This is a genomic window from Streptomyces sp. MUSC 14, from assembly GCF_001866675.1.
GTDB lineage: Bacteria > Actinomycetota > Actinomycetes > Streptomycetales > Streptomycetaceae > Streptomyces.
Window position 1 is genome coordinate 166218 of sequence record NZ_MLYN01000017.1, and the last position, 96937, is coordinate 263154.

Below are 96937 nucleotides of genomic sequence, written 5' to 3' on the forward strand. Positions count from 1 at the left end.
ACGCGCTGCCCGGCGTCGGCTCCTACGCCGGTGCCGCGATCACCGACGGCGATCTCGGCAAGGTCGGCTGGGCGATCCTCACCATGGCGGTGATGGTGATCGGCGTGAACTTCCTGTTCTGGCGGCCACTGACCGCGTGGGCGGAGAAGTTCAAGAACGAACAGTCCGAGGCGAGCGAGGTCCAGCGGTCCGTCGTACTGGACCTGCTGCGCCGCTCGCACTGGCCGCAGCTGCTCGGCCGGGTGCTGCGCCCGGTGGGACGCGCGCTGGGCACGGCGGGCCGCGTCCTCGGCCGCGACGACCGGTCGCTCGTCGTCGACCGCACCCGCCGGCGCACCGGCGACGTCGTCTTCACGCTCGTCGCCGGCGGGCTGATCCTGTGGGGTCTGCTCGACCTCGGCCACTACCTCCACGACCGCACCGGCCTCGGCGTGTTCGGCGAGCCGCTGCTGCTCGGCCTCGCCACCCTCGCCCGCGTCGTGGTCCTGGTCGCACTCGCCACCGTCGTCTGGGTACCGGTCGGCGTGAAGATCGGGTTCTCGCCCCGGCTGACCCGGATCGCCCAGCCGATCGTGCAGATCCTGGCGTCCTTCCCGGCCAACTTCCTCTTCCCGCTCGCCGTCTGGTTCTTCCTGCGGACCGGCCTGTCCATCAACATCGGCGGCACGCTGCTGATGGCGCTCGGCGCCCAGTGGTACATCCTGTTCAACACCATCGCCGGCGCCATGGCCATCCCGAGCGATCTGCGCGAGGCCATGGACGACCTGGGCGTCACCGGCCTGCAGCGCTGGCGGCGACTGATCGTCCCGGGGATCTTCCCGTCCTACGTCACCGGCGGGATCACCGCGTCCGGCGGCGCCTGGAACGCCTCGATCGTCTCCGAGGTCGTCACCTTCGGCGGCACCACTCTCACGGCGACGGGCCTCGGCGCGTACATCGCGAAGGCCACGGAGAGCGGCGACTACCCGCATCTGCTCGCCGGTGTCGCGGTGATGAGCCTGTACGTCGTCGGGCTGAACCGACTGGTGTGGCGGCGCCTGTACCGGCTGGCCGAGACCCGCTACTCCCTCTGAACTTCCCCTCTTCCACAAGCATTTGGAGCACGTCATGGTGCTGAACGTTCTGCGCAACCTCCGTGCCGACCGCCGGGCCCGGGCCGGCCTCGCCCACCTGACCGCCGAACGGCCCCGCCGGCCCGCCGACGGCGAGCTGCTGCTGGAGACCGCCGGCCTGACCAAGTCGTACGCCGGTGCCGACGGCGAACTGCCCGTGCTGTCCGGCATCGACCTCCAGGTCCGCGCGGGCGAGGTCGTCGCCCTGCTCGGCAAGTCGGGCTCGGGCAAGTCCACGCTGCTGCGCTGCCTGGCCGGGCTCGTGCCCGCCAGTTCCGGCACCGTCGCCTACCGGGGCACCCCGCTCACCGGTGCCAACCCGGGTACGGCCATGGTGTTCCAGACCTTCGCGCTGCTGCCCTGGCTGACCGTGCAGCAGAACGTCGAACTGGGCCTGGAGGCCAAGGGAGTTCCGGCCGCCGAGCGTGCCGACGCCGCCCGGCAGGCCATCGATCTGATCGGCCTGGACGGCTTCGAGTCGGCGTACCCCAAGGAGCTGTCCGGCGGTATGCGCCAGCGCGTCGGCTTCGCGCGCGCCCTCGTCGTGGAGCCGGACGTGCTGATGATGGACGAGCCGTTCTCCGCCCTCGACGTGCTGACCGCGGAGAACCTGCGCGGCGAGCTGATGGAGCTGTGGGAGTCCGGCCAGTTCCCCACCCGCGCCATCGTGCTGGTCACCCACAACATCGAGGAGGCCGTGCTGATGGCCGACCGGATCGTCGTCCTGGGCGCCCGCCCCTACGGCACGATCCGCGAGGTCTTCGACGTCGGCCTGGAGCGCCCCCGGGACCGTAACTCGGCCGCTTTCGACGACCTGATCGACCGTGTTTACCGGACCATGACCGGACGCCAGAAGGAGGGCCGTGTCCCCGGCCGGCACGAGGCCGTGGAGCTGGAGAAGCGCACGCCCGCGAACACCCCGTTGCCGCCGGCCAGTGTCGACGGGCTGTCCGGGCTCGCCGAGCTGGTGCTCGACCGCGGCGGCCGCTGCGACCTGGCCGACCTCGCCGACGAACTCGGCCTGGCGGTGGACGACCTGCTGCCCCAGGTCGACGCGCTCGACCTGCTCGGCTTCACCACGCTCAGCGGGGACGACCTGCTGCTGACCGACACCGGTACGGCGTTCGCGGGCGCCGACGTGCAGGAGTCGAAGAAGATCTTCGCCGAGGCCGTGCAGCACGCCCCGCTGGTCACGCTGATCACGCGGAGCCTGCGGAACAACTCGGGCGGCACGCTGCGCGCCGGTTTCTTCCGCGATCTGCTCGCCCACCATTTCACCGCCGAGCAGGTCACCCGCCAGCTGGAGACGGCCACGGACTGGGGCCGCTACGCCGAGCTGTACTCCTACGACGCCGAGCCGCAGGAGTACCACCTCGACGACAGCGACGACACACGTCTGGTCGTGATCGCCACGCGGCGGGACTGACCGCGCGCCGCGACCGGCGGCGCCGGTGTTCCGGGTGGCAGCGCTCCGGGCGTCAGTGTTCCGTGGCCGTGCGCCGGACCCCGGCCACCCGTGCGGGGGCGCCGCGCTCCTGCGCGACGACCGCCTGCACGGCACCGGCCGGCTCGGGCTCCCCCGCCGTCCCGGCCTCGTCCGTGGCCAGCACCGCGCTCTCCAGCAGTGCCCGCACCTGCGGGCCCGCGGCGCGGTAGAAGATGCGCGTGCCCTCGCGCCGCGAGGTCACCAGTCCGGCCGAGCGCAGTTTCGCCAGGTGCTGCGAGGTGGCCGCGACATGCGCCTCGATCAGCTCGGCGAGCCTGCTGACCGGCAGTTCCCGCTCGCTCAGCGCCCACAGCAGCCGGTAGCGCGAGGGGTCGGCCACCGCCTTGAGCACGGCCACCGATCGCTCGGCCCGCTCCTCGTCCCACGACGCTACTTGCGCTTCCATGCAAGTATGGTAGCCGGTCACGCGCACGACGTCCGGTGGCATTCCGGGCCGACGCTAGTTGCATATGTGTGCAAGTATGGAGAGAAGCGTCGAGGAGGACAGGAGGAGGTGAGCGACATGGATCCGAGTAGCAGTCCGGGCCCCGACCGGCCCCCCAGTCCCATGTCCCCCGACTCCTCGGGCATCCGGTAGCCCTCCCCGGCAGCACGGCCGGGCGGACGGCCGCCATGCCCTCGACCTGTCCCGCCGCGGCGGGGCGAGGGGAGGTTCCCATGGCGAACCTGACCACTTTCGACTTCGTTGTCCGGCTCTCCGTCGGCGTCGCCTGCGGTGCCCTGATCGGCGTGGAGCGCCAGTGGCGCGCCCGGATGGCCGGGCTGCGCACGAACGCCCTGGTCGCCGTCGGTGCCACGCTGTTCGTCCTCTACAGCGAGGTCGTCGGCGACCCCGGCAGCCCCACCCGGGTCGCCTCCTACGTCGTCTCCGGCATCGGCTTCCTCGGCGGTGGCGTCATCCTGCGCGAGGGCGGCGGCGTGCGCGGTCTCAACACCGCGGCCACGCTGTGGTGTTCGGCGGCGGTCGGCGTGCTCGCCGCCTCCGGCCGGCTGACGCTGTGCGCGATCGCGACGGCCACCGTCCTCGGTGTGCACGTGTTCCTGCGCCCCGCGGGCCGACTGATCGACCGCGTGCCGCAGCGCGACCCCGACAACGAGGGCGTACGCGCCACCGTCCACCTGGTCTGTGAGCGCGCCGACGAGACACATGTGCGCGCCCTGCTGTCCCAGGCCCTCGCGAGCGACGGCCTCGCCCCCACCGGACTGCGGGTACGACGTGACGACGAGGGCGGTACCAGCCTGCGGGCGGCCGTCGCCCTGAACGGCGACCCCGCCCGGGCGCTGGAACAGCTCATCGCCCGGCTGTCCCTGGAACCAGGCGTACGGGACCTGCACTGGCACCTGGACGACACCTCCGTCGACGCGGAGCGGGAGGCGGTGGCATGAGCGGGCTCGACGCCCGGCACGCCCGCCACGCCGTCCGCCGGGCGGCCCGCCAACTGGCCGAGGACGCACCGCGGTTGACCGCCGGATCTGCGAGCGCCCTGCGGGCCGGCCTCGCCGCCCGCACCGCCCGTCTGCGCCGGGCCGCCCTCGCCGCGTGGCTGACCGGCGTACCCGAGGACGTGATCGCCGCCGACGGACACCTGCCCGTGAAGGTCGTGCACGCATGGGTAGCGGCGGGACACGCGCCGCGACATCCTGACGGCGGACGGGGGTGACCGAGGACGGTGCCGGAGGGGACATGGACGACGTGTCGGCGGCCGGCGGACGACGGGCCCGACGGATCGTGGCCGGCCGACTGCGCGAGGAGGCGTTCGCGAGGCGGCTGGCCGAGCGCTGTTCCGTATGGGAGACAGACGTCGACGTCTCCTCGTTCAGGTCGGGGGGCATCCAGCCGGCCTTCGTCGCCACCGCGGTCGACGGCGACGGCGGCGATGCCGGCGACTGGCATGCACGGGCGCAGGCGGTGCTGTCGCGGCGCGACGACGTGGAGCTGTTCGCCGCATCACCCGGCCGGCCCACCCCTCCGGTCACTCCAACTCCCCCCGCTCTCCGTGGGATTGACGGCCGGGTCGGGTCCGCGCTGGATGCGGCTGCGGATCGTCGTGGACGAGTTCATGGCCCGGACACCCGTCCCGGACGACTGCCGCCGATGACAACGGCCTCGCCTCGGAGAGCGGGTGGCGGGCTCCCGGCCTACTCCGGGGCGAGGGAGCTGACGAGGGCGAGGTCGTGGTCCGGAGTGAGACAGGGTGTGACGGTCACGCGGCCTTCGGGTCCCGTGTACGCGGCCGTCGGGAACGTGGTGACGTCACGGCGGTCGGCGAGGTCGCCGGTCAGCATGCCCAGCCGGACCTCGGGGCCGCCGTACGCGCTCAGGCGCAGGTCCCACCGTGCCTGAGCGCCTGGTTGGTGCTCGGCCACGGCGGCGAGGGGGATGCCGATCTCGAAGTCACCGTAGGGATCGACGTAGCACTGTCCGTCGAAGGCCCATTCGTGCCGCCCGTGGAGCCGGGCCCGGAATCGGTAGTGGTGGGCGCGGGCGGCGCTGCCGTGGAGCGAACCAGTCAGCCGGATCGCCGTGTCGCCGGTGGCGATGGACGACACCTCCGCATGGGCCGGTCGGTGCCAGGTGCGCAGGGCCAGGCCGCCGTCCGGTGCCGGGTACGGGATCCACGCGCTGCATCCCGCGTCGGCCGGGCGGCGTGCGGCGGGGTCCAGGAGCCGCGCCGTCTCGACCGGGCCCGCGAGGACCGGGCGGGACCGGTTGCCGCTGACGTGCTGGACGAAGACGGCCCAGTGCCCTTCGGCGAGGACCCGCGCTCCCTTGTCCAGCCTCGCCTGCAAGGACGTTCCGGCGCCCGGTTCCCGGGGCTCCAGCCGCAGTCTCACCGTCTCGCCCGCCGCCGCCGTGTCCCGCAGCATCAGGACGAGATGCCAGGCGTCGGGCGCGAGTGCCGGAGCGGGGTCGGCGGTGCGGAAGGCGAGCGAGCCGTCGGGCAGGACCCGGCAGCCGACCCGGACCGGCGAGCCGAGTCCGGCCAGGCCGACGCGTTCCAGCGCACGGCGCCACAGCGGGAGGCCGCGGTCGGTGTCACGGCGTGCCGCGCGCGGAAGTCGGCTGTGCCCCGCGCGGGAGGCGAGTTCGGGTTCGAGGTCGAGGAAGAGGGCGTCGTACTGCGCGGCAATGTGCCGGGGGCGGAAGCGTACGGAGGTCCGGCGGGCCGCGGCGGCCATCCGGTGGCGCTCGGCGTCGTTCTCGATCAGGCGGCACAGCGCGTCGGCGAGGGCGTCCTCGACGGCTCCCTCCGCCGGGACGAGCAGGCCGTCCTCGCCGTGCGTGATGATCTCGCGGGGCGCGTGGTCGCAGTCGGTGCTCACCACGGGCACCCCGCAGCTCATCGCCTCCAGGAGGGCCGTGCCGGAGGGTTCCGTGCGGTGCGGCACGACGGCGATGGCGCCCTTGGCCCACTCCGGGTGCATGGGCGTGCGCGCGCCCATCAGTACGACGTTGTCGTGCAGAGCGAGCTCGTCGACACGGCGGCGCAGAGGGCCGCGCTCGCGACCGCGGCCGTAGACGCGCAGCGTCCAGTGCGGGTGTACGGCCACGACCTTGGCGAAGGCGTCGAGGAGCCGGTCGTACCGTGCGGTCGGCGTGAGCCGTACCGCCGCCACCACGGTCCGCGACGTCCCTGCCGAGGGTTCGGCACAGGGCTCGGGGGCACAGACGGGGATGGCGGTGACGCGCGTCGGCGCGGAGTACAGGGCCCGGCGCCAGGCGCGCGCGTCCGCGGCGGACACGGTCACGTAGGCGTCGAGCCGGGGCACGGCCGCGTCGAGGTCGTCCCTGAGAGCGTCCGGGTGGAGGGCGCGGGCGGCGTGTTCCTGGCCGATGCGCAGCTGGTCCGGGCGGCCGTGCTCGGCCAGGAAGCAGGTCAGGTACGGCCGGGTCGAGATCACCACGTCGGCGTCGGCGTCCTTCAGGTGGGCCGCGAGCCTCGCCTCACCGAGTGCGCTGGGCGGCGTCGGGCCGTCGTGCACCGCGTCGTGGGGGCACACGGTGCCGGGGGTCCGCTGCCGCGCGGCGGTGCCCGCGTAGTGCCGGGAGCCGGGCCGCAGGTCCACCAGGGTGCGCATCCGCACGCGGGGTGCCGGTGCCGGGCAGGGGTGGTCGGCGGTGCGGTAGTTGGAGACGACCTCCACGTCGTGCCGGTCGGCGAGGGCGCCGGCGAGTTCGAGCGTGGCGCGGGCCGTGCCGCCGGCGTCGTAGGCGTCGTAGAGCAGGAAAGTGATCTTCATGGGTCTCTTCGCGGCGCGCTCAGCCGAACATTCCGGCGATCGCTGTCGCGGCGCCGTGGGCGAGGGCGCCGTACAGGTCGGGCCGGAGCACCCCCAGGACCGCGGCCGACGCCGCGATGATCAGGAAGGCGGCCTCCCTGCCGCCGCCGAGCTGTCCCCTCACCGGGCGTCCGCCTCCGGCGCCGCTGTCGCCTGTGCCGCCTCTGTGCTGTGCGTCATGTGTCCAGGCTGGTGCCGGACCCGGTCGCCGCGGTATCCGCCGCCCGGCCGGGTCTCCCCCGCCGGGCGGCGGGAGGACACCCCCCGATCGGCTGGTCCGCACACCGGGGCAACCCTCGCGGCGGCCGGGCCCTCTTAAGGTCGTAGGCGTACGAACAGGTCGGACAGGGGCGGGACGCAGTGCATGTGATCCGGGTCGTGGTGGTGGACGACGAGGCCCTCGTCCGCTCCGGCTTCCAGCTCATCCTGAACGCCGCCGAGGACATCGAGGTGGTCGCGACGGTCAGCGGCGCCGACGCCGTGGCGCGGGTCCGTGACGAGCGTCCGGACGTCGTGCTGCTGGACATCCGCATGCCGGACGTCGACGGGCTCACCGTGCTGCGCGAGGTGCGCGGGCTCCCGGACGGGCCCGTGGTGGCGATGCTGACGACGTTCGACACCGACGAGTACGTGCTGGCGGCGCTGCGTCACGGGGCGGCCGGTTTCCTGCTCAAGGACACCGAGCCGGAACAGCTGGCCCAGATGGTGCGCACGCTCGCGTCGGGTGGCATCGTCATGTCCCCCAAGGCGTCCCGCGCCCTGCTGCTCGGCCACCCCGGTGCCGGGGCGGTGAACGCCCAGGAGGCCGAGGAGTCGGCCCGGGTGGAGCGGCTGACGGCACGCGAACGCGATGTGCTGATGCTGGTCGCGGAGGGGCTGTCGAACGCGGACATAGGGGCGCGTCTGCATCTGAGCGCCGGCACGGTGAAGGATCACGTGAGCGCGATCTTCACCAAGCTGCGCGTGACCAGCCGCATCCAGGCCGCGCTCATCGCCCAGCGGGCCCGTCTCCTGGACGAACGGCGCCGGCCGAAGGCCGACCGGTGACCGGCCGGTGAGCGGCCGCCGGACGGGCTGGGCCCGGGTTCCGGCGCCCGTGCGGGACGCCGGGCTGGTCGCCGTGGCGGTCGGGGACGCCTGGCTCGCGGTCTCGGACGGCTCGTGGCCCGAGGTGGGCCTCGCCGGTCTGGCCTGTGCCGCCCTCGCGCTGCGCCGCTACGTCCCGCTCGCCGTCGTCCTGCTCACGGTGCCGGCCGCGGTCGTCTCCGACCTCGTCGTCGCCCCGCTCGCGGCCCTGTTCGCGCTGGCCGAACGGAGGCGCGACCGCCGCCTGTCGGGAGCGTGCGCGGTACTGATGGCGGCGGCGTCCGCCGCGCCCTGGCCCTGGCACGACCCGGACTCGCGCGACCGTACGTGGACGCTGATCCAGTTCGTCTACACCCTCGCGGGCACCGCCGCCCCCGTACTGCTCGGTCAACTGGTGCAGGCGCGGCGGGACCTGTCACAGCGCCTGGCCGAGATCGAGGAGGCCAGGGAGCACGAGCGGGCCCTGCACGCCCAGGCCGTGCTCGCCCGGGAACGCGCCCAGCTGGCCCGGGAGATGCACGACGTCGTCTCGCACCAGGTGAGCCTGATCGCCGTCCAGGCCGGCGCGCTGCAGGTCGGGGCCAAGGACACGGACGCCCGGGAGGCCGCCCGCACCATCCGTTCGCTGAGCGTCGCCACGCTGGACGAGCTGAGGAACATGGTCACCCTGCTGCGCGCCTCCGGTGGCCGCGCCACCGAGCTGACGCCGCAGCCCACGCTGGCCGACATACGCAAGCTGATCGCGACGAGCGGCATCGACGCCGAACTGACCGGTGTGCTGCCCGACACGGTCAGCACACCCGCCCAGCGGGCGATCTACCGCACCGTGCAGGAGGCTCTGACGAACGTGCGCAAGCACGCTCCGGGGGCCGGGGCCACCGTGGAGCTGTGGTGCGAGGGCGACGACGTCGGTGTGACCGTCACCAACAGCCGCCCCACCCGCCCGTCCCTGCCCCTGCCCGGGTCCCGGCAGGGCCTGGTCGGGCTGCGGGAACGCGCCGAGATCCTGCACGGCACGTTCTCCTGCGGCCCTACCCCCGACGGCGGCTACGGGGTCCGTGTCAGGATCCCGGCCCAGCCCACGTGACCTCGTCGCCGGAACGTGCTCGACGGGCTCAGGCCAGGGGCAGGCGCATGAGCGTCAGGTCGAGCCAGCGGCCGAACTTGGTGCCGACCTCCGGGAGCGTGCCGGCGACCTGGAACCCGAAGCGTTCGTGCAGCCGGATCGAGGGTGTGTTCCCGGCTTCGATACCGGCGATCATCACGTGGTGGCCGGCCTCGCGCGCGGCCGTGACGAGGGCGGCCAGCAGCGCCGATCCGATGCCGAGCCCGTGCCGGTCCTCGCGGACGTAGACCGAGTTCTCCACCGTGTGCCGGTAGCCGTCCAGCTCCCGCCAGGGGCCGTAGGCCGCGAACCCGGCGACCTCGCCGTCGACCTCGGCGACGAACGCCGAGCCGCGCGCCAGATGGGCGGCGAGCCAGGTGACCGCCTGGTCCGAGGTCTGCGGGGCGCGGGTCCACAGGGCCGTCGAGTGCTCGATCGCGTGGTTGCGGATCGCGCGGATCGCCGCCACGTCGTCGGGCCGGGCCGGGCGCACCGTCACGGCCGCCGCGCTTCTTGCGTATATTGAAGCCATGTCCAACATAGTAGATCCTCTGGTGGGGCAGATCGCGGCCCGCGTCCGCACCGAGCGGGAACGGCGCCGCTGGACGCTGGCCCAGCTCGCCGACGCCTCCGGCGTGTCCCAGGCGATGATCAGCCGGATCGAGCGCGCCGAGAGCAGCCCCACGGCGGTCGTCCTGGGCAAGCTGTCCGCCGCCTTCCGGCTCAGCGTCGCCTCCCTGCTCGCCCTCGCCGAGGGGGCGCCGGAGGGCACCGCGCACGAGACCGCCGCGGGCGAGACGGGCGTGCGCAGGCCTGCGGACACGGCCGAGTGGCGCGACCCCGCGACCGGATACCGGCGCCGCCAGATCACCGGTCCGCGCTTCCCCGCGGAGATCGCCGAGATCCGGCTGCCCGCCGGCGCACGCGTGCCGTATCCGGCCGCCGCCTTCGCCTTCGTCCGCCAGGTCGTCTGGGTCCTCGACGGCCGGCTGACCTTCCATGACGGCGCCACGGTCCACGAACTGAACGCGGGCGACACCATCGAGCTGGGCGAGCCCGCCGAGCGGGTCTTCGCCAACACCTCGGACTCCGAGTGCCGTTACGCCGTCGTCCTGACCCGCGGCACCACGCCGTGACCCGGCCGCTCCCCCGCGGCGGCACGCTCCTGCTGGCTTCCATAGCCGGCACGGCAATCGCGAACAACTACGCCATCCAGCCCGAACTCACCAGTGTCGCAGCCGACTTGGGCGTGCCGCTCGCGGTGATCGGACTGGTGCCGACCGCCGCGCTCACCGGCTGCATGACCGGGTTCGCCCTCTTGCTGCCCCTGACCGACCGCCTCGCCCCCAACCGCCTGGTCGGCATCCAGCTGACCGCGCTGGCCGCCGCCCTCGCCCTGGCCGCGGCGGCACCCGGCGCGGGCGTCCTCCTCGCCACCTATCTGCTCATCGGCGCGGCCGCGAGCGTCGCGGCCCAGGCCGGCGGCATCGCGGGGCGGCACGCGCCAACAGGGCGCCGAGGAACGGGAGTTGCCACGGTGGCCGCCGGCATGTCGGCCGGCATCCTGCTCAGCCGGCTGGTGGGCGGGGCGCTCGGCGGAGCCATCGGGTGGCGGCGGATGCTCCTCGTCTTCGCCGCACTCGCCCTGCTCGGCGCCATCGCCGCCGCCACGCTCCTGCCCCGGCAGCGACCGCACACCGAGCGCGGCTACCGGACCGCGCTGGCCTCGCTCCCGCCCCTGCTGCGCCGATTCCCGGAACTGCGCCGCGCGGTGGCCGCCGGCGGGCTGTGGTACTTCGCCTTCAACCTGATCTGGGTCACGCTCGCCCTCGCGCTCGCCCGGCCGCCCCACTCCCTCGGCCCGGGCGCCATCGGCCTCTACAGCCTGGCCGGACTGCTCGGCTTCGCGGCGCTCCCGCTGACCGGCCGCCTCACCGACCGGTACGCCCCGGCCACGGTGATCACCGCGAGCATGCTGGCCGCGGCGGCGGGCACCGCGCTGCTCGCCACCGGACTCGGCAGCCCGCCGACCACCGCCCTCGGGCTCGCGGTCTTCGACGCGGGCTGCTTCGCCGCGCAGGCCGCCAACCAGAGCCGGATCATCGCCCTCGCCCCCGACCGGGCGGGCAGCCTGAGCAGCGTGTACCTCGTGCTGTACTTCACCAGCGGCGCCGTCGGCACCGCCGTCGCCGCGCCGCTGCTCGACGCCCTCGGCTGGCGCGGGATCAGCCTCACCGCCATCGTCGCGCTGCTCCTCGCGGCCGCCGTCGGCAGCCGGTCCCTCAGGGTTCCAGCAGACGGTCCGGCCCCAGCGGAACCTCGTGCAGCAGGAGCCGGCTCCTCAACTCCCGCACGCCGAAGTCGGCTTTGAGCCGGTCGATGACCGTCTCGAACTCGCGGGCGTCGGCGCAGGCCACGCGCAGCTGGTAGTCGTAGTCCCCGGTCAGCCGCATCGCTCCGACGACCTGCGGCACGTGGGGCAGCTGCTCCTCGAAGGCCGTGCGGTCCACGCCCTCGCGCAGCCGGACGTCGCTGAGCAGTTCCATCCCGCGCCCGAAGGCCGCCAGGTTCAGCTCGGCGCGGTATCCGCGGACGACACCGGCCGCCTGGAGGCGGCGTACGCGGTCGGCGACGGTGTTGGCCGACAGGCGGACCTGCCGCCCCAACTCCTGGTAGGTGGCACGGCCGTCGGTGAGGAGGATCGTGAGGATCTGCCGATCGATGCGGTCCATGGCGCCATGCTACAAATACTCGGCGAGATCTGGAGATGACCGAGTTAACTTCGGTCGTCTCCGGTGTACCGCCGTGAAGTCCGAGCCAAAGTCGGCGCCTGCGGTGCCAGGCTCACAGGCATGGAGATATTGCTGCTCCGCACCGCCCTCGCCCCCTCCCTCGTCCTCCTCGTCTCCGTCGTCGCCCGGCGTTCGGGCCCGCGCCGCGGCGGGCTCCTGCTCGGCGCGCCGACGACGTCCGGGCCGTTCCTGCTGCTCGTCTGGCTCAGCGGCGGAAGCGCCGCGGCCGCACACGCGGCGCGCGGCAACGTCGCCGCGCAGCTCGTCGTCGCGGCCTTCTGCCTCGCCTACGGCCGGCTCGCCCCCGTCCTGCGTCCGGCGCGCACCCTGACGGCGGCTCTGGCCTGCGCGGCCGGAGCGGGCCTGATCGCCGCGCTGTGCACCGACGTCTGGCTGACAGCGGCATCGGCCCTGGCCCTGGCCTTCGCCGGGCTGCGGGCCTGGCCCGCCCCGGCCCCGACGCATCGGCCCCAACGCGCCGCCCGGATCCGGGAGATACCGGTGCGGATGGCAGTGTCCGCCACGACCGTGCTGCTCGCCGTGCGCGCCGCGGCCGCGCTCGGCCCCTTCGCCGGCGGCATCCTCGCCGCACTCCCCGTGCTGCTCGCCGTGATGGCCCCGTCGACCCACCGCGCGACCGGCGCACAGGCCGCGGCCGCGATGATGCGCGCCGCCCTGAGTGTCACACCGGTCACCCTCGCCTTCCTGCTGACGGCGTATACGGCGTTCGCCGCCTGTGTGACGACGCGGTAGAGGATGTCCGTGTCGCATAGAACGCCACACGGAACGCCGCACAGAACCCTCGCGGAACGTCGTCGGGAACGAGGAGCACACGACACACATGGACATCAGGCAGCTGGCGTACTTCCTGGCGATCGTCGACCGCGGGGGCTTCCGCCGCCCGGCCTCGGCGCTCTGGCCGCGCGGCGCGGCGGCCGGCTGACCTCGGCGACCAAGTCGAACGGCATCGTGCACATCATGCCGTTCTGGGACGAGCTGGTCGCCGAGCGGGCCGCCCGGTTCCCTCGGGTCGCCTGGGACCAGGAGCACATCGACGCCCTGGCGGCCAAGTTCGTCCTCGAACCCTCCCGCTTCGACGTCGTGGTCGCCTCCAACCTCTTCGGCGACATCCTCAGCGATCTCGCGGCCGCGGTCGCCGGATCGATCGGCATCGCCCCGGCGGCCAACCTCAACCCGGAGCGGGAGTTCCCGTCGATGTTCGAGCCCGTGCACGGTTCCGCCCCCGACATCGCGGGCCGGGGCATCGCCGATCCCCTGGGCGCGATCTGGGCGGCGGCCCTGATGCTCGACCATCTCGGCCACCCCGCCGCGGCCGGGCGCATCACGGACGCGATCGCCTCGCTCCTGGCCCGGACCGACGTCCGCACCCGCGACCTGGGGGGTACGGCGACCACCGCCGAGTTCACCGACAGGCTGCTCCGACTCCTGTGAAACCGCCAGGCCCCGGCAGCACGGTCGTACGCCCCGGTTACTGTGGCGGACCGGCATCGGCAGCGAGGGGATCCATGGCGCACGGACAGGACGGGGAGCGACGGGCCGGGGGTCGACCGCGGGAGCTGTCCGCTGCCGCGGCGGCCCTCGCCGCCCGGTGCGAGCCACGGGTGAACGAGCTGGCCCGGCACATGGCCCGCGAGGTGTTCGGGGAGTTGCACGGCTACCCCGAACTGCCCGCCGATGTGCGGGACGTGGAGATCGCCGCGACGGCCCGGCACGGCATGCGGCTGTTCCTGCGCGGGGCCGCGGGCCGGCCGGGACCGGACGCGCTGGAGTACTTCCAGGAGCGCGCGGCCCAGCGCGCCGAGGAGGGAATGCCGCTGCAGCTGCTGCTGCGCACGTACACGCTGGGCGGGCAGGAGCTGTTCCGGGCGCTGCGGGAGAACGCGCGGCCCGCGGAGCGGGACGCCCTGGCCGAACTCGCCGAGGCACTGTTCGCCTCGGTCGACCGGCTCGTGGGCGCCGTCGCCGAGAGCTATCTCGACGAGCGCACCGCTCTCGCCGCCGAACGCCACGAGCAGCGTCACGCACGGGCCCGCGCGCTGCTGGAGGGCCGCCCGCCCGCCGACGGGTCCACGCCGGAGGGGCCCGCGCTGGTGCTGTGCCTGCGCTTCGCCGATGCGGCACCCACCGACGGGAGTCCGGGCTCCCCGGTGACGGTACGGCGGCTGGTGCGGCGGGTTCAGGCGGTGCTGGACCGGGCCTTCGGCACGGACGTACCCGCCCTGCTGGGCGCCGAGGGAGGACACGCGGTCGTACCGGGAGGGGCCGAACCACCGGGCCGGACAGCGGAGTTGTTGCGTGAGGCGGCGGGAACGGGGGTGCGGCTGGCCACGGTCGGCGCCGCCGGGACCGCTGACGTCCCGCGTGCGGCGCGGCTGGCCGCCGAGGTGCTGCGGGTCGCGGCGGCGTGCGGGCGGCCGCCAGGGCTGCACCGGCTCGACGACGTCCTGCTGGAGTACCACCTGTCCCGTCCGAGCGAGGGCAGCGACCGGATCGCCGCCCTGCTCGACCCGCTGGCCGGCCGGCCCGAACTGACCGAGACCCTGCGCACGCATCTGGAGGAGCGCCAGGACCGCCGCGCCACGGCCCGCCGGCTGAACCTGCACCCGAACTCCGTCGACCACCGGCTGGCCCGTGTCCAGGAGCTGACCGGAGTCCGTCTCACCGACCCGCGGGACACCGCGCTGCTCCTCGCGGCCCTGCTGCTGCGCGAGACGGACCCCGGCGTCACGGCGTGACGATCGCGAAGTCCGGGTCCGGCGCGTCCAGCAGCGATCCGAAGGTGATCAGGGCCCCGGCATCTCCGTCGAGGTCCACCGCTCCGCCCGCGATCTCGTCGGCGAACGTCGTCGCCCCGGCCAGCACGGCGTCGAGGGTGGTGCGGGCCAGCCGCAGTACGGCGGTGGGCCGCTCGCCCCGCGGGGCGTCGCCGGGCATCGGGGTGAGCGCGCCGCGGGACAGCAGGAGCGTCCACTTCTCGCCGGTGTCGGTGAACTCCCAGCGCAGCAGCAGCCGTCCGGCCTCGGCCGCGCGCGGGCCGTTGACGCGAACGGACATGGAGCGGAAGACCTGCTCGGCCGTCAGGGCGGCCAGGATGTCCGGGGCGGCGCGGGTCGGTGTGCCGAGGACGCCGCCGCGCAGTTCGGCCGCGCCCATCAGGCAGAAGTTGCGCCAGGGTCCGCACTCCGCGCCCTGGCCGAGCCGCTCGAACGTGTCGGCCTGCAGGGCGCGGGCCTGTGTGTGCCCGGGGTCGGCGAACAGGACATGGCCCAGCACCTCCGCGACCCACCGCAGATCACCGGCTTCGTACGACGCCCGCGCCTTGGCGACCACGCTGTCCGCGCCGCCCATGAACTCCACGTACCGGCTCGCGGCCTCGGTGGGCGGATGCTGCCACAGGTGCGCGGGGTTGCCGTCGAACCAGCCCATGTAACGCTGGTACACCGCTTTGGCGTTGTGGCTCAGGGAGCCGTAGTAGCCGCGGACGTGCCAGGCCCGTTCGAGGGCGGGCGGGAAGCGCAGCTGCTCGGCCATCTCCGCGCCCGTGTGCCCTGCGTTGATCATCCGCACGCACTGGTCGTGCAGATAGGCGTACGCGTCCCGCTGCTCCTCCAGGAACCGCACGACGCGGTCCTGCCCCCAGGTCGGCCAGTGATGGGAGGCGAAGACGACGTCGGTGTCCGCGGCGAACAGCCGTATCGTCTCCGTCAGGTACCCGGCCCAGGCGCTGGGATCGCGGACGAGGGCCCCGCGCAGGGTCAGCACGTTGTGCAGGGTGTGGCAGGCGTTCTCGGCGGCGCACAGCACCCGCAGGTCCGGGAAGTGGAAGTTCATCTCGGCGGGGGCTTCGGTGCCGGGCGTGAGCTGGAAGACGATCCGCACCCCGTCGACGGTCTCGGTCTGCCCGGTGGCGGTGACGTCGACCGTGGGCGCGATCAGGCCGACGCTGCCGGTCGAGGTCGTCAGCCCGAGCCCGCAACCGATCTGCCCCGCCGGTCCCTTGGGCAGCGCGGCCCCGTACATGTAGGCCGCCCGGCGGGCCATCGCCGTCCCCGTGATGACGTTCTCGCCGGCCGCGTGCTCCAGGAACCCGGCGGGTGCGATGACGGGCACCCGGCCGGCAGCCACGTCGGCCGGATCGACGACCCCGCGCACGCCGCCGAAGTGGTCGATGTGGGAGTGGGTGTAGATCACGCCGGTCACGGGGCGCTCGCCGCGGTGCGCGCGGTACAGGGCGAGCGCGGCGGCGGCGACCTCGGCGCTGATCAGCGGGTCGATCACGACGACTCCGCGCTCGCCCTCCACGAAGGTGACGTTCGACAGGTCCAGGCCGCGCACCTGGTAGATGCCGGGCACGACCTCGTACAGCCCCTGGCGGGCCACGAGCCGGCTCTGCCGCCACAGTCCGGGGTGCGCGGTCGGCGGGCAGTCGGCCGTCAGGAAGCCGTAGGCGTCCGCGTCCCACACCACCCCGCCCCGCTCGTCGCGCACCACACAAGGCTCCAGGCGGGCGATCAACCCCCGGTCCGCGTCGGTGAAGTCCTGCTCGTCGTCCCAGCCCGGGGTGGTGTCCCCGGGCCACTGCTCGCTGCCGGTCATGGTGGTCGATCCTGCCGGTCCCCGGCCGCCAACGCCTGATGACGGGTCACAGAGCGGACGGTGACCCGTCACAGGGGCAATCCAGGAGGCACGTGGTTCTGTCCATGGCCGCGGGTCCCGCCGGTGGGTGAGGGTCGCCGCATGACCGATACGGGCCGCACGGCCGGTCGGGGCCGGATGCCGGACGGGCTCGTCGCGCCGGCGCTCGGCGGGTTCGGCATCGGGCTCACCGAGTTCCTGGTCGCCGGGCTGCTGCCGCAGATCGCGCCGGCTTCGCGGTGTCCGAGGCGACGGCGGGCCGGCTGGTCTCCGGGTACGCGCTGAGTGTCGCGGTCGGCGCGATCGCGCTCACCGCGGCGACGGCCCGGCTGCCCCGCAAGAGCGTCCTCGTCGGCCTGCTGGCGTTGTTCGTCATCGGCAACCTGTTGTCCGCCGTCGCACCGGACTACCCGGTGATGCTGCTCGGGCGGATCGTCGCGGCACTGTGCCACGGTTCGTTCTTCGGCATCGGCTCGCTGGTCGCGCGCCGTCTGGTCGCACCGGAGCGGAAGTCCCGCGCGGTGGCGGTCATGTTCGCGGGGCTGACGGTCGCGAACGTCCTGGGCGTGCCGTTCGGCGCGCTGGTCGGCGAACGGGAGGGGCTGGCGGGCCGCGTTCTGGGCGGTCACCGCGATCGGTGTGCTGGCACTGGCGGGGATCGTCGTGCTCGTGCCCGCCCGGTCCAGCCACCCTGGCCCGGAATCGCCCGACGGTCTGCGGGCTCAGCTCCGTGCCTTCCGCTCCCGGCAGGTCTGGCTGACCCTCGCGGACACCACGCTCGGCTACGGCGCGATGTTCGGCGCGTCCACCTATCTCGCCTTCACCTTCACCGAGGTCGGCTGCTTCTCCCCTGCGGACGTCGCCTGGCTGCTCATGGTGTACGGCGTCGGTCTGGTCGCCGGCAACCTGATCGGCGGGCTAGCCGCCGACCACGACCGCGACCGTGCCCTGCTCCTCGCCCTGCTCGCCCTCACCCTCACCCTCACGCTGACCGCGTTCGGACTGCTCACGGGCAGCGCCCCCGCCTCGGTGGTCCTCGTGTTCCTGCTGGGGGTGTCCGGGTTCGCCGGCGTCCCCGGCATGATCACGCGCGTGACCGACGTCGCCCACGGCGCGGCGCCGGCCGCCGGCGCCAACGTCTCCGCGTCCGACATCGGCAACGCCCCCGGCGCCTGGCTCGGCGGTCTGGCCACCACCGCGGGCCTCGGATACGCCGCGCCGCCCTACGTCGGCGCCTGCATCGCCCTGGCCTCCGCGGTCGTCATGGCCGTTGCCGCACACGACGCCCGGTCCGCGCGGTGAGCGGCGGGGCCATCAGGGTGCTTCCAGGTGGTGTCGGGCAGCGGGGGTGGGCCCGCTTGGCCATGCTGGGCCGAAAGTGGCACTCTCCCTCCCCGCGACAAGGAGCACGGTATGGCCTCGGACTCGGTCGAACGCTTCATGGCGGCCCTGGACCCGGAGCACCGGGACACGGTCGGCGCCCGGCCCCGCCAGGAACAGGAGCAGCTGGCGGCGGCCTGGGAACGGGAACTGGAAGCGGACGACGAGCTGGACACCCTCGACGAGCTGTCCCCGCCGGCGGCGGAGGCCGAGGCAGCCCGCCGTGTGCTGGAGCGGGAAGCCGGCTAGCCGGCGGGCGGCGGCGTCGCCCGCAGGACCTGCTCCAGCGTGCCGGCGGGGTGGCCGGTCAGGTCCTGGACGGCGGTGGTCACCCCGGCGAGGGAGCCGTCGGCGATCGCCGTGTAGGTGGAGACCCAGGCGTCGAGTTGCCAGTCGGGGGCGTCGTACCCCGCGCGGGAGGCGTAGGCCTGCTCGACGGTCTCCGGCACGTACGAGACCGGGCGGCCGGTGACGGCTGTGATCGTCGCCGCCACCTCGGCGAGGGTGAGCGCCTCGGGGCCGGTCAGCTCGTAGGCACGACCGGTGTGCGGACCCGGATCGCGCAGGACCGCGACCGCCGCGTCCGCGATGTCGTCCTGCGCGACCACGGCGGCCCGGCCGTCACCGGCGGGGCCGCGCAGCGCGCCGTCCTCGCCCACGAGGCCGGGCATGAAGTCGGCGTAGAGGTTGTCGCGCAGGAAGGTGAAGGGCACGCCGCTGGCGCGGATGTGCTGCTCGGTGTGCCAGTGGTCCCGGGCCAGGGTGAAGGTCGCGTCGGGTGCGGCGCCGCAGAAGGAGACGTAGACCAGGTGGGCGACGCCCGCCTCGGCCGCCGCGTCGACGAAGGTGCAGTGCTGCGCGACGCGGTCCGGGGACTCCGAGGCGGAGACCATCAGGACGCGGTCGGTGCCGCGCAGGGCGCGCACGAGGGCGTCGTGGTCGCCGTAGGCTCCGGGTACGGCGGTGGCGCCGGGCAGTTCAGGGGCGCGGGCCGGGGTACGGCACAGCAGGGTCTGCGGAGTGCCTGCGGCGGCCAGGCGGCGGGCGACGCGTCCGCCCAGCCGGCCGGTGGCGCCGGTGACGGCGTAGGTGGCCTGGACCTCGGCCTGGGCAGGAGCCATCGTCGTTCTCCTCGGTGCGGTTCCGGAGTGCTGCGGTGTGTCGGTCGGCACTGTAGTTCGCCCGGTGTGCCCGCTCAGGTCAGGTCCGCAGTGTCGACGGGCAGCTCGGCCAGGCGCCACTCCAGCATGCCGTCGTTCAGCCGGAGCGCGCGTCGGCCGTGGCCGGTCAGCAGGCGGACCGCGTCGTGGGCGAGGACGCAGTACTCGCCGCGGTAGTAGACCACGATCTCGGCCTCCTCGGGCAACTCGGCGACACGGTCGGCCAGTTCGCCGACCGGGATGGAGAGCGCGCCGGGAATGTGTCCGGCCCGGTGCTCCTCCGCCGGGCGCACATCGAGCACGACGACACCGCCGGCGGCGACGCGCGCGTTCAGCTCTTCGCGGGTGACCTCCGCGGCACCGTCGTCACCGAGATAGGCGTCGCGGGCGGCGGGCACGGCGGCCTGGTGGTTCTCGGCGACCTTGCGCAGCAGTGCGAACAGCAGGGCCACGTCCTCGCCGGTGAGCCGGTAGTGGATGCGCACGCCCTCACGGCGCGTGGCGACGAAACCGGCCTGCTTGAGCGTCTGAAGGTGCGCGGACGCGGTCGTCAGGTTCAGCCCCGCGGCCTTGGCCAGGGCGTCGACGGTCCGCTCCCCCTGCGCGAGCAGATCCAGCAGCTCCAGCCGCTTTCCGCTGGCCAGCGCCTTTCCGCTGGTCGCGAAGGCGTCGTAGAGCCGCGTCTTCGAACCGGTCGCGGGTTCCCGGTGGTCTCCGGCCCTGCATCCTCCATAATTCCATGGAATATCGTGGAGGACGGGCGGCGTTCCGACCACCCTTGCCGACGACCATCTGACGGCGACCAGGGCTCCGGCCGGGCCCGTGCGGCTCTGGCTGCGGGAGAACCCGGGTCCAGTTCACGCTGCTCGTCGTCGTCAACGTCTGTGTGGGCGGTCTGGTCGGCCTGGAACGCACCACCGTCCCGCTCATCGGCAGCCACACCTTCGGGCTCACCAAGGCTCTCACCAACCTCGCCGCCGGCGCGCTCACGGCGCGGTTCCGCCGCAAGCAGCTCCTCGTCACCGGCTGGCTCATCGGCGTCCCGGTGCCCTTCGCGCTCGCGTGGGCCCCGTCCTGGGGCTGGATCGTCGCCGCGAACGTACTGCCCGGCCTCAACCAGGGGCTGACCTGGTCGATGACGGTCAACATGAAGATCGACCTGGTCGGCCCGGCCCGCCGCGGACCGGCCACCGGGCTCAACGAGGCAGCCGGATACACCTCCGTGGGCGCGACCGCCCTGATCTCCGGCTGTCTCGCCACGGCCTGCGGCCTGCGCCCCGTCCCCGAGCTGATCGGTGCCGTCTTCGTCGCCGCCGGACTCGGCCTCGCCCTCGTCGTGCGGTACACCGCGGCCCACGTGGCCCTCGAACTCGCCCGGCACACCGAGCCGTTGCCCGGCACCGGGAGCACCGGCCTGTCCGCCGCCTTCGCCCGTACCTCCTGGCACGACCGCTCCCTGCGCGGCGCCAGCCAGGCCGGCCTGGTCAACAACCTCAACGACGGCCTGACCCGGGGCGTCTTCCCGCTCCTCTTCACCGAGCACGGCCTCGGCATCGCCGCCGTCGGACTGATCAAGGGCCTCTACCCCATCCTCTGGTGCATCGGCCAGATCCCCACCGGCCACCTCGCCGACCGCATCGGCCGCAAACCCCTCGTGGTCACGGGCATGTTCGTCCAGGCCGGCGGCTTCGTCCTCGCCCTGGCCCTCCTGGACCGTCCCCTGCTCGCCGGCGTCCTCTCCGCGGTCGCCCTCGGCATCGGCACCGCCCTGGTCCACCCGGCGCTGATCGCCTCGATCTCCGACCACGCACACCCGGCCCGGCGCGCGAACGCCCTGGGCACGTACCGCTTCTGGCGCGACATCGGCTACGCCGGCGGCGCCGTGATCGCCGGGCTGCTGGCGGACGCCTTCGGACTCGACGCCACGGTGATCACGGCCGCGGCCCTGACCGCCGCCTCCGGCCTGCTCGCGGCCCGCTGGATCACGGAGCGCCACCGGGCCGCTTGAGGGCACCGGCGGCCAGCCGGTAGCGGAGTTCGGGCACGCACACCCCGTCGTACTCGTCGGTCTGGACGGCGCCGTCGGCGGCGTACCCGGCCCGTGCGTAGAAGCGGCGGGCCGGGGTGTTGCCGGTGAGGACCCAGAGCACCATCTGGTCGAAGCCGTACGCGCGGGCGTGTGCGTGCACGGCCCGGAGCAGCGTGCGGCCGATGCCGGAGCCGATCAGCGCGGGCCGGACGTACAGGGCATGGAGCTCACCGGTGGCCGCGGTGGTGTCGGTGTCACGACAGGGTCCGAGGCAGGCCCAGCCCGACACGTGCCCGTCGGTGTCGACCGCGACCAGGTCGGTCCTGCCGTCTCCCGGCTGCGTGACGCGCTCGCGGTGTCGTCGCGCGTCCGCCTCGACCGTCATCCGGTCGAGGCAGGAGCGGGGCACGATCCCGGCGTACGCGGTCCTCCAGCCGGTCACGCGTATCGATGCCACGGCCTCGACGTCGCCTTGCGCCATCGCTCGTACAGTCACCATCCCGGCACGCTACGGGACCCGCCCGCACGACCACCCCCGAATTGCCGCGCCGCTCGGGCCCGGACGGAGGGCGCGACGGAAATCCCTTGGCGCGCCCTCCGGTCGGCATGCCCACGCCCATGACCGACAGAGCCGGCGCCCCTGTCCGCACCACCCTCACCCTCCCGGTCGCCGTGCGCGACCTGACACCCGGGGATCTGCCCGCCTGCACATGGTCCGGCTCGGCCACCCATCTGCGCCATGTGGAGCGGGAGTTGGCGCGCGCGGCGGCGGGCGAGGTGGACTATCTGGCCGTGTGCACCCCGGCCGGCCTGCCCGTGGCGATCGGCGGCGTCGACTACCGGGCCCGTGCGGGCGCCGGGACCATCCGGCAGCTCGCCGTACTGCCGGCGCTCCAGTCCCGCGGACTGGGCACACTGCTGATCCGGGCCGCCGAGCGACGCGTCGTCGGCCGTGGGCTGCGTACGGCGGAACTCGCCGTGGAGGAGGGCAGTCCCCGGGCCCGCGCCCTGTACGAGCGCCTGGGCCACGTCGCGTACGGCCGCGCGCCGGACGCCTGGGACGAGGAGGGCCCGGACGGGTCGTTCCGCCGGTACGAGACGATGTGCGTCCTCCTGCGGAAGGAGCTCTGAGCGGGACCTACCGGGCGTCGTGCTCGGGGAAGAGGACCGCTGCCACGTGCTGGGTGTCGGCGTACTCGACGACAGAGGTGATCTTGCCGTCGCGGACGGTGTAGATGCCGAGGCAGCGGTTGTCGTAGACGCCGCCGTACACGGTCCTGGCCCTGGAGGTCCATTCGGCCACCACGCGGTCGCCCTCGGCGATCGTGCTGATCAGTTCGATCTCCAGGGTGCCGGGCACCAGGATCGGTCCCATGCTGCCGAGGAACTCCCCGATGATCCGGTCCCGTCCGTGCCACACCTTGGAGATGGGCAGGTCGCCCGGGTAGTGCCAGGTGGCGTCCTCCGCGAAGCTGTCGTGGACGACGTCCGCGTCGCCGTCGCGGACGGCCTCGACGTAGCGGATGACCACGGCCCTGGGGTCGGTGACGGTCGTCATGGTCGTACTCCTTCGGTGGTGGGTGAACTGGCCGGTGGAAAAGGCCGGTTGGCCGGCGCTGCTCAGGAGAGCGTGAGGACGGCCTTGCCGCGGATGCGGCGGTCGCGCAGGTCGGTGAGGGTGGTGGCGGTGTCGGCCCAGTCCGTGACACGGCCGATCTCCGGGTGCAGCCGCCCCTCGGCGGTCAGCCGGACCAGCGCGGCCAGGTCGTCGTCGAGGCGGGTGTCCGCGTCGAGGTAGTGGAAGTGACGCAGGACGGCCGATTCGGGACCGTCGAAGAAGTCGAAGAAGTCGAGCGTCGCCGGCCTGCGGCCCGCCTGCCCGAACCAGATGAGGGCGCCGCGCCGGGCGAGCCGGGCCAGAGCGGTGGCGAGGGCCTGCCCACCGGTCGACTCCAGCACGATGTCGTACGGGCCCCGGGCGTCTGCGACGTCGTGGACGATGTCGGCGGCGCCCAGCTCGGCCAGCCGGGCGCCGCGCTCCGCGTCCCGGGTCACGGCGGTCACCTGGGCCCCGGCCGCGGCCGCCAGCTCGGTGACGTAGTGGCCCACGCCCCCGGACGCGCCCGTCAGCAGGATCCGGCGGCCCACGACGGGGCCGGCCGCGCGCAGCAGCCGCAGCGCGGTGAGCCCGGCGAGGGGCAGGGCCGCGCCCTGAAGGGTGCTGACCCGGTCGGGCAGTTCGGCGAGGGCGCCGGTCGGCACCGCCACGTACTCGGCCCAGCCGCCCGACATGGGGTGCCCGACGACCCGCGTGATCCCGCTCGGCCCGCTCCCGTCGGCGGCCGGCTGCACCACCAGTCCCGCGATGTCCTTGCCGGGGCGGTCACCGGGCAGGGGCTTTTCCAGCTTGAAGGTCTCGCCCCGGTTCACGGAGAACGCCTCGACCTTCACCAGCGCCTCGTCGGGGCGCGGTGTCGGCTCGGCGACGTCGGCCAGCACGACGGGCTCGGCGGGGTCTCCGGTCGGCAGAAAGGCTTTCATCGGTGTCGTCCTCCTCGGCGGCCTGCGGCACCATCGGCCGGTGCGGCGGTGGGTGCGGCCTCGGGAACCATCTGACCGCCGCGGGCACCGGCCCGGCCAACAACCGGACCCGTCGGGCGACAACGCCTCGTTGTCGCCTATGGTCAGCGGCATGGATCTCGACCTCGCGCTGGTCCGCGCCTTCGTCACCACCGCCGGGACACTGCACTTCGGGCGTGCCGCCGAGGAACTGCGCACCAGCCAGCAGGCGCTGTCCAAGCGCGTGGCCCGGCTGGAGGAGCTGCTCGGCGTACGGCTCTTCGAGCGCCAGGGCGGCGTCCGGCTCAGCGAGGCGGGCGAGCGGTTCCTGCCGGGCGCGCGCGAGGCGCTCGCGGCCGGCGAGCGCGCCGTCGCGGCCGTGACCGGCGCGGGAGCGGCCGTGCGGATCGACATCTGGGGGCACCTGTACGCGCCGATGCGCACCGTCGCCGCCGCCGTCCGGGCGGACGGCCCGGTGCGGTGGGAGCCAGGTCCGGGACGTGACTGGCCGTCGGTCGCCCAGGCCTTGGCACGCGGTGAAGCGGACCTGGGCTTCGGCCGCGTGCATCCGCTGCCCGGGGGACGGGACGCGGCACTGACCCAGCGGCTGGTACGGCTGGAGCCCGTCGACGTGGTGCTCGGCCCGTCCCACCCGCTGGCCGGTGCCGACGCGCTGCGCCCCGCCGACCTGCGCGACAGCGCGCTGTGGAGCCCGGCCGAACTGAGCCGCCTGGACTTCCTGTGCCGTTTCGCCGACGAGTTCGGCATCACGCGCCGGCACGACGGCCCCAACCTGGGCCTCGATCACCTCCTCCAGCACGTCCGCGCCGACCCCGAAGGCTTCGCCCTCTTCCCGGCCGACGCTCCGCTGCCGGACCACTCGGGGCTGCACGGCATCCCGCTGGTCGGTCCGACCCCGCTGTACGCGTGGTCGCTGGCCTGGCACGACGCCTACCGTCACCCGCTGCTCGACACCCTGCTGCGGGGCTTCGCCGAAACCGGCCGCGCCCGCCGCTGGCTGGAGTACACGCCGGGGCGCGACTGGCTCCCCGACACCGACCACGCGAAACTGACGATGCGTTAGGCAGTCGTCAACTCCACTTCGGTAATGCGCAGTTCAGAATCCACAATGCACGGCTCACGGTACCTCGGAAGGTTGCGGCAGCAGCCGCAGGGCGTGCAGGGCCACCGAGAGTTCCGCGACCGCTCGGGGGTCCTGGAGGGAACGGCCGGTCAGCTCCTCCAGGCGGCGCAGCCGGTAGCGGACGGTGTTGCGGTGACAGTACAGCTGCCGTGCCGCGTCGGCCGCCGAACCTCCGGCCGCGTACCACTGCTCCAGGGTCGCCAGCAGCCTGTCGCGCTCCTCACCGGGCAGGGCCAGCACGCGCGCGAAGACGGTGCGCGCGATCCGGGTGGCCTCGTCCACGGACGCGGCCACCAGCATGGCGACCGGGCTGTCGTCGAACCGCAGGACGCCCGTGGCCTCCCGCGGCACCCGGGCCAGCGCGAGGCGGGCCAGGCGCAGGGCCCTGGGGGTGTCCCGCAGGGCGCGGTACCCGGGACTGGCACCCACCCGGGCCGTGGGCACTCCGCCGAGGACGCGCAGGGCGGCGCCCTCGCCGTCCGGGCCGCGCACGGCCATGATGCCGACCTGGAGGTCGGGCGACAGCCGCCAGGCCGAGCGGATCCGTTCCGCCAGCAGCAGGGGCTCGATGCCGGGCAGCGCCTCGCGGCCGGGCACGGGGACGGCGGCCGCCACGACCACGAAGGGACCCTCGGCCGGCAGGCCGAGCGCATCGGCGGCTTCCCACAGGGTGGTGCGGTCGGTCAGCATGCCCGTGAACAGGGCCTCGACCAGTACGGAGCGCTCGCGGTCACGTTGGAGCAGCAGTTCCGCGGCCGTCTCGCGGTAGGCGTCGCTGGCCGCGGCCGCGAGGCCCTCGTTCACCCACCACGCCGCGAGGGCCACGAGGGTGTCGGTGGTGACGGCGTCCGCGGCACGGGCGGCGGACGCCAGCTCGGACCACAGGAACTCCGAGCCGACCCGGTAGGCATGCAGCAACTCCCCCAGCGGCGCTCCCTCGCGTGCCGCTCTGCGGCCCGTCTCCTGCGCCGGCTCCATGCCGGCCGCACAGCCGTGGGCCAGCTGCCCGAAGACCAGCTCGATGTTGCGCCGGCAACTGGCGGTCAGCTCCTCGAAGGCGACGGGGCCTTCGTCTCCGTAGTAGCCGACCTCGGCGCGGATACGGCGGGCCATGCGGACACCCAGCTCGTGCCCGCGGCCGAGCAGCGCGGCCGCGACGGGGGCGATCTCGGCGGGCGGTGGCGGTGTGCGGCTCATGTCCGGCAGGTTACAAACGGACGTCGGCGTCCACGAAGGCGGTGTGCGCGGGCACAACGGGGCCGTCGTGCCGCTGTGCGCGGGCACATGGTCCGCGAGGCGGGGGGCTACGACGATGTCCTCAACGTTACCGGCCGGTACCGGAGTTGTGCTTCCGTCGTCCCGTCTCCCCAGGAGCAACCGTGCCCAGAGCCGCATCGCCGAGCACGCACCGCAGCCACCGCGCACCACGCACGACAACCGCCGAGGCCCCCGCCACCGCACGGCCCGCCCGCGGCGTGAAGGCGCTCTTGCGCTGGACGTCCGCCCTCGCCGGCGGCGTACTCCTCGCGGCCGTCTCCACCACCACCGCCCACGCGGCGCCCTCGACGGCCGGCGCCTACGTGGCGCTCGGGGACTCGTACGCCGCCGGCGCCGGCATCCCCGACCAGTCCGCGGGCCTGTGCATGCGCTCCGACCACGACTACGGTCGGCTCGTCGCCGCGTCCCTGGGCCCGCGCACGTACCGGGACGTGACCTGTGCGGGCGCGAAGGTCGGTGCGCTCACGACGGCCCAGAGGGACGCCGGAGTCGTGGTCAACGGCCCCCAGCTCGACGCCGTCGCGCCGGACACCACCCTGGTCACGCTCACCGTCGCGGGCGACAACCTCGGCACCTCGGACTTCGGCTTCGGGGACCTCGCCGTCACCTGCACCGCGCTCTCGGTGACGGATCCGCTCGGTGCCCCCTGCCGCGACTACTACCAGAACACTCTCCACGAGCGAACGGACACCGCGGCGGCCCAGCTCGGCAGCGCCCTGCGGCTGATCCGTGCGCGGGCCCCGCAGGCCAGGGTGCTGGTCGTCGGGTATCCGGCGGTGCTTCCCGACGACCCCGAAAAGTGCCTCGGCAGGCTGCCGGTCACGACCGGGGACATCGCGTTCCTGCGGTCCGTGCTGGGCGATCTCGACGACACGCTCGCGGCCACCGCCCGGTCCGACGGCGCCACGTACGTGGACACGCTCACCCCGACCCGGGGCCACGACAGCTGTTCCGCGGCGCCCTGGATCGAGGGACTGGTCCCCGCCTCCCCCACCCTGCCGCTGCACCCGAACGCCACCGGGGAACGCGTGATGGCGAACGCCGTCCTGGACGCGCTCGGCGCCTGAGCGGACACGACGGTGGGGCCGGCCGGAGTCCCTGCTCCGTCCGGCCCCACCGGGTCCGCGGCCGATGTCACCTCTCCCGGTGCTGGCCCCGGATCCGCTGGGCCACCTCGTTCTGTTCCGTCTCCCACCAGGGGCGTACCCGCTCGGTCTCGGCAGACGGGGCCCGCTGGGCGTGCTCCACGGCGGGGGCGGGCACGACGGCGGGGGTGAGTTCCGCGTCCAGGCGGCGGTCCAGGGCGGCGTTCTGGACGCGCTCGGCGCGCGCCCACTGGTAGAGGAGGGCCAGCAGGAAAGGCAGGGCGACCAGCTCGGCGATGCTGAGCATCGCGCCGCCGCCGATCTGCTGGTCGTGCCGGACGTCCGGGGACCAGGTCGGCGCGTGGTGCAGGTACCAGGCGCCCGCGATCAGCGTGCCGTGCGTCATCACCACGACGCCCGGGACCGCGTCGACGATGCCGTCCAGGAAGACGAGGGCGGCCCGGACCGGGTGGGTGCACCAGCGGGGCAGCGTCTGCTCGTGGGTCAGCATCGGTACGACGAAGAGACAGCCGGCCACGAGCAGGTGGAGGTACATCAGCTCGTGCAGCCAGCCCACGCGCAGGGCCGTGGCGAAGTACGGCGTGAAGTAGACCGTCAGTTCCGTGGCGAGCACGAGGGCGGTGCTGATGAAGGGGAAGGTGAGCACACGCACCAGGCGGCCGGACACGGCCCGGCGCAGCCGTCCGGCGGCGCCCTCCGGCAGAGCCTCGACGGCGAGCCGCAGCGGGTCGCCGAGGGCGAGGCCGAGCGGGGCGACGAGGTCCAGCAGCACGTTCTGCACGGCGGCCGGCCAGAACAGCACATGGTCGTAGACGGCCAGCGCGGACATCGTGGCCACCACCAGCGCACCCAGGCCGAGCAGCACGAACGCGGCCACGCGGACCGGCGGCCACGGCTCGCCCCGCTCGCGCAGCCGCGCGAGGCCCCAGCCGTAGAGCGCGCCCAGGGCGATGACCAGCAGCAGGGCGGGGATGTCCAGCTGCCACGTGGACAGCAGTCGTCCTGTGGTCAGCTCGGGGAGCTGACCGGCCGCCAGTGCGGTCGGCGCGTGGCCATCCATGCGGAACGTCCTCCTTCGGCTCGGTACGGGGGCCTCGGGGCGGAAGAGTCCGGCTCGGGTCCACCAAGGGACGGTAGTCCCCGGCAGCCCGCGGCCCGGCATCGGGGTGCGGCACGCCGGGGTGAACGGCGTGGATCAGCCGAGACCGAACCAGCCGAGGAGCGTCTGGACGAGGAGGATCGTCGACATGGCGGCGACGCCGACGACCACGGCGGTGGCGGCGACGCGGTAGCGCGGGCCGTTGGCGGCCGGGCCGAGGACCGAGCGGCGGTTGGTCAGCACCAGGAGGTAGACCAGGACGATCGGGCTGATCAGGCCCTGCAGGACCTGGGTGCCGATCAGCAGCTGGATGACGTCGACCGGGGTCATCGCGACCACCGCGCCCAGCACGATCTGGGCGGTGAACAGGCCGAGGAAGAGCGGGGCGTCCCGGAAGCTGCGGGAGACGGAGCGCTCCACGCCCGCGGCCTCTCCTATGGCGTAGCTCGCCGAGAGCGGGACGACGGCTCCGGCCAGGGCGGATGCGCCGAGCAGACCGAGCGCGAACAGCAGCTCGGCGTTGCGGCCCGCGACCGGCTTGAGCGCCTCGGCGGCCTGGGCGGCGGAGTCCAGCGGGCCGGTGCCGCCGATGGCGGAGGCCGTGGCGATGATGATGGTCAGGCTGATGACGCAGGCGAAGACGGCGCCGAGGACGGCGTCGGCGCGGATCAGCGGGTAGTCGGCGGGCTTGGCGCCCCGGTCGACGACGCCAGCGGCGGCGTAGAACTGCATGTACGGGCTGACCGTCGTGCCGATCAGGGCGACTGCCAGCAGGATGAAGGCCTTGTTCGGTTCCATGTGCGGCACGACGAGGTGGTGGCCGACCGCGCCCCAGTCCGGGTGGCCGAGGATCATCGCGACCGGGTAGGCGAAGAAGGCCAGCGACATGATCAGGAAGATGCGTTCGGCCCAGTGGTAGGAGCCGAACAGCACCAGCGCCCAGAGCAGCACCGCGGCCGGCGGGATGACCGCCCACTTGGGGACGCCGAGGAGTTCGAAGGCGGCCCCGATGCCGGCGAACTCGCTCACCACCAGGCCGGTGTTGGCGAGCAGCAGGCAGAACACGGCGAGCGCGGTCAGGCGGAGGCTGAACTGCTCGCGGATCAGGGCCCCGAGGCCCTTGCCCGTGTAGGCGCCGAGGCGGACGGCCATCTCCTGCACCATCACCAGGGCGAGGGTCACGAGCACCATGAAGAACAGGGTGCCGTAGGTGAACTGGGAGCCCGCCGAGGCGTAGGTGGCGATGCCGGCGGCGTCGTTGCCCGCGTTCGCGGCGACCAGTCCGGGTCCGGCCACCGCCGCGATCATGGTGATGCGCCGCCAGCCGGTCCGGCGTGCGGGCGTGGTGGCCTGCGGTGCCGCGGTGGCGGTGTCGAGGTCGCGGGTCACTGCAGGAACCTCCGGAAGTGCAGCCGCCCGCGTTCGGGCAGCATCGCGTCGAGCAGGTCGTCGGCCAGGATCCGGCCGAGCGGGCGGTCGCTGTCGTCGACCACCAGGAGTGAGGAGGCGCGGGCCGCGACCAGTTGGTCGGCGGCCTCGGCCAGGGAGGTGTCGGCACGGACGGTGTCCGGCGGGCCGAACTGGGCCAGCCAGGTGACGAGGTCGGATATGGGGGTGGTGTCCTCGGCCACCGCGACGTCGAACAGCGGGATGTCGCACAGCAGCCGGTCCGTGCCGTCCACCACGGCGACCGCGTCGATCTCGGTGCGGTGCTCGTGCTGCTCGGCCAGCCGGCCGCGCACCTCGGCGACGGTCTCGTCCGGCCGGGCGGTGATCAGCAGCGTGGTCATCGCACCGCCCGCCGTGCCCTCCCGGTGGGCGAGCAGCCGGCGCAGTTCGGCGGCCTCGTCCTTGGGCATCCGGTTCAGCAGGGCCTCGCGCTCCTCGCGCCTGAGGTCGCGCAGGGCGTCGGTGGCCTCGTCGGGCTCCATCTCGTCGACCAGGCGGGCGGCGTGTTCCGGCTGTGCCTCGCGCAGCAGGTTCTGCAGCTCGGCGGGCTCCATCTCCTCCAGCGCGTCGGCGGCCTGCTCCGGTTCCAGCCAGTCGAGCAGCTGCTGGCGTTCGGCGCGGCCGAGGTCTTCGAGGATGTCGGCGAGGTCGGCCGGGCGCAGCCGGTGCAGCGCGGCTCGGGAGGCGCGCAGCCGGACCTCGGGCGGGCCCTCGGTGGCCTGCTCGGCGAAGGGGGCTATGGCCTGCCAGTCCAGCACCCGCTCCGGGGTGGGGCGGGCCTGCCAGCGGCGCGGGCCGAGCCGGCGCAGCAGGGTGGGCAGCGAGACGTCCACGCCGACGAGGACGACCTGGTCGACCAGGGGCGCGAGATACAGGTCGGCGGCGCGGGTCACCTGGACGCCGTCGACGTCGACCAGCTGGTGGTCGAGCACGTCCTTGGCGAGCAGCGCCTCGCCGGGACGGCGGACGAAGTCACGCAGGTCGACGCGGGCGGTGCGCAGCCGCACGTGTCCGGCGTGCACCTTGCCGAGGGCGTCGGCGGGCAGGAAGGTGTGGCGGCGGCCGATGCGCAGGATGAGCCCGGTGACCGGCGGGTAGGAGTCGGTGCCGTAGAGCCGGGCGACGACGTCGACGACGCGGCCGACCTCGTCGCCGGACTGATTGGTGGCCGGTCCGCCGATCAGCCCGGCGAGGGAGACCAACGAGGTACGGACCGCCTTGGACGTGGTGGCACGGCGCTCCAGGTTGACCCGGCGGTCGCGCAGGCGGGCCGAAGTGGACATGAGCAGAGTGTGGGCAGCCAAGATGAACACCCCCTTGCCCCGGTATGGCGGGGCTACGGGCGGCCCGTGGCAGCGCATGTCGTCCCCGCGCCGGCGCACCGGGCGCGCACCGGCGCACGGTCTGCCGACCGGGTGACCCGGTCGGGGATCAGCGACGAGGAGGCTGCTGCGGGCCGCGGAAGGACGGCGCGGACAACACGATGAGGGGCCGACTATGGCCCGGACTACTGTCCATGTCGCCTCCTCCCGGTCACGGCCGCGCGGAGAGTGTCGCGGTCCTGTGGCGGAGGGCAGCCGGAGCCGACTCGGCCCGGCACACCCCTTCTCGTCAGAGCTTTGGCACTCCACGGCGTGATCCCCGTAGGGGGAAGCCACTTGGGGTCACCCCTTGGGCCGGGGAGACCTGTCCTGATCCGGAGCGTCTCTCGACGGGTGGGATCAGTGGCCTGTGTCCGTGAAGACGCCTCACCGAACGAGGTGCCTTTCGTTTGTCCGCACCAACGATACGCGTACCGCAATCCGCCTTCCGCACCCATGACCTGCCCTTGACCTGCACACTACGGAACGGAGACCAGACCGGCATCAGTACACGTCCCGCACATACCGCTTGTCGGCGCCGAGTTGCTTCACATAGGTGGCGGCCTCGGCCTCGTCCAGGCCGCCGTGCGCGACGGCGATCTCACGCAGGGCCCGGTCGACGTCCTTGGCCATGCGGGAGGCGTCGCCGCATACGTAGAAGTGGGCGCCGTCCTGGAGCCAGGACCACAGGAGAGGGCCGTGTTCGCGCATCCGGTCCTGGACGTAGACCTTGGCGCGCTGGTCCCGGGAGAAGGCGGTGTCGAGGCGGGTGAGCGTGCCCCCGGCGAGGAACGCGGTCAGCTCCTGCTCGTAGTAGAAGTCCGTCGCCCGGTGCTGTTCGCCGAAGAACAGCCAGTTCGGGGCGCGGTGGCCGCGGGCCCGCCGCTCCTCCAGGAAGCCGATGAAGGGCGCGACGCCCGTGCCGGGGCCCACCATCACGGCCGGGGTGGCGGGGTCGGCGGGCGGGCGGAAGTGCGGTGCCCGGTGGACCCGGACCGGCACCGGGGTGCCGGGCTCCGCGTCCGCGAGGAACGGCGAGCACACGCCCTGGCGGGGCCGCCCGTCCGGGTTCTCGTACCGGACCACGGAGACCGTCAGGGACACCAGGTGGGCGTCGGTCAGGGGGCTGGACGATATGGAGTACAGCCGGGGCTGCAGCCGCCCCAGCACGTCGGCCCAGTCCTGCGCCGCGGCCCGGACGCCGAACCCGGCGACGACGTCGACGGCCTGGCGCCCCCACGACCACTGCGCCAACTCGCCCTTGTTGTCGGGCCGGAGCAGCTTGCGCAGCTCGCGCGGGTCACGGGTGCGGTCGGCGGCGAAGCGCAGCAGGTCGGGGGTGACCCGGGAGATGTCCAGGTGCCGGAGCAGCGCTTCGGCGAACGACACCTCTCCGGCATGCCTGACCTGTACGGCCGTGTCCGCGTCGACGCCGGTGACAGCGAGCCATTCGGCCACCAGCTCCGGCCGGTTGACCGGTTGTACGGACAGGGCGTCCCCGGCCTCGTAGCCGAGGGGGGCGTCGCTGTCGCGGGTGTCGAAGGTGAAGCGCCGGACCTCCTTGCCGGCGCCGGGCAGGCTGAGCAGGCGGTTGCCGATGAGGCGGGCGGTGACCGGGGTGGGGCGGGCCGGCCGGGGTGCGGCCTGCGGGGTGGCAGGGGCCGCGGGCTCGGCGGGCGGCGGCTGCTCGGCGGTGCCCAGCGTGGCGAGTATCCGGTCGAGCCAGTCTCCGGCCTCGCTCTCGTAGTCCGGTTCACAGTCGGTGCGCGGGGCCAGCCGTGTCGCGTCCAGCTCCGCCATGCGCCGGTCGAGACGCCGGCCGTGGCCGCAGAAGTCGTCATAGGAGGAGTCGCCGAAGGCCAGGACGGCGTACCGCCTGCCGTCGAGGCGTGGTGCGTCGGGCGCGGCGAGGGCGTCCCAGAAGCCGGCGCCGTTGTCGGGGGCGTCGCCGTCGCCGAAGGTGCTCGTGATGAGCAGCAGGTCGGCGTCGGAGGGCAGCGTGGCGGGATCCGCCTCCGCCATGGGCAGCAGGGCGGCGCGGTGGCCGTCCGCGGTGACCCGCTCCGCTGCCGCGGACGCGAACTCCTCAGCGTTCCCGGTCTGCGAAGCCCAGAGGATCACCACCTGGCGGCGGGAAGCGTGCGGCTCCGTCGCGGCCGGGGGTGTCGCGTCGCTCGTCCTGGAGTACATGCCGGCCAGGACGCCGTTGACCCACAGGGCGTGCTCCGGGCTGAACGGGGCGTCCGGCGGCAGGACCGGGACGCCGGGGGCGCCGGACGGGATGCCCGCCAAGAAGCCGGTCAGATAACGGCGTTCGTGCGCGGCGAGGACCGGCGGAGGCGGGGCGGGCTCCAGCCCGAACGGGCCGGGAACGGACACCGTGGACGGTGCGGCGGGGGGCAGAGAGACCGGGGCCGGGGCCGCGGCCTGTGCGCCCGCCGGCACCGGGGGCCGCACCGTCACCGCGGTGGCGACCTTGGTCAGCGACACGGCGCACATCTTGAACTCGGGCTGGAACGACAGCGGGTCGACGGCGTCGTTGGTCACCGCGTTGACGCTCAGGTACTCCCCGAACAGGTCGTTCCAGTGGAACGGCGCGAAGCAGCAGCCGGGCCGCACCCGGTCGGTGACGACGGCGGGCAGCACCGCCCGCCCACGTCGCGAGGCGACCTCCACCGAGTCCCCGTCGGCGAGGCCCAGGCGGTCCGCGTCCTCGGGGTGCACCTCCACGAACGGGCCGGGGTCGAGCTTGTTGAGCTTGGCCACCTTCGCCGTCTTGGTCAGGGTGTGCCACTGGTGCTGGAGCCGGCCGGTGTTGAGCACGAACGGGTAGTCGTCGTCGGGCATTTCGGCCGCCGGGACGTGCGGGCGGGCGTGGAAGACCGCGCGGCCGCTCGCCGTCGGGAAGGTGAGCGTGCCGTCCTCGCCGACGTAGCGGACCGGGTTGCGGTCGGGCCCCTGCTCCGTGGCCGCCGGCCACTGCACGGGCGTGGTCCGCAGCCGCTCGTAGCTCACCCCGCGCAGGTCCCAGCCGGTCACCGGGTTCCAGGCGCGCTTGATCTCCTCGAAGATCTCCTCCGCGCTGTCGTACGCGAAGCCCTTCTCGTACCCCATCTCGCGGGCCACGGCGGCGATGATCCGCCAGTCCGCGGTCGCCTCGCCGGGCGGGTCGGCGGCGGGTCGGGCGAGGGTCAGGTTGCGCTCGCTGTTGACCAGGACGCCCTCGGTCTCGGTCCACAGCGCGCCGGGCAGGACGACGTCGGCGTAGGCGTTCGTCTCCGTCTCGGCGAACACGTCCTGGGTGACGACGAATTCGGCGGCTTCCAGGCCCTCGATGACCGTCTTGCGGTTGGCGACGGAGGCGACCGGGTTGGTGCAGATGATCCAGCAGGCCCTGATGTCCCCGTCGGCCATCTTGCGGAACATCTCGACCGTGCCCTTGCCGACCCCGTCGGCGCGCAGGGCACCCGGCTCCAGTTGCCACAGCTCCTCGACGAAGGCCCGGTCGGCGTCGGCGAGCACGGAGCGCTGGCCGGGCAGTCCCGGCCCCATGTAGCCCATCTCGCGGCCGCCCATGGCGTTGGGCTGGCCGGTCAGCGAGAAGGGGCCGGAGCCGGGGCGGCATATCGCGCCGGTGGCGAGGTGCAGGTTGACCAGGGCGTTGGTGTTCCAGGTGCCGTGCGTGGACTGGTTCAGGCCCATCGTCCAGCAGCTCGTCCACTCCCCCGCCTCGCCGATCAGCCGGGCCGCCTCGCGGATGTGCTCCTCCGGGACGCCGGTGATCTCCGCGACGGCGGCGGGCGGGTAGTCGGCCAGGAGGCCGGGCATCGCCTCCCAGCCCTCGGTGTGCGCGGCGATGAAGCCGGGGTCGGTGTGGCCGTTCTCGTGCAGCAGGTGCAGCAGTCCGTTGAGCAGCGCGAGGTCGGTGCCGGGTCTGATCTGGAGGAACAGGTCGGCCTTGGCGGCGGTGGCGGTGCGTCGCGGGTCGACGACGATCAGCCTGGCGCCCGCCGACTTCACGCGGTCCATCATCCGCAGGAAGAGGATGGGGTGGCAGTCGGCCATGTTGGACCCGATGACGAGGAAGACGTCGGCCCGGTCGAGGTCCTGGTAGGAGCCGGGCGGTCCGTCCGCGCCCAGCGACAGTTTGTAACCGGTGCCGGCACCGGCCATGCACAGCCGGGAGTTCGACTCGATCTGGTTGGTGCGGATGAAGCCCTTGGCCAGCTTGTTCGCCAGGTACTGCGCCTCCAGGCTCATCTGGCCGGAGACGTAGAGCGCGACCGCGTCGGGGCCGTGCTCGTCGATGATCGCACGCAGTCGGCGGGCGGTCTCGGTGACGGCTGCCGCGAGGGACGCCGGCCGGGGCTCCGCGCCCCGGTCCGGCCGGACCAGGGCGCCGGTCAGCCGGCCGGGGGCGGCGAGCATGTCGGCGGTGGTCGCGCCCTTGGTGCACAGGCGTCCGAAGTTCGCGGGGTGTTCCTTGTCCCCGCTCGCCTTCAGGACCGTACGCCGTCCGTCCGGTCCTGTGCCGACGTCGAGGACCATGCCGCAGCCCACTCCGCAGTACGAGCAGACCGTCCGCACCTTCGTCGTGCCCTCGCTCCGCGAGCCCGGCGCGGCCACGGGCGCCTCCCTGTCCAGTGCTCGACCTGATCTCACCCTTCGTGACGGTACGAACGGCTCATTACGCCGGTGTCTCCGCACCTGATCATCAGCGGTTACGCCTGCCGCACAGCTGCCGGCGGGCGCGTGTGAGCCCGCCGCGAGGTCCCTGGAACCGTGGCGGAGGAAGGGGCCGGGCAAAGGGGGCGGCCCCGGTCGGCGCGAACGCCGTCCGGGGCCGCCGGGTGCGGAAGGGGTCAGTGGCGCTTGCCGTGGCCGCCCCAGGACACGGCGTCGAGCACGCGACCGCGGTCGTCGCGCAGCGTCGCGGCGTCGGAGTTGTTGTCCCACACCCGGATGCGGCGGTCCTGGTAGAGGTCGGTCTTGGTGTTCCGGCCGACTCCGGTGTGGACGCGCACGGTGGCCCGGCCGGCGAGCCGGACGTGGTGGAAGGTGTACGTGTGACCGTTCCGGTCGGACAGCGTCCAGCGGTCCAGGTTCACCGCCCGGCGCGAACTGTTGGTGACCGCCACCCACTGGTTGTTCAGCGTGCGGTTGGAGTGGTCGGCCCGGCTCTGACCGTCGTGCCGAACGCCGCTGATGTAGACCACCGAGTGCGTACGGCCCAGGTGGTGGCCGTCGGCCACGGCAGGCAGGGCCGCTGCGCCCACCAGGGCGGCGGCCACGGAAGCGGCGGCCGTCACACGACGGACGGAAGAAGAAACGGACACAGGGTCCCCCTTCGCGAGAGCGCGTTGGCGCGGGTCGGCGGCCGGTCGGCCGCGTACGCACACCCTCCAGCCTGTGGCGACCTTTGTGAGGGAAACGCGCAGAGCATTACGTTTCCCGCAGCAATCCATAACTCTCGGATGCAATGACCATTTACGTCCTGAATGCCGAAATTCAGTGGCATATCGGGCCTGTCCGCGCATGCCCGACCGGGCGGTCACCCGAAAGTGAGTAACAGGCACGTACTCCGTCCGGATCAACCGCCCGGGTGACGGGCGCGAGGGGGCTCAGCGCACCGGGAGGACCCGGGTGTGCTCGGCGCGTACGGCGTCCAGGCTCCGCGGGTCGAGGCCGAGCAGCCGCAGGATCGTCGGGGCGATCTGCGTGGTGTGCACCGGGCTGTCGACGCGGACGCCGTGCGGGGTGGCGGCGCCGGTGACGACGAGCGGGACGTCGAGGTCGTCGGCGTGGGCGCCGCCGTGCTCGGCGATCTTGCCCTTGCCGCCGGTGTAGACGACGCCGTACTGGGTGACGCCGACCAGGTCGGGCACGCGGGAGTCGCCCGGGCGGGCGTGGAAGTAGCCGGCCGCGGCCGCGCCCGCGTACAGGCTCTTCAGCCCGCTCGCCGTGAAGGACCGCGCCCTGCCGTCGATGCCGTTGCCGGTTCCGGACCGGGAGAGGAGGTAGGCCTTGGCGAAGGCGGTGGCGGTCTTGGACCGGTCGGTGAGCCAGATCAGCATGGCGTCGTCGTCCACCGCGTGGGCGACGAGGTCACCGGCGCCCGGGTGAGCGGCCTTCCAGGCGGCGTTCAGGCCGTCGAGGAGGGGGCCGTCGTCGATGCGGGTCAGCGCCTTGGGGTCGGTGGGCGACTGGCCGTGCTTGGACGACAGGATGACCGTGGTGCTGTCGGCGAGGTGCTGCCTGCGCAGCTCGGCGAGGAAGGCGCCGACCTGCCGGTCCACGAAGTCGAGGTTCTTCGCCAGCAGCGGGCCGGGCACGCCCTTGGCCAGGTAGCCGCCGGTGAGGCCGTCGGACGTGGGCAGCTTCTGGGCGGTGGAGACGGACTGGAAGTTCATGCCGAAGACCGCCGGCGTGCCCACCTTGTGGGTACGGCCGTGGTCGTAGCCGTCGATCTCGTTGAGGACGGCGCTCACCTTGTAGCCGTCGTACTGCCGGGTCGCGGCGCTGTCCTTCGTCCAGTCGTCGCCCGCCGCGTAGCCGATCGCGTTGCTGTTGATCTCGGGCGCGAAGAGGTCCTGGATACCCTTGCCGGAGGGGCCGTTGAGGATGTCGTAGGCGGCGTGCTTGTCGGACCAGGCGGTGCGCAGTCCCGCGCTGCGGGCCACCTCGAAGACGGTGTTCACGCGCAGGTAGGAGTGCGGGTAGACCGGTCTGCACGTCTTCGGGTCGACGGGCAGCTTCGAGGGGTCGAGGAGGCGGTTGGGGTCGCCGGTCATCCGGAGGATGCTGCCGGGCAGGCCCTTCAGGCCCTGACCGGCGTCGAGGGCGTTCTTGTCCTTGTCGAGGTCCTCGGTGAGGTCGACCTCGGTACCGGGCTTGGCGCCGGTGCACGTGGTGGTGCCGGCCGGCAGGAGGGCGGAGCTGTAGGTGTCGTCGTAGTAGACGCCTGTGACGCCCGGGTCACCGCCGGTGAGCTGGCCGACCATGCCGGGGAAGGAGTCGGACGGGTTCGTGGTCGCCGCGTGGGTGTACTCCACGCCGCCGCCCGCCAGTTGAGCGAGCGCGGAGTGCGGGTGGCGGGCCGTGTACCAGGCGAGGTCGGACTGGTGCAGTCCGTCGACGGACAGCAGCAGAACGTGCCGGGCGGCCGGGTGCCGCTGCGCGGGCGCGTGCGCGGAGGCGGGCGCGGCCGCCGCGGTGAGCGCGCCGACGGCGGCCAGCGCTGCGGCCGCCGCCGTGACGGTGCGTGCGGGGTGGGACGGGCGTCGGGACAAGGGTTCTCCTCGGACAGTGCTGAGCGAGCGAGATCATGCGGACCGTGCACGGACATCCGAGAGGAGGAACGTGTACGGCAGCGGACCGGCATGTCCCGTTCAGCCCAAGAAACCCATCAGCGCACGCAAAGTCGTCCCACAGGTGCGGTCAGCGCCGCGCGCGTGCGGTGGTGACCGCGCTGTTGACGGTGCCGAAGTCCACGGCGCCCTCCATCGCCGCGTAGGTGCCCGAGTCCAGCAGTTCGGCAGCCGCGCGCCGCATCGCCCCGTACGCGGTCTGGGCGAGTGCGGTGCCCACGCTGACACGGCGGACCCCGACCGCTTCGAGAGCGGTCACGGCGGGTGCGCCCGGCCCGGCCATCACGTTGACCGGCAGCGGGGCGCGGCGGACCAGTTCGGCCACCGTGTCCAGGTCCACGAGACCGGGGACGAACAGGCTGTCGGCGCCCGCCTCGGCGTAGGCCTTGGCCCGGGAGAGCACGTGCTCCACACGGCCCTCGGGGTCGCCGATGCCGAACAGGAACACGTCCGTGCGCGCGTTGAGCCACAGTCCGGGCAGCCCGGCCTCCTCGGCGGCGGTGCGGGCCGCGCGCAGGCGTGCGGCCTGCGCGGGCATGTCGTGCAGCGGGCCGCCCGGCGCCAGTGAGTCCTCCAGATTGACGCCGACCGCGCCGGCCTCGACCACGGCCCGGACGGTGGCCTCGACGTCCTCGGCGTCAGGGCCGTAACCGCCCTCGATGTCGGCGCTCACGGGCACGTCGACCACCTCGGCGATCCGCCGTACGGCCGCTGCCATCTGATCCCGGGTCAGGCCGTGCCCGTCGGGCCGTCCCGCCGACCATGCCACTCCCCCGCTGGTCGTCGCGATCGCCCGGGCACCCGCCTGCGCGATGAGCGCGGCGCTCGCGGCGTCCCAGGCGTTGGGCAGCACCAGCGCGCGGCCGTCCGAGGACGCGTGCAACGCGCGCAGGGTGGCGGCCAGTTCTCGCTGAGCGAGCTGAGCGGTGTCGCGGTGAGTCGTCATGTCCCCGTTGTACGTGACCGGCGGCGGTGATGCTGGCCGGTTTGCGACAGGACCGCGAGCGGACCGGGGCCGCGTGCTGCTCCGTGCTGCGGAGCCCGCCTCACCCGCCCGGTCGGGTCGGCGGTCCCACCAGGCCGCTCTGGTAGGCGATGACGACGGGTTGGGCACGGTCGCCGGCGTCGAGCCTGGTCATGGCCCGCTGGATGCGGCCGCGTACGGTCAGTGGGCTCAGGACGAGTCGTTCGGCGATGTCGGCGTTGGACGTGCCGTGCGTGGCGGCGAGGGCGGTGACCTCGCGTTCGCGGTCGGTGAGGGTCTGCACGGCCTCGGGGAGGTGACGGAAGCCGTCGGTGTCCGGGGCGGCCAGGAAGCGGGTGATCTGGGCCCGGGTGGCGAGGGGTGGCAGGAGGGCGTCGCCGGCCGCGACGGTGCGGATCCCGGACAGCGGGTCGCCGGGGCTGACGCCCTTGCCGAAGAAGCCGCCGCCCCGCCCGCGTCAACCCGGCGACACGACTCCGTGGGTCGCGCGGATCTCACCGGTGATCGCGGTGACGGCGGCCATGGGGTCGGTGGCGCCCCTGGCGTCGACCACGATCGTCAGGGGCCCGTTGAAGCCCGCGCCGAAGCCGTGCGCGAGGGCGTCGTGGGCGCGCCGCTCCGTCGCGGAGACGGTTTGGACTCGTCGCCCGGCATGCCCGTCCCCACCCGGGTGGCGGGCAGCGCCAGGGCGCCCGGTCCCGCGATGCACGCCAGCAGGACGGCCACCGGGCGGCGCAGGACGAAGCGCGCCCAGCGGGCACCCGCGGTGCCGGTGGACCGGGCGGCACGGCCACGCTTGCCCACGGACCGGGACACGACGGCGTTCGGCCACATGCCGAGCGGGGTCGGGGCGAGGGTGAGGGCGACCAGGACGGCGACGGCCACGGCGCCAGCCGCGCACAGGCCCGTCTTGGTCAGCATCGGCACGTCGGCCACGGCCAGGCCGGCCAGCGCGATGACCACGGTGAGCCCCGCGAAGACCACGGCCGAGCCCGCCGTACCCACGGCGAGACCGGCGGCGTCGGCCGGCGCGTGCCCCGGCGTCCCGTTCCTCGCGGTAGCGCGAGACGACGAAGAGGGCCGAGGGCCAGGGTCGCGGCCATGCTGACCCCGGCCCCGACGACCGCCGCGAGCAGGGGAAGTCCGGCGGCCGCGGGGGAGCCGAAGGTGATCAGCAGGACGATCGCGGCGGGGCCGATGCCGATGACCTCCGACGAGCCGCCCGCCGCGGTCTTCGAGGCGAGCGCGGTGCCGCCGGTCTCGACCGTGAGGCCGCAGTCGCGGGCCCGGGCGATGGCCTGCTCCAGCGCGGCCTCGTCGGAGGCGGTGAGCGCGTCGGCCTTCACCGTGAAGTTCACGGTGGCGTAGGCGGTGGCGCCGTCCTTGCTCACCGCGCCCGCGGTGAACGGCTTCACGGCACCCGAGACCTTCGGCTCGCCGACGGCCTCCGACACCGGGGTGTCGACGGCGGCGCGATGGCCGGACGAGGTCACCTTCTCCCCGTGCGGTGCGACGAACACGATCCGCTCGGCGGCGCCGTCGGCGGCCGAGCCCGGGAATCGCTGCCCGATGAGATCGAAGGCCCGCCGCGCCTCGATGCCGGGCATGAAGGACGTGCCGCCGTCTGAGGCGGCCGGAGCCCTGACGGCGCCGACTGCCACGGCACGGAGCAGCACGGCCCACACCAACGCCACCGGCCGGCGCCACCGGAAGGGGGACCTGACCAGCCTGGCGGGCGGAGGGGTGCCCGGACATCGTGCCGGTGCCGGCAATACGGCCTGGTGACAGGGCACGAGCCGAAGCGCTCCGCTCCGCCTCGGGGAGGAGCACGGCGTACTGCGCGGGGAGGACACGGCGGATCGAGCGACACACCTCAACTCCATTCCCTCACCCCTTACTTCACCTCTTGACGCAAGAGGTCCAGACCTTTAGGTTCGCGGCGCGACCACGCCCCGTCCGAGGCTCACGCATGAGGAGTTGAGGTGCGAACCCCCTTTTCCCCCACACGAGTTCCCGCCGGTCCGGCATCCGGCGGCCGACGCCGGCCGCGGCTGCGCCGGTCGGTCCCGGCCGTCGTACTCGCCGCGCTGGCTCTCGTACTGACACTCCCCGCGCAGGCCGACGCCGACGTCCTGACGCTGCTGCCGCAGAACGCCGACGGCCTGGAACAGACCTTCTCCCCCGCCTACGACTACGACTACGACGGCTGCTACGCCACGGCCGCCATCGGCGCCGACGGCCGGATCAACCCCGGTCTGAAGCTCGGCGGCGACGTCAACGGCCACTGCCACGACTACGCGCAGCTCGCCAACGCCAACACCTATTCACGCGAGAAGTGCAACAACGGCTGGTGTGCGGTCGTGTACGCCAGCTACTTCGAGAAGGACCAGGCGACCCTGGGTCCGGCGGCCATCGGGCACACCCACGACTGGGAGCACGTGGTGGTGTGGATCAACGACAACGAGGTCCAGTACGTGTCGGTGTCCCAGCACACCGGCTACCAGGTGGCCGCCCGCTCCTCGGTCCGCTTCGACGGCACCCATCCGAAGATCGTCTACCACAAGGACGGCATCTCGACCCACGACTTCCGCTTCGCCAACGCCAATGACGAGCCCCCGGAGAACGTGACCGGCGGCTGGTTCTACCCGCGGCTGGTGGGCTGGAACGGCTACCCGCCCGGGTTCCGCGACAAGCTCATGAGCGCCGACTTCGGCGCGGCGACCATCAAGATCAAGGACGGCGACTTCGCGTACGCCCTGGTGCACTCCATGCCGTCGGGCATCCCCTTCGACCCGAACGCCTGACACCTGTGACCTGACACCTGACACCACGCCGGCAGGGGCGCACCGGCTCGTCTCACGTCATGGCATCGCGCACTTCTCCCGTACCGTCGGCTCCGGTACGGGAGAATGCCGCCATGATCGAGGGCATCCACACCGAGAACGCTCCGTTCGTACGCTTCCCCGACGGCACCGAGCCGCCGCTGTCCCAGGGGATCAGGGTCGGTGACCTGGTGTTCACTTCCGGACAGGGGCCGCTCGACCCGGCCACGCACGAGATACCGGACGACTTCGGCGACCAGGTCCGCCAGGTGCTGCGCAACCTCGTCGCGGTCGTCGTGGCGGCGGGCAGCCGCAAGAACCTGATCGTCAAGTGCACCTGCTACCTGAGCGACCGACGCGATTTCGCCCGATTCAACGTCGTGTACCGGGAGTTCTTCGCGGACTGCCCGCTGCTCCCCGCCAGGACGACGGTCGTCGCCCACCTCGTCCGCGACGGGGTGCGCGTCGAGATCGACGGCGTCGCCGCCCTCGCCCCCGTGACCGGGAAACCGGAGTTCGCGGCGCCGTGAAGGCGGTCGAACACCACTTTGTCGCGGTCCCTGGCTCCCCTACTCTGGCCCGGTGACAACCCAGGTGATCGTGCTCAACGGTGGCTCCAGCTCCGGCAAGTCCGGGATCGTGCGATGTCTCCAGGCCATCCTGCCGGATCCGTGGCTGGCCCTCGGCACGGACACACTGGTCGACGCGATGCCGGCGGCCATGCGGGCCTCGGACACCGGGATCGGCTTCGCCCAGGACGGAGAGGTCACGGTCGGGCCGGAGTTCCGGCGGCTGGAGGCGGCATGGATCGAGGGGGTCGCCGCGCTGGCCCGCTCGGGCGCGCGGGTCGTCCTCGACGAGGTCTTCCTCGGCGGGGCGGAGTCACAGCAGCGCTGGCAGAAGGCTCTGGCCGACCTGCGCGTGCTGTGGGTCGGGGTTCGCTGTGACGCCGATGTCGCAGCGGGGCGGGAGACCGCCCGGGGTGACCGCGTCACCGGGATGGCCGCCACCCAGGCGGACCTCGTCCACCGGGGCGTGACCTACGACCTGGAGGTGGACACCACCCACACCGAGTCGATGGAGTGCGCACGGACCATCGCGGGACACCTCCGGTGAACCACCGTCGACGCAAGAAGCTCTCCCGGCATCTGCTCACCGCGATCCTGTACGACGACGTCTCCCGCGTGGCAGCGCTCCTGCGCTCCGGGGCGGACCCGGAGCGGGGTGACCGCGACGGCGCCACCCCGCTGTACCGCGCGTCCGTGCACGGACAGGCCGCGATCGCCCGGCTGCTCCTGGCGGCCGGGGCCCGCCCCGACACCGAGAGCGGCGGACTCGGCTCGGAGGGCACCCCGTTGTGCGCGGCCGCGTGCTGGGGGCACACAGAAACGGTGCGTGCGCTGTTGGAGCACGGTGCCGATCCCCTGCTGCGCGAGGACGACGGCACCGGCCGCACCGCCCTGGAGTGGGCGCGCGACTGCGGCCATTCCGAGACCGCGGCCGTGCTGAGCGCCGCGGAGGCCACCGCTTCGGGCGTCTGACACGGCGGCAGGACGACTACGGCTGCGCCCGCATCCCGGGAAACAGCGCGCGGTCCCGTTGCGGGTCCGGAGCGATGAACACCGCGTCGGCCACGACCAGTCGGGCATCGGGGTCCGCCTCGGTCGTGATCGATCCGGTCACGGACACCTTGCGGCCCGCCGCGCCCGTGACGCGGGCGCGCACGCACAGCGGTCTCTCCAGCGGGACCCTCCGCCACGTGGCGTGCCCCGCCAGGATGGCGGAGTCCACGTCGCAGGGGGTGGCCGTCACCGGGGCGACGATCGCCTCGCCGTCGCCCTGGAGCCTCGGGTCGGGGCCTCGCGCCACTCGACGGTGCGCCGGGCGACGTAGGTCAGTTCACGCATCGGTGCGCTGCCCCTTCGCGAGGGCCACCAGGTCGGCGTGGCGGATGACGGAGCCGCCGGCGCCCCAGGTGCCGTCGGCCTGCTCGTGCACGAGCACCCACACCCGCGGCGCGTCGGACTGCTCCAGCCCGGCGGCGGCCAGCACGGTCTTCGTGACGTCCTCGACCAGACCGGCTTTGCGGCGCTCGGACAGGGCGCCTTCGGGGACGGTCACCTGCACCAGGAGGCGCAGCTCGGCGTCCTCGGCGGTGGTCTGCGCGCCCTCGGGCAGTTCGTCGAGGTAGCTCCAGGCCTGGGCGCGGAAGAACGCGGTGTCGGGGGCGCCCTCCCAGCGCAGCAGCACCGCCGCGAGGTCCCGCTGAACACGGTGCCGGCCTGCTTCGGTCAGGGCACCGGCGGGGGCTGTGAGCCGGATCATCGGCATCTGGGCACTCCTCCTCTATGACAGTCGTTATACAGCGCCGTCACGCTAGACTATGACGGTCGTTATAGCCAGTGGGGCAGAAGGGACCGAGAACGTGAGCAAGCCCACCCCGACGCCGCGCGAGCGGATCGTGGCCGGTGCGGCCGACATGATCAGTCGGCGCGGCCTGAACGCCACGAGCATCCGCGAGACGGCCAAGCACGCCAGGGCGCCGCTGGGTTCGACCTACCACTACTTCCCGGACGGCAAGCAGCAGTTGGCCACCGAGGCCGTCCGCTACACCGGCGAATGGATCGCCCGCACCCTGCGCAAGGAGCTGGAGGCGGGGCCGGTCGCCGGGCTGCGGGCCTTCCTCGGCCTGTGGCGCGGGATCGTGGTGGACAGCGACTTCCGGGCCGGCTGCCCGGTCCTCGCCGTGGCCATCGAGGAACCCCCGAGCGACGAGACACCCGCCGCCCTGGTGGCCGCCGCCGACGTCTTCACCACGTGGGAGGGCCTGCTGGCCGACTCCCTGCGCGCGCACGGCGCCGAGCCCGCACAGGCCGCGCAGCTGGCGACGCTCACCGTCGCGGCCGTGGAGGGCACGGTCGCCATGTGCCGCGCCAAGCGCAGCACCCAGCCCCTGGACCACACGGCGGACCAGCTCCGGGCCCTGATCCTCGCCACGACCACGGACTGACCGCACCCACCGAGCCCGGACCGGTTCCGGGCGGGGGTCAGTCCGCCGACGCCGTCAGGGACTTGACGGCCGGCCGGAGGATGTCGACGACGCGATCGGCCTCGGCGCCCCGCAGCGGGGGCAGGCCGAGAAGCTGATGGCCGATGGTGATGCCGAGCAGGGTGCTGACGAGCAGGGCGGCACGCAGCTCGGGGTCCTCGGCCGCGGGCATGGCCGCCGCGACCGCCTCGATCTGGCGGGTCAGGGCATCCCGGACCTGGTCGGCGGCGGCCGGGTCGGTGAGCATGGAGCGCATCATCGCCAGCACGCCCTCGGGGAGACCGCCGAGCTTGAGGCCGAGGGTGGCCAGCAGCTGATCCGTGAGCGCGTCGGCGTCGGTGGCCGTCGGCAGCACGGGGACGGCCTGCACAGCCTGAGCGAACAGGTCGCGCTTGGCACCGAAGTACTGCATCACCAGGGCCGGATCGACGCCCGCCGCGCTCGCCACGGCGCGGATGGTGGTGCGTTCGTAGCCCTTCTCGGCGAACAGCCGGCGGGCGCTGGCGAGGATACGCGCCTCGGTGGCGCGACGGCGCTCGGCACGCGACCGGTGTGGCATGGACACCTATTCACTCTACAACCGTTGACCAAGGGTCCGGCGCGCTTTTACGCTCAGTGAGTCAACAACCGTTGAGCGAATGGGGCGATCCCCGTGCCGGACCTGACGACACCTGCCGCTCGCACCCCGCGTGAGGTGCTGGCCCGCTACTACCAGGCCATGCGGGACAAGTCTGCCGACGATCTCGCCGATCTGTACGCCGTGGACGCGGTGCACGAGTTCCCGTTCACCTCGCCCGGATTCCCGCCGTGCTTCGAGGGCCGCGAGTCCGTGCGCGCGGGATACCGGGCGGTCTGGGGCGCCAGCCCCGCCCGGGTGACCGAGATCAGCGAGGTCGCGGTCCACGAGACCGCCGATCCGCGGGTGATCGTCGCCGAGCACGTCGTCCACGTCGCCGTGGGAGCCCCGCCGGACCGGCCCACCGCCTTCGCCGTCCCCGGCCTCCTGATCCTGCACGTCCGGGACGGACTGCTGTCCCGCGTCCGCGACTACATGGACAGCCCGGCGGTCGCCGACGTGCGACCCCGGGCCGACCCGGATTCGGCCCCGCGGTGATGCGGCCGACGGGGTACGGCTCCGCTACTTCAGGATGTTCACGGCTCGGGCGACCACGAGGACCACTGTCACCAGGGACACCGACGACTGGAGCATCATCAGCATCTTGGACCAGCGGGACAGGGGCATGACGTCGGTCGGGCTGAAGGCGGTGGCGTTGGTGAAGGACAGGTAGAGGTAGTCCAGGAAGGCCGGTTCCCAGTCCGACGGGGCGATCTCCGGGCTCTGCATCTGGACGAAGAGGAAGTCCGCGTACCGGTGCTGTCCCTGGACCCGGGCCATCGGGCCGCCCCGGTCCCACTCCCAGTACCACAGGGCGAACACGATGACGTTCGTGACCCAGATGACGCCGCCGGTCAGCAGCAGCGGCACCGCCTGGTCGGCTCCCTGACCGTTCACCAGATCCGCGACGAGCCGGACCGCCGCCCAGCCGTTGGCCAGGCTGATGACGCAGATCAGGGCGAGGCCCAGCCATCGCAGCCACCGGGTGCCGGGCTCCACCCGGCGGGGGTTGGCGGCGACCAGGCCGGCCAGCAGCACCAGTTCCAGCACGGGCATGGCCCAGGCGGGGTGCAGGAGGATGAGCCGGTGCGGCAGCGTGAGCTGGAGGCCGACGGCCGTGAGGATCACGACGGTGACCGTCCAGCGTGGCTCCCCCCGGGTCACTCGCTGCCAGGCGGGGACGAGTTCCCGCTCACCGCTCTCCAGCAACCGCTCGATCCTGGCGAGGCGGCTCTCGGCGTCGCCCGTCCCGCCGCCCGTGTCGTCATGCATGCCGTCGTTCATGAAGAGGATTGTCGCGGGTGGCCCCCTGCCTGCGTGAACCCCCCTCACGCCTCGGGCGGAATGCTCGACGCGCGCGCCGGAGCCGGACCGGGCCGACGCGAGCCCACGGGCAGGAGGGTGCGGCCGTGTGTCTCGTTGATGACGGTCGCCGCCGACGCGTACCAGGCGGCCAGCCCCGTGAGGATGCCGAACCATCCGCCGATCTGGGTCAGGGCGTGCGGCTCGGACCCGGTCTGGAACGCGCCGATGGCCAGGAAGACGAAGGTGAGCGTCAGCAGCACCAGCACGGCCAGCACCGCGAGACCGACCCGCAGCGCGGCGACGGCCATGTAGGCGGTGAAGACGGCCCACCCGAGCAGGAACAGGCCGAGGGCGTTGTGCGCGTCACCGGCGAGGGCCAGGCGTGGCGCGATCCACCAGTAGCCCAGCCAGAAGGCGCCGTACGAGACGAACACCGTGGCGCCGAACGTGTTGCCGCGCCGGAACTCGAACAGGCCCGCCGCGAACTGGGCGAGACCGCCGTAGAACAGGGCGAGCCCCAGCACCGGAATGATCGCGGCGCCCTCCTTGAGCAGGTTGGCGTTGATGACCGAGAGCAGCAGGGTGGTGAGGGCGAAGCCGGCCAGGCCCAGCGGGGCCGGGTCGCCGCGGGCCGCCGCGGGCTGGGTGTGCGCGGGCGGCTGCTCCGGGTGCAAGGTCCTCGTGTCCTCGTTCATGACCGGTTTCCTTTGTCTCCCGTTGTCCGTCTTTCCGAAAAGTACCCGTTTGTCGTATTCATTAGGCATGTCCGGGCCGGGTGAATGCAGGCCCGGACATACGAGGAGGAGGCCGAGGCGTCGGCGGCCTTCTCCCAGGAGCCGTACTCGGCGTGCAGCTGGTCGGCGGTCGGGCCGAGCGGGTTGCCGTACTTGGCCATGTCGCGCCCGAGCCGGCTCCTGCGGGGTCTCGCGGCGGATCTGGCACGCCACCGGCTCGGGGCTCGTACAGGCTCCGGTGCTCGGCGGTGCCGTGGACAGCGGGGCCACGACGACCGGGCCGCCGCAACAGTCCGCGCACCGGGCGGGCGCCGCCGCGATCACGGTGGGCAGGGTGGTGGCAGCCACAGTGGCCAGAACAACGGCGGCGTCGCAGGACGCACGGGGTGAAGGACGGTACACGCAGGGTGCCGGTCTTCGGACCTGCGGGGGCCGGGGGCGGGTGGCGCGCGCGAAGACCACACCAGGGAGCGACACAGGCGGTCGGTGACGCGTCGATCCGTCAACTCCCTTTGTCCGAAGGCACGATGCCGACGGCATCCCGAGAGCAGGACACCGCCGGGCCCCGGACTCGTGACCGGTCCCAGGCTCTGGCCGGCCTCCAGCAGCGTCGGGGCCCTCAGGGCTCGCGGTGCTCGTGGGCAGCCTGTTCCAGTGCCGCCGCCTCTTCCTGGGCCAGGCGGGTCTCGGCCTCGACGTCGATCGAGCGGGTCAGCCACCAGTACAGCAGGGCCGAGACCGGCAGGCCGATGAACAGGGAGATGTCGGCTCCGCCGAGCGCCTTGGCGGCGGGGCCGACGTACAGGGTGCCGACGGAGAAGAACGGGATCATGGCCGCGAAGCCGACCACGTAGGCGATGATGCCGTGCCAGCCCCAACGGCCGTAGATACCGTGGGGGTTGAAGATCTCCGCGATGGCGTAGTGGCCGCGGCGGACGACGTAGTAGTCCATGAGGTTGACCGCGGTCCACGGGATGAAGAGGTAGAGCACGAGCAGCAGGAAGTTGTTGAAGTTCTCAAGGAAGTTGGCGGTCGCTGCCAGTGCGCCCACCAGCGAGAGGGCCGCGGTCAGGCCGAGGGTGAGCAGGCGTACGCCCAGCGTCGGCCGCACCCGCTTGAACGAGTCGATGCCGCTGATGAGGGTCAGCGAACCGCCGTACATGTTCAGGGCGGTGACGGACACCAGGCCCAGGGCGGCGAAGAGCAGGACGATCGTGCCGAAGCCGTCGAACACCTTGTTGCCCGCGGCGTTGATCGACTTGATGGTGTCGAAGTCCTTGCCCGCCCAGGCGGCCAGCAGGGTGCCGAGGACCATCAGCCAGATACCGCCGAGCGCGGAGCCGAAGTACGTCCAGTAGAAGGTCTTGCGGACGGTGACCTTCGGCGGGAGGTAGCGCGAGTAGTCGGAGACGTAGATGGCCCAGCTGATCTGGTACCCGGCGACCACGCCGAACTGGGCGAGGAACGGCGTCCACTTGAAGCCGCCGAGGTCGAAGGAGCCCGCCGGGTAGTGCAGAGTGGCCAGGACGCCGACGGTGAAGATCCCGAAGATGACGAGGAAGGTGTACGTCAGGACCCGCTCGGCCTTGTGGATGATGTCGTAGCCGACCAGCGCGATGACGAGCGCGACCACGGTGACCACGACGACCCACAGCTTCACGCTGCCGTGCAGGGTGGTGTGCAGGGAGTCGGCGGCGAGGATGCTGTTGAAGACGTTGAAGCCCGCGTACTGCACATAGGCGAACAGCCATACGAGGAGGGCACCGACGTAGCCGAACTGCGGGCGCGACTGGATCATCTGCGGCAGGCCCAGCTGGGGCCCCTGCGCCGAGTGGAAGGCCATGAAGAACGTGCCGACGACCGTGCCGGCGACGATGGCCAGCAGCGACCAGACCAGATTGCCGCCCGAGGTGATGCTGATCAGGCCCACGGCCAGGGTGGCGATCTGGGCGTTGGACATGAACCACAGCGGGCCCAGATGCCAGAGCTTGCCGTGCCGCTCGTTCAGGGGGACGTAGTCGATCGACCGGACTTCGAGGCCTGACACCCTCGGCTCCGCTGAAGTACTCATGACGCCTCCCGAACCCGGTCCGTCCCTGAGGGACATTGTTCTCCCGCAGGGGCCCGCTGACGAGTGCTGAGGTGCGGGTTCGCGTGATCGTTACCGGCGTCAGGCGGGGAACGCGTCCGAGAGGCGGACGAAACGGTGGCCGGTGGCGAGCAACTGCGGGACGGCGCTCGCGATGCCCTCGGCCGTGCCGCCCTCGGGGTGGTTCATGTGGCAGATGACGATGGAACCGCCGGGCGCCGCCGCGACGGTCTCGTGGACCTGCCGGTGGGTGAAGGTGGCGCCGCCGTCACCGTTGACGGAGAAGCTGGCGAAGCGTTCCCCGAGGTCGCGGACGATGTGCGAGGCGACGTCGTCGCAGTACGCGGTGCCGGAGCGGAAGAACCGGGGCGGGGCGCCGAGCAGCCGGGTCAGCTTGGCCCGGTTCCCGGCGACCTCGTCGTACACCTCACCCGCGCTGCGGGTGCCGGGGATGCCGTAGGCGGAGCGCCCGGAGACCGACAGCGGGAGGTGGCGGGTGCCGTGGTTGGCGATCTCGAACTGCGGCTCGCCGGCCAGCCGGTGGAACTCGGCCGGATTCTCGTCGATCCAGCGCGAGTTGAGGAACAGGGTCGCCGGGACCTGCCGCTTGCGGAGGAAGTCGATCAGGTCACGGTCGAAGCCGCTGCCGCCGCGGCCGCCGCACGCGTCGAAGGTCAGCGCGATCTCGTTCCTCGCGCGCGGCAGGGAGTGCACCACTCCGGGCGCGTCAAAGCCCCAGGAGTGCGGCACGCTGTGCCCGTAGCGGGCCACGATCCGGGCGCGGGTGACGGTGGGTCCGGTCGCGGCCCCCGAAGCCGGGGCGGTGGCGCGGGACGGTACCGGGGCCGGACCCGTCTGCGACGAGCCGGGGGAGGCGGCGGAGGCGTCAGTGCCCTTGTTCGGGCCCGCGCACCCGGCGAGCAGACCGCCCGCCATGGCGGCGAGCACCACGCGACGACCGGCAGTCATCCGTCCACTCCTCCACGCCTGAACCAATGCGCTTGATCCCATGCACCTGAACCAACGCAACTGAACCCACACGACTCGTCGAACACACCTGGTGGAGGCCGCCGCAGCCGACAGTCTCCCCCATCGGCCACCGTACGCAGCGCGGCGGCCCCGGCTGTGAAGACGCAGGTAAGCGCCGGTAAGAGGTCGTCCAGAATCACTCGACATGCGGCATGTCCCACTGCCGCCGACTGCGCCACGGTGTCCGGCGGCCGTCGCCGAAAGCCGGTTGAGATGCCGCCCTGCGGTGGGGAAGGCTCCGGGGTCATGGAGTTCTTCTGCTACCACCGCGACCGCCCCGGCTCCTTGCCACTGCGCCAGGAACTGCTGCAGGAACACTGGTCCTACATGGACCGGTACGCGCGGGAGATGATCGCGCGCGGCCCCACCTTCGCGGCCGACGGTACGACGCCCACCGGCAGCGTGCACATCGTCGACCTGCCGGACCCCGCCGCCGCGCGTGCGTTCGCCTTCGACGAGCCCAACTACCAGGCCGGCGTCTACCGGGACGTCCTGCTGCGCCGGTGGCGCAACATGCTGGGGCGCACCATGTGGGACTTCCCCGGCGGCCGGACCGACGGCAGCCGCTACCTGGTGCTCGGCCTCGGTGCGGAGCCCGCCGCCGAGCCCGCGCCGCCGGCCGACCGGGACGTGCTGATCGCGTACGGACCGCTCCTGTCGGACGACGGTACGGCCCGGCTGGGCACGGCGGCACTGGTGCGCGCGCCGGACCCCGACACGGCTCGGGCCGTCCTCGCCGCGGACGTGCACGCGGTGGTCGAGGTCCACGAGTGGGAGTTCGGCGGACGCCGGACGTGAGGCGAAGCCGCCTGCCGGGGCCCCGCTCCGGCAGGCACGCCCACCCGCCCGCGTCGCCACGACGGCTCCGGCGATGCCGCCCTCGTCGGCCTCGTCGGCGTTCTCCAGGGGGCTCCCCGCACGAGGACTTGTAGCCCGTGATCAAAGGGCGAGCGGGGCCCGGTCATGTCGCGATACGGTCCGACCATGCCCCTGCCGGCGAAGACCGCCTACTCCCCGTCCTCCGTCACCGCGGACGACCTCGACCTCGCCCTGCGGCTCGCCGTCGCCCTCCTGCGCGAGGCACCCCCGGACGCCTGGGACGGCACGGCCGGCTCGCTGGAATGGGACTGCTGGGAGACCGTCGAGCATCTCGCCGACGACCTCTTCGCCTACGCCGCCCAACTGGGCCCCAGGACACCGCCGTTGGAGGGCGAGGTCCCCTTCGTGTGGCAGCGCCGCCGGCCCGGCGGACCGGCGAACGTCATCCACGCCGACCGCACGGCGGGGTCCGCCGGGCTGTTGCAGGTGCTGGAGGCGAGCGGCGCGCTGCTGATCGCCATGGTGCGTACGACGCCCCCACGGGTCCGCGCCCACCATGTCTTCGGCATCTCCGATCCCGAGGGGTTCGCGGCGATGGGGATCACGGAGACCCTGGTGCACACCTACGACCTGGCACAGGGGCTCGGCCTGGCCTGGCGCCCGCCCGCCGATCTGTGCGCGCGGGTGCTCGCCCGGCTCTTCCCGGACGCCCTCGGGTCCATGGATCCCTGGCGCACCCTGCTGTGGGCCACCGGACGCGGCGAACTGCCCGGCCGCGCCCGTCTGACGACCTGGCGCTGGGACGGTACGCCTCGCGCCCAGGGGGTGCCCGACAACGCCCTTGGCGAAGAGGGCGCCTACGGGTGGTAGAGGGCTTTGGCGCGCTCCATCTCGACAGCCTGGCCCTCCCCGAGATGCAGGAAGTAGTTCACCTGCCAGGACTGAGTGCCGGCTGCCTGACGGCTGGTCGTGGTCACCCATGGCGGGTAGACGCGGAACCCCCGCTTCCCGCCGGAACCGCCCCTGGACACGATGCCGCGCTCGCACAGCACCTCGCGCGGGAACACGAACTGTCCGAAGCCACCGCCGTCATGACTGCTGACGACGAAGAGGTCGACTCCGTCATCGGCGTCGAACGGCCGGATCGGGCCTTCGGCGGACCGCTGCCACACGGTGACGAACTGGCCGACCTTCGTCGGGGTGGTCCTGGCCACGCGAAACCTGACCAACAACCCGTCGATCGTGAACCCGTGAGCCGCGTATTCGGCGCTCTCCGGTTCGGGCACCGGCCGCGAACAGGCAAAGCCACCCGGGTCGTACACCCGTGTCCTCGCTGCCAGCAGATCACCGTGAAGCCCTGCCCAGGGCTGATTCGCCACCATCCTCACATCCTGCCAGCACGCCCGCCGGAGCCACCCGCGTGGCATACCACGGGCGTACGTCCCCGGGCCGATGCCGAGCGGGTGACGGCTCATTAGTCTCACGTCATGCTCACCTCACCGGCCGACCCGCTCGGCGCCGCCGTACCCCGCAAGGACTTGCCGCTGCCGAGGAGGACGACGGTCGCCGACGGGGCGTGCGGCGCGCTGTACGTCTTCCTGGTGCTGGTCCTGCTGACGGGCGCACCACGTGCCTCGGGCGTTCTGTACGCCGTGGGATGCCTGCTGGCGTCGAGTCTGCTGACCGGGGTCGTGCGCCGGAGGCCGGCGGCGGTTCTGGCGCTGACGCTGGTCGGGGCCACCGCCGTGGTGGTCCTCCCGCACCGCCCCGCCGCCATCGCGCTGACGTTGCAGGGGCAGGCCCCGTTCGTGTCGTTCGTGGCGGCGGACCTCGCGCTGGGGCTCATCGTCGCCACGCGGTCCCGGCGGGCCGCCCTGGCCGCCGTGGCGTCGGCGTTCGCCGTGCAGCTGCTGGTGACAAGCGTCTTCTCCCACGGGGACTTCCTGGTACTCAACGGTGTCATCGGCCTGCTGGCACTGATCGCGTCCTGCATGGTCGGGCTGCTGTTCCGCGAGCGCCGCGAGCATGCGGTGGCGCTGCGCGCGCAGGAGGTGGCGGAGGCCGTCACGGCCGAACGGCTAAGGATCGCAAGGGAGTTGCACGACATGGTCGCGCACAGCATCGGCATCGTCACCATCCAGGCCGGGGTGGCCGGCCGGGTCATCGACACACAGCCCGGGGAGGCACGCGAGGCGCTGCGGGCCATCGAGGACACCAGCAGGCAGACCCTGTCCGGCCTCCGCCGCACACTGGTGGCGCTCCGCCGGGCCGACCCGGACACGACGGCCGCGGCGGGCGCCGGGGAGGACTCGCTCGCGCCCGTGCCAGGGCTCGCGGACCTCGAACGGCTCGCCGCGGCGACCGCGGGCGCGGGAGTACGGGTCGAGGTGCACGTCGGCGGGGAGCAGCGGCCGTTGCCGGCCGAACTCGACCTGGCCGCCTACCGTATCGTGCAGGAGGCGCTGACCAACGTGGTCCGCCACGCGGGCACCGGGCACTGCCGGGTGGCCGTGGACTACGGGGACGAGGAGCTGACGGTGGAGGTCGTCGACGACGGGCTGGGCGCCACCGGTCCCGGCCCGGGGCACGGCTTCGGGATCATCGGCATGCGCGAGCGGGCGGGGCTGCTGCACGGGCGGCTCAGCGCGGGTCCGCGCCCCGAGGGCGGCTTCCGGGTGGTGGCACGGCTGCCGTTGCCGGAGTCCGTCGCGGCCGGGACCGATGCCCGATGAGCATCCGGGTCGTGCTCGCCGACGACCAGCCGCTGGTGCGGTCCGGGCTGCGTGTCCTCATGGCCGACCACCCCGACCTGGAGGTCGTCGGCGAGGCCGCCACCGGTGACGAGGCGGTCCGGCTGGTCGAGGAACTCGCCCCCGACGTCGTGGTGATGGACATCAGGATGCCCGGGACGGACGGCATCGAGGCCACCCGCCGGATCACGGCCGGCCCGACGGCGGCCCGGGTCCTCGTCCTGACCACGTTCGACGAGGACGACCATGTGTACGGCGCGCTGCGGGCCGGGGCCGGTGGCTTCGTCGTCAAGGACATGGCGCTGGACGACATCCTCGGCGCGATCCGCGTCGTCGCCGCCGGAGACGCGCTGATCGCGCCCGGCGTGACCCGCCGCCTGATCGCGGACTTCGTCGGCCGCCCCGCGACCGCACCGGAACGCCGCGTCCGGCGTCTGGCGGGCATCACCGAGCGGGAACGCGAGGTACTGGCCCTCGTCGGACGCGGTCGCTCGAACACCGAGATCGCGGAGGACCTCTTCATCACGGTCGCCACCACCAAGTCCCACGTCTCGCGCCTGCTCACCAAACTGGGCGCCCGCGACCGGGTCCAGCTCGTGATCACCGCGTACGAGACGGGGCTGGTCGAACCGTACTGAGCCCTCACATCGCGTGCACACCGGCGTCGACGGCCTCGGTCCAGTACAGATACCCCTCCCCCTGGACGAACATCTCGCCGATCTCGTACCGGCACCACTCACGCCACTCCTCGGCGAAACCGGCGCGGTCGCGCAGCCAGGCGAGCGGTACCGCCGGGAAGTGGGCGCGCACGACACGGTCACCGCTCACATGGATCTCGGCCGCGATCATCAGCCCGCTCTCCGCGTCGATCTCGCGCTCGACCTCGGCCACGCTCACTCCGCGGCCCGCGAGTTCGGCGACGTACGCGAGCACGGTCTCCATGCCGTCCCGCTCGTGCTGCTCGTCCAGTTCGAAGAGGTCGGAAATGTCCTCCGGGCTCCAGGACCTGGGCGTGGGCGTGGGCGTCATGTGTGATGGACCTCTCCGAAGTCGTCGAAAAGGGACAGCCTACGGCCAGGAGCCGTCGCCGTCGGGGAAGGAGATGTCGGCGACGTTGTCGGCGTACGACCCCCAGGTGGAGGTGTCGGTCAGCCGGCGCCGGACCCGGGCGGCCGTGACGCCCCGGATGGTGATCGCCTCCCGGCGGCCTCAAGGACGGGCCGTCGCGGAACACCTGCTGATCGCGAGTCCCGCCCGGGCGCAGCGCGTCGCCGGATACCGCGCAGCCGAGGACCTGTGTGCCCCGCTGCGGGAGGTGCCGATGGTGACGTACGCGGAGGATCTTCCGATCGTTCGGCGCTACTGGCGGACCGTGTTCGGCGCGGGCGCCGGGTACGGCCTGCCGGCCCGTTCGCCGTGCGAGGAGCACCTGGACTCCGGGCGAACGCCCGGTTCAGGGGCGCGCGGTGGTGAAAACACCCTGGGCGCAGTGGGGAAAGCCCCCGGCGGGGAACGGTGACTGGCAGGCTGTTTCGGCCGCAGCGCCGTCCGCAGACTCGTCTGCATGACGATTTCCACCGACACCGCCGCGGCCGCCGGCACCACAGACACCCCCGTCGCGTCCGGAGCGCCTGCCGCCCGCTCCCGCACGACCGGCTCCGCCTCCGGCAGCGACTTCGCCCGGCTGTCCCGACGCGTCACCGAGGCGGGTCTGCTGGAGCGGCGCCCCGGCTACTACACGGCACGGCTCGGTCTGGTGATCGCGCTGCTGGCGGCCGCCTGGGGGACCTTCCTCGCGCTCGGCGACACCTGGTGGCAGCTGGCGGTGGCCGCGTTCCTGGCGTTGATGTTCGGGCAAGTGGCGTTGGTGGCCCATGACTTGGCGCACCGGCAGGTCTTCGGAAGTGCCCGCAGGAGTGAGATCTGGGGCCGGCTCTTCGGCAATCTCGGGATCGGCATGAGCTACGGCTGGTGGATGAACAAGCACACCCGCCATCACGCCAACCCCAACCACGAGGAGCTCGACCCCGATGTCTCCCCCGACATCCTGGTGTGGTCCACCGAGCAGGCGCGCAACAGCCGGGGGCTGGCCCGGCTCATCGGCGGGCACCAGGCGCTGCTGTTCTTCCCGTTGCTGACGCTGGAGGGGTTCAATCTGCATGTCTCCAGCGTCCGGGCGCTGCGTGCGCCGTCGATGAAGAAGCGGGTGCTGGAAGGCGCCCTGCTCTTCCTGCACATCCTGGCCTATGTGTCGGCGCTGTTCCTGGTGCTCTCCCCCGGCAAGGCGGTGGCCTTCGTCGCCGTCCACCAGTGCCTGTTCGGTGTCTACCTCGGCTGCACCTTCGCGCCGAACCACAAGGGCATGCCCACCCTCACCGGTGACGACCGGCCGGACTTCCTGCGCCGCCAGGTGCTCACCTCCCGCAACGTGCGCGGCGGCCGGCTCACCGACGTGATGCTGGGCGGGCTCAACTACCAGATCGAGCACCACCTGTTCCCCAGCATGCCCACGCCGCATCTGCGCCGTGCCCAGGTCGTCGTGCGCCAGTACTGCGCCGAGATCGGGGTGCCGTACCACGAGACGGGGCTCATCCAGTCGTACCGCGAGGCTCTCACCCACATGCACCGGGTGGGAGAGCCCATCAGGCAGCTCCGGAAGGCGTCCTGACGATCCACCGGACCGGATCGGTGTCGCCGCCAGGGCACCGGCCCGTCAGCCGGCCCGCACGGGATGACCGGTGCCGGTCTCCGTCGCGGGCCGAACCGCCCTGCCCTCAGCGGATGTTACGGCCGCGGCGACTGCGATCGACTGCCGTGGGTCGACATGACGCCCAGGCTGTGCTGGCCGACCAGGTGGGCCAGGACGATGACCTGGCGCAGGGAGGGCCGATCTGCAGGGCGAACTCCGTCGCGCGTACGGTCAGGCGGTGGCGAGGAGTTCGAGGGTGTCGATCACACGGTTCGAGAAGCCCCACTCGTTGTCGTACCAGGCGACCACCTTGACGTGTCGTCCGTCGACGCGGGTGAGGGCCGAGTCGAAGATCGAGGAGGCCGGGTTGCCGGTGATGTCGGAGGACACGAGCGGGTCCTCGGAGTACTCGAGGATGCCGGCCAGCGGGCCCTGTGCCGCGGTGCGGTAGGCCGTCAGGACGTCGTCACGGGTGACGTCGCGGCGGACGGTGGTGTTGAGTTCGACGAGGGAGCCCACGGGGACCGGCACCCGGATGGAGTCGCCGGACAGCCTGCCGTCGAGGCCCGGCAGCACGAGGCCGATCGCCTTGGCGGCGCCGGTCGTGGTCGGCACGATGTTCACGGCGGCAGCACGGGCGCGGCGGGCGTCGCGGTGCGGGCCGTCCTGGAGGTTCTGTTCCTGGGTATAGGCGTGCACGGTCGTCATGAACCCGTGCTCGATACCGGCGAGTTCGTCGAGCACGGCGGCCAGGGGCGCGAGCGCGTTGGTGGTGCAGGAGGCGTTCGAGACGACGGTGTGCACAGCAGGGTCGTAGGCGTCGGTGTTGACGCCGTAGGCCAGTGTGACGTCGGCGCCGTCCGAGGGAGCGCTGACGAGGACCTTGCGGGCGCCCGCGTCGAGATGGGCGCGTGCGGCCTTGGCCGAGGTGAAGCGGCCGGTCGACTCCAGCACGAGGTCCACGCCGAGGTCGGCCCACGGCAGCTGTACCGGTTCGCGCTCGGCGAGCACCCGGATCCGGCGGCCGTCCACCACCAGGTCGTCCCCGTCGGCGGCCACCGGGCGGCCGAGCCGGCCGGACGTGCTGTCGTAGGCGAGGAGCCGGGCCAGGGCGGTGGGTTCGGTGAGGTCGTTGACGGCGACGACCTCAAGAGAGCTGTCGCGTTCCAGCAGCGCGCGCAGCACGTTGCGTCCGATGCGGCCGAATCCGTTGATGGCGATGCGCGTCACGGGTGGTGTCCCTCCGGTTGATCGCTGCGGGTCACCACCAGCGTCGCGTGCGGCGTACGGCCGTGGCAGTGTCCGGAGCGCCACGGTTCGCAAGGATCGCGCCACAGCGTCCTGCGCTGGCTCTCGCCGGATCATTCGCCGCGGGTGAAGGTGCGCCGGTACTCGCTCGGGGTGGTGCCGAGGATCTGCTGGAAGTGCAGGCGCAGATTGGCGCCGGTGCCGAGTCCGGCGTCGACGGCGATCTGCTCGATGCCGCGCCCGGAGCGTTCGAGCAGTTCGCGGGCCAGGTCGATGCGGGCGCGCATGACCCACTGCATCGGTGTGTAGCCGGTGTCCTCCAGGAAGCGCCGGGAGAAGGTGCGCGGGGAGACGGCCGCGTGCCGGGCGAGCACCGCGAGGGTGAGGTGTTCGCCGAGTCGGTGCAGGGCCCATTCGCGGGTCGCGGCGAACCGTTCGCCGAGCGGCTCGGGCACGCTGCGCGGCACGTACTGGGCCTGGCCGCCGCTGCGGTAGGGGGCGGCGACCAGGCGCCGGGCGGCGTGGTTGGACGCGGCGACGCCGAGGTCGCCGCGGAGGACGTGCAGGCAGAGGTCGATGCCGGAGGCGGCGCCGGCCGAGGTGAGCACGCTGCCCTCGTCGACGAACAGCACGTTCTCGTCCACCTGGATCAGCGGGTGCCTGGCCGCGAGTGCCCGTGTGTAGTGCCAGTGCGTCGTCGCACGCCGGCCGTCGAGCAGACCGGTGGCGGCGAGGGCGAAGGCGCCCGTGGAGATGGCCGCGAGGCGCGCGCCCCGCGCGTGGGCGGCGCGGAGCGCGTCGACGACGGCCGGCGGCGGGGCCTCGCGGTCCGGGAACCGGTAGCCGGGGAGGAAGACGATGTCGGCCCACGCGAGCGCGTCGAGGCCGTGAGCGACGTGGTACGACAGCCCGTCGCCGCCGGTCACGAGCCCGGGCGCCGCACCGCACACCCGCACCTCGTACGGCATGCTCGCCCGGGTCGTGAACACCTGCGCGGGGATGCCGACGTCGAGCGGCTTCGCGCCGTCGAGCACGAGGACGGCGGCGCGGCGCAGACGGGAGGGGGACATGGCGACCAGGGTACGAGGGGGTGCGAGGGGCGCGGTCGCCGGTCGTAGGGCGGGTGGGGCGCGGTGGGGTCAGCCCGCCGTACGGCGCAGGACGAGGCAGGCGAAGCCGAAGACGTCGCGGTAGACGCGCAGCCACTCCTCGCGGTGGACGGTGGCTGCTTCGAGTGCTTCCTCCGCGTCGGGGTCGTCCGGGTGGTCCAGGGCCCAGGACGCCAGTGATCCGGTCCAGGACCACTCGTAGTCGTCCAGTTCCTGACGGGTGCTCACATGCCCGTGGACAGGGGTCCAGCCGTCGGCGACCACCCGGTCCACGGTGGTGGGCAGGTCGGCGAACTCGCCGAGCATCTTGACGGCTTCCTGGCTCGGTGCGCGCTCCCAGACGCCCTCGCCGACGAGGACCTGGCCGCCGGGAGCCAGGTGGGTGCGCGCCGCCGCCAGGGTGGGCAGCAGTCCGCCGAAGGCGTGCGTGGCGCCGACGCTGAGGACGAGGTCGTAGGTGTCGGTGGCGCGGAAGACGGCGGCGTCCTTGCGGTGCAGGGTGAGGCGGGCGCGCACGCCGAGTTCCGTGGCGCGCTCGCCGGCCCGGGCCAGTGCGTCCTCGGAGAGGTCCACACCGTCCGCACGGACACCGGGGTAGTCGGTCAGGGCGCGCACCAGCCATTCGCCGGCGCCGCAGCCGAGGTCGAGGACGCGGGCGTCCGCGCGGTGGAGACCGCGCTGGAGGAGCCGGTGCACCGAGGCGTCGCTGAGGGGCGCGGCGATCGGGTGGTCCGCGTGAGCATGGCGGGAGATCAGATCACGGTTCACTCCGGGAGCATGCCAGCAGGCCCCACCGGTCCCGCAACCTGATTGTGGGGATCACCCGTTGGTGTGCCCGCTGACGGTAACCGGTCGGTCGTCGGTGCGGCCCGAGGTGCAGATGACGTAGACGAGGTGGAGCCGGGCGGACACGAGATCGGGCCCCGCCGGTGGTGAACCGGCGAAGCCCGCTGTCCTGGAACTCCGGGACCCGTACGCCCGTTGGGCCAGGTCAGTCCGTGCCGGACTCCATCGCGGCGCGGTCCAGCAGCACGTCCTCCTCCGGGGCCTCGCCACGCGAGGCGATCGCCTCGGCGCCGCCGTGGGCCATCGCGCCGATCAGACCGGTCGACGCCGCCTGCGCCGCGCCGATCAGCGCCGGGTGCTCGGTGCCGACCATGCCGAGGCCCGCGTACTGCTCCAGGCGCGCACGGGAGTCCGCGATGTCGAGGTTGCGCATGGTGAGCTGACCGATCCGGTCCGAGGGACCGAACGCGGAGTCCTCGGTGCGCTCCATGGACAGCTTGTCCGGGTGGTAGCTGAACGCCGGGCCCGTGGTGTCCAGGATCGAGTAGTCCTCACCGCGCCGCAGCCGCAGCGTCACCTCACCGGTGACCGCGGCGCCGACCCAGCGCTGGAGCGCCTCGCGGATCATCAGCGCCTGCGGGTCCAGCCAGCGGCCCTCGTACATGAGGCGGCCGAGCTTGCGGCCCTCGGCGTGGTACTGGGCGAGGGTGTCCTCGTTGTGGATCGCGTTGACGAGTCGCTCGTAGGCGGCGTGCAGCAGCGCCATGCCGGGGGCCTCGTAGATGCCGCGGCTCTTGGCCTCGATGATCCGGTTCTCGATCTGGTCCGACATGCCGAGGCCGTGCCGGCCGCCGATGGCGTTGGCCTCCATGACGAGCTCGACCGCCGAGGCGAACTCCTTGCCGTTGATCGTCACGGGCCGGCCCTGGTCGAAGCCGATCGTCACGTCCTCGGCGGGGATCTCGATCGTGGGGTCCCAGAACCGCACACCCATGATCGGGTCAACGGTCTCGACGCCGGTGTCCAGGTGCTCCAGGGTCTTCGCCTCGTGCGTGGCGCCCCAGATGTTGGCGTCGGTCGAGTACGCCTTCTCCGTGCTGTCGCGGTACGGCAGCCCGTGCGCGAGCAGCCACTCCGACATCTCCTTGCGGCCGCCCAGCTCGGTCACGAAGTCCGCGTCCAGCCAGGGCTTGTAGATCCGCAGGTGCGGGTTGGCGAGCAGACCGTAGCGGTAGAACCGCTCGATGTCGTTGCCCTTGAAGGTGGAGCCGTCGCCCCAGATCTGTACGTCGTCCTCGAGCATCGCCCGCACCAGCAGGGTGCCGGTGACGGCGCGGCCGAGGGGCGTGGTGTTGAAGTACGCACGCCCGCCGGAGCGGATGTGGAACGCGCCGCACGCGAGCGCGGCCAGCCCCTCCTCGACCAGGGCCGCGCGGCAGTCGACCAGGCGCGCGATCTCGGCACCGTAGGTCGTCGCACGGCCCGGCACCGAGGCGATGTCGGGCTCGTCGTACTGGCCGATGTCGGCGGTGTAGGTGCACGGGACGGCACCCTTGTCGCGCATCCACGCGACGGCGACCGACGTGTCGAGGCCGCCGGAGAAGGCGATGCCGACGCGCTCGCCGACCGGAAGGGAGGTGAGGACCTTGGACATAGGAAGAGTATGCACTATTCCGTATGGCCATGCATAGTCCGGAGGGCGGACGAGTGTCGCGAAGCCCTCGGACCTCATCCTCGGCCTCTGCCTCCCCTTCCCTCCTCTCAGCCCTTCGCCAGTTCGCCGAGCAGCTGCCAGGTGCGGCGCTGGTCCGCCTCGCCGCCCAGGTCCGTCGCGGTGAACACCACCTCCGTCGCCCCGGCCTCGCGGTAGCGGCGCACCTCGGCGGCGACGGTCTCCTCGTCGCCGATGGCCGCCACGCCGACGGCCCGGGTGGCTCCCGACAGCTCGATCACCCGCTGGTAGGAGGGGAACCTTTCGTAGAAGGAGAGCGCCTCGGTCGCCCGCTCCCGCACCCGCTCGACGTCGTCGGTGACCACGCCGGGGACGAAGGCCACGATCCGGGGCGACGGCCGGCCCGCGGCCTCGGCCGCGGCGGTGACGGCGGGGACGATGTGCTCGGCCAGGGCGCGCGGGCCGGCCAGGAGCGGAAGGATGCCGTCGGCCAGCTCGCCGGAGACGCGCAGGGCCTGCGGGCCCATGGCGGCGACGAGGACCGGCACGGGCGCGTCGACGCCCGGTACCGTCGCCGGCAGCGGTGTGGTGGCCGTGAGCAGTTCGCCGTGGAAGTCGGCGCTGCCGGTCTCCACGAGCGCGCGCAGGGCGGTGAGGAACTCGCGGAGCCGGGCGACGGGACGCTCGTACGGGATACCGAAGCCGGTCTCGGTCAGATGCCTGGTGCCGAGCGCGAGCCCGAGGTGGTAGCGCCCGCCGGTGGCGGCCTGGGCCGTCTGGGCCTGGCCGGCGACGATCAGCGGATGGCGGCCGAAGACGGGGATCGCGGCGGTGCCGACCTGGAGGCCGGGCACGTCGCGTCCGACGATCGCGGCGAGCGTCGGAGAGTCGTACGCGAAGGTCTGCCCGAACCACGCCGAGCGCACCCCGGCCTCATGGGCCTCTCGGGCCTGGCGCACCACGGTGTCGATCGGGTTCTGGAGGGAGAAGGCTGCTCCGATGGTCATACTCGGGCCAACCACCGTACGGGGTACGGGAATTCCGGCTCCCGCATGACGAACGTATGTCAGCCTCGCGAAGCCGCCCGCCCCGTGCTCGCCGTGAACCGGGCCGGTCTCATACCGGCTCGTGCGCCGGGATGTCGGCGATCCGCGCGGCGGCGGCCGCCGGCACCGCGGCCATGAGCCGGGTCAGGTCGATCTCGATGCTGCTGTCGGGCCGGCCGCTGCCGCAGTGCACCCGGCCCAGGCCGCCGACCGTCTCGTCGAACACCACCAGCGCGTCGCGGTCCCCGGAGACCGGGCACACCCCGCCGGACCGCATGCCGGCCCTGGCCAGTCGGTCGGCCCCGGCCGGCGCGAGGTCGGTGCGGCGGATCCCGGCCGCGCGGGCCGGCGCGCCGTACCGCAGCCGGGCGTGGCCCGGCAGGGCCGCCGGCACCAGCCGGTCGTCGGGTGTGACGAACGCCAGGGTCTTCACGGTCCGCCGCAGCGGGACGCCGAGCGCGGCGCAGATCTCCACGGCGTCGACCACGTCAGGGTGCTCATGAAGCCGGAACGGTGCCCCGAGCGCGGCGAGCACGTCGAGCGGGCCGGTCGATGCGGGTTCGTTCATCCCGCGGAGACTACCGTGCCGGGCAGGGCCGTTGGCCGCTGCCGACGGCTGTTTCGTGCGCGCCCGCGTCGGCTCCGGCCGGCCGGGGCGTGGCTCCGCAGCGCGGCGCGGAGCCCCGGGACGGTCGGTTCTCGACCGCCTCCAGCGGCCCGCCGCGACAGCCGGGTCGAGCGTGGACGCCACCGCGGCCGGGTCCGCGTGCCTGGAGTGGTCCCTCATGCTGCCCCGGCCCGGCTGCCTGATCGTCGGCGACGACGTCGTACGCGAGGGCGCGGTCACCGACGCCGGGAGCGACGACCCGAGCGTCCAGCGGTACGACGGCTTCGCTCTCGCCGTTGTGACCGGGTGCGGACGGCCCGGCCGGCGGTCAGCCGGCGGTCAGCAGCCGGCGTACGACGTATCCGGCGGAGTCCACCCCCGAGGTGCCTCCTTCGACGAGTGCCGCGACCGAGATGTGGGAGTCGTAGGCGGTCAGCCATCCGTTGGTGTGGTCCCCCTCCTCCGCGGTGCCGGTCTTGGCGCCGACGCCCGAGAGTCCGGCCAGACGCGGAGCCGCCGTACCGGTCGTGGCGACGCTGCGCATCATCGACCGGAGATACTCCGCCGTGCGGGCCGTGAGCGGGCGGGGAGCGCTCTCCTGGTGCTGGCCGGGGAGGATGACCGGCTGCTCGAAGCCGGCGTTGCGGACCGTCGCCGCCACGGACGCCATGAACAGCGGGGTGGCCGTGACCCGGCCCTGGCCGATGAACTGGGCCGCCTGGTCGCCGCCTTGCGCGTCCGGCGGGATGCTCGGGTCGGTGGTGGCGACGCCGCCGCCGATGGACCAGCTGCCCATGCCGAAGACATCCGCGGCCTCGTCGTGCAGTGCGGAGGCGTCACCGTCGTGCACCAGGTCGCGGAAGCCGTCCTTGATGAAGGAGGTGTTGCACGACACCGTGAACGCCTGGGCGAGCGTGGCGCCGGGATCGGCCCGGACGCCGGGGTCGTTGTGGAACAGCTGGCTGTCGGCCATCAGCGAGTCCGTACAGGGGGCCGGGCTGCTCGGCGTGAGCCCCGCCCGGTCGAAGAGGGCCGCCGCGGTGATGATCTTCATGGTGGAGCCGGGTGACTTGATGCCGTTGATGGCGATGTCGCCGTCGTCTCCGCTGTGCGCGACGGCGAGGATGTGGCCGGTGCGCCAGTCGAGCGCCACGGCACCGGCGGGCTTGCCCTGGAGGTGGGCGTCCTGCACCGCGCTCTCGGCCGCCGCCTGGAGCCTGGCGTCGACGGTCGTCCTGATCACCGCGGTCCGCCCCTTCGTGAAGACCTGGACCGTCTCCACGGCTCCGCCGTCGCCGTCGACCACGGCCACCCCCGTCCCGGCGCTGCCACCGGTGGGCTCGGCGTGCTCGCCGATGGTCGTCGCGATGTCCCGCAGGGACGGGTAGGCGGACAGATCCGTCGTGCCGTCGCTCGCGACCACCTTCACCGCGTCCGGGTCGGCGGGCAGCCTGCCCGCGATCAGCGACTGGCCGTCGCCCATACCCGGGTACAGCACCGAGTTGTTCCAGTGCACCGCCGGCACACCGGTCGCGCTCTTCAGCACCGCGACGGCGCTGGAGTAGTTCCAGGTGCCGCCCGCCACCTGGGCGGTGACGTCGAAGGTGACCTTCGTGGCACCCGGCGTCACCGCCGACGGGCCCACGGACATGATGTGGTCGAACGACACCTTCTTCAGATGCAGGCCGTCGGCGTAGTCACGCAGGGCCTGCGAGGCGGCGTCCGGCACGTCGGTGTCGCTCGCCGCGCCGTCGACGTGCCGCCGGGACCAGCTGTCCAGGAACGCCCGCGTCAGCTTCACCGCCTCGGCGCCCGACGGCGGCTTGCCCGACAGCTCCGACGCGGCGAACGTGTCCCCCGCCGTGGGCTGGACATCGCCCGCGGAACCGGAGGTCAGACCGTTGAGCAGGTTGTAGGTACCGAGTCCCCCGAGAGCGAGCAGCGCGGTGCACGTACCGGCCAGGCCGACCTTCACAGCTCTGTTCATGTACCGGATCGTATGTACGTTCCGTGGAGTTCCGTACCGGTCCTCCGTAGATCGTTATCGGACCGTCAAGCTGCGGCGCCCCCAAATACCTTCATCCACAGGGGAGTTCAGCGGCAGTACCAGGTCAGAGCCGTCGGACAGGCGTCCGCCCTCCGCGCAACCCGAGGAATACATCGGAGGTGTCCCGAGCCAATCGCCACCGCAGTCATTGACACGTGCACGGAGCATCCCTACTTTCCGCGATACACCCGATGTTTCGTTGGTCCGTCAGGTTGGAGAGTTCCGATGACCTCACAGCCGGAGAAACACGCGCCGGTCCGCCGCAGATCCGTGCTCGGCACCGCACTCGGCGGCGCGGCGGTGGCGGCGCTGCCCGCGACCGCCCATGCCGCAGAGCCGGCTCCGGCAGAGGAGCCGGTACGCCCGACGGGCGCCGGGCGTCCCTGGCGACTGCGCGACACCATGACCACCGACGGCTCGTGGCAGCGTTTCCTGCGCGGCCAGGACCTGGTGTGGAGCAGGCTGCCGACGCTGTGGTACGAGGGCCCGTTCCTCGGGGACGGACTGCTCGGCAGCATAGTCTACCAGGAGCCCGGCACCAACAGCATCCGCTTCACCGTGCAGCACGGCCGCGTCCAGGACCACCGGCCCGAGTTCGGCAGCGGCTGGGGTACGTGCCGGCTGCCGGTCGGGCACCTGACGCTCGATCCGGTCGGCACCATCACCGCCGTCGACTGGCGGCTGAGCCTGCACGACGCCGAGCTGACCGGCACCGTCACCACGTCCGCCGGAACGCTCACCCTCTGCGCCCTCGTCCATGACGAAGTCCTTGCCGCCCGCGTCACGGCCTCCGGCGGCGAGCGGGTCACCTGGACCTTCCACCCCGAGGAGGCCATCAGCCCCCGGGAGATCCAGGAGGCCCCGCCCTCCGGCTACACCGCCAACCCTGCCTGGACCACCCGCGCCACGCCCGACGGCACCGAGCAGGTCCTCCAGGCCCTGACCGGCGGCGGCCAGACCGCGACCTCGTACCGGCGCACCGGGGACGAGCTCCTGCTGAGCGTCGGGCACAGCTTCCCGTCCGGCACGGCCGCCGAGGCCGACTCGCTGCGCAACCTGAAGCGGGCCTCGTCGTACGGAGCGCTCCGGCGCCGGCACACCGGCTGGTGGCACGCGTTCTACCGGAAGAGCTTCGTGTCGTTCCCCGACCAGCGGCTCCAGAGCTTCCACTGGATCCAGCTCTACAAGGTCGCCTCCGCCAGCCGAGCGGGCGGTCCCGTGATGGCCACCTCCGGCCCCTGGCTGGAGCCCACCCCCTGGCCCGCGGTGTGGTGGAACCTCAACGTCCAGCTGGAGTACTGGCTCATCCAGGGCTTCAACCACCCGGAACTCGACTCGCTCGCCACCACGCTGCGGCAGAACCAGGAGCAGCTCGCCGCCAACGTGCCCGCGGCCTACCGCACGGACAGCTCCGGCATCGGCCGCAGCTCCGACATGTTCGCGGACCGGGAGGTGGGGCAGCCGGGCACCGGTGCCGAGACCGGCGACCTCACCTGGGCACTGCACAACGTGTGGCTGTCGTATCGGCACTCCATGGACACGTCCCTGCTGCGCGACACGATCTACCCCGTGCTGCGCCGGGCGATCAACTACTACCTGCGCTTCCTCACACCGGGCAGCGACGGCAAGCTGCACCTGCCGAGCACCCTCTCCCCCGAGTACCCCGTCGTGCCGCCGCAGGACACCAACTACGACCTGGCCCTGATCCGCTGGGGCTGTCAGACCCTCATCGATTCCGCCCGGCTCCTCGCCATCGAGGACGAGTTGATCCCGCGCTGGCAGGAGGTGCTGACACGGCTCACGCCGTACCCGGTCGACGACAACGGCTTCATGATCGGCGCCGACACCCCCTACGCCCAGTCCCACCGGCACTACTCACACCTGCTGATGGTGTACCCGCTCCACCTCGTCAACTGGGACCAGCCCGACAACCGTGACCTGATCACCAGGTCCGTGGTGCGCTGGCATGCGCTGACCGGCGCCCACCGCGGCTACAGCTACACCGGCGCCGCCTCCATGTACGCGATGACCGGCGACGGAGACACCGCGATCAGCTACCTGCGGAAGTTCTTCGACCCTGCCACCCGCTACCCCTGCCGGGCCAACACGCACTACACCGAGGCGGGTCCGGTCATCGAGACACCGCTGTCCGCCTCGCAGTCCCTGCACGACATGTTCTGCCAGAGCTGGGGCGGCACCGTCCGTGTCTTCCCGGCGGTTCCGTCCGCCTGGGCGGACGTGACCCTGCACAACTTCCGTACGCAGGGCGCCTTCCTGGTCAGCGCCGTCCGCACGGCCGGGGTCACCCGGTTCATCCGGGTCAGGAGTCTGGCGGGCGAACCACTGAGGCTGCGGCACGGCCTGAGCGGGACGGTCACCGCGGTGCTGGAGGACGGCTCCCCGGCCCACACCCACGACCTCGGCGACGGCACACTCGTCATCGACCTGCCCAAGGGCCAGGAGGTGCTCGTCCACTCCGGCACCCGGCCCGACCTCGTCATCGCACCCGTCGCCGTCAGCGAGCCGGGCGCGGCGTGGGGGCTGCCGTAGCCCGCGCACGGAAGCCCCCCGGACGACGGCACCACGGGCACGCCGACCCTTCGGTGCCGCCGCCCGAACAGGCTGACCTGCCAGGAGCTGAGCTTCCGGCACGGCAAGGACCAGACGGTCGAGGAGCGTTGCCGACCGAAGTCCCTCCAAGATGATCCGGTGGTCGTAGGGGCGGTGTTGATCGCGGTGGCGGGTGTGGCGGGCACGCTCGGGGGTGCCCTGCTCAGCCAGCAGGGTGCCGAGCGGGCCAAGAGGCGCGAGCTGGAACTGGCCCGGGCCATCCAGGAGACGCGCGAGGGCCTCGCACTACGGCGCAGCACGTACACCCAACTGCACCGGGACGCACGGCAGTTCGCCACCGCGCTCAGCCGCCACCTGTACGACCTGCGGGACCGAACACCCGGCGAGGAGGAGGTGCGGGCGCTGGAGCAGGCCAAGGACGCCCACCGCGACCGCTGGTCCGAGGCCCTGATGATCGCCCCCGACGCCGTGACCGCACCGGCGCACGAGCTGGACGAGACCCTGACCCGGGTCTACGGGCAGGTCAAGCGCCTGGAACAGGGCAATCCGCGACCGGACGAAACCCTGCGGTCCGCCGCGGCGGCGCAACACACCCCCTGGTCCCTGATCGGCACCCTGCGCGAGGCGATGCGCCGGGACCTCGGGGTCGGCGGGGACACCGAGGCCCGGCAGGTGGCCGGTCACCTGCGGCTGTCACCCTCCTCCGCCGAGACCACCGCCTTCACCAGGGATCTCACCGAACCGCGTGCGGACTCCAGCCCCCGGTCGAGCACGTGACCGCCTAGCCGCCCGACGTCACTGCCCTCAGTTCGTCCAGCGACTCCCGGGTCAGTTCCGCCAAGGTGCGCTCCTCGCCCGCCGCGATCCAGCGTTCGAAGGCGATCTTGAAGACGGCGACGCCCGCCTCGGCGGCCAGGCTCGCGGTCGACCCGGCCACACCCCGGCGCCGCAACGTGTCCGCGAGGGCGGCCGACAGGGAGGCGAGCTTGATCAGCTCGCGCTCGCGGAGTTCGGCGTTCCCCATGATCACCGCTTGCCGCCGGCACGCGAACTCGCGCCGGCCGGTGAACATCTCGGCCGCGGCGTACAGTCCCCGCGCCACCACGCCGAGCGGCGCCTCGGACCCCGGGGCGTCCGTGACAGCGGCCACGAACAGGTTCTCCAGTTCGACGGCGCCCGCGAACAGCACCTCGCGCTTGTCGGCGTAGTGCCGGAAGAACGTCCGCTCCGTGAGCCCGGCCCGTTTGGCGATCTCCGCCACGGTGGTCTGCTCGTACCCGCGCTCGCCGTACAGCTCCAGTGCTGCCTTCGCAAGGCGTCCGCGCGCGTCCGGCTCCCATCTACCCATGGTCCGCATCCTACCGTGATGACAGCTCCTGACATCAGGTGTACCGTCGATGACAGTCACTGACATCGACTCTTTGGGGCTTCCCATGCGCATCTTCGTGACCGGCGCCTCCGGCTGGATCGGATCCGCCCTCGTTCCCGAACTCCTCGACGCCGGACACCAGGTCGTCGGACTCGCCCGCTCCGACGCCTCCGCCGCCGCACTCGTCGGGGCCGGGGCCGAGGTCGTCCGCGGCACCGTCGACGACCTCGACGTCCTGCGGGAGACGGCCGCCGCCTCCGACGGGGTCATCCACCTCGCCTTCAAGCACGACATCGCCTTCTCCGGCGGCTTCCAGGACGCCGCCGAGGCCGACCGCCGTGCCGTCGACACCTTCGGCGAGGCCCTCGCCGGCTCCGACCGCCCCTTCGTCCTCGCCTCCGGCGTGGCCGGTCTCAAGCCGGGCGTGACGGCCACCGAGCAGGACATGCCGACGCTCGACGGTTCGCCGATGTCGGTCCGCGCGGCGACCTCCCTGGCGACGCTCGACCTCGCCTCGCGCGGCATCCGCTCGTCCGTGGTACGGCTGTCCCCTACCTGCCACGGCGACGGGGACAACGGATTCATGGCAACCCTGATCGCCATCGCCCGCGACAAGGGCGTCTCCGCCTACGTCGGCGACGGCGCCAACCGCTGGCCGGCCGTGCACCGCCTCGACGCCGCCCGGCTGTTCCGCCTCGCGGTCGAGAAGGCCCCGGCCCGCTCGATCCTGCACGGTGCGGCCGAGGAGGGCGTCGCCATCCGCGACGTCGCCAAGGTGATCGGCCGCCACCTCGACATGCCGGTGACGTCCGTGGCCCCGAAGAACGCGCCCGCGCACTTCGGCTGGCTCAGCGGCTTCATCGGACACGACGCCCCGGCGTCCAGCGCCCTCACCCGCGAGCTGCTGGGCTGGGAACCGACCCGCCCCACCCTTCTGGACGACCTCGACAAGGGCCACTACTTCCACACTCCGGCCACCGCCGACTGACCGCCCCCGCCCCGCTGACCAGGCCCTCCCCCGAGTCCGCCGCCGAGAGAGCGTGTCCGGCCCACGTATCCTCACCTCCTGGCGGGAAGTGACTCGGGGAAGGCGTGCAGATGGAGTTCCGGCTGCTCGGATCGGTGGCTGTGATCACCGAGAGCGGTGATGTGGCGCCGGGGCCGGCCAAGCGCTCCAGCCTGCTGGCCCTGCTGCTCCTGCGGCCCAACACAGCCGTGAGCGTGGACCAGTTGACCGCCGCCCTGTGGGAGGACGAGCCGCCGGCGCGGTTCAAGACGGTCCTGCAGGGACACGTCTCCCGGCTGCGCGCCCTGCTCGCCGAGCACCGCGCCCGGGAGTACGGCATCGAACTCGCCACCCACGCGACCGCGTACGAGCAGCGCATGCCGGAGTCCCTGGTGGACGCGCACCGCTTCGAGGAACTGGTCGCGCTCTCTCCCGGGCCCAGCGCCAACCCGCCGACACCGTGCGGATGTTGCGGGACGCCCTGGCCTGCTGGCAGGGGCCCGCGCTGACCGGTACCGTGCGCAGCCGCCCGCTGGAGGCCGCGGCCGGCGGCCTGGAGGACCTGCGGCTGGCCTCGGTGGAGGCCCTGGCCGAGGCGTGCGGCCGGCTCGGCGAGCACGGCAAGGCCGCCGCCGTGCTGCGCACGGAGGCCGCCGCACACCCTCTGCGCGAGTCCCTGGCCGCCGCGCTGATGCTGGCCCTCTGCCGGTCCGGGCGCCAGTCCGACGCGATCAACTGGTACTACCGCACTCGGCGGCTGCTCGCCGAGGAACTCGGCGTGGACCCCGGCACGGCGCTCACCGAGGGCTCGGAACGGGCGGCCGAGCTGCTGTCACGGCTGGCCGCGGGACGCTGGCGGGGTTGCCGTCCCGGGCGGCAGCAGGACGTTAGCGGTGCGTGAGCGGGGCGACAGCGGCGGCCCGGAAGCTGGAGGCATCGCCCGCGGTCGTCGACCGCGACCGCCTTCACAGAGCCGCCACGGGGAGTACCACCATGCGCGACCACCGCACGACCACCGCCCTGACCATCGCCGCCGCAGCCCTCTCGCTCGGTCTGACCGCCTGCTCGGGCAGCGGCAACGGCACGGGCACCAAGGACGAAGGCAAGGGCAGCGCCACGCAGCCCTCCGCGCCGCGGACGCACGCGGACGGCACCGGCACCGCCGGCGCGTCCGGTGCGGCGGCCGGCGGGACGGCCGCCCGTCCCGCCGCAGAGAACGGCAGGAACTCCGGCTCCGGCACGGGCGGTACGCGGGCCGGCACGGGCAAGTCCGCCGCTCAGGCCCCCGCCTGCGGCGCCGCCGACGTACGCGTCACGGCGGCGAAGGCCGACGAGACGCCCACCGCGCACATCGTGCTGACCGCGAAGAACACCTCCGGCCACGCCTGCCGCCTGTACCAGTACCCGCTGATCGCCTTCGGCGACATCCACACCGCCAAGGACGTCCCGGCGGTCGCGAAGAGCAACCCGGGCACCCCGGTCGTCCTCCAGCCGGGCGACCCGGCGTACGCGACCGTGCGCGTCGCGCTGGGCGGTGCGCACGAGGACACCAAGGCGGTCAACCGGTTCAACGTGAACCTCTTCGCCGCCGACGGCCCCGCCGAGGGCAGCGTCGTCGTGTCCGCCCCGGCCGGCGGGCTCGCCGTCGACGAGGCCGCCGCGAGGACCGGCTACTGGACGTACGAACTGCGCAACGGTGCCGACGAATTCTGAGCCGGCACATCGGTCCGCCGCGCCTCCTCCCGCGGCGGACCGATGTCGCCCACCGTCCCTCGACGGTCGGCGTGCGACGTGGCTCAGTCGGTTGCCGGGCGGTGGCCTGTGAACGGCTGGGGTCCGGTGAGGTCGAGCAGGCCGACGTAGGCGTCGAGCCGCGTGGCCGCCCGGAGCATGGCGAGTCCCTGCGCGGTGAGCCTGCGTTGCCACTCCTCCAGGGAGGCGGCCAGCGCGTCCGTGCCGCCGGCCGTCCGGATCTGCCGGACCACCGTGGCGATGTGGTCCAGCAGATGGCCGCCGCGGCGGAGCAGGTGGGCCAGCTCGGCGTCGCGGATGTCGGCGGCGTCGAAGACGCGGTATCCGGTGGCCGGGTCACGGGCGGGGTTGAGGATGCCGGCCTCTTCCCAGCTGCGCACGGTCGCCGGGGTGACCCCGAGCCGATGCGCCAGCTCGCCGACGGTCCGGGTGTCGTGCGCCGGGGCGGGTGCCGGGGCGGTGCCGGAACCTGCCGTCAGCTGGTCCATGGCCGTACGCACTGCGTCGAGGGTGTCCCGGTCGCGCAGCAACCGGCTGTGCCCGCGGTCGATGACCGCCAGGGCGTCGTCGAGCGCGTCCCGGTGGAGCGCGCTCATGATCTGGCCGCCGGCCGCGTGGCCGTACGCCGGGACGAGCGCGAGGAAGGCGCGGAGCGCGGCGGCGTGCACCTCGGTGTAGACGCGGTAGCCGCTCGGTGTGCGCTGTGCGGGAGGGAGGAAGCCGTCGCGCTCGTAGTTGCGGACCGCCTGGGTCGAGATGCCGTGCTCACGCGTGAGATCGGTAGGTCGCATTGTGTTCCTCGGTTGAGACTTCACGGCGGGGGCGGAGGTTGGATCACAGGATGGATCACGGTAGATCGTGGAAGAGACTATGCCGGTACACTCCAGAAGTCTCAACTGGTCTTTCAAGGATACGCTTGAGGCTCATGACCCAGGACATCCGAGACTTCGTCACCCCTTCGTGCGACCTGCTGGCGCTGGGTGAGCCCACCCACCAGGAACCCGCCTTCGGCCGGGTGCGCAACGAGCTGTTCGCCCAGCTGGTCGAGCGCGGCTTCCGGTCCGTCGCCCTTGAGACCGACCGCGTGGCCGCGCTGGCCGTGAACGACTACGTCCAGGGAGGAGCCGGCAGCCTCGACACGGTGATGCAGGACGGTTTCTCGCACGGTTGGGGGGCGTTGGCCCCGAACAGGCAGCTGGTCACCTGGATGCGGGACCACAACCGGAACCGGCCGCCGGAGGAACGGCTGGTCTTCCACGGCTTCGACACCCCGTCGGAGACCTACAGCGCGCCCAGTCCGCGCCCCTACCTCGAACACGCCCGCGTCTACCTGGACTTCGACGTCGACCTCACCGGCCTCGCCGGGGACGACGAGCGGTGGAGCCGCGCGGAGGCGGTCCTGGACCCGGCCATGTCACCCGGGGCCACGGCGGAGGCCGAGAAGCTGCGACGCGTCGCGGACGACATGTCCCTCTCGCTCCACACCCGCGCCCCCGAACTGATCGACGCCACCTCGCGCGAGCGGTGGCTGCGGGCCAGGACCCAGCTGACCGCCGGCCTCGGGCTGCTGCGCTACCACCGGCAGTCCGCGACACAGCCCGTCGACTCCAATCCCCGCCTCACCGCGCTGCTGGCCACCCGGGACGCCCTGATGGCCCAGAACCTGCTGGACATCCGGGACATCGAGGCCGCGCGGGGCGCCACCCTGGTCTTCGCGAGCAACCTCCATCTGCAGCGCAACCAGGCCGGCTGGCACGTGGGGGACCTGGGCGCGGACTGGTGGGGCGCCGGCGCGACCGTGGCGCGTCTGCTCGGCGACCGGTACCTGTTCGTCGCGGGCTCCCTCGGCCGCAGCGATGCCCTCGGCCTGGACGATCCGGCGCCGGACACCTACGAGGCCGTCCTCCAGGCCCGCTTCCCCGACTGGGGCCTGACCGCACCCGGTACGCTCACCTCCGCCCGCACCCGCACCGACACCGCCCCGCGGCAGGGCTACTTCCCTCTCGACCGGGCGACCCTCGACGCGGCCGACGCGATCCTGCACATCGGTGACGGCTCGGCCGACGCACAGCCGTGACACCCGCCCGGGCCCTTACTGTGGGCCCATGACCGGCGAGACTGATCTGCGCAGCCTGCTCAGCGGCATGCGCCCGGAGCTGAATCCGGGCCGCTATGTCTTCACCATGGCGGAGGGCGGAGTGCCCTCCGGAGTCACCCCGGTGGTGACGGTCGCCGAGCAGGAGGGCCTCACCCTCGTGGTGCCGCAGGCCGAGGCGGACGCGGCGGGGATGGCGTACGACTACGTCGCCGGGTGGATCACGCTGCGCGTGCACTCCGCGCTGGCCGCGGTCGGCCTGACCGCGGCTGTCTCCCGTGCCCTCGCCGACGCGGACCTGAGCTGCAACGTCGTCGCCGCCTTCCACCACGATCACCTCTTCGTGCCGTACGAGCACGCCGAGCGGGCGGTCGAGGTGCTGCGCCGCCTGGCACACGAAACCCCCTGAGCGGCACGGCCGTTCGGGCGCGTCTCAGCGCAGTCCGCGGCAGGGCAGCCAGGTCCGCGGCGCGCCGACGAGGAGTCCTCTGCCCTCCTGTCCGAGGGCGCTCAGCTCGGGCAGGCGGGCCGACAGTCGGCCGAGCAGCCGCGCTTTCAGCTCCGCCGCCGCGGGCACGCGTGCTTGGTGGTCGAAGGCGTCGGCCACGGCCGGCACGCCCGCCGCACCGTGGCACAGCGCCAGGACGTCGACCGGCCGGCCGGTCGCCGAAGCGGTGGAAGCGCGTCCGCCGCGTCCCACAGGGCCCAGGACACGCCCGGTGTGCCGTAGCACCAGGCCTGACGGGCGCGCGCTCCGGCGGGCGGCGGGCCGTCGAGTCCGGCGCCGTCCCAGGTCCGCACAGAGCGGGCGTGGACGAAGGACCGCCGGGTCAGCCAGCAGGCCGCACGGCGCAGGGCACGGTTCAGCTCGGGGCGCGGGCCCAGATGGCGGACGGCCGCGGTACGCGCGGCGACGCCCCCGGCCACGCCGTGCCCCATGCCGGTGTCGACGCGTCCGTCCAACCAGGCGAGCTGCGGATGTCCGGCGTGGCCCGCCGTGCACAGGCGCGGCAGTTCGTCGGCGGCGCACAGTCCCGCTACATGGTCGGCGAACGGTTCGAGTCCGGCCGGCGCCGGCGCGAGCAGGATGCCGGAGGGGCCGGTGATCAGGTCGTGGTCGAGGAAGGAGACCTGCTCGCGGCGCCAGGCGCGCGTCCGGGCGGTGCGGACCAGTTGGTCGCGCAACCGGTCGGCGGCGACGTGCAGTCGGGGGTGCAGGCGGGCTCCCAGGCGCAGGCCCACCAGTGTTCCGGCCAGCCCGCCGTCGTACAGCCCGCGATGGCCCGGCCGCTGCCCGGCGGTTCGCGCCCACACGGCCACCGCCCTGCTCGCCGTCCCGGCGGCGAGTGCGGTGCCGGTGTGCCCGGCGGGCGCGGTGGGACGAGGGCCTGACGGCATGGCATCTCCTCGGGAGCCTGGGCCGGCGCCCCGCCCGGGCGGGGTCGGTCAGGCCTCGGGGCACCCTTGCCGCGCCCTGAGGCCGTCATGGCCGGTGTGCTGCCGGGCCGTCAGCAGATGAAGCCGCTACAGACCACCACGGTGTCGCAGACGACGACCGTGCACACGCCGCTGCAGCCGCCGGTGTCGGCCTGCGCCGACGGCACCGCGGTCTCGGTGATCCGGGCGTCCAGGTCACCGATGAGGGCGTCGAGGTCGGTGAGTTCGACGGTTGGGGGCATTGCCGTCCTCCTTCAAGGACGGGTTGGGTGTGGGGCCGCCCCGCAGAAGGCCGGGTCTCGTGGGACGGGCGTTCCGGGGGCGTGTGGGACGCCGCTCAGTGCGGCGGCGGCGAGCGCGGCGAGTTCCTCGGCGCCCTGGTCGCAGTCGGCCGGGGGGCGTGGAGCGTCTCCTCGACCAGGAGTTCCGGGCCTGGCTGGTGGGCGCAGATCCGCTCCAGCAGGTGCAGGGTGGGCAGCGCCGCGAAGTCCACGGGTACCGGTTTCGCCCGGGACGCACCCCGTACGAAGGCGGAGCGGGGCAGTCCGGCGTCGTGCCGCAGGGCGGCCAGTGCGCGCGCCTTGGTCAGTTCGTGCACGAGCCGCATCGACCGCGGGCCGCCGAACAGGTACGTCTCCGGCTCGTACACCGCGCAGACCGGTGCGGCGCTCTGCCCGTCGAGGCTCTGGAAGCGGCGTGACAACTCCGCTCGCAGCAGGCCTTGTTCCGGTTCCCGGGCCTCGAAGCGGACACGCAGACGGCGGTTTGTGCATGAAGAAGAAGGAACCCACCGTGCCCGAGGCGACGAGGTCGCGGGCCGTGTCCGCGATGCGGCGGCAGGTCAGCCGCCAGGCCGCGGGACCGGGTGCGACATCGACCTGCACCCCGCCCCTCCCGGGCACGGCGGCGCGGAGCGCGGACAGACCGGCTGTCAGAAACGTGCGGCGGGCGGCCGCGTAAGCGGGGCAGTCGCGGACGACGGGCACGGTGCCCAGGGAATTTCCGCGTGCGTCCCGGAGACAATCGGCCAGCACGTTCTCGACCTCCACTGCGCTCCTTCCCCCCGGCGACCGATGAGGGGCCGAGGTGAATTTCCGCTCCCACCCTTGGAATTCCGCAGTGGCGCCCGCCTGTAAAACAGACGGTCATTCTTCATATGATCAATATGGTTACGCCTGGTGCACGAAAAGCGCGCGATACGCCGAAGGCGCACCCCGCGCGCCGACGCGGGGATACTGACGAGTCGTCCACCGGGCTGTTGTTCGAGCCGTCGTCTCGCGCATGATCGGCTTCGGCGCTGATCGTGTGCGGCACGAAGCGGGCCACGCGCCTCGTCCGCAGAAGTACGGCTACGCCGACTCCACCGGCAGCCACGCGGAGGTCTCCATCGAGGGCTTCCCGTTCCTGACACCGGCGCTCGGCCAGAACTTCGGCCATGGCAGACTCAGGGCCGGTCAGGATCACGGGCACGGCCGGCGGACAGTACGTGGACGGCACGGGCACGCTGCTCGCCCAGGGCGACGAGCTCACCTGACCGTCCCCGGCGTCCAGCGGTCGGCGCCCGCCTGGCGGGTCGACCTCCCGGCAGGCGTCCGGCTTCACCCCGGCGCGCGCGACCGCGGACGGCGTCGAGCTCAGCATGGCCGGACACCAGGTGACACTGGGCGGTTCACGCTTCGAGAGGTGCGTGTGCCGCGGCCGCCATGCCCTGTGACGAGGAGCCGGCCGAGGTGCGGCCCGCCCCGTCGGCGCCGGGCGGACGGAGATGCGGGCAGGGCGAAGAGGTCTGGGGTCACCCTCCGAGGAGTGCGGCCGCCAGGGCGGTTCCCTCGACACGGGCGCGGATCTTGGCGAAGGCCGTCTCGCGTGACGTCGACGTGTCGTCGGCGAAGGGTGCGAAGCCGGCGTCGTCACAGGTGCCCAGCTGGTCGACGGGGATGTGCCGGGCGGCCCGAAGCACCCGGTCGCGGACTTCTCCGGGGGTCTCGACGCGCGGGTCGATCGGGTCGGTCACTCCGACGAAGACCCGGACTCCGGGGCGGAGTTGGCCGGCGATCACGCGCAGGACGCGGTCGGGGTCGGCCTCGCCGGCCAGCTGGAGGTAGAAGTTGCCCGCCGTGAGCCGGAAGAGGTGGGGCAGCACCTCGGCGTAGTCGACGTCGAGGCTGTGCGTGGAGTCCTGGTCGGCACCGGTCCCGCAGTAGACACCGATGCGGGCCCGCTCGCTCTCGGTGAAGCGGGACAGCACCTGGTTGTTCAGGTCGACGAGATCGTTCAGCACTCCTGCGCCGGGGTCCAGCTTCAGGGTGAGACGGGCCTCGTCGAAGTCGAGCTGGACGACATGGGCGCCCGCTTCGAGACACGCGCGGATCTCCGCCTCCGACTCGCCCGTCAGTTGATGGAGGAACTCCTCGCGCGGAAATCCGGGGATCCCGCTCGGCGGATAGAGCAGGCTCAGTACGGACGGCGCGACGACGGCCTGCTTCACCGGCGCCGAGGTGTGCTGCCGTGCGGCCCGCAGGTACTGCTCGGCGGACGCCTTGTACCGGAAGGGGCCCGCGGTCAGCACGGGCAGCTGCCGCTGGTGACCGTCGGCGAAGGGGATCACCACACCTTCGGGAGACAGTCCGGGTGTGCCCGTGACGGGGTACGTGACGAAGTCGGGCTTGGACTGCTCGCCGTCGGTGACGACCGGCGACCCGGCCGCCTCCAGCCGTTCGATCGTGTCGCGGACGGCACGCTCCTGAACGTGCCTGAACGTGCCGGCGTCCGTCCGCCCGGCCTGGTGGTCGGCCATGGCGGTGAGCAGTTCGGGAGAGCGGGGGAGGCTGCCGATGGGTTCGGTGGGAATCATCACGGCGGCAGCCTAGGAATCACCTTCGTACGGATCCGGTCCGAACACTCTCGCACCCGGCCAGGTCCACCCGCTCAGGGCATGACCATTCCACGGCGTTGACCTCGGACGACGGCCGGAGGACACCTCGCGGGCCTCGCCGCTTGACCTTGCCCCCGGGGGCAAGGTTTAGCGTGGAGCGAGGTGAGTGAGCGGCATGAAGATCAGTGAGCTGGCGCGCCGGTCGGGCGTGACGACGAAAGCAGTGCGGTACTACGAATCGCTGGGGTTGATCACGCCCGGGCGTCTCGCCAACGGCTACCGGGACTACGACGAGGACGACGTACGCCTCGTACAGGAGATCAGGGCGCTGCATGCCCTCGGGATCCCCGTCGAGCGCACCCGGCCCTTCCTGGAGTGCCTGGCGGCCGGGCGTGCGTACGCGGACGACTGCCCCGCCTCGCTGGCCACCTACCGCGAGGCGATCGACGAGCTGACCGGGCGCATCGAGGCACTCACCGCGCGCCGTACGACGCTGATCGCCAACCTGAACGCCGCCGCCCACCGCGGCAGCGCCGTCGTACCGCCCGAGGAGGACGGCCCCGCGGACGACGACTATCTGACGCTGCCGGCGGACCTGCCCGTCCCTGAGGACGACGGCGCCGTGGACCACCTGTGCGGGACAGCCGCGCCCGGGGTGCCCCTGTGCGACACGGCGGGCAGGACGATCCGTCTGGCCGCGCTCGGCCCGCGCCGTACGGTCGTCTACGTCTACCCGCTCACCGGCCGCCCCGGCACCGATCTGCCGGAGGGCTGGAACTCCATTCCCGGAGCCCGCGGTTGCACGCCCGAGGCATGCGGCTTCCGCGATCACTTCCAGGAACTCCTGGAGGCCGGTGCCGGCCGGGTGTACGGGCTGTCCAGCCAGGACAGCACGTACCAGAACGAGGTCGTGGAGCGCCTCGGGCTACCCTTCGACATGCTGTCCGACCCGTCCTTCAAGCTCGCCGACACCCTCGGCCTGCCCACGTTCGAGGCGGACGGGATGCGGCTGTTCAAGCGGCTCACGCTCGTCATCCGCGACGGCGTGATCGAGCACGTCTTCCATCCGGTCTTCCCTCCGAACGAACACGCCGAGCAGGTCCTGGCCTGGCTGCGCGAGAACCCGCTCTGAGGAGCCGGCCGCCGCCCCTGGCCGACGAGCCCCTGACCCGCACTCTGCCCCCTGCGACCGACCGAGAGGCCCGCCCGTGTACGTGCCCAAGCCCTTCATGCCCGAGGACGCCGACGTCCGTGATCTGCTGACCGACCTCGGCGCCGCCGACCTGGTCACCATGACCCCGCACGGCCTCCAGGCCACCCTGCTGCCCTTCGAGTACGACCCGGACACCGGTGAACTCGGTTCGCTGATCGGACACATGGCGCGGGCCAACGGCCACTGGCGCGAGCCGGTGCAGGGAGAAGCCATGGTGATAGTCCACGGGCCGCAGGCCTATGTCTCGCCCACGTGGTACGCGACGAAGGCCGAGCACCACCGGGTGGTCCCGACCTGGAACTATGTCGTCGCCCATGTGTACGGGCAGTTGGTGGTGCACGACGATCCGGCGTGGATCGAGGCGCAGATGCGCCGCCTCACCGACCGGCACGAGGCCGCTGCGGCCGAGCCCTGGTCCCTCGACCAGGCTCCGGCGAAGTACGTCGAGGGGCAGTTGCGCGCGGTCGTCGGCGTCGAAGTGGTCATCAGCCGGATCGAGGCCAAGGCCAAGCTCAGTCAGAACCAGCCCGCGCAGAACGTCGAAGGCGTCATGGCCGGGCTGGAGGCGCGCGGTCGGGGCGACGACATGGCGGTCGCCGCCGCGGTGCGCGCACACCGCAGGCACTCCGCCACGTCCTGAGGCCGCGGCGGCACCGGGCAGGGCTTCAGCGGCCGGCGGCCACCGGACCCTGCGCCGGCTGCGGCCGGCGGACCATGAACACATCCACCGGACCTTCGGACTCCACCGTGAAACCGTGGCGCGCGTAGAACTCCCGCGCCCGGCTGCCCCGCAGCACGTTCAGCCGGACGGCCGTACCGTCGCGGTCACAGCGCTCCAGCAGCATGCTCAGCACCGCCGAGCCGATGCCTCTGCCCTGGAGGGCCGGATCCAGGTAGAAGTGCTCCAGCCAGCGGGCGTCCGCGCCCGGCCGCAGCGCCACACAGCCCGCCGGCGCGCCGGCCGCCTCCACCACCCATGTGTGCGCCGGAGTGAACCCGTCGCGCAGCCGCTGCCGCACGCGCTGCTCGTCGTAGCGCCCGAGACGCTCCAGGTCCGCCCTCAGCACCACGGCCCGCAGCTCGGCCACCGCCTCGACGTCCCCCGCCGTCGCCTGCCGTATCTCCCAGTCAGCCACGATCCCGATGCTACCGACCGGTGTGCGGGGTCGAAGGCACTCTCAGCGCCGCAGGACGCCTCGACGGACCGTACCGAGCGTGCGGTGCTCGGGCAGTCCGCCCAGGTCACCGGGCAGGTCGACGGCCGGGGGGCGCCGGGCGGGCACACCACGGGCTCACCGTCGTAGGCCACGGCGTTCCGTGACCCCGTCCACCCCGTTTCCCGGGCGGGAAATGACTGAACACATGAACGGCCCTCGCAGCACATCTTGTTGGCGCGCGGCACATCGGGTTCACTCGGTGCAACGCATATGTTTCACTCAGCAGAAAACAGGCTGACCCACCCGTATCATCCATGTGTTGTGCGCCATCGAAGCACAACTCACGCTCCTCGCCTGTCGTCATCGGCCGGGCGGGGCGGCACATCACCGTCGGACCCGGAGGAAAAGATGTCAGAGAACACCTCACCCGTCACCGAGTTGACCTCGCAGTACGTCAGCCAGGTGTCCAACGACCTCGACAACAACGTCAAGGAACAGGACCGTATCGCTGCCGAAATCTCCAGCTTGCAGGGTCAGTTGACGGCCCTTCAGCACGACCATGGCGTGCTGGTGAGCATGCAGCAGGCGCTCGGGGTCACCGCCCCGGTTGGCGTGCCTGCCGGCACCGACGGTGCCGTGGTGCCCGCCCCGCGCAAGACGCCTTCCGCCGCGCCCGCCACGCCCGCGGCACCCGTCGTGGACAAGGCGCCGAAGAACACGAGCATCGCGCAGCCCGAGTCCGCGAAGCGGTCCGCCAGGAAGCCCGCGGCGAAGAAGTCCACCGCGAAGGCCTCCCCGGCGAAGGCATCCGTGTCCAAGGCGACCCCGGCGAAGACGCCCGCGGCGAAGGTGCCCGCGGCGAAGCAGGCGGCCCCGCAGACGGCTCAGCCCACGCTCGTCGAGCTGGTCAGGCGCCACCTGACGGACCAGAAGGAGCCTCGTTCCGCGGCGGAGGTCGCCGAGGCCCTCACCAAGGCGCATCCCGACCGGGAGATCCAGACCAAGGTCATCCGCACGACGCTGGAGAACCTGGTCGCCCGCAACAACGCCCAGCGCAGCAAGCAGGGCACGTCCGTCTTCTACACCGTCGCCCCCGCCGCGCAGTCCGCGGCGGCGGACAAGGCCGAGGCCGAGCCGGAGACCGCCGCATAGGCCGTGGCCACACCTCTGCCGGGCAGACCGGCCGACCGGGCGTCGAGAGTACGTCTGCGCCGCTCGGGACCGGTCATGGCCGGCGGTCGGGACACGGCGTGTACGTACCCACGGCCGCGACCCGGACGTGGACACGAACCAGGACGCGGACGCGCGCCGGAACATGGACGCGCGCGGGGGGCGCGGGCACGAGCAGGGGCGCGGGCAGGCGTGTGGGCGTTCGGCCTCGGCCCGCCCCGGCCGGGGCGCCCCCGGTCTGCGCGGGCCTGCACGGCGGCGGCCGTCAGGTCGCCGATGGGGGCGGTCGCCTCGCCGGCTCTTACGGCGGCCTCGTACGCCCCGCGCCCTCGGGGTCGTCGGCGAGTTCGGCGACCCGGCCGCGCCATCGGCCCGAGCAGGGACGCCCCGGCAGGACGACACTCCGGCCCGCTGCCCGGCGCGCAGCGCGTGCGAAGCCGGGTGAATCCGTGCACGGTGGAGGTACGGGCGGCACACCCACGGCCCCTTGGCCTGCGCCAGACGGATGCGCGGTGGCGTTCCGTGGCGTCGCAGGACACGAGGGCACGTGCGGGACAACCGACGGACGCTCCGACCCCCAGTGCACACGAGGAGACGCGACGTCCGATGCCGTAGCGCCGGCCCAGTCGGTCCTGGAACCCCCCACCGCGGAGTTCGCGAGGGCCGCGGAAGGCCGCAAGGCGCTCGGCGAGATTGCACCGTCTCCGGCGGTCCCACGGGCAGCGGCGTGCTCCCGGTGATCCTCTGCACCCACGGCGCCGGCTGGGTCCTCGGCAACGCTCACACCCATGACCGGCTGGTGCGCGTACTGGCCGTCGGAGCGGATGCCGCGGTCGTCTTCCCCGAGTACGACCTCTCGCCCGAGGCCCACTACCCGCCAAGGACCTGGACGGAACGGGGCCGGCCGTGGCCGGGGACTCCGTCGGCGGGAACATGGCGGCGGCCCTGACCCTGCCGGCCAAGGAGCGGGGCGGTCCCGCGCTGGTCCAGCAGGTGCTGTTCCAGCCGGTCACCGACGCGTCCTTCGAGACCCCTCCTATGGCCAGTTCGCCACGCCTCGCCGCTGCGCGCCACCACCGGGCAACTGTGGGGGCTGCCCCCGGCTCTGGTCGTGACCGCCGAGGCGGAGCCGCTGTGTGACGAGGGCGAGGCCTACGCCAACACGCCGCGTACGGCGGTGTGCCGGCGGCGGTCCGCTCCCCCGGAGACCGCCGCCGGCCGTTTGGAGCCGGCTGCCTTCTCACGCCGGTGCCGATGCCGAATTCACGGAATTCGTTTCTCTCGGTTTACCCTCGCCCGTCCACATTAACGGTCGCTGTCATGAAGAAATGATTCCGCGACCATATTTCATACTGGACGACTAATTCCCTTCGCCGCACTCGCACCTGGCCGTGTGTCCACGCTCCACGCCAGGTCGAGGTCCGTTCACCGCCAGCGTGCCCCGCGCCGCACCCGTGAAATGGAGGCATGACTTCACCAGCACCCCTGAACGGCAAGAAGGTACTCATCACCGGCGGCAGCCGGGGCATCGGCGCGGCGGCGGCACGGAGACTGGCACGGGAAGGCGCGGACGTGGCCGTGACCTATGTCCACGGGAAGGAAGCGGCGCAGGAGGTGGTGCGGGCCGCCGAGGCACACGGGCGGCGGGCGGTCGCGCTGCGCGCGGATGCCGCGGACGCGCAGGAGGCGGCGGACGCGGTGCACCGTGCGGCGGAGGCACTCGACGGTCTGGACGTACTCGTGAACAACGCGGCCCTCGGGCTGATGCAGCCGCTGGAGGACATGACGCTCGACGACGTGGACCGGCTCATCGCCGTCAACATCCGCGGGGTGTTCCTCGCCTCCCAGGCCGCTGCCGCGCTCTTGGCGCCCGGCGGGCGGATCATCACCGTCGGCAGCTGTATCACCGCGCGCGTACCCGGCCCCGGGGCCACCCTGTACGCGATGAGCAAGTCGGCCGTCGTGGGGCTGACGAAGGCGCTGGCACGGGAGTTGAGCGGGCGCGGGATCACGGCCCACGTCGTCCACCCGGGTCCCGTCGACACCGACATGAACCCCGCCGACGGTCCCTCCGCGCCCGACCAGGCGGCCATGACCGCGTTCGGCCGCTACGGCACGGCCGAAGAGGTGGCGTCGGCGATCGCTTACCTCGCGCGGCCGGAAGCGATGTACATGACGGGCACGGAACTGTCGGTGGACGGCGGATACGCGGCATGAGCGGGCGGGGCGCGCGGGTCCGCTGCCCGCCGTGCCCCGCCTCGGCCCCGGGCGCCGGTGTGCCGGGCACCGAGGTCCCGGACACCGATGCCGTGGGGCGCCGGCCGATGTCTCGGGCGCGCTCGGGCCGTGTCTTGCCGCGCCGGCTCGGGAGCAGGCCGGACGCCTCCCCCAGCGAGACCCCGCGACCGCGCAGAACGCGGCGACGGCGCCGTTGAAGAGGAAGTTGAAGAGGAAGAGGAACCACAGCACCGGCCGTGCGGACAGGAACGACTTCACCGGCTCCCTGCGGGCGACGCGGGAGCCCGCCACGAGGGCAAGGGCGACACCGCCGTAGGTGGCGAGGCTCTTCGCCGTGCCGTCGAGAACGGTCCCGGCGGCCACCGAGGCCGAGAGACCGGCGAGGAATGCGACCCACAGGGTGACGCAGGTGAGGAGGGACTTCATGAGGGCGGTGCCTTCTGAGGAGGGATGAGTCTGGTTCCACTCTCCCGTGACCCGCTGGCGGCTTCGAGGGAGTGCCCTCCCGAACCGGTGGTGCAGCCCGCTCCACCCCGATGGTGTGGTCCGCTCCCCGCCCGCGCGCCTCCGGACGCCTAGCGTGGTCGGCAGGCGGAATGCGATGCGGCAGGCAGGGCGGGCGGGCCACGGTCCATCTGGTGCTGGCCGCGGTGCCGGTGTTCGGTCTCCGTCTCTTCGTCAGCGTGCTGCTGATCACGGCCGTCGGCACGGTGGTGGTGGTCTGGGCCTGGCTGCTGCCCGAGACGGTGCTGCTGGTCCGGCGCGTCGACGGGGCCAGGCGCGCCAGGACGGCGGCGTGGACGGGCCGGGAGATCCCCGAGGCCTACCAGCCTCTCACCGGCCCGCTTCGCCGGCGGCTGCGCATCGCCGTGCGGGACCCCGGTACGCGCACCGATCTGCGCTGGATGATCGCCTCGTACGGCTACGGCGCACTCGTCCTGCTCGCGCTGCCGCTGTGGCCGGTCGGCCTCGTCGTCGACGGGGTGTGGTGCGGGCCGCTGCGCCGTGCCCCGGTCGTGCTCCCGCTGATCACCCGGCTCGCCGACCTGGAGTCCTGCTGGTCACAGGCCCTGCTGCGGCCCGCGCCGCAGGCGCTGCTGGCCGCCCGTGTGGAGCGGCTCGCCGCCACCCGTGCCGATGCGATCACCGCCCACGAGGCGGAGCAGCGCCGCATCGAGCGCGATCGGCACGACGGCGCCCAGGCGCGTCCGGTGTCGCTGTCGATACGGCTCGGGCTCGCCCTGCGCGCCTACGACCAGGATCCCGAGGCCGCCCGCGCGTTCCTGGCCGACGCCCAGCACCACGCCCAGGAGGCGCTGACCGAGCTGCGGCAGGTCGTGCGGGGCATCCACCCGCCGGTCCTCACCGACCGCGGTCTCGTCGGAGTCGTGCGGGCGCTCGCGGGGAGCAGTGCGCTCAGACGTTGCCGTGAGCGTCACGGGCGGGCTGGGGCCTCGACCCCCGGCGGCGGCCGGCGGAGGTACGGCTGGAGCGGCTGCGCGCCGGGGTGCGGGCGGTGATCAGCGACGACGCTCGCGGGGGTGCCGACGAGCGGGGCGGTACGGGCCTGCTCGGCGTCCGCCGCCGGGTGGCCGCGCTCGACGGGGAGCCGGCCGTGTCCAGCCCGGCCGGCGGCCTGACCGTGATCGTGGTGGGGCTTCCGTGCGTCTGGTGACGTGCGCACCCCCTCGCCCGGTGAGCACCGCACCGAGGCGCCGGCCGTCGCGGAACGCACTTGCCTGAAGCGCACTTGAAGGATCTAGCGTGTGCCTCATGACGGTGATCGACAACAGCCCCGTGAAGTCTCCGGCCGTGGACACCTGTTCCGCGACCGCGTCGGTGCGGCCCCGGCCCGATGGCCAGGGGCGGTACACGATCAGTGAGGTCGCCGCGTTCACCGGACTGCGTGCGCACACGCTGCGCTGGTACGAGCAGATCGGGCTCATGCGACAGGTGGAGCGGTCGCACACCGGACAGCGGCGGTTCGACGACCAGGATCTGGAGTGGCTGTCGTGTCTGACCATGCTGCGGCTGACCGGGATGCCGGTCGCCGACATGGTGCACTTCGCGGAGCTGGTCCGGCAGGGCACCCAGACCTTCGGGGAGCGGCAGCGGCTGCTGGAGCGGACCCGGAGTGAAGTCCTCCAGCGGATCGCCGAGTTGCACGACACCCTCACCGTCCTCGACGTCGAGATCGATTCCTACGCGGACGCCCGGCGGGCGTCGGAAGGGGCCTGAGCGCCACATGAGCAACACCATCGAGCAGATCCGCACGGTCGAACTGGGTGCCGGCGGGCCCCTCGTCGGCGTCCAGGGCTTCGGGGCCATGGGCATCAGCGCCGCCTACGGACAGACCGACGACGCGGCGGCCCGTGACACCCTGGAGGCGGCCGTCGAGGCGGGCGTCACCCTCGTCGACACCGCCGACATGTACGGGATCGGCGCCAACGAGGAGTTCCTCGCCCCGTTCGTGGCCGCGCACCGCGACACCCTCACGGTGGCCACCAAGTTCGGCATCGAGTACCGCGCCGACGACCCCTCCTACCGGGCCGTCCGCAACGATCCCGGATACGTCAGGCAGGCCGCCGAGGCGAGTCTGCGCCGGCTGGGCGTCGATGTCATCGACGTGTACTACATGCACCGTCGCGACCCCGCCGTCCCGCTCGCCGAGTCGGTCGGTGCCATGGCCGAGCTGGTGCGGGAGGGCAAGGTCAGGCACCTCGGGCTGAGCGAGGTCACCGGTGCCGAGCTGCGTGCGGCGCACGCCGTGCACCCGATCACCGCCGTGCAGACGGAGTGGTCGCTGTTCAGCCGGGACGTCGAGCGCGGCGTGGTGGGTGCGGCCGCCGAGCTGGGTGTCGCCTTCGTGCCGTACTCGCCGCTCGGCCGGGGCTTTCTGACCGGGTCCTTCTCGGACGCGGGCAAGGAGTTGTCCGGCGGGGACTTCCGGCAGCTGATGCCCCGGTTCAGCGGTGACAACGCGAAGGCGAACGCCGCGCTGCTCGCGCCGCTGCGCACGATCGCGGCCGAGCGCGGGGCGACGGTCGCGCAGATCGCCCTGGCCTGGGTGCAGCAGCGGGCACAGGTGCACGGTCTCACCGTGGTGCCGATCCCCGGCACCCGCAGGCGGAGCCGCCTGCTGGAGAACGCCGGTGCCACCCGGATCACGCTCGGCGCCGACGAACTGGCCCTGCTGGAGCCGATCGCCGGGCAGGTGGCGGGCGAGCGCTACGCCGACATGTCCCTCACCTCCGCGGCTCGGGAGTCCTAGGAGACCCACCACTCCGTCAGGCGGTGCCGAACAGCCCCGAGGTCCGCACTCCCAGGTGGCGCAGGGCCGCCTCGGCGGCTCCGGCGCCGCACATGCCGTGGGCGCCGGGGCCCGGCGGGGTGGCGGCCGAGCAGAGGAACACCCCGGGCAGGCCGGTGTTGTACGGGTCGAGGGCAGGGCGGGGGCCGAGGAGGAGCTGAGCGGTCGTCCTGGCTCCCGTGATGATGTCGCCGCCGGTGAAGTTGGGGTTGGTGGCGGCGAACCCGGCGGGCCGGACGGCCTGTTGGGCCACGACGCGGTCGCGGACGCCGGGGGCGAACCGCTCCAGCTGCCGCAGGATCGCGGCGGTGGCGTCGCCGTCGTAGCCGTACGGCACATGGGCGTAGGCGTACACGGGATGGACGTCGCCGGCCGAGCGTGTGGGGTCGGCCAGGTACTGCTGGGCGACCAGGACGAAGGGCCGCTCGGGCATGCGCCCGGCCACGACGTCCTGCACCGACCGCGTCACCTCGGCGAGCGGGCCGCCGAGGTGGACGGTGGTGGCCCGGCGCGCGTGCTCGTTCGTCCAGGGCACGCCGCCCTCGACGGCCAGGTCGAGCTTGAAGACGGCGGGCGCGCGACGGAAGCGGCGGTACGCGGCGCGTGTCCGGGGCGGCAGCCGGTCGCCGTAGAGGGCCGCGGCCTGGCCGGGGTCGAGGTCGAGGAGGGTGACGTCGGCGGGCGGGAGTTGGCGGTGGTCGGTGACGCGGACGCCGGTGTGGACGGTGCCGCCGTACCGGCGCAGCACACGTTCCATACTGTGCGCGATGGACTGTGAGCCGCCCTCGGCCACGGCCCAGCCCGCGTCGTGGCCCGCGGTGAGGATGCCGAGTCCGATGGCCGAGGTGAACGGGCGGGTCAACGGGCGCATGGCATGTGCCGCGACTCCGGCCCACAGGGCCCGCGCCCGCGGGGTGCGGAAGAGGCGGGCGAGGGCGGTGGCGGGCAGGGTGGCCGGGATGCCGAAGCGGGCCAGCAGCAGCGGGTGCGCGGGCAGGTGCGGCAGCGGGCCCAGCACCTCGTGCGCCAGAACGTCCCAGTGCCGCACCGGGGTGGTGAACAGGGCGCGGTAGCGGTGGCCGTCGGGGCCGAGCAGACGGGCGGTGTCCGGCACGGAGCGCAGCAGGACCCCGGCGCTGCCGTCGTCGAGTGGGTGGACGCAGTCGATGTCCGCCGACCGCCAGCGCAGCCCGTGCTGTTCGAGGCCGAGCGCGCGCAGCGCCGGGGAGCCGGCGGCGGTGGGGTGGACGGCCGAGCAGTGGTCGTGGAGGAGGCCGGGCACCAGGGCCTCGGAGCTGCGCGTGCCGCCGCCGATCTCGTCGGCGGCTTCCAGGACGGTCACGGCGAGCCCCGCCCTCGCGAGAAAGGCCGCGGCGGCGAGCCCGTTGGGCCCGGCGCCGACGACGACCGCGGACGTCATGCCGCACCCCCGAGGTGTCCCGTGTCGCGCATCGGTCGGATGCCGGTTGCAGTTCAAGTGGCCGGGCTGATCGTAACCCGCAGGTGTTTCACGAGGGGTTGGTCGCTCTGCTCGCTGTGGTCGCACAGGGCGACGAGGACGTTCATCTCCGGCATGTACCCGGCCGCGCAGCCGCGGGGCATGTCGTACGGGACGGCGAGGAAGCCGTCGAGGGTGCGGGTGGTGCCGTCCTTGGCCGTGCTGACGATGTCCACGGCGTCGAATTCGCCGATGCCTCGTTCGCGCATGTCGTCGTCGTTCATGAAGACGAGCGTGCGCAGGTTCCTGATGCCGCGGTAGCGGTCGTTGCCGGAGTAGATGGTCGTGTTCCACTGGTCGTGGGAGCGCATGGTCCCCAGGGCCAGGGTGCCCGGGGCGGGGACGACGTCGGGCAGCGGGGCGGCGGAGAACTCCGCCTTCCCTGTCGGTGTGCGGAAGACCAGTTCGCGGGCGGGCTGTTTGATGCGGAAGCCCAGCGGGAGTCGCACCCGGCGGTTGAAGTCCTCGAATCCGTCGAGGACTTGGGCCATGGTGTCACGGATGCGGTCGTAGTCCTCGACGTACCACTGCCAGGGGGTCGGGCTGTCCGGCAGGGCGGCGCGGGCCAGGCCGGCGATGATGGCGGGCTCGGACAGCAGGTGCCGGGAGGCGGGGCGTTTCATGCCGACGGACAGGTGCACCATGCTCATCGAGTCCTCGACCGAGGTGCTCTGCGGGCCGCCGCGCTGCTGGTCCCTCTCGGTGCGGCCGAGGCACGGCAGGATGAGGGCCCGGCGGCCGTGGACGAGGTGGCTGCGGTTCAGCTTCGTGCTGACCTGGACGGTGAGGTCGCAGGAGCGCAGCGCCTCATGGGTGAGCGGGGTGTCGGGCGCGGCGAGCGCGAAGTTGCCGCCCATGCCGACGAACACCTTGATGTCGCCCCGTCGCATGGCCGCGATGGTGCCGACGGTGTCCAGGCCGTGGGCGCGGGGCGGGTCGATCCCGCACGCCTGGGCGAGCCGGTCGAGGAACTCGGCGGTCGGGCGGTGGTCGATGCCGCAGGTGCGGTTGCCCTGGACGTTGCTGTGCCCGCGCACCGGCGACGGCCCGGCGCCCTCGCGGCCCAGATTGCCGCGCAGCAGAAGGAGGTTGACGATCTCGCGGACCGTGTCGACGCCGTACTCGTGCTGGCTGACGCCCAGGCACCAGCTGACGATGGTGCGGTCGGCGTCACGGTAGACGCGGGCCGCCCTGAGGATGTCGGCGCGGTCGAGGCCCGACTGGCGCTCGATCTCCGCCCAGGGCGTGGCCTCGCACCGTTTGCGGTAGTCGTCGAAGCCGGCGGTGTGGCGGTCGATGAACTCCTGGTCGAGGGCCTTGGGATCGCTGCCGGCCTGCTCCAGCAGGGCCTTCGCCATTCCGCGCAGCAGGGCCATGTCGCCGCCGACGCGGACCTGGAGGTTCAGGTTGCCGGTGCGGGTGGAGTGGAAGGTGGCCATGTCGACGACGTCGTGCGGGATGATCGTGCGCCGGGCGGCCGCCTCGATCAGCGGGTTGACGTGCACGATCCGGGTGCCGCGACGATGGGCCTCGGCGAGGGCGGTGAGCATCCGGGGTGCGTTGGAGGCGGCGTTCACGCCCATGATGAACAGGGCGTCCGTGGTCTCCCAGTCCTTCAGGCCGACCGTGCCCTTCCCGGTGCCGAGCGAGGCATCGAGGGCGCGTCCGCTGGCCTCGTGGCACATGTTGGAGCAGTCGGGCAGATTGTTCGTGCCCAGCTCCCGGGCCATCAACTGGTACAGGAACGTGGCCTCGTTGCCGAGCCGGCCGGATGTGTAGAACGCGGCTTGATCCGGGTCGTCCAGCTCGCGCAGGGTCCGCCCCGCCAGCTCGAAGGCGTCGCGCCAGCTGATCGGGACGTAGTGGTCGGAGCCGGAGTCGTAGACCATGGGCTCGGTCAGCCGGCCCTGGTCCTCCAGCGCGAAGTCGCTCCACTCGGACAGGTCGCTCACCGAGTGCCGCGCGAAGAACGCGCGGTCGACCCGTTTGCAGGTCATCTCCCAGGTGACGTGCTTGATCCCGTTCTCGCAGATGTCCAGGCGCAGGCCCTTGGTGTCGTCCGGCCACGCGCACCCGGGGCAGTCGAAGCCCCCGCTCTCGTGGTTCATCTTCACGATCGCGCGAGGTCCGTCCACCAGCGCGCCCTCGCGCAGCAGGAATCTGCTGACGCTCTTCGCGGCGCCCCAGCCGGCGGCGGGGTGGTGGTAGGGGCGGAAGGCCGGTTCCCCGCCGGGGGCGGGGCCGACGCGGGGCGCCGACCGTTCCGCCCCCTCCGTCTGCCCCTCCGCCCGGCCGCGCGCCGCGGCTGATCGTCACGGGAGCCACCCGCGTCACGGGAGGTGCTCACGGCTCTCCCTCAGGACTGGGGCCGCTTGCCGTGGTTGGCGGCGTGGTTGCGCCGTGCCTTCTTCTTCCTGCGTCGCTTCGAGGACATGGCAACCTCCTGCCGATTCGGTGTCTCGGACGCTATTCCTCACGGGTCTTGGGCCGGCTCTCGTCGGACTTCATCCGGCCCTCGCGCACCTCGCGGTCGACCTCGGCCTGTGCCGCTTCGTACGCCGCCTCGGGGTCCTCCCGGCGCCCGCCGCACAGACCCGCCTCCCGCCGGTCCTCCCGCGTGCGCTCGGCGAGTTCCGGCTCGTCCGGCCGACGGGGCATGCCGCGGCCGTGACCGGTGTCCGGCTCGCCCTCGACCCGCTTGTTGGACTTGTGGTGATGGTGCGCCATGGATTCTCCTCCGTCACTTGTCCGTCGCCGCGGAACCGGCCTCGGCGCCTCCGGCGGTGCCGGCGGCCCCGGCCTGGTCGCCGGAGTCGTCGTTCTTCCGCACCGAGCAGTGCAGCGAGTCGTCCACCACGTCGGCGACGATCGTGTTCCCGGGCTCGGCCTCGCCGCTCAGCAGCAGGGTGGCGATGCGGTTGTCGAGTTCCGCCTGGATGGTGCGGCGCAGCGGGCGGGCGCCGAACTCCGGCTGGTGGCCGTGCGCGATCAGCAGCTTCTTCGCGGACTCCGTGACCTCCAGCTTCAGGCCCTGCGCGTGCACCCGGCGCTTGCTCTGGTCCAGCAGATGGTCCACGATCCGGCTCAGGTCGTCCTCGGTCAGGCCGTGGAAGATGATGATGTCGTCGATGCGGTTGAGGAACTCCGGCAGGAACCTGGTCCGCAGGTCCTCCATCAACTCGTCCTTCAGCTCGGACACATCACCCTTGTGGTCGAGGATGCGGTGCGCGCCGATGTTGGACGTCATGATGACGACGCAGTGCCGGAAGTCGACGGTACGGCCCTGGCCGTCGGTGAGCCGGCCGTCGTCGAGGATCTGCAGCAGGGTGTTGAACACGTCGGGGTGTGCCTTCTCCACCTCGTCGAACAGCACCACGCTGTACGGCTGGCGGCGCACCTTCTCGGTCAGCTGGCCCGCCTCCTCGTAGCCGACGTATCCGGGCGGGGCGCCGACGAGCCGGGCGACGGTGTGCTTCTCCTGGAACTCGCTCATGTCGAAGCGGATCATGCGGTCCTCTTCACCGAACAGCAACGCCGCGAGCGTCTTGGCGAGTTCGGTCTTGCCGACGCCGGTGGGGCCGAGGAAGAGGAAGGAGCCCACGGGCCGGTTCGGGTCGCCCATGCCCGCGCGGTTGCGGCGCACGGCCTGCGAGACGGCGGTGACCGCCTCGTCCTGGCCGACGATCCGGGCGTGCATCTCCTCCTCCAGTTTGAGGAGTTTCTCCTTCTCGCTGGCGGTGAGCTGGGCGACCGGAATACCGGTGCGGCGGGAGACGACGTCGGCGATGTCGGCGGCCGTGACGGAGACGACGCCCTCGCGGCGCTCCTCGATCCCGGCGAGTTCGCCCTCCACCCCGGAGATCTCCCGTTTCACCTCGGAGGCCTTCTCGAAGTCCTCGGCGGCGACGGCCTGTTCCAGTTCCCGGCGCAGCTTGGCGATACGGTCCTCGCGGCTGACCACCTCGGTGGAGCGGCCCGCGCTGCGCAGCCGTACCCGGGCGCCGGCCTGGTCCATGACGTCGATGGCCTTGTCGGGCAGGAAGCGGTCGGTGATGTAGCGGTCGGACATCTCGGCGGCGGCCGCCAGCGCCGCGTCGTCGAAGCGGACCTGGTGGTGGGCCTCGTAGGAGTCGCGCAGCCCTTCGAGGATCTGCACGGTCTCCTCGACGCTGGGCTCGGGCACCATCACGGGCTGGAACCGGCGCTCCAGTGCCGCGTCCTTCTCGACGTACTTGCGGTACTCGTCGATGGTCGTGGCGCCCACCACGTGCAGTTCGCCGCGTGCGAGTGCGGGCTTGAGCATGTTGCCCGCGTCCATGGATCCCTCGCCGGTGGCTCCGGCGCCGACGACGGTGTGGAGTTCGTCGATGAACAGGATGATCTGGCCCTTGGCGGCCTGCACGTCCTCGATGACCTTCTTCAGCCGCTCCTCGAACTGTCCCCGGTACTGCGCGCCCGCGACCATGCCCGACAGGTCGAGGGAGACGACCCGCTTGTCCTTCAGGGTGTCCGGGACCTCGCCCGCCACGATGCGCTGCGCCAGTCCCTCCACGATGGCGGTCTTGCCGACGCCGGGCTCGCCGATGAGGACGGGGTTGTTCTTGGAGCGCCGGGAGAGGATCTCCACGGTCTGCTCGATCTCCTCGGCGCGTCCCACCACCGGATCGAGCTTGCCCGCCTTGGCCTCCTCCGTCAGGTCCCGGCCGAACTCGTCCAGCGTCGTGGCCGGCTGCTTGCGCTCGGCGGACCCCGAGTCGGCCCGGGCGGCCTGCTCGGCGAGGCCCGACAGTTTCTCCGTGTCCATGCCCTCGGCGCGCAGCAGCTTGGCGGCACCGCTGCCGCTGTCCCCCAGCAGGGCGCTGAGGATGTGCTCCGGACCGATGTACGACACACCGGCCGCCTGGGACTGTGCGTAGGCGGCACCGAGGGTGCGTTTGGCCGCGGGGGTGAGGCCCGGCTGCGCGGACGGCTCGCCGGACTCGCGCGGCAGGATCTTGGCGATCTCGGCCGCGAGCGTGTCGGGATCGACGCCCAGCTGGGACAGCAGCCGCCGGGACGCATCGACCTTCGTGGCGGCCCAGAGCAGGTGTTCGGTGTCGAGGTCGGTGGTGCCGTCCTCGACGGCCCGTCCTGCGGCCAGGTTGAGCAGTTCCTGGGACGCTTCCGTCAGCAGTCGTCCGATGGGCACGCGCTGCACCGCGGGCGGCGACGACGCGGGCGACATCCCGAAGAACCGGTTGAACAACTCGCTGAACGGATCCGACGAACCGAATGGGGCACCGAACGACATCGACATGAGAACTCCTGAGCGCGGCGAAGCAGTGATCCGCGGGGGGTCGTACTCGATCCGGGGTCAGTACTCACTGAACCCCTCCGCACACGGCACCGCAAACGGAGCAGTCGGCGCGGAGCCGGCCGGCCGCGGACGTCAGGGTCCGGTGGTGGCCGCGCCGCCCGGAGCGGCCGGGAGGTCGTCGAGGAAGCCGACGGTCGGCACGTGGAAGAGGCAGCCCGTGACCGGGACGGAGAAGTCGAGGATCCGGTCGTGCTGTCCCGGCTCGCGGCCGAGGAACATGTTCCGCAGCATGTGCTCGGTCACGTCCGGGGTGCGGGAGTAGCCGACGAAATAGGTGCCGAACTCGCCGGTCCCGATGGTGCCGAAGGGCATGTTCTCGCGCACGATCTTGCGTTCGTCGCCGTTCTCGTCGGTGATGGTGTTGAGGGCGACATGGGAATCGGCGGGCTTCACGTCGTCGGGGAGTTCCACGTTCGCCAGTTTGGTGCGCCCGATCACCAGGTCCTGTTCCTCGGCCGACAGGGCGTTCCAGGCCGTCATGTCATGCAGGTACTTCTGCACGATCACATAGCTGCCGCCGGTGAATTCCGGGTCCTCGTCGCCGATGAACACGGCGTCGTCCGCGACCGTCCCCTCGGGGTTCTCGCTGCCGTCGACGAAGCCGAGCAGATCGCGTTCGTCGAAGAAGGTGAAGCCGTGCACCTCGTCCACCACGGTGGCCGCTCCCTGAAGGCGCTCCCCGAGCAGCCGGGCCAGTTCGAAGCACAGGTCCATCCGCTGGGAACGGACGTGGAAGAGGAGGTCACCGGGGGTGCCGAGGGCCCGGTGGCGTGGGCCTTCCAGGTCCACGAAGGGATGCAGCTGCCGTGGCCGGGGCCCGCCGAAGAGCCGGTCCCAGGCGTGCGAGCCGATGCCGACGACACAGCTGAGCTGCTCGGCGGGCGCGCGGAACGCCACCGAGCGGCGCAGGCCCGAGACGTCCTCCAGCAGGTTGCGGACGGTGTCCTCGCCGCCGGGCACGAGGGTGGCGACGAGGAAGACGGCGGCCCTGGCCGGCGGGACGACGACGGGCTGCGACTCGACCACGGGCGTGTGCCTCCTCAGCGGATACCGCAGCGGCTCCTGCACGACGGACTGCTCGCCGGATCCCTCGCGCACCGGGGCATCGCGGCCGGCTCCTTCGCACCAGCATGGCGCCGCCCGACCGACTCGGCAGTTCGGCGGCCGGACGGGGACTGGCATTCCGGTCTGCCGTCGGGTACACCCGTCCCGTGCTCTTTCGTCAGCTCGAATACCTCGTCGCGCTCTCCCGCGAGCGGCATTTCGCCCGCGCCGCCCAGGCCTGCTACGTGTCCCAGCCCGCCCTGTCGGAGGCGCTGCGCAAGCTGGAGGAGGAACTCGACGTACCGCTGGTGCGGCGCGGCCGCAAGTACGAGGGGCTCACGCCGGAGGGGGAGCGCATCGTCGTATGGGCGCAGCGGATCCTGGCCGACCGCGACGCCCTCAAGGACGAGGTCGACGCGCTGCGCGGTGGTCTGACCGGCCGGATGCGGATCGGTTCGGTGCCGACCGCGTCCGCCGCCGTCGCGCATCTGACCGGCCCGTTCTGCGCGGCGCACCCGCTGGTCACGGTGGAGGTCAGCGCGGACATGCAGTCGGTGGACATCCTGCGGCAGTTGCAGAACTTCGAGCTCGACGCAGCCGTCACCTATCTGCGCGAGGACGTGTCGGAGCAGTTCTTCCACACGGTGCCCCTGTACCAGGAGCGCTACGTCCTGCTGCTCTCTGCCGCCGACGGCCTGGCCCGGCGTACGACGGCCACGTGGGCACAGGCGGCGCGGTTGCCGCTGTGTCTGCTGAACCAGGGCATGCAGGGGCGCCGGGTGCTGGACGAGGTGTTCGCGCAGGCCGGGACGCAGGCCTCGCCCCGGCTGGAGACCGATTCCGTGGCGGCCCTGTTCGCGCATGTCAGGACGGGTCGGTGGGCGAGCATCGTGGCGCAGGCATGGCTGCATGTCTTCGGTGTGCCGCCCGGCATGCGAGTGGTGCCGCTGGTCGAGCCGGCCGCCTCGGTGCC

Annotated in this window: 90 protein-coding genes, 7 pseudogenes and 1 riboswitch (1 of these 98 running past the window's edge); of the genes and pseudogenes, 47 read left to right on the top strand and 50 right to left on the bottom strand. The window is 72.7% G+C overall.

The window, feature by feature from the left end:
- A protein-coding gene (locus tag BIV25_RS10055) for an ABC transporter permease subunit (protein ID WP_071371859.1) crosses the window boundary here: on the top strand, nt 1-1073 show its 3' portion. Its footprint begins 694 nt before the window's first position; only the last 1073 of its 1767 coding nucleotides appear in the window; its start codon lies beyond the left edge, outside the window; the stop codon is at nt 1071-1073.
- A 34-nt stretch (nt 1074-1107) separates the two neighbouring features.
- Entirely contained in the window at nt 1108-2538 is a 1431-nt protein-coding gene (locus BIV25_RS10060) for a nitrate/sulfonate/bicarbonate ABC transporter ATP-binding protein (RefSeq protein WP_079176538.1), read from the top strand.
- 52 nt (nt 2539-2590) lie between these two features.
- Here the strand turns inward: BIV25_RS10060 and BIV25_RS10065 are convergent, their stop codons facing one another.
- Entirely contained in the window at nt 2591-3004 is a 414-nt protein-coding gene (locus BIV25_RS10065; protein WP_071371860.1) for a metalloregulator ArsR/SmtB family transcription factor, read from the bottom strand.
- A 272-nt stretch (nt 3005-3276) separates the two neighbouring features.
- On the opposite strand from BIV25_RS10065, the gene BIV25_RS10070 reads away from it, so the two are divergent.
- The gene (locus BIV25_RS10070; protein ID WP_071371861.1) at nt 3277-4005 is read left to right on the top strand and encodes an MgtC/SapB family protein; all 729 of its coding nucleotides are present in this window, start codon (nt 3277-3279) and stop codon (nt 4003-4005) included.
- A complete protein-coding gene (locus BIV25_RS10075) occupies nt 4002-4280 on the top strand; it encodes a hypothetical protein (protein ID WP_071371862.1) in 279 nt (92 codons plus the stop codon). Before BIV25_RS10070 ends, BIV25_RS10075 begins: the two co-directional genes overlap by 4 nt.
- Before the next feature lie 478 nt (nt 4281-4758).
- Here the strand turns inward: BIV25_RS10075 and BIV25_RS10080 are convergent, their stop codons facing one another.
- Both BIV25_RS10080 and BIV25_RS50920 read right to left on the bottom strand, forming a co-directional pair.
- Nucleotides 4759-6861, bottom strand: coding sequence for a glycosyltransferase (locus BIV25_RS10080; RefSeq protein ID WP_071371863.1), 2103 nt, complete (start codon nt 6859-6861; stop codon nt 4759-4761).
- Nucleotides 6862-6880: 19 nt separating this feature from the next.
- Nucleotides 6881-7024 (bottom strand): hypothetical protein, encoded by a 144-nt coding sequence (locus BIV25_RS50920; protein WP_177235218.1) that lies wholly within the window; start codon nt 7022-7024, stop codon nt 6881-6883.
- Between the two features lie 242 nt (nt 7025-7266).
- Between BIV25_RS50920 and BIV25_RS10085 the strand changes: the two genes are divergently transcribed.
- Complete coding sequence (locus BIV25_RS10085) at nt 7267-7947, top strand: response regulator transcription factor (RefSeq protein ID WP_071371864.1); 681 nt, start codon at nt 7267-7269, stop codon at nt 7945-7947.
- A 7-nt stretch (nt 7948-7954) separates the two neighbouring features.
- Nucleotides 7955-9073 (top strand): sensor histidine kinase, encoded by a 1119-nt coding sequence (locus tag BIV25_RS10090; RefSeq protein WP_071371865.1) that lies wholly within the window; start codon nt 7955-7957, stop codon nt 9071-9073.
- A 28-nt stretch (nt 9074-9101) separates the two neighbouring features.
- Here the strand turns inward: BIV25_RS10090 and BIV25_RS10095 are convergent, their stop codons facing one another.
- Nucleotides 9102-9623 (bottom strand): GNAT family N-acetyltransferase, encoded by a 522-nt coding sequence (locus BIV25_RS10095; protein WP_071371866.1) that lies wholly within the window; start codon nt 9621-9623, stop codon nt 9102-9104.
- Between BIV25_RS10095 and BIV25_RS10100 the strand changes: the two genes are divergently transcribed.
- Both BIV25_RS10100 and BIV25_RS10105 read left to right on the top strand, forming a co-directional pair.
- Complete coding sequence (locus tag BIV25_RS10100; protein ID WP_071371867.1) at nt 9622-10227, top strand: XRE family transcriptional regulator; 606 nt, start codon at nt 9622-9624, stop codon at nt 10225-10227. The two genes, BIV25_RS10095 and BIV25_RS10100, sit on opposite strands and share 2 nt — an antisense overlap.
- Nucleotides 10224-11462 (top strand): MFS transporter, encoded by a 1239-nt coding sequence (locus BIV25_RS10105; RefSeq protein ID WP_071371868.1) that lies wholly within the window; start codon nt 10224-10226, stop codon nt 11460-11462. Before BIV25_RS10100 ends, BIV25_RS10105 begins: the two co-directional genes overlap by 4 nt.
- Here BIV25_RS10105 and BIV25_RS10110 read toward each other — a convergent pair.
- Complete coding sequence (locus BIV25_RS10110; RefSeq protein ID WP_071371869.1) at nt 11374-11823, bottom strand: Lrp/AsnC family transcriptional regulator; 450 nt, start codon at nt 11821-11823, stop codon at nt 11374-11376. The two genes, BIV25_RS10105 and BIV25_RS10110, sit on opposite strands and share 89 nt — an antisense overlap.
- Before the next feature lie 120 nt (nt 11824-11943).
- Between BIV25_RS10110 and BIV25_RS10115 the strand changes: the two genes are divergently transcribed.
- The 3 genes and pseudogenes from BIV25_RS10115 (at nt 11944) to BIV25_RS10125 (ending at nt 14639) form a co-directional block, all read left to right on the top strand.
- A complete protein-coding gene (locus tag BIV25_RS10115) occupies nt 11944-12636 on the top strand; it encodes a hypothetical protein (RefSeq protein WP_143076604.1) in 693 nt (230 codons plus the stop codon).
- Between the two features lie 162 nt (nt 12637-12798).
- A pseudogene (locus BIV25_RS10120) lies at nt 12799-13335 on the top strand (isocitrate/isopropylmalate family dehydrogenase); the annotation flags it as partial.
- A 74-nt stretch (nt 13336-13409) separates the two neighbouring features.
- Nucleotides 13410-14639, top strand: a complete 1230-nt coding sequence (locus BIV25_RS10125) for a CdaR family transcriptional regulator (protein ID WP_071371871.1) — start codon at nt 13410-13412, stop codon at nt 14637-14639.
- On the opposite strand, the gene BIV25_RS10130 is transcribed toward BIV25_RS10125, so the two are convergent.
- Nucleotides 14629-16500: an alkyl/aryl-sulfatase gene (locus BIV25_RS10130; protein WP_071371872.1), complete on the bottom strand. Its 1872-nt coding sequence runs from the start codon at nt 16498-16500 to the stop codon at nt 14629-14631. The two genes, BIV25_RS10125 and BIV25_RS10130, sit on opposite strands and share 11 nt — an antisense overlap.
- Nucleotides 16501-16677: 177 nt before the next feature.
- Between BIV25_RS10130 and BIV25_RS10135 the strand changes: the two are divergent.
- Nucleotides 16678-17841, top strand: a pseudogene (locus BIV25_RS10135) (MFS transporter).
- 111 nt (nt 17842-17952) lie between these two features.
- Nucleotides 17953-18168, top strand: coding sequence for a hypothetical protein (locus BIV25_RS10140; protein ID WP_071371873.1), 216 nt, complete (start codon nt 17953-17955; stop codon nt 18166-18168).
- Here the strand turns inward: BIV25_RS10140 and BIV25_RS10145 are convergent.
- The gene (locus tag BIV25_RS10145; RefSeq protein ID WP_071371874.1) at nt 18165-19040 is read right to left on the bottom strand and encodes an SDR family oxidoreductase; all 876 of its coding nucleotides are present in this window, start codon (nt 19038-19040) and stop codon (nt 18165-18167) included. The genes BIV25_RS10140 and BIV25_RS10145 overlap by 4 nt on opposite strands.
- A 74-nt stretch (nt 19041-19114) precedes the next feature.
- On the bottom strand, nt 19115-19855 hold the full coding sequence (locus BIV25_RS10150) for a metalloregulator ArsR/SmtB family transcription factor (RefSeq protein WP_256255715.1): 741 nt from the start codon (nt 19853-19855) through the stop codon (nt 19115-19117).
- 110 nt (nt 19856-19965) lie between these two features.
- On the opposite strand from BIV25_RS10150, the gene BIV25_RS10155 reads away from it, so the two are divergent.
- A complete protein-coding gene (locus BIV25_RS10155) occupies nt 19966-21087 on the top strand; it encodes an MFS transporter (protein ID WP_256255716.1) in 1122 nt (373 codons plus the stop codon).
- On the opposite strand, the gene BIV25_RS10160 is transcribed toward BIV25_RS10155, so the two are convergent.
- On the bottom strand, nt 21062-21607 hold the full coding sequence (locus BIV25_RS10160) for a GNAT family N-acetyltransferase (protein WP_079176539.1): 546 nt from the start codon (nt 21605-21607) through the stop codon (nt 21062-21064). The two genes, BIV25_RS10155 and BIV25_RS10160, sit on opposite strands and share 26 nt — an antisense overlap.
- Before the next feature lie 119 nt (nt 21608-21726).
- On the opposite strand from BIV25_RS10160, the gene BIV25_RS10165 reads away from it, so the two are divergent.
- Complete coding sequence (locus tag BIV25_RS10165; protein WP_177235219.1) at nt 21727-22239, top strand: N-acetyltransferase; 513 nt, start codon at nt 21727-21729, stop codon at nt 22237-22239.
- A gap of 7 nt (nt 22240-22246) precedes the next feature.
- On the opposite strand, the gene BIV25_RS10170 is transcribed toward BIV25_RS10165, so the two are convergent.
- Both BIV25_RS10170 and BIV25_RS10175 read right to left on the bottom strand, forming a co-directional pair.
- On the bottom strand, nt 22247-22666 hold the full coding sequence (locus BIV25_RS10170; RefSeq protein WP_071371878.1) for a nuclear transport factor 2 family protein: 420 nt from the start codon (nt 22664-22666) through the stop codon (nt 22247-22249).
- Nucleotides 22667-22728: 62 nt separating this feature from the next.
- A complete protein-coding gene (locus BIV25_RS10175) occupies nt 22729-23649 on the bottom strand; it encodes a zinc-binding dehydrogenase (protein ID WP_071371879.1) in 921 nt (306 codons plus the stop codon).
- 151 nt (nt 23650-23800) lie between these two features.
- Here BIV25_RS10175 and BIV25_RS10180 point away from each other — a divergent pair, with 151 nt between their 5' ends.
- The gene (locus tag BIV25_RS10180) at nt 23801-24751 is read left to right on the top strand and encodes a LysR family transcriptional regulator (protein WP_071371946.1); all 951 of its coding nucleotides are present in this window, start codon (nt 23801-23803) and stop codon (nt 24749-24751) included.
- Nucleotides 24752-24805: 54 nt separating this feature from the next.
- Here BIV25_RS10180 and BIV25_RS10185 read toward each other — a convergent pair whose 3' ends face one another.
- On the bottom strand, nt 24806-26008 hold the full coding sequence (locus BIV25_RS10185; RefSeq protein WP_071371880.1) for a CdaR family transcriptional regulator: 1203 nt from the start codon (nt 26006-26008) through the stop codon (nt 24806-24808).
- Nucleotides 26009-26190: 182 nt separating this feature from the next.
- Between BIV25_RS10185 and BIV25_RS10190 the strand changes: the two genes are divergently transcribed.
- On the top strand, nt 26191-27156 hold the full coding sequence (locus tag BIV25_RS10190) for an SGNH/GDSL hydrolase family protein (protein ID WP_256255717.1): 966 nt from the start codon (nt 26191-26193) through the stop codon (nt 27154-27156).
- Between the two features lie 67 nt (nt 27157-27223).
- On the opposite strand, the gene BIV25_RS10195 is transcribed toward BIV25_RS10190, so the two are convergent.
- The 9 genes and pseudogenes from BIV25_RS10195 to BIV25_RS46700 all read right to left on the bottom strand — a co-directional run.
- A complete protein-coding gene (locus BIV25_RS10195; RefSeq protein WP_071371881.1) occupies nt 27224-28255 on the bottom strand; it encodes a cytochrome c oxidase assembly protein in 1032 nt (343 codons plus the stop codon).
- A gap of 135 nt (nt 28256-28390) precedes the next feature.
- Nucleotides 28391-29683, bottom strand: coding sequence for an NRAMP family divalent metal transporter (locus BIV25_RS10200; RefSeq protein WP_256255718.1), 1293 nt, complete (start codon nt 29681-29683; stop codon nt 28391-28393).
- A complete protein-coding gene (locus BIV25_RS10205) occupies nt 29680-31026 on the bottom strand; it encodes a magnesium transporter MgtE N-terminal domain-containing protein (RefSeq protein WP_071371882.1) in 1347 nt (448 codons plus the stop codon). The genes BIV25_RS10200 and BIV25_RS10205 overlap by 4 nt, the downstream gene beginning before the upstream one ends.
- Nucleotides 31027-31338: 312 nt before the next feature.
- Nucleotides 31339-31510, bottom strand: a riboswitch (M-box (ykoK) riboswitch).
- A gap of 98 nt (nt 31511-31608) precedes the next feature.
- On the bottom strand, nt 31609-35730 hold the full coding sequence (locus BIV25_RS10210) for a bifunctional nitrate reductase/sulfite reductase flavoprotein subunit alpha (protein ID WP_071371883.1): 4122 nt from the start codon (nt 35728-35730) through the stop codon (nt 31609-31611).
- A gap of 236 nt (nt 35731-35966) precedes the next feature.
- Nucleotides 35967-36413: a lamin tail domain-containing protein gene (locus BIV25_RS10215; RefSeq protein WP_256255719.1), complete on the bottom strand. Its 447-nt coding sequence runs from the start codon at nt 36411-36413 to the stop codon at nt 35967-35969.
- A gap of 312 nt (nt 36414-36725) precedes the next feature.
- Nucleotides 36726-38393 carry an alkaline phosphatase family protein gene (locus BIV25_RS10220; protein WP_071371885.1) on the bottom strand — a complete coding sequence of 556 codons (1668 nt, stop codon included), beginning with the start codon at nt 38391-38393 and terminating at the stop codon, nt 36726-36728.
- Nucleotides 38394-38541: 148 nt separating this feature from the next.
- The gene (locus tag BIV25_RS10225; protein ID WP_071371886.1) at nt 38542-39417 is read right to left on the bottom strand and encodes an isocitrate lyase/phosphoenolpyruvate mutase family protein; all 876 of its coding nucleotides are present in this window, start codon (nt 39415-39417) and stop codon (nt 38542-38544) included.
- Nucleotides 39418-39517: 100 nt separating this feature from the next.
- A pseudogene (locus tag BIV25_RS54285) lies at nt 39518-39913 on the bottom strand (response regulator transcription factor); the annotation flags it as partial.
- Between the two features lie 9 nt (nt 39914-39922).
- Nucleotides 39923-41183, bottom strand: a pseudogene (locus BIV25_RS46700) (MMPL family transporter); the annotation flags it as partial.
- A gap of 324 nt (nt 41184-41507) precedes the next feature.
- Between BIV25_RS46700 and BIV25_RS10245 the strand changes: the two are divergent.
- From BIV25_RS10245 to BIV25_RS10260, 4 genes are all read left to right on the top strand, one after another.
- A complete protein-coding gene (locus tag BIV25_RS10245) occupies nt 41508-42260 on the top strand; it encodes an NPP1 family protein (protein WP_071371949.1) in 753 nt (250 codons plus the stop codon).
- Nucleotides 42261-42373: 113 nt separating this feature from the next.
- A complete protein-coding gene (locus BIV25_RS10250) occupies nt 42374-42808 on the top strand; it encodes a RidA family protein (RefSeq protein WP_079176543.1) in 435 nt (144 codons plus the stop codon).
- A 52-nt stretch (nt 42809-42860) separates the two neighbouring features.
- Nucleotides 42861-43394 carry a chloramphenicol phosphotransferase CPT gene (gene cpt, locus BIV25_RS10255; RefSeq protein ID WP_071371889.1) on the top strand — a complete coding sequence of 178 codons (534 nt, stop codon included), beginning with the start codon at nt 42861-42863 and terminating at the stop codon, nt 43392-43394.
- A complete protein-coding gene (locus BIV25_RS10260; protein WP_071371890.1) occupies nt 43391-43819 on the top strand; it encodes an ankyrin repeat domain-containing protein in 429 nt (142 codons plus the stop codon). Before cpt ends, BIV25_RS10260 begins: the two co-directional genes overlap by 4 nt.
- Before the next feature lie 223 nt (nt 43820-44042).
- Here BIV25_RS10260 and BIV25_RS49170 read toward each other — a convergent pair.
- Nucleotides 44043-44185, bottom strand: a pseudogene (locus BIV25_RS49170) (dehydrogenase); the annotation flags it as partial.
- Nucleotides 44178-44609: a tautomerase family protein gene (locus BIV25_RS10270; protein ID WP_071371892.1), complete on the bottom strand. Its 432-nt coding sequence runs from the start codon at nt 44607-44609 to the stop codon at nt 44178-44180. The gene BIV25_RS10270 and the pseudogene BIV25_RS49170, both read right to left, overlap by 8 nt.
- Nucleotides 44610-44703: 94 nt before the next feature.
- On the opposite strand from BIV25_RS10270, the gene BIV25_RS10275 reads away from it, so the two are divergent.
- Entirely contained in the window at nt 44704-45288 is a 585-nt protein-coding gene (locus BIV25_RS10275; protein WP_256255721.1) for a TetR/AcrR family transcriptional regulator, read from the top strand.
- 37 nt (nt 45289-45325) lie between these two features.
- On the opposite strand, the gene BIV25_RS10280 is transcribed toward BIV25_RS10275, so the two are convergent.
- Complete coding sequence (locus BIV25_RS10280) at nt 45326-45886, bottom strand: TetR/AcrR family transcriptional regulator (RefSeq protein WP_256255727.1); 561 nt, start codon at nt 45884-45886, stop codon at nt 45326-45328.
- Nucleotides 45887-45979: 93 nt separating this feature from the next.
- Here BIV25_RS10280 and BIV25_RS10285 point away from each other — a divergent pair, with 93 nt between their 5' ends.
- The gene (locus BIV25_RS10285; RefSeq protein ID WP_071371894.1) at nt 45980-46441 is read left to right on the top strand and encodes a nuclear transport factor 2 family protein; all 462 of its coding nucleotides are present in this window, start codon (nt 45980-45982) and stop codon (nt 46439-46441) included.
- 24 nt (nt 46442-46465) lie between these two features.
- Here BIV25_RS10285 and BIV25_RS10290 read toward each other — a convergent pair whose 3' ends face one another.
- The 4 genes from BIV25_RS10290 to BIV25_RS10305 form a co-directional block, all read right to left on the bottom strand.
- Nucleotides 46466-47227 (bottom strand): DUF1345 domain-containing protein, encoded by a 762-nt coding sequence (locus tag BIV25_RS10290; RefSeq protein ID WP_256255722.1) that lies wholly within the window; start codon nt 47225-47227, stop codon nt 46466-46468.
- Between the two features lie 44 nt (nt 47228-47271).
- Entirely contained in the window at nt 47272-47943 is a 672-nt protein-coding gene (locus tag BIV25_RS10295) for an acetate uptake transporter family protein (protein WP_071371895.1), read from the bottom strand.
- A 658-nt stretch (nt 47944-48601) separates the two neighbouring features.
- Nucleotides 48602-50053, bottom strand: a complete 1452-nt coding sequence (locus BIV25_RS10300) for a cytosine permease (RefSeq protein ID WP_177235221.1) — start codon at nt 50051-50053, stop codon at nt 48602-48604.
- Between the two features lie 99 nt (nt 50054-50152).
- On the bottom strand, nt 50153-51040 hold the full coding sequence (locus tag BIV25_RS10305; RefSeq protein ID WP_079176545.1) for a polysaccharide deacetylase family protein: 888 nt from the start codon (nt 51038-51040) through the stop codon (nt 50153-50155).
- Between the two features lie 306 nt (nt 51041-51346).
- On the opposite strand from BIV25_RS10305, the gene BIV25_RS10310 reads away from it, so the two are divergent.
- On the top strand, nt 51347-51898 hold the full coding sequence (locus tag BIV25_RS10310) for a YciI family protein (protein ID WP_071371898.1): 552 nt from the start codon (nt 51347-51349) through the stop codon (nt 51896-51898).
- Between the two features lie 186 nt (nt 51899-52084).
- Nucleotides 52085-52789: a maleylpyruvate isomerase N-terminal domain-containing protein gene (locus BIV25_RS10315; protein ID WP_071371953.1), complete on the top strand. Its 705-nt coding sequence runs from the start codon at nt 52085-52087 to the stop codon at nt 52787-52789.
- On the opposite strand, the gene BIV25_RS10320 is transcribed toward BIV25_RS10315, so the two are convergent.
- Complete coding sequence (locus tag BIV25_RS10320) at nt 52777-53301, bottom strand: MepB family protein (protein ID WP_071371954.1); 525 nt, start codon at nt 53299-53301, stop codon at nt 52777-52779. The genes BIV25_RS10315 and BIV25_RS10320 overlap by 13 nt on opposite strands.
- A gap of 105 nt (nt 53302-53406) precedes the next feature.
- Between BIV25_RS10320 and BIV25_RS10325 the strand changes: the two genes are divergently transcribed.
- Nucleotides 53407-54651, top strand: coding sequence for a sensor histidine kinase (locus tag BIV25_RS10325; RefSeq protein ID WP_079176546.1), 1245 nt, complete (start codon nt 53407-53409; stop codon nt 54649-54651).
- The gene (locus BIV25_RS10330; RefSeq protein WP_071371899.1) at nt 54648-55307 is read left to right on the top strand and encodes a response regulator transcription factor; all 660 of its coding nucleotides are present in this window, start codon (nt 54648-54650) and stop codon (nt 55305-55307) included. Before BIV25_RS10325 ends, BIV25_RS10330 begins: the two co-directional genes overlap by 4 nt.
- A 4-nt stretch (nt 55308-55311) precedes the next feature.
- Here the strand turns inward: BIV25_RS10330 and BIV25_RS10335 are convergent, their stop codons facing one another.
- Complete coding sequence (locus BIV25_RS10335; RefSeq protein ID WP_071371900.1) at nt 55312-55698, bottom strand: hypothetical protein; 387 nt, start codon at nt 55696-55698, stop codon at nt 55312-55314.
- Nucleotides 55699-55771: 73 nt separating this feature from the next.
- Between BIV25_RS10335 and BIV25_RS10340 the strand changes: the two genes are divergently transcribed.
- Complete coding sequence (locus BIV25_RS10340) at nt 55772-56188, top strand: hypothetical protein (protein WP_071371901.1); 417 nt, start codon at nt 55772-55774, stop codon at nt 56186-56188.
- A gap of 45 nt (nt 56189-56233) precedes the next feature.
- On the top strand, nt 56234-57337 hold the full coding sequence (locus BIV25_RS10345) for an acyl-CoA desaturase (RefSeq protein ID WP_079176547.1): 1104 nt from the start codon (nt 56234-56236) through the stop codon (nt 57335-57337).
- 252 nt (nt 57338-57589) lie between these two features.
- Here the strand turns inward: BIV25_RS10345 and gap are convergent, their stop codons facing one another.
- The 7 genes from gap to BIV25_RS10380 all read right to left on the bottom strand — a co-directional run bounded on the left by gap (nt 57590) and on the right by BIV25_RS10380 (nt 65813).
- A complete protein-coding gene (gene gap, locus BIV25_RS10350; RefSeq protein WP_071371902.1) occupies nt 57590-58588 on the bottom strand; it encodes a type I glyceraldehyde-3-phosphate dehydrogenase in 999 nt (332 codons plus the stop codon).
- Nucleotides 58589-58719: 131 nt separating this feature from the next.
- Entirely contained in the window at nt 58720-59676 is a 957-nt protein-coding gene (locus BIV25_RS10355) for a GlxA family transcriptional regulator (protein WP_071371903.1), read from the bottom strand.
- 69 nt (nt 59677-59745) lie between these two features.
- Nucleotides 59746-60483, bottom strand: a complete 738-nt coding sequence (locus BIV25_RS10360) for a cyclopropane-fatty-acyl-phospholipid synthase family protein (RefSeq protein WP_071371904.1) — start codon at nt 60481-60483, stop codon at nt 59746-59748.
- 223 nt (nt 60484-60706) lie between these two features.
- Entirely contained in the window at nt 60707-62155 is a 1449-nt protein-coding gene (gene argG / locus BIV25_RS10365) for an argininosuccinate synthase (protein WP_071371905.1), read from the bottom strand.
- Between the two features lie 107 nt (nt 62156-62262).
- Nucleotides 62263-63180 carry a TIGR03564 family F420-dependent LLM class oxidoreductase gene (locus BIV25_RS10370; RefSeq protein ID WP_071371906.1) on the bottom strand — a complete coding sequence of 306 codons (918 nt, stop codon included), beginning with the start codon at nt 63178-63180 and terminating at the stop codon, nt 62263-62265.
- A gap of 109 nt (nt 63181-63289) precedes the next feature.
- On the bottom strand, nt 63290-63787 hold the full coding sequence (locus tag BIV25_RS46710) for an aminoacyl-tRNA deacylase (protein WP_177235222.1): 498 nt from the start codon (nt 63785-63787) through the stop codon (nt 63290-63292).
- A gap of 367 nt (nt 63788-64154) precedes the next feature.
- Nucleotides 64155-65813 (bottom strand): penicillin-binding transpeptidase domain-containing protein, encoded by a 1659-nt coding sequence (locus tag BIV25_RS10380; RefSeq protein ID WP_071371907.1) that lies wholly within the window; start codon nt 65811-65813, stop codon nt 64155-64157.
- A gap of 285 nt (nt 65814-66098) precedes the next feature.
- On the opposite strand from BIV25_RS10380, the gene BIV25_RS10385 reads away from it, so the two are divergent.
- Entirely contained in the window at nt 66099-68423 is a 2325-nt protein-coding gene (locus BIV25_RS10385) for a Tat pathway signal sequence domain protein (protein ID WP_177235223.1), read from the top strand.
- Between the two features lie 159 nt (nt 68424-68582).
- Nucleotides 68583-69221 (top strand): hypothetical protein, encoded by a 639-nt coding sequence (locus BIV25_RS10390; protein ID WP_071371908.1) that lies wholly within the window; start codon nt 68583-68585, stop codon nt 69219-69221.
- Nucleotides 69222-69225: 4 nt separating this feature from the next.
- On the opposite strand, the gene BIV25_RS10395 is transcribed toward BIV25_RS10390, so the two are convergent.
- A complete protein-coding gene (locus tag BIV25_RS10395) occupies nt 69226-69792 on the bottom strand; it encodes a TetR/AcrR family transcriptional regulator (protein WP_071371909.1) in 567 nt (188 codons plus the stop codon).
- Between the two features lie 85 nt (nt 69793-69877).
- On the opposite strand from BIV25_RS10395, the gene BIV25_RS10400 reads away from it, so the two are divergent.
- The 4 genes from BIV25_RS10400 (at nt 69878) to BIV25_RS10415 (ending at nt 72532) form a co-directional block, all read left to right on the top strand.
- Nucleotides 69878-70801, top strand: a complete 924-nt coding sequence (locus BIV25_RS10400; RefSeq protein ID WP_071371910.1) for an SDR family oxidoreductase — start codon at nt 69878-69880, stop codon at nt 70799-70801.
- 110 nt (nt 70802-70911) lie between these two features.
- Nucleotides 70912-71328, top strand: a complete 417-nt coding sequence (locus tag BIV25_RS54290) for a winged helix-turn-helix domain-containing protein (RefSeq protein ID WP_071371911.1) — start codon at nt 70912-70914, stop codon at nt 71326-71328.
- Nucleotides 71286-71720 (top strand): AfsR/SARP family transcriptional regulator, encoded by a 435-nt coding sequence (locus BIV25_RS54295; protein WP_071371912.1) that lies wholly within the window; start codon nt 71286-71288, stop codon nt 71718-71720. The genes BIV25_RS54290 and BIV25_RS54295 overlap by 43 nt, the downstream gene beginning before the upstream one ends.
- Before the next feature lie 92 nt (nt 71721-71812).
- On the top strand, nt 71813-72532 hold the full coding sequence (locus BIV25_RS10415; RefSeq protein ID WP_071371959.1) for a DUF4232 domain-containing protein: 720 nt from the start codon (nt 71813-71815) through the stop codon (nt 72530-72532).
- Between the two features lie 83 nt (nt 72533-72615).
- On the opposite strand, the gene BIV25_RS10420 is transcribed toward BIV25_RS10415, so the two are convergent.
- Complete coding sequence (locus tag BIV25_RS10420) at nt 72616-73362, bottom strand: TioE family transcriptional regulator (RefSeq protein ID WP_071371913.1); 747 nt, start codon at nt 73360-73362, stop codon at nt 72616-72618.
- 134 nt (nt 73363-73496) lie between these two features.
- Here BIV25_RS10420 and BIV25_RS10425 point away from each other — a divergent pair, with 134 nt between their 5' ends.
- Entirely contained in the window at nt 73497-74648 is a 1152-nt protein-coding gene (locus BIV25_RS10425; RefSeq protein ID WP_071371914.1) for an erythromycin esterase family protein, read from the top strand.
- A gap of 28 nt (nt 74649-74676) precedes the next feature.
- Nucleotides 74677-75075, top strand: a complete 399-nt coding sequence (locus tag BIV25_RS10430) for an ACT domain-containing protein (protein ID WP_071371915.1) — start codon at nt 74677-74679, stop codon at nt 75073-75075.
- A gap of 24 nt (nt 75076-75099) precedes the next feature.
- Here BIV25_RS10430 and BIV25_RS52605 read toward each other — a convergent pair whose 3' ends face one another.
- The 5 genes from BIV25_RS52605 to BIV25_RS10445 form a co-directional block, all read right to left on the bottom strand.
- The gene (locus BIV25_RS52605; RefSeq protein WP_256255723.1) at nt 75100-75243 is read right to left on the bottom strand and encodes a hypothetical protein; all 144 of its coding nucleotides are present in this window, start codon (nt 75241-75243) and stop codon (nt 75100-75102) included.
- Nucleotides 75222-76064, bottom strand: coding sequence for a lanthionine synthetase LanC family protein (locus BIV25_RS10435; RefSeq protein WP_071371916.1), 843 nt, complete (start codon nt 76062-76064; stop codon nt 75222-75224). Before BIV25_RS10435 ends, BIV25_RS52605 begins: the two co-directional genes overlap by 22 nt.
- A 110-nt stretch (nt 76065-76174) precedes the next feature.
- The gene (locus BIV25_RS50925) at nt 76175-76345 is read right to left on the bottom strand and encodes a hypothetical protein (protein WP_177235224.1); all 171 of its coding nucleotides are present in this window, start codon (nt 76343-76345) and stop codon (nt 76175-76177) included.
- A gap of 95 nt (nt 76346-76440) precedes the next feature.
- The gene (locus BIV25_RS10440) at nt 76441-76806 is read right to left on the bottom strand and encodes a hypothetical protein (protein ID WP_071371917.1); all 366 of its coding nucleotides are present in this window, start codon (nt 76804-76806) and stop codon (nt 76441-76443) included.
- Between the two features lie 1089 nt (nt 76807-77895).
- The gene (locus tag BIV25_RS10445) at nt 77896-78957 is read right to left on the bottom strand and encodes a cobalamin-independent methionine synthase II family protein (RefSeq protein ID WP_256255728.1); all 1062 of its coding nucleotides are present in this window, start codon (nt 78955-78957) and stop codon (nt 77896-77898) included.
- A gap of 196 nt (nt 78958-79153) precedes the next feature.
- Between BIV25_RS10445 and BIV25_RS10450 the strand changes: the two genes are divergently transcribed.
- Together BIV25_RS10450 and BIV25_RS10455 are read left to right on the top strand one after the other, a co-directional pair.
- Nucleotides 79154-80110, top strand: a complete 957-nt coding sequence (locus tag BIV25_RS10450) for a MerR family transcriptional regulator (protein ID WP_071371919.1) — start codon at nt 79154-79156, stop codon at nt 80108-80110.
- Between the two features lie 76 nt (nt 80111-80186).
- Nucleotides 80187-80831 carry an FMN-binding negative transcriptional regulator gene (locus tag BIV25_RS10455; protein ID WP_071371920.1) on the top strand — a complete coding sequence of 215 codons (645 nt, stop codon included), beginning with the start codon at nt 80187-80189 and terminating at the stop codon, nt 80829-80831.
- 25 nt (nt 80832-80856) lie between these two features.
- On the opposite strand, the gene BIV25_RS10460 is transcribed toward BIV25_RS10455, so the two are convergent.
- Entirely contained in the window at nt 80857-81327 is a 471-nt protein-coding gene (locus BIV25_RS10460) for a GNAT family N-acetyltransferase (protein ID WP_071371921.1), read from the bottom strand.
- A 429-nt stretch (nt 81328-81756) separates the two neighbouring features.
- Between BIV25_RS10460 and BIV25_RS10465 the strand changes: the two genes are divergently transcribed.
- The 7 genes and pseudogenes from BIV25_RS10465 to BIV25_RS10490 all read left to right on the top strand — a co-directional run bounded on the left by BIV25_RS10465 (nt 81757) and on the right by BIV25_RS10490 (nt 88027).
- Nucleotides 81757-82500, top strand: coding sequence for a hypothetical protein (locus BIV25_RS10465; protein ID WP_071371922.1), 744 nt, complete (start codon nt 81757-81759; stop codon nt 82498-82500).
- Nucleotides 82501-83150: 650 nt separating this feature from the next.
- Nucleotides 83151-83695 (top strand): annotated as a pseudogene (locus tag BIV25_RS52610) (alpha/beta hydrolase fold domain-containing protein); the annotation flags it as partial.
- A 290-nt stretch (nt 83696-83985) separates the two neighbouring features.
- On the top strand, nt 83986-84735 hold the full coding sequence (locus BIV25_RS10475) for an SDR family oxidoreductase (protein ID WP_071371924.1): 750 nt from the start codon (nt 83986-83988) through the stop codon (nt 84733-84735).
- Between the two features lie 617 nt (nt 84736-85352).
- Complete coding sequence (locus tag BIV25_RS10480; protein ID WP_371273009.1) at nt 85353-86276, top strand: histidine kinase; 924 nt, start codon at nt 85353-85355, stop codon at nt 86274-86276.
- Nucleotides 86273-86431: a hypothetical protein gene (locus BIV25_RS54300; RefSeq protein WP_371273010.1), complete on the top strand. Its 159-nt coding sequence runs from the start codon at nt 86273-86275 to the stop codon at nt 86429-86431. Before BIV25_RS10480 ends, BIV25_RS54300 begins: the two co-directional genes overlap by 4 nt.
- Before the next feature lie 98 nt (nt 86432-86529).
- Complete coding sequence (locus BIV25_RS10485; protein WP_071371925.1) at nt 86530-86994, top strand: MerR family transcriptional regulator; 465 nt, start codon at nt 86530-86532, stop codon at nt 86992-86994.
- A 7-nt stretch (nt 86995-87001) separates the two neighbouring features.
- Nucleotides 87002-88027: an aldo/keto reductase gene (locus tag BIV25_RS10490; protein WP_071371926.1), complete on the top strand. Its 1026-nt coding sequence runs from the start codon at nt 87002-87004 to the stop codon at nt 88025-88027.
- Between the two features lie 16 nt (nt 88028-88043).
- Here BIV25_RS10490 and BIV25_RS10495 read toward each other — a convergent pair whose 3' ends face one another.
- The 5 genes and pseudogenes from BIV25_RS10495 to BIV25_RS10515 form a co-directional block, all read right to left on the bottom strand.
- Nucleotides 88044-89486, bottom strand: a complete 1443-nt coding sequence (locus tag BIV25_RS10495) for an NAD(P)/FAD-dependent oxidoreductase (RefSeq protein ID WP_071371927.1) — start codon at nt 89484-89486, stop codon at nt 88044-88046.
- Nucleotides 89487-89539: 53 nt separating this feature from the next.
- Nucleotides 89540-91816 (bottom strand): annotated as a pseudogene (locus BIV25_RS10500) (FdhF/YdeP family oxidoreductase); the annotation flags it as partial.
- A gap of 214 nt (nt 91817-92030) precedes the next feature.
- A complete protein-coding gene (locus BIV25_RS10505; protein ID WP_071371928.1) occupies nt 92031-92291 on the bottom strand; it encodes a hypothetical protein in 261 nt (86 codons plus the stop codon).
- A gap of 13 nt (nt 92292-92304) precedes the next feature.
- On the bottom strand, nt 92305-94860 hold the full coding sequence (locus tag BIV25_RS10510) for an ATP-dependent Clp protease ATP-binding subunit (protein WP_071371929.1): 2556 nt from the start codon (nt 94858-94860) through the stop codon (nt 92305-92307).
- A 132-nt stretch (nt 94861-94992) separates the two neighbouring features.
- A complete protein-coding gene (locus BIV25_RS10515; protein WP_071371961.1) occupies nt 94993-95946 on the bottom strand; it encodes a Dyp-type peroxidase in 954 nt (317 codons plus the stop codon).
- Between the two features lie 185 nt (nt 95947-96131).
- Here BIV25_RS10515 and BIV25_RS10520 point away from each other — a divergent pair.
- Nucleotides 96132-96937 (top strand): LysR family transcriptional regulator (locus BIV25_RS10520; RefSeq protein WP_071371930.1); only part of this gene is annotated, 806 nt, incomplete at its 3' end.

Bases quoted from the DNA above. Each gene is read 5' to 3' on its own strand.
- BIV25_RS10060 (WP_079176538.1), top strand. From the start codon at position 1,108: ATGGTGCTGAACGTTCTGCGCAACCTCCGTGCCGACCGCCGGGCCCGG.
- BIV25_RS10065 (WP_071371860.1), bottom strand. From the start codon at position 3,004: ATGGAAGCGCAAGTAGCGTCGTGGGACGAGGAGCGGGCCGAGCGATCG.
- BIV25_RS10070 (WP_071371861.1), top strand. From the start codon at position 3,277: ATGGCGAACCTGACCACTTTCGACTTCGTTGTCCGGCTCTCCGTCGGC.
- BIV25_RS10075 (WP_071371862.1), top strand. From the start codon at position 4,002: ATGAGCGGGCTCGACGCCCGGCACGCCCGCCACGCCGTCCGCCGGGCG.
- BIV25_RS10080 (WP_071371863.1), bottom strand. From the start codon at position 6,861: ATGAAGATCACTTTCCTGCTCTACGACGCCTACGACGCCGGCGGCACG.
- BIV25_RS10100 (WP_071371867.1), top strand. From the start codon at position 9,622: ATGTCCAACATAGTAGATCCTCTGGTGGGGCAGATCGCGGCCCGCGTC.
- BIV25_RS10095 (WP_071371866.1), bottom strand. From the start codon at position 9,623: ATGGCTTCAATATACGCAAGAAGCGCGGCGGCCGTGACGGTGCGCCCG.
- BIV25_RS10110 (WP_071371869.1), bottom strand. From the start codon at position 11,823: ATGGACCGCATCGATCGGCAGATCCTCACGATCCTCCTCACCGACGGC.
- BIV25_RS10115 (WP_143076604.1), top strand. From the start codon at position 11,944: ATGGAGATATTGCTGCTCCGCACCGCCCTCGCCCCCTCCCTCGTCCTC.
- BIV25_RS10125 (WP_071371871.1), top strand. From the start codon at position 13,410: ATGGCGCACGGACAGGACGGGGAGCGACGGGCCGGGGGTCGACCGCGG.
- BIV25_RS10130 (WP_071371872.1), bottom strand. From the start codon at position 16,500: ATGACCGGCAGCGAGCAGTGGCCCGGGGACACCACCCCGGGCTGGGAC.
- BIV25_RS10140 (WP_071371873.1), top strand. From the start codon at position 17,953: ATGGCCTCGGACTCGGTCGAACGCTTCATGGCGGCCCTGGACCCGGAG.
- BIV25_RS10145 (WP_071371874.1), bottom strand. From the start codon at position 19,040: ATGGCTCCTGCCCAGGCCGAGGTCCAGGCCACCTACGCCGTCACCGGC.
- BIV25_RS10160 (WP_079176539.1), bottom strand. From the start codon at position 21,607: ATGGTGACTGTACGAGCGATGGCGCAAGGCGACGTCGAGGCCGTGGCA.
- BIV25_RS10165 (WP_177235219.1), top strand. From the start codon at position 21,727: ATGACCGACAGAGCCGGCGCCCCTGTCCGCACCACCCTCACCCTCCCG.
- BIV25_RS10170 (WP_071371878.1), bottom strand. From the start codon at position 22,666: ATGACGACCGTCACCGACCCCAGGGCCGTGGTCATCCGCTACGTCGAG.
- BIV25_RS10175 (WP_071371879.1), bottom strand. From the start codon at position 23,649: ATGAAAGCCTTTCTGCCGACCGGAGACCCCGCCGAGCCCGTCGTGCTG.
- BIV25_RS10180 (WP_071371946.1), top strand. From the start codon at position 23,801: ATGGATCTCGACCTCGCGCTGGTCCGCGCCTTCGTCACCACCGCCGGG.
- BIV25_RS10185 (WP_071371880.1), bottom strand. From the start codon at position 26,008: ATGAGCCGCACACCGCCACCGCCCGCCGAGATCGCCCCCGTCGCGGCC.
- BIV25_RS10195 (WP_071371881.1), bottom strand. From the start codon at position 28,255: ATGGATGGCCACGCGCCGACCGCACTGGCGGCCGGTCAGCTCCCCGAG.
- BIV25_RS10205 (WP_071371882.1), bottom strand. From the start codon at position 31,026: ATGTCCACTTCGGCCCGCCTGCGCGACCGCCGGGTCAACCTGGAGCGC.
- BIV25_RS10225 (WP_071371886.1), bottom strand. From the start codon at position 39,417: ATGACGACTCACCGCGACACCGCTCAGCTCGCTCAGCGAGAACTGGCC.
- BIV25_RS10250 (WP_079176543.1), top strand. From the start codon at position 42,374: ATGATCGAGGGCATCCACACCGAGAACGCTCCGTTCGTACGCTTCCCC.
- BIV25_RS10270 (WP_071371892.1), bottom strand. From the start codon at position 44,609: ATGCCGATGATCCGGCTCACAGCCCCCGCCGGTGCCCTGACCGAAGCA.
- BIV25_RS10280 (WP_256255727.1), bottom strand. From the start codon at position 45,886: ATGCCACACCGGTCGCGTGCCGAGCGCCGTCGCGCCACCGAGGCGCGT.
- BIV25_RS10290 (WP_256255722.1), bottom strand. From the start codon at position 47,227: ATGAACGACGGCATGCATGACGACACGGGCGGCGGGACGGGCGACGCC.
- BIV25_RS10295 (WP_071371895.1), bottom strand. From the start codon at position 47,943: ATGAACGAGGACACGAGGACCTTGCACCCGGAGCAGCCGCCCGCGCAC.
- BIV25_RS10300 (WP_177235221.1), bottom strand. From the start codon at position 50,053: ATGAGTACTTCAGCGGAGCCGAGGGTGTCAGGCCTCGAAGTCCGGTCG.
- BIV25_RS10305 (WP_079176545.1), bottom strand. From the start codon at position 51,040: ATGACTGCCGGTCGTCGCGTGGTGCTCGCCGCCATGGCGGGCGGTCTG.
- BIV25_RS10310 (WP_071371898.1), top strand. From the start codon at position 51,347: ATGGAGTTCTTCTGCTACCACCGCGACCGCCCCGGCTCCTTGCCACTG.
- BIV25_RS10315 (WP_071371953.1), top strand. From the start codon at position 52,085: ATGCCCCTGCCGGCGAAGACCGCCTACTCCCCGTCCTCCGTCACCGCG.
- BIV25_RS10320 (WP_071371954.1), bottom strand. From the start codon at position 53,301: ATGGTGGCGAATCAGCCCTGGGCAGGGCTTCACGGTGATCTGCTGGCA.
- BIV25_RS10325 (WP_079176546.1), top strand. From the start codon at position 53,407: ATGCTCACCTCACCGGCCGACCCGCTCGGCGCCGCCGTACCCCGCAAG.
- BIV25_RS10330 (WP_071371899.1), top strand. From the start codon at position 54,648: ATGAGCATCCGGGTCGTGCTCGCCGACGACCAGCCGCTGGTGCGGTCC.
- BIV25_RS10335 (WP_071371900.1), bottom strand. From the start codon at position 55,698: ATGACGCCCACGCCCACGCCCAGGTCCTGGAGCCCGGAGGACATTTCC.
- BIV25_RS10340 (WP_071371901.1), top strand. From the start codon at position 55,772: ATGTCGGCGACGTTGTCGGCGTACGACCCCCAGGTGGAGGTGTCGGTC.
- BIV25_RS10345 (WP_079176547.1), top strand. From the start codon at position 56,234: ATGACGATTTCCACCGACACCGCCGCGGCCGCCGGCACCACAGACACC.
- BIV25_RS10355 (WP_071371903.1), bottom strand. From the start codon at position 59,676: ATGTCCCCCTCCCGTCTGCGCCGCGCCGCCGTCCTCGTGCTCGACGGC.
- argG (WP_071371905.1), bottom strand. From the start codon at position 62,155: ATGTCCAAGGTCCTCACCTCCCTTCCGGTCGGCGAGCGCGTCGGCATC.
- BIV25_RS10370 (WP_071371906.1), bottom strand. From the start codon at position 63,180: ATGACCATCGGAGCAGCCTTCTCCCTCCAGAACCCGATCGACACCGTG.
- BIV25_RS46710 (WP_177235222.1), bottom strand. From the start codon at position 63,787: ATGAACGAACCCGCATCGACCGGCCCGCTCGACGTGCTCGCCGCGCTC.
- BIV25_RS10380 (WP_071371907.1), bottom strand. From the start codon at position 65,813: ATGAACAGAGCTGTGAAGGTCGGCCTGGCCGGTACGTGCACCGCGCTG.
- BIV25_RS10385 (WP_177235223.1), top strand. From the start codon at position 66,099: ATGACCTCACAGCCGGAGAAACACGCGCCGGTCCGCCGCAGATCCGTG.
- BIV25_RS10395 (WP_071371909.1), bottom strand. From the start codon at position 69,792: ATGGGTAGATGGGAGCCGGACGCGCGCGGACGCCTTGCGAAGGCAGCA.
- BIV25_RS10400 (WP_071371910.1), top strand. From the start codon at position 69,878: ATGCGCATCTTCGTGACCGGCGCCTCCGGCTGGATCGGATCCGCCCTC.
- BIV25_RS54290 (WP_071371911.1), top strand. From the start codon at position 70,912: ATGGAGTTCCGGCTGCTCGGATCGGTGGCTGTGATCACCGAGAGCGGT.
- BIV25_RS54295 (WP_071371912.1), top strand. From the start codon at position 71,286: ATGTTGCGGGACGCCCTGGCCTGCTGGCAGGGGCCCGCGCTGACCGGT.
- BIV25_RS10415 (WP_071371959.1), top strand. From the start codon at position 71,813: ATGCGCGACCACCGCACGACCACCGCCCTGACCATCGCCGCCGCAGCC.
- BIV25_RS10420 (WP_071371913.1), bottom strand. From the start codon at position 73,362: ATGCGACCTACCGATCTCACGCGTGAGCACGGCATCTCGACCCAGGCG.
- BIV25_RS10425 (WP_071371914.1), top strand. From the start codon at position 73,497: ATGACCCAGGACATCCGAGACTTCGTCACCCCTTCGTGCGACCTGCTG.
- BIV25_RS10430 (WP_071371915.1), top strand. From the start codon at position 74,677: ATGACCGGCGAGACTGATCTGCGCAGCCTGCTCAGCGGCATGCGCCCG.
- BIV25_RS10435 (WP_071371916.1), bottom strand. From the start codon at position 76,064: ATGCCGTCAGGCCCTCGTCCCACCGCGCCCGCCGGGCACACCGGCACC.
- BIV25_RS50925 (WP_177235224.1), bottom strand. From the start codon at position 76,345: ATGCCCCCAACCGTCGAACTCACCGACCTCGACGCCCTCATCGGTGAC.
- BIV25_RS10445 (WP_256255728.1), bottom strand. From the start codon at position 78,957: ATGATTCCCACCGAACCCATCGGCAGCCTCCCCCGCTCTCCCGAACTG.
- BIV25_RS10450 (WP_071371919.1), top strand. From the start codon at position 79,154: ATGAAGATCAGTGAGCTGGCGCGCCGGTCGGGCGTGACGACGAAAGCA.
- BIV25_RS10465 (WP_071371922.1), top strand. From the start codon at position 81,757: ATGTCAGAGAACACCTCACCCGTCACCGAGTTGACCTCGCAGTACGTC.
- BIV25_RS10475 (WP_071371924.1), top strand. From the start codon at position 83,986: ATGACTTCACCAGCACCCCTGAACGGCAAGAAGGTACTCATCACCGGC.
- BIV25_RS10480 (WP_371273009.1), top strand. From the start codon at position 85,353: ATGCGATGCGGCAGGCAGGGCGGGCGGGCCACGGTCCATCTGGTGCTG.
- BIV25_RS10485 (WP_071371925.1), top strand. From the start codon at position 86,530: ATGACGGTGATCGACAACAGCCCCGTGAAGTCTCCGGCCGTGGACACC.
- BIV25_RS10490 (WP_071371926.1), top strand. From the start codon at position 87,002: ATGAGCAACACCATCGAGCAGATCCGCACGGTCGAACTGGGTGCCGGC.
- BIV25_RS10495 (WP_071371927.1), bottom strand. From the start codon at position 89,486: ATGACGTCCGCGGTCGTCGTCGGCGCCGGGCCCAACGGGCTCGCCGCC.
- BIV25_RS10505 (WP_071371928.1), bottom strand. From the start codon at position 92,291: ATGGCGCACCATCACCACAAGTCCAACAAGCGGGTCGAGGGCGAGCCG.
- BIV25_RS10510 (WP_071371929.1), bottom strand. From the start codon at position 94,860: ATGTCGATGTCGTTCGGTGCCCCATTCGGTTCGTCGGATCCGTTCAGC.